The organism is Pedobacter sp. AK013, assembly GCF_014205835.1.
Classification (GTDB): domain Bacteria; phylum Bacteroidota; class Bacteroidia; order Sphingobacteriales; family Sphingobacteriaceae; genus Pedobacter.
This window is the reverse complement of sequence record NZ_JACHCQ010000007.1, coordinates 79,087-185,103: the sequence shown is the minus strand read 5'-3', so window position 1 is coordinate 185,103 and position 106,017 is coordinate 79,087. Positions and strand designations below refer to the sequence as shown.

Annotated in this window: 89 protein-coding genes and 1 tRNA gene; 49 read left to right on the top strand and 41 right to left on the bottom strand. The window is 39.4% G+C overall.

The annotated features are described in order from the left end of the window. The first annotated feature begins 367 nt into the window (after positions 1 to 367). On the top strand, positions 368 to 2,137 hold the full coding sequence (locus HDC90_RS07305; RefSeq protein WP_184465314.1) for a S8 family serine peptidase: 1,770 nt from the start codon (positions 368 to 370) through the stop codon (positions 2,135 to 2,137). A 106-nt stretch (positions 2,138 to 2,243) separates the two neighbouring features. Here the strand turns inward: HDC90_RS07305 and HDC90_RS07300 are convergent, their stop codons facing one another. The 3 genes from HDC90_RS07300 to HDC90_RS07290 are packed head-to-tail and all read right to left on the bottom strand — an operon-like array spanning position 2,244 to position 5,137. Beyond that, on the bottom strand, positions 2,244 to 3,023 hold the full coding sequence (locus tag HDC90_RS07300) for a polysaccharide deacetylase family protein (RefSeq protein WP_184465307.1): 780 nt from the start codon (positions 3,021 to 3,023) through the stop codon (positions 2,244 to 2,246). A gap of 1 nt (position 3,024) precedes the next feature. Beyond that, positions 3,025 to 3,957 (bottom strand): glycosyltransferase family 2 protein, encoded by a 933-nt coding sequence (locus tag HDC90_RS07295; protein ID WP_184465306.1) that lies wholly within the window; start codon positions 3,955 to 3,957, stop codon positions 3,025 to 3,027. After that, a complete protein-coding gene (locus tag HDC90_RS07290; RefSeq protein ID WP_184465305.1) occupies positions 3,950 to 5,137 on the bottom strand; it encodes a glycosyltransferase family 87 protein in 1,188 nt (395 codons plus the stop codon). The genes HDC90_RS07295 and HDC90_RS07290 overlap by 8 nt, the downstream gene beginning before the upstream one ends. Positions 5,138 to 5,676: 539 nt before the next feature. Between HDC90_RS07290 and HDC90_RS07285 the strand changes: the two genes are divergently transcribed. From HDC90_RS07285 to HDC90_RS07260, 6 genes are all read left to right on the top strand, one after another. Beyond that, on the top strand, positions 5,677 to 6,273 hold the full coding sequence (locus HDC90_RS07285) for an RNA polymerase sigma factor (protein WP_184465304.1): 597 nt from the start codon (positions 5,677 to 5,679) through the stop codon (positions 6,271 to 6,273). 154 nt (positions 6,274 to 6,427) lie between these two features. Continuing rightward, complete coding sequence (locus HDC90_RS07280; RefSeq protein WP_184465303.1) at positions 6,428 to 7,420, top strand: FecR family protein; 993 nt, start codon at positions 6,428 to 6,430, stop codon at positions 7,418 to 7,420. A gap of 179 nt (positions 7,421 to 7,599) precedes the next feature. Next, a complete protein-coding gene (locus HDC90_RS07275) occupies positions 7,600 to 10,983 on the top strand; it encodes a TonB-dependent receptor (protein WP_184465302.1) in 3,384 nt (1,127 codons plus the stop codon). A gap of 10 nt (positions 10,984 to 10,993) precedes the next feature. Continuing rightward, positions 10,994 to 12,373 (top strand): RagB/SusD family nutrient uptake outer membrane protein, encoded by a 1,380-nt coding sequence (locus tag HDC90_RS07270; protein WP_184465301.1) that lies wholly within the window; start codon positions 10,994 to 10,996, stop codon positions 12,371 to 12,373. 40 nt (positions 12,374 to 12,413) lie between these two features. After that, the gene (locus HDC90_RS07265; protein WP_184465300.1) at positions 12,414 to 13,535 is read left to right on the top strand and encodes a TlpA disulfide reductase family protein; all 1,122 of its coding nucleotides are present in this window, start codon (positions 12,414 to 12,416) and stop codon (positions 13,533 to 13,535) included. Positions 13,536 to 13,539: 4 nt separating this feature from the next. Further along, positions 13,540 to 15,027, top strand: a complete 1,488-nt coding sequence (locus HDC90_RS07260) for a redoxin domain-containing protein (RefSeq protein WP_184465299.1) — start codon at positions 13,540 to 13,542, stop codon at positions 15,025 to 15,027. 75 nt (positions 15,028 to 15,102) lie between these two features. Here the strand turns inward: HDC90_RS07260 and HDC90_RS07255 are convergent, their stop codons facing one another. Continuing rightward, the gene (locus tag HDC90_RS07255; protein WP_184465298.1) at positions 15,103 to 17,679 is read right to left on the bottom strand and encodes an alpha-L-arabinofuranosidase C-terminal domain-containing protein; all 2,577 of its coding nucleotides are present in this window, start codon (positions 17,677 to 17,679) and stop codon (positions 15,103 to 15,105) included. 593 nt (positions 17,680 to 18,272) lie between these two features. Between HDC90_RS07255 and HDC90_RS07250 the strand changes: the two genes are divergently transcribed. From HDC90_RS07250 to HDC90_RS07220, 7 genes are all read left to right on the top strand, one after another. After that, the gene (locus HDC90_RS07250; RefSeq protein ID WP_082035969.1) at positions 18,273 to 18,350 is read left to right on the top strand and encodes a potassium-transporting ATPase subunit F; all 78 of its coding nucleotides are present in this window, start codon (positions 18,273 to 18,275) and stop codon (positions 18,348 to 18,350) included. Positions 18,351 to 18,388: 38 nt separating this feature from the next. After that, complete coding sequence (gene kdpA, locus HDC90_RS07245) at positions 18,389 to 20,107, top strand: potassium-transporting ATPase subunit KdpA (protein WP_184465297.1); 1,719 nt, start codon at positions 18,389 to 18,391, stop codon at positions 20,105 to 20,107. Between the two features lie 148 nt (positions 20,108 to 20,255). Next, the gene (gene kdpB / locus HDC90_RS07240) at positions 20,256 to 22,283 is read left to right on the top strand and encodes a potassium-transporting ATPase subunit KdpB (protein WP_184465296.1); all 2,028 of its coding nucleotides are present in this window, start codon (positions 20,256 to 20,258) and stop codon (positions 22,281 to 22,283) included. A gap of 125 nt (positions 22,284 to 22,408) precedes the next feature. Beyond that, entirely contained in the window at positions 22,409 to 22,969 is a 561-nt protein-coding gene (locus HDC90_RS07235; protein ID WP_184465295.1) for a K(+)-transporting ATPase subunit C, read from the top strand. Between the two features lie 202 nt (positions 22,970 to 23,171). Beyond that, positions 23,172 to 24,242, top strand: coding sequence for a porin (locus HDC90_RS07230; RefSeq protein ID WP_184465294.1), 1,071 nt, complete (start codon positions 23,172 to 23,174; stop codon positions 24,240 to 24,242). A gap of 557 nt (positions 24,243 to 24,799) precedes the next feature. Beyond that, a complete protein-coding gene (locus HDC90_RS07225; protein WP_184465293.1) occupies positions 24,800 to 25,048 on the top strand; it encodes a hypothetical protein in 249 nt (82 codons plus the stop codon). Between the two features lie 5 nt (positions 25,049 to 25,053). Next, positions 25,054 to 26,184, top strand: coding sequence for a sensor protein KdpD (locus tag HDC90_RS07220; protein WP_184465292.1), 1,131 nt, complete (start codon positions 25,054 to 25,056; stop codon positions 26,182 to 26,184). Positions 26,185 to 26,363: 179 nt separating this feature from the next. Here the strand turns inward: HDC90_RS07220 and HDC90_RS07215 are convergent, their stop codons facing one another. Further along, positions 26,364 to 26,930 carry a DoxX family membrane protein gene (locus HDC90_RS07215; RefSeq protein ID WP_221451811.1) on the bottom strand — a complete coding sequence of 189 codons (567 nt, stop codon included), beginning with the start codon at positions 26,928 to 26,930 and terminating at the stop codon, positions 26,364 to 26,366. Between the two features lie 395 nt (positions 26,931 to 27,325). On the opposite strand from HDC90_RS07215, the gene HDC90_RS07210 reads away from it, so the two are divergent. The 6 genes from HDC90_RS07210 (at position 27,326) to HDC90_RS07185 (ending at position 34,599) form a co-directional block, all read left to right on the top strand. Then, entirely contained in the window at positions 27,326 to 28,120 is a 795-nt protein-coding gene (locus tag HDC90_RS07210) for an SDR family NAD(P)-dependent oxidoreductase (protein WP_184465291.1), read from the top strand. A 157-nt stretch (positions 28,121 to 28,277) separates the two neighbouring features. Next, complete coding sequence (locus tag HDC90_RS07205) at positions 28,278 to 29,372, top strand: hypothetical protein (protein ID WP_184465290.1); 1,095 nt, start codon at positions 28,278 to 28,280, stop codon at positions 29,370 to 29,372. A gap of 132 nt (positions 29,373 to 29,504) precedes the next feature. Beyond that, on the top strand, positions 29,505 to 30,107 hold the full coding sequence (locus HDC90_RS07200) for an RNA polymerase sigma-70 factor (RefSeq protein ID WP_221451810.1): 603 nt from the start codon (positions 29,505 to 29,507) through the stop codon (positions 30,105 to 30,107). Continuing rightward, entirely contained in the window at positions 30,091 to 31,077 is a 987-nt protein-coding gene (locus HDC90_RS07195) for a FecR family protein (protein ID WP_184465289.1), read from the top strand. The genes HDC90_RS07200 and HDC90_RS07195 overlap by 17 nt, the downstream gene beginning before the upstream one ends. Beyond that, the gene (locus HDC90_RS07190; protein ID WP_184465288.1) at positions 31,077 to 32,813 is read left to right on the top strand and encodes an STN and carboxypeptidase regulatory-like domain-containing protein; all 1,737 of its coding nucleotides are present in this window, start codon (positions 31,077 to 31,079) and stop codon (positions 32,811 to 32,813) included. Before HDC90_RS07195 ends, HDC90_RS07190 begins: the two co-directional genes overlap by 1 nt. 820 nt (positions 32,814 to 33,633) lie before the next feature. After that, positions 33,634 to 34,599: a YafY family protein gene (locus HDC90_RS07185; RefSeq protein WP_184465287.1), complete on the top strand. Its 966-nt coding sequence runs from the start codon at positions 33,634 to 33,636 to the stop codon at positions 34,597 to 34,599. Positions 34,600 to 34,612: 13 nt separating this feature from the next. Here the strand turns inward: HDC90_RS07185 and HDC90_RS07180 are convergent, their stop codons facing one another. Beyond that, positions 34,613 to 35,071, bottom strand: coding sequence for a DinB family protein (locus tag HDC90_RS07180; protein ID WP_184465286.1), 459 nt, complete (start codon positions 35,069 to 35,071; stop codon positions 34,613 to 34,615). A gap of 114 nt (positions 35,072 to 35,185) precedes the next feature. Then, positions 35,186 to 35,578 (bottom strand): helix-turn-helix domain-containing protein, encoded by a 393-nt coding sequence (locus tag HDC90_RS07175; protein WP_184465285.1) that lies wholly within the window; start codon positions 35,576 to 35,578, stop codon positions 35,186 to 35,188. Between the two features lie 92 nt (positions 35,579 to 35,670). Between HDC90_RS07175 and HDC90_RS07170 the strand changes: the two genes are divergently transcribed. Continuing rightward, positions 35,671 to 36,411: an SDR family NAD(P)-dependent oxidoreductase gene (locus HDC90_RS07170; protein WP_184465284.1), complete on the top strand. Its 741-nt coding sequence runs from the start codon at positions 35,671 to 35,673 to the stop codon at positions 36,409 to 36,411. Positions 36,412 to 36,483: 72 nt separating this feature from the next. Here the strand turns inward: HDC90_RS07170 and HDC90_RS07165 are convergent, their stop codons facing one another. After that, on the bottom strand, positions 36,484 to 37,242 hold the full coding sequence (locus HDC90_RS07165) for a response regulator transcription factor (RefSeq protein ID WP_184465283.1): 759 nt from the start codon (positions 37,240 to 37,242) through the stop codon (positions 36,484 to 36,486). Positions 37,243 to 37,327: 85 nt separating this feature from the next. On the opposite strand from HDC90_RS07165, the gene HDC90_RS07160 reads away from it, so the two are divergent. Genes HDC90_RS07160 through HDC90_RS25485 form a run of 3 tightly spaced genes read left to right on the top strand, consistent with a single transcriptional unit; the run spans position 37,328 to position 38,312 of the window. Next, complete coding sequence (locus HDC90_RS07160) at positions 37,328 to 37,576, top strand: hypothetical protein (protein ID WP_184465282.1); 249 nt, start codon at positions 37,328 to 37,330, stop codon at positions 37,574 to 37,576. Positions 37,577 to 37,581: 5 nt separating this feature from the next. Beyond that, entirely contained in the window at positions 37,582 to 38,049 is a 468-nt protein-coding gene (locus tag HDC90_RS25490) for a DUF3667 domain-containing protein (protein ID WP_255497526.1), read from the top strand. A 29-nt stretch (positions 38,050 to 38,078) separates the two neighbouring features. Then, positions 38,079 to 38,312 carry a hypothetical protein gene (locus tag HDC90_RS25485; RefSeq protein WP_255497525.1) on the top strand — a complete coding sequence of 78 codons (234 nt, stop codon included), beginning with the start codon at positions 38,079 to 38,081 and terminating at the stop codon, positions 38,310 to 38,312. Positions 38,313 to 38,395: 83 nt separating this feature from the next. Here HDC90_RS25485 and HDC90_RS07150 read toward each other — a convergent pair whose 3' ends face one another. Both HDC90_RS07150 and HDC90_RS07145 read right to left on the bottom strand, forming a co-directional pair. Continuing rightward, positions 38,396 to 39,943, bottom strand: coding sequence for an FAD-dependent monooxygenase (locus HDC90_RS07150; protein WP_184465281.1), 1,548 nt, complete (start codon positions 39,941 to 39,943; stop codon positions 38,396 to 38,398). Positions 39,944 to 40,019: 76 nt separating this feature from the next. Next, entirely contained in the window at positions 40,020 to 40,850 is an 831-nt protein-coding gene (locus HDC90_RS07145) for an AraC family transcriptional regulator (protein WP_221451809.1), read from the bottom strand. A gap of 305 nt (positions 40,851 to 41,155) precedes the next feature. On the opposite strand from HDC90_RS07145, the gene HDC90_RS25705 reads away from it, so the two are divergent. The 3 genes from HDC90_RS25705 to HDC90_RS07135 all read left to right on the top strand — a co-directional run bounded on the left by HDC90_RS25705 (position 41,156) and on the right by HDC90_RS07135 (position 47,150). After that, a complete protein-coding gene (locus HDC90_RS25705) occupies positions 41,156 to 41,473 on the top strand; it encodes a DUF6660 family protein (RefSeq protein ID WP_370576574.1) in 318 nt (105 codons plus the stop codon). Between the two features lie 116 nt (positions 41,474 to 41,589). Then, complete coding sequence (locus HDC90_RS07140; protein ID WP_184465280.1) at positions 41,590 to 45,966, top strand: CusA/CzcA family heavy metal efflux RND transporter; 4,377 nt, start codon at positions 41,590 to 41,592, stop codon at positions 45,964 to 45,966. An 11-nt stretch (positions 45,967 to 45,977) separates the two neighbouring features. Further along, complete coding sequence (locus tag HDC90_RS07135) at positions 45,978 to 47,150, top strand: efflux RND transporter periplasmic adaptor subunit (protein ID WP_184465279.1); 1,173 nt, start codon at positions 45,978 to 45,980, stop codon at positions 47,148 to 47,150. A 91-nt stretch (positions 47,151 to 47,241) separates the two neighbouring features. Here the strand turns inward: HDC90_RS07135 and HDC90_RS07130 are convergent, their stop codons facing one another. Beyond that, on the bottom strand, positions 47,242 to 47,724 hold the full coding sequence (locus HDC90_RS07130) for a hypothetical protein (protein WP_184465278.1): 483 nt from the start codon (positions 47,722 to 47,724) through the stop codon (positions 47,242 to 47,244). A gap of 297 nt (positions 47,725 to 48,021) precedes the next feature. Between HDC90_RS07130 and HDC90_RS07125 the strand changes: the two genes are divergently transcribed. Further along, positions 48,022 to 48,288, top strand: a complete 267-nt coding sequence (locus tag HDC90_RS07125) for an efflux RND transporter periplasmic adaptor subunit (protein ID WP_184465277.1) — start codon at positions 48,022 to 48,024, stop codon at positions 48,286 to 48,288. A gap of 352 nt (positions 48,289 to 48,640) precedes the next feature. On the opposite strand, the gene HDC90_RS07120 is transcribed toward HDC90_RS07125, so the two are convergent. The 12 genes from HDC90_RS07120 to HDC90_RS07075 all read right to left on the bottom strand — a co-directional run bounded on the left by HDC90_RS07120 (position 48,641) and on the right by HDC90_RS07075 (position 64,400). After that, a complete protein-coding gene (locus tag HDC90_RS07120) occupies positions 48,641 to 50,521 on the bottom strand; it encodes a DUF4859 domain-containing protein (RefSeq protein ID WP_184465276.1) in 1,881 nt (626 codons plus the stop codon). A gap of 140 nt (positions 50,522 to 50,661) precedes the next feature. Then, positions 50,662 to 51,582, bottom strand: a complete 921-nt coding sequence (locus HDC90_RS25320; protein ID WP_370576575.1) for a carbamoyltransferase C-terminal domain-containing protein — start codon at positions 51,580 to 51,582, stop codon at positions 50,662 to 50,664. Between the two features lie 8 nt (positions 51,583 to 51,590). Then, entirely contained in the window at positions 51,591 to 52,421 is an 831-nt protein-coding gene (locus HDC90_RS25315; protein ID WP_221451808.1) for a carbamoyltransferase N-terminal domain-containing protein, read from the bottom strand. A gap of 13 nt (positions 52,422 to 52,434) precedes the next feature. Continuing rightward, positions 52,435 to 52,584 (bottom strand): DUF5989 family protein, encoded by a 150-nt coding sequence (locus tag HDC90_RS07110; protein ID WP_184465275.1) that lies wholly within the window; start codon positions 52,582 to 52,584, stop codon positions 52,435 to 52,437. 13 nt (positions 52,585 to 52,597) lie between these two features. Then, a complete protein-coding gene (locus HDC90_RS07105; RefSeq protein ID WP_184465274.1) occupies positions 52,598 to 52,981 on the bottom strand; it encodes an SxtJ family membrane protein in 384 nt (127 codons plus the stop codon). A gap of 1 nt (position 52,982) precedes the next feature. After that, a complete protein-coding gene (locus tag HDC90_RS07100) occupies positions 52,983 to 54,806 on the bottom strand; it encodes a GDSL-type esterase/lipase family protein (RefSeq protein WP_184465273.1) in 1,824 nt (607 codons plus the stop codon). A 42-nt stretch (positions 54,807 to 54,848) separates the two neighbouring features. After that, complete coding sequence (locus HDC90_RS07095) at positions 54,849 to 57,179, bottom strand: TIM-barrel domain-containing protein (protein ID WP_184465272.1); 2,331 nt, start codon at positions 57,177 to 57,179, stop codon at positions 54,849 to 54,851. 320 nt (positions 57,180 to 57,499) lie between these two features. After that, positions 57,500 to 59,137: a RagB/SusD family nutrient uptake outer membrane protein gene (locus tag HDC90_RS07090; protein ID WP_184465271.1), complete on the bottom strand. Its 1,638-nt coding sequence runs from the start codon at positions 59,135 to 59,137 to the stop codon at positions 57,500 to 57,502. 11 nt (positions 59,138 to 59,148) lie between these two features. Beyond that, a complete protein-coding gene (locus HDC90_RS25310) occupies positions 59,149 to 60,423 on the bottom strand; it encodes a TonB-dependent receptor domain-containing protein (RefSeq protein WP_221451807.1) in 1,275 nt (424 codons plus the stop codon). Continuing rightward, positions 60,377 to 62,386, bottom strand: coding sequence for a SusC/RagA family TonB-linked outer membrane protein (locus HDC90_RS25305; RefSeq protein ID WP_221451806.1), 2,010 nt, complete (start codon positions 62,384 to 62,386; stop codon positions 60,377 to 60,379). Before HDC90_RS25305 ends, HDC90_RS25310 begins: the two co-directional genes overlap by 47 nt. Before the next feature lie 196 nt (positions 62,387 to 62,582). Then, positions 62,583 to 63,773 carry a FecR family protein gene (locus HDC90_RS07080; RefSeq protein WP_184465270.1) on the bottom strand — a complete coding sequence of 397 codons (1,191 nt, stop codon included), beginning with the start codon at positions 63,771 to 63,773 and terminating at the stop codon, positions 62,583 to 62,585. Between the two features lie 39 nt (positions 63,774 to 63,812). Next, positions 63,813 to 64,400: an RNA polymerase sigma factor gene (locus tag HDC90_RS07075; RefSeq protein ID WP_184465269.1), complete on the bottom strand. Its 588-nt coding sequence runs from the start codon at positions 64,398 to 64,400 to the stop codon at positions 63,813 to 63,815. A gap of 411 nt (positions 64,401 to 64,811) precedes the next feature. Between HDC90_RS07075 and HDC90_RS07070 the strand changes: the two genes are divergently transcribed. The 4 genes from HDC90_RS07070 (at position 64,812) to HDC90_RS07055 (ending at position 68,801) form a co-directional block, all read left to right on the top strand. After that, positions 64,812 to 65,930, top strand: a complete 1,119-nt coding sequence (locus tag HDC90_RS07070) for a Gfo/Idh/MocA family protein (protein WP_184465268.1) — start codon at positions 64,812 to 64,814, stop codon at positions 65,928 to 65,930. A 226-nt stretch (positions 65,931 to 66,156) separates the two neighbouring features. Next, complete coding sequence (locus HDC90_RS07065) at positions 66,157 to 67,008, top strand: chromate resistance protein ChrB domain-containing protein (RefSeq protein WP_184465267.1); 852 nt, start codon at positions 66,157 to 66,159, stop codon at positions 67,006 to 67,008. Positions 67,009 to 67,075: 67 nt separating this feature from the next. Beyond that, the gene (locus tag HDC90_RS07060) at positions 67,076 to 68,260 is read left to right on the top strand and encodes a chromate transporter (RefSeq protein ID WP_184465266.1); all 1,185 of its coding nucleotides are present in this window, start codon (positions 67,076 to 67,078) and stop codon (positions 68,258 to 68,260) included. 10 nt (positions 68,261 to 68,270) lie between these two features. Then, the gene (locus tag HDC90_RS07055; RefSeq protein WP_184465265.1) at positions 68,271 to 68,801 is read left to right on the top strand and encodes a hypothetical protein; all 531 of its coding nucleotides are present in this window, start codon (positions 68,271 to 68,273) and stop codon (positions 68,799 to 68,801) included. 61 nt (positions 68,802 to 68,862) lie between these two features. Here the strand turns inward: HDC90_RS07055 and HDC90_RS07050 are convergent, their stop codons facing one another. Then, positions 68,863 to 68,982, bottom strand: a complete 120-nt coding sequence (locus HDC90_RS07050; RefSeq protein WP_255497524.1) for an SDR family oxidoreductase — start codon at positions 68,980 to 68,982, stop codon at positions 68,863 to 68,865. 249 nt (positions 68,983 to 69,231) lie between these two features. On the opposite strand from HDC90_RS07050, the gene HDC90_RS07045 reads away from it, so the two are divergent. Next, positions 69,232 to 69,720: a hypothetical protein gene (locus HDC90_RS07045; protein ID WP_184465264.1), complete on the top strand. Its 489-nt coding sequence runs from the start codon at positions 69,232 to 69,234 to the stop codon at positions 69,718 to 69,720. A gap of 116 nt (positions 69,721 to 69,836) precedes the next feature. Beyond that, positions 69,837 to 70,688, top strand: coding sequence for an AraC family transcriptional regulator (locus HDC90_RS07040; protein WP_184465263.1), 852 nt, complete (start codon positions 69,837 to 69,839; stop codon positions 70,686 to 70,688). Between the two features lie 23 nt (positions 70,689 to 70,711). Here HDC90_RS07040 and HDC90_RS07035 read toward each other — a convergent pair whose 3' ends face one another. Then, positions 70,712 to 71,143, bottom strand: a complete 432-nt coding sequence (locus HDC90_RS07035; protein WP_184465262.1) for a hypothetical protein — start codon at positions 71,141 to 71,143, stop codon at positions 70,712 to 70,714. Positions 71,144 to 71,170: 27 nt separating this feature from the next. Then, on the bottom strand, positions 71,171 to 71,683 hold the full coding sequence (locus HDC90_RS07030; protein WP_184465261.1) for an alpha-ketoglutarate-dependent dioxygenase AlkB: 513 nt from the start codon (positions 71,681 to 71,683) through the stop codon (positions 71,171 to 71,173). A 399-nt stretch (positions 71,684 to 72,082) separates the two neighbouring features. Between HDC90_RS07030 and HDC90_RS07025 the strand changes: the two genes are divergently transcribed. From HDC90_RS07025 to HDC90_RS06995, 7 genes are all read left to right on the top strand, one after another. After that, complete coding sequence (locus tag HDC90_RS07025) at positions 72,083 to 72,661, top strand: RNA polymerase sigma factor (protein ID WP_184465259.1); 579 nt, start codon at positions 72,083 to 72,085, stop codon at positions 72,659 to 72,661. A gap of 103 nt (positions 72,662 to 72,764) precedes the next feature. Next, positions 72,765 to 73,913: a FecR family protein gene (locus HDC90_RS07020; RefSeq protein ID WP_184465258.1), complete on the top strand. Its 1,149-nt coding sequence runs from the start codon at positions 72,765 to 72,767 to the stop codon at positions 73,911 to 73,913. Positions 73,914 to 74,112: 199 nt separating this feature from the next. Continuing rightward, complete coding sequence (locus HDC90_RS07015) at positions 74,113 to 77,703, top strand: SusC/RagA family TonB-linked outer membrane protein (RefSeq protein WP_184465255.1); 3,591 nt, start codon at positions 74,113 to 74,115, stop codon at positions 77,701 to 77,703. Between the two features lie 15 nt (positions 77,704 to 77,718). Then, positions 77,719 to 79,173, top strand: a complete 1,455-nt coding sequence (locus tag HDC90_RS07010) for a RagB/SusD family nutrient uptake outer membrane protein (RefSeq protein ID WP_184465253.1) — start codon at positions 77,719 to 77,721, stop codon at positions 79,171 to 79,173. A gap of 60 nt (positions 79,174 to 79,233) precedes the next feature. Further along, entirely contained in the window at positions 79,234 to 80,481 is a 1,248-nt protein-coding gene (locus HDC90_RS07005) for a TlpA disulfide reductase family protein (RefSeq protein WP_184465250.1), read from the top strand. 15 nt (positions 80,482 to 80,496) lie between these two features. Continuing rightward, on the top strand, positions 80,497 to 80,946 hold the full coding sequence (locus HDC90_RS07000; RefSeq protein WP_184465248.1) for a protein-disulfide reductase DsbD domain-containing protein: 450 nt from the start codon (positions 80,497 to 80,499) through the stop codon (positions 80,944 to 80,946). Positions 80,947 to 80,970: 24 nt separating this feature from the next. Further along, on the top strand, positions 80,971 to 82,125 hold the full coding sequence (locus tag HDC90_RS06995) for a TlpA disulfide reductase family protein (RefSeq protein WP_184465246.1): 1,155 nt from the start codon (positions 80,971 to 80,973) through the stop codon (positions 82,123 to 82,125). Positions 82,126 to 82,388: 263 nt separating this feature from the next. On the opposite strand, the gene HDC90_RS06990 is transcribed toward HDC90_RS06995, so the two are convergent. Further along, complete coding sequence (locus tag HDC90_RS06990; protein ID WP_184465244.1) at positions 82,389 to 83,063, bottom strand: LytTR family DNA-binding domain-containing protein; 675 nt, start codon at positions 83,061 to 83,063, stop codon at positions 82,389 to 82,391. Beyond that, positions 83,060 to 84,115: a histidine kinase gene (locus tag HDC90_RS25700; protein ID WP_184465241.1), complete on the bottom strand. Its 1,056-nt coding sequence runs from the start codon at positions 84,113 to 84,115 to the stop codon at positions 83,060 to 83,062. The genes HDC90_RS06990 and HDC90_RS25700 overlap by 4 nt, the downstream gene beginning before the upstream one ends. A 171-nt stretch (positions 84,116 to 84,286) precedes the next feature. Between HDC90_RS25700 and HDC90_RS06980 the strand changes: the two genes are divergently transcribed. Then, on the top strand, positions 84,287 to 85,585 hold the full coding sequence (locus tag HDC90_RS06980; protein ID WP_184465239.1) for an erythromycin esterase family protein: 1,299 nt from the start codon (positions 84,287 to 84,289) through the stop codon (positions 85,583 to 85,585). Between the two features lie 42 nt (positions 85,586 to 85,627). On the opposite strand, the gene HDC90_RS06975 is transcribed toward HDC90_RS06980, so the two are convergent. The 3 genes from HDC90_RS06975 to HDC90_RS06965 all read right to left on the bottom strand — a co-directional run bounded on the left by HDC90_RS06975 (position 85,628) and on the right by HDC90_RS06965 (position 87,336). Beyond that, positions 85,628 to 85,879 (bottom strand): hypothetical protein, encoded by a 252-nt coding sequence (locus HDC90_RS06975; protein WP_184465237.1) that lies wholly within the window; start codon positions 85,877 to 85,879, stop codon positions 85,628 to 85,630. Between the two features lie 146 nt (positions 85,880 to 86,025). Further along, a complete protein-coding gene (locus HDC90_RS06970) occupies positions 86,026 to 86,535 on the bottom strand; it encodes a GNAT family N-acetyltransferase (RefSeq protein ID WP_184465235.1) in 510 nt (169 codons plus the stop codon). Between the two features lie 240 nt (positions 86,536 to 86,775). Next, positions 86,776 to 87,336 carry a Crp/Fnr family transcriptional regulator gene (locus tag HDC90_RS06965; RefSeq protein ID WP_184465233.1) on the bottom strand — a complete coding sequence of 187 codons (561 nt, stop codon included), beginning with the start codon at positions 87,334 to 87,336 and terminating at the stop codon, positions 86,776 to 86,778. Positions 87,337 to 87,449: 113 nt separating this feature from the next. On the opposite strand from HDC90_RS06965, the gene HDC90_RS06960 reads away from it, so the two are divergent. From HDC90_RS06960 to HDC90_RS25475, 6 genes are all read left to right on the top strand, one after another. Further along, positions 87,450 to 87,782, top strand: a complete 333-nt coding sequence (locus tag HDC90_RS06960; protein ID WP_184465230.1) for a hypothetical protein — start codon at positions 87,450 to 87,452, stop codon at positions 87,780 to 87,782. Between the two features lie 142 nt (positions 87,783 to 87,924). Beyond that, a complete protein-coding gene (locus HDC90_RS06955) occupies positions 87,925 to 88,497 on the top strand; it encodes a dihydrofolate reductase family protein (RefSeq protein ID WP_184465228.1) in 573 nt (190 codons plus the stop codon). Positions 88,498 to 88,910: 413 nt separating this feature from the next. Then, positions 88,911 to 89,438 carry an NADPH-dependent FMN reductase gene (locus HDC90_RS06950; RefSeq protein ID WP_184465226.1) on the top strand — a complete coding sequence of 176 codons (528 nt, stop codon included), beginning with the start codon at positions 88,911 to 88,913 and terminating at the stop codon, positions 89,436 to 89,438. Then, on the top strand, positions 89,439 to 89,660 hold the full coding sequence (locus tag HDC90_RS06945; protein WP_184465224.1) for a (4Fe-4S)-binding protein: 222 nt from the start codon (positions 89,439 to 89,441) through the stop codon (positions 89,658 to 89,660). It begins immediately after the preceding gene. After that, complete coding sequence (locus HDC90_RS06940; RefSeq protein WP_184465221.1) at positions 89,657 to 90,055, top strand: OsmC family protein; 399 nt, start codon at positions 89,657 to 89,659, stop codon at positions 90,053 to 90,055. The genes HDC90_RS06945 and HDC90_RS06940 overlap by 4 nt, the downstream gene beginning before the upstream one ends. A 118-nt stretch (positions 90,056 to 90,173) precedes the next feature. Then, a complete protein-coding gene (locus tag HDC90_RS25475) occupies positions 90,174 to 90,308 on the top strand; it encodes a hypothetical protein (RefSeq protein ID WP_255497522.1) in 135 nt (44 codons plus the stop codon). Positions 90,309 to 90,935: 627 nt separating this feature from the next. Here the strand turns inward: HDC90_RS25475 and treF are convergent. The 9 genes from treF to HDC90_RS06895 form a co-directional block, all read right to left on the bottom strand. Beyond that, the gene (gene treF / locus HDC90_RS06935; protein ID WP_184465219.1) at positions 90,936 to 92,495 is read right to left on the bottom strand and encodes an alpha,alpha-trehalase TreF; all 1,560 of its coding nucleotides are present in this window, start codon (positions 92,493 to 92,495) and stop codon (positions 90,936 to 90,938) included. 215 nt (positions 92,496 to 92,710) lie between these two features. After that, positions 92,711 to 95,590, bottom strand: coding sequence for a TonB-dependent receptor (locus tag HDC90_RS06930; protein ID WP_184465217.1), 2,880 nt, complete (start codon positions 95,588 to 95,590; stop codon positions 92,711 to 92,713). Positions 95,591 to 95,634: 44 nt separating this feature from the next. Then, entirely contained in the window at positions 95,635 to 96,915 is a 1,281-nt protein-coding gene (locus HDC90_RS06925) for a serine hydrolase (RefSeq protein ID WP_184465215.1), read from the bottom strand. Positions 96,916 to 96,939: 24 nt separating this feature from the next. Continuing rightward, complete coding sequence (locus tag HDC90_RS06920; RefSeq protein WP_184465213.1) at positions 96,940 to 97,947, bottom strand: alpha/beta hydrolase; 1,008 nt, start codon at positions 97,945 to 97,947, stop codon at positions 96,940 to 96,942. A gap of 16 nt (positions 97,948 to 97,963) precedes the next feature. Continuing rightward, on the bottom strand, positions 97,964 to 98,821 hold the full coding sequence (locus HDC90_RS06915; protein WP_184465211.1) for an alpha/beta hydrolase: 858 nt from the start codon (positions 98,819 to 98,821) through the stop codon (positions 97,964 to 97,966). Between the two features lie 29 nt (positions 98,822 to 98,850). Further along, positions 98,851 to 100,401, bottom strand: a complete 1,551-nt coding sequence (locus tag HDC90_RS06910) for a long-chain fatty acid--CoA ligase (RefSeq protein WP_184465209.1) — start codon at positions 100,399 to 100,401, stop codon at positions 98,851 to 98,853. A gap of 136 nt (positions 100,402 to 100,537) precedes the next feature. Beyond that, a complete protein-coding gene (locus tag HDC90_RS06905) occupies positions 100,538 to 101,425 on the bottom strand; it encodes a helix-turn-helix transcriptional regulator (protein WP_184465207.1) in 888 nt (295 codons plus the stop codon). Positions 101,426 to 102,160: 735 nt separating this feature from the next. Further along, on the bottom strand, positions 102,161 to 102,688 hold the full coding sequence (locus tag HDC90_RS06900; protein WP_184465206.1) for a hypothetical protein: 528 nt from the start codon (positions 102,686 to 102,688) through the stop codon (positions 102,161 to 102,163). After that, a complete protein-coding gene (locus HDC90_RS06895; RefSeq protein ID WP_184465204.1) occupies positions 102,685 to 103,953 on the bottom strand; it encodes a hypothetical protein in 1,269 nt (422 codons plus the stop codon). Before HDC90_RS06895 ends, HDC90_RS06900 begins: the two co-directional genes overlap by 4 nt. A gap of 454 nt (positions 103,954 to 104,407) precedes the next feature. On the opposite strand from HDC90_RS06895, the gene HDC90_RS06890 reads away from it, so the two are divergent. Continuing rightward, positions 104,408 to 104,908, top strand: a complete 501-nt coding sequence (locus tag HDC90_RS06890; RefSeq protein WP_184465202.1) for a DJ-1/PfpI family protein — start codon at positions 104,408 to 104,410, stop codon at positions 104,906 to 104,908. A 161-nt stretch (positions 104,909 to 105,069) separates the two neighbouring features. Here HDC90_RS06890 and HDC90_RS06885 read toward each other — a convergent pair. After that, a tRNA-Met gene (locus HDC90_RS06885) sits at positions 105,070 to 105,143 on the bottom strand. Positions 105,144 to 106,017: the final 874 nt, after the last annotated feature.

Below are 106,017 nucleotides of genomic sequence, written 5' to 3'. Positions count from 1 at the left end.
TACTGCGGTAACACGTGGGAGAGTAGGTCGGTGCCAGATCTTAAAAGAAACCCTTCAGCAGCAATGTTGAAGGGTTTTCTTCGTTTATAACTATTACAAATGAAAATGGACGATGTCCTTCTTGCCATTAAGAAGTTAAGCTCATTAAGTTCTCTGAGGACAGGACCATTCCAGGCAGCCCTGATGGAAGTGGGCACGGAGCCGATTCTTCATTGGCGGAGTAAAACAGACAGCAGGACGGAACCGAACCTATATGCCTCTTCCAGTGCGCTTCTAAAACTGATTGACTTCTCTTGTTAAAAGATGTGAAATCTTTCATTCAGAAAGCAATAAAACCGTATTATTGTAGTATTACGTACATATTATGATGATAAATGTGAATCTTAAGAAATTAACTTTTCTTGCTTTTATTTTGTGTGTAAACTTTGGTGTTTTTGCTCAAAGTAAAAATGTACAACTCCCGGCAAATTGGTTTAACCTCGATTTAATAGAGAATGGATATTTTGGCATCAGTACAGAGAAAGCTTATCGCGAACTTTTAAAAGATAAAAAATCTAAAGAAAACATTATTGTAGCAGTAATTGATGGTGGAGTAGATACCGATCATCCTGATTTGCATCGTGTTTTATGGACGAATAAAAAGGAAATCCCAGGAAATGGAATAGACGATGACGGTAATGGTTATATTGATGATATCCATGGCTGGAATTTTATTGGCTCTAAAAAAGGAAACTTAGCGTTCGATAATCTTGAACTGGTGCGTTTGTTAAGAATTTATAGGCCAAAATATCAATCAACAACTAATTTAACGCCTTTGGATAGTACGCAAAAGGAAGAATTTAAACTTTATAAGAAGATGGTTGGCGATTTCGGTAAGAAATATGAAGATGCCAGCAATACCTTTTCAGTTCTGATTGCTATTAACAAAGTTTTAGATTCTGTGGCCAAGATTAATAAAAAAGAAATCCCAACGATGGAGGATATTGATCGATATAAGGCCGATGATGAAACTGAAGAACAGGTAAAAACAATCATCAGAAAAGGAGCTAAAGAAGATGGGAGTTTCGAGAAATTTTATAAGAATATAAAGGAAGGATATAAGCAATACGATGCGATGCTAAAGTATAACTTAAATCCTAAATATGATATGCGCGCCGAACTGGTTGGCGATGATTATGGCAATTCTTATCAAAAAGATTATGGAAATAACGACGTAAAAGGACCGGATGCTTTTCATGGTACACACGTATCGGGAATTATTGGTGCTGACCGTACCAATTCTATCGGTATTTTGGGTGTAGCCAATAATGTGAGCATTATGGCCATTAGGGTGGTACCTACAGGTGATGAACGCGATAAAGATGTGGCCAATGGCATTAGATATGCAGTAGATAATGGTGCCAAAGTAATTAATATGAGTTTTGGTAAAAGTTATAAGTGGGATAAAAAAGCGGTAGACTCGGCGGTAAAATATGCAGAACTTAAAGGGGTATTATTGGTGCATGCAGCTGGAAACGACAACCAGAATAATGATATCGAAGAGAATTACCCTAATAAGTTTTTTGATGGTAAAGAGGCTGAAGCTTATAAAGAAGCCAATAAAAAACCAAGCAAGCCAGATTTTACGCCGCCCAGACCTATTACACAAAATAACGGAATGGGTATGAGGCCATCTTATGATCGATCTACATTAGTAAAACCAGTACCTATTGACTCAGCAAAATTTAACCTGCCCCACGCCAATAATTGGATCGAAGTAGGCGCAAGTGCTTACAAAGATGATGATAATCTGAAAGCCGATTTCTCTAATTATGGTAAATATAGTGTTGATGTTTTTGCTCCGGGGTTTTTAATTAAATCGACAGTGCCTGACAATAAATATGAAGAGGCTGATGGAACAAGCATGGCTTCTCCGGTTGTGGCTGGCTTGGCTGCATTAATTTTAAGCTATTATCCAGATTTAAAACCAGCCCAGGTAAGAGAGATTATCATAAAATCGGTTTCTAAAGTAACACACAAGGTAAAATATAAAAATGAAAGAGGTGAGAACACCCGTGTACCTTTTAGCGAAATATGTGTGAGCGGAGGTATTGTTAATGCTTACAATGCCTTAAAATTGGCCGAAACTTATAAATAAGCCTTTAAAGCTTTTTTTTAGAAGCGCAAAGCCATTACAGCTATTTAGGTTTGTTCCCGTGCTCCGGTAACTGCCCTAAACGCAAAAAAAAATACCATATAAGAACTTATAGGGCTAGCTTTTTAATAAACTCCTGAAAGGTACCGAATGGATAATTTTTACCCTTCATCCAAGAAATGAATATTTCCATGCGATCGATCATTTTTTTACCTGTATTTTTCCTTACATAACCGGGGAAACCAAATCGTTCAAAATCATTTAAATCGGTAAATTCCCAGGGGTGGAAATAGATATTCAGGTATTTATCTTTTTTATAAGTCCAGCTGGCTAATGTTCTGTAAACGCTTAAAGGCAGGTTGTGAAAAGACAGCCAAAATAGGGGGAACCTAATTAAGGGGCTTACAGAAGCTGGAATCTGCAACACATTATTTTTAATAAAGTGTGTCCTTGAAATATTAAAATTATTGTATCGCCCAGGCAAATAGGTTGGGTTAATGGATGTATTATAAATATATCCGGCTCTTTCAATTTCCTTTTCGTCAACAGGCATCATTCTGGCCATGCGGTAACCTGTAATTTCTTTACCTGAAAGTTCTTCGAGCCTTAGTTTTGACTGAAGCAAATGTTCGGGTTTAAAATCTGAATGATAATAACCATGAGAGGCAAGTTCGTGCCCCGTATCGGTAATCCGTTTAATCAGATCGGGAATATTTTCGGCAAAAGTAACGGTACAAAAAAACGTTGCCTTTACCTCGTATTTATCCAAAATGTCTAAAATGGCAATGGTACCCGCCCTTGAAATGGCAATCTGATCTTCGAAAGAAATATCTTTTCCATATTCAAAAGGCATATCAAACTCTTCGATATCAAAACTTAACAGTACCATTTTATTTTTGCTGAATATTGGTTGAACGGATAATGTAATTAGGTCGGTTTTTAGACTGCATAAACATTTTACCCACATAAATGCCTATAATGCCCAAGATAATGAGCTGTAACCCTCCAAAAAAGACAATGGTCATGATTACTGATGCCCAACCAGAGACTTCTACATGGTTTACAAATGCGTAAATAATGTAAGGGATGTACAGCACAGAGGCAAAAGACAGAGTGAAACCAAGATAAACTGCCGAATACAACGGTTTTATACTGAAAGAGGTAACGCCATGCAAGGCCAGCCTTAACATTTTTTTAAATGTATATTTGCTATTTCCCGAAAAACGCGCTGCCGGATTGTAGCGAATGGCAAACTGCTTAAAGCCAAGCCACTTTACCAGACCACGCAAAAAGGGCTCGTTTTCATGAAAATTTCTGAAAACAGTAACAACTTTTTGATCAAGTAAACGGAAATCGGCGGCGCCAGCTTCGAGATCAATATCCGATAGCCAGTTTAAGATTTTATAGAATAAGTTTGATGAGCTTCTTTTTCCTTTTGATAAATTCTTATCTTCTTCCCTGATGGTGTACACCACTTCGAAACCTTCCTGCCATTTCTGTAACATTTCTGGAATCAGCTCTGGAGGATGTTGCATATCGCAATCCATAGAAATTACACAATCGCCAAAAGCATGGTCCATACCCGCTTTAACAGCCAGTTGGTGGCCAAAATTTTTAGAGAACTCGAGGAAAAATATATTTTCTGCCGTTGAAGCATAATCCTTTATTTTTTCGAGTGTATGATCGGCACTTCCATCGTCAACCAGGATAATTTCATAACCATAATTGATGGTCGAAAAAACTTTTTTAATACTTTCGGCTATTACAAAAATATTATCGGCTTCGTTGTAAGCAGGGATTACTATAGAAACTAATTTACTCATTATCGGCAATCAGATAAGACTCAAAATCTTCTTTCATCATTTGATAAATTATAGTTAGCCAAATGATAACGCAAGGTAGGGCTTTAAGCGAATATAGACGAATAAATTCTTTAACCGGTCTGGGAAAAATATCGGTTGGCGATAGGCTGGTTAATACAAATGCAAAAACAAACAACGCTGTTATCCAACCTTTTTTTGGGTTTTGCTGCACCATAAACCAAATGGCAACACCTGCAAAAGCAATAATATAGGTTGGCGATTCGGAACCGCTGCTAAATATGACCGTAAAAATAAGTGTCGATGCCAATAACATTAACCTAAAGCCGAGGTATTTATATTGCTTAATCCGTAAATAAGGTAAACCAAATAATATAACACCAACCAATAAAAAAGGGGTATTGGGGATGTTTATATTACCTGTTGCCCTCCTTACAATACCCATCAAAGAAATATCCTGAAAGGAAGTTAATGATGCATTTAAATCATTTTTATGCGCTAGGGAATGATACCAATCGCTATATGATTGAATTACGAATGCCGGAGATGAAATCGCCATTGGCAGGGCAAATAGTAGTGCAAATGCAATGAAACAGCCTAAAATGAATTTTAGCTTGTTTTTGGTAAAGAAGAAAAAAGCAAGTCCAACAATTCCATATAGTTTAACCAAAGTACCAAAGGCAATAAAAAAAGCCGACTGTATTTCTTTCTTTTTAATAAGATAAGAAAAACTGAGTAAAATAGTTCCCGTGAGGGCAATGTTAAACTGAAAACTAAAGAGTGCTGTTAAGGCTTCGTGTGCACAGATCCAGGCAATGATAGTACGCTTGTTTAACGATATGGGAAGACTGTAAATTCCACAAAGTAAAATCAATACATTGGCCACATTCCAAAGCACAGTGCCTAAACCATCGGGTAACAGTGCAAAAGGAGCAATAAAGACTGAAAATAAAGGCCCGTAATGGTTGCTGTCTATATATTCTGGATAGTTATTGTATAAATTTTGCAGATCTACTGTGTGCCAATATACATATTTGAAAATCAGATAGTTGTTGTAAGTATGATGATGGTACTGTTTATAACCTGCTACAATAGCCAATAGAAGATAAATGGCAATTACGCACTCCTTTTTTAATAGAAATGAGAATAGTTTGTTAAGATTAGCGTTTTTTGAATTGTTCATTATGATTTAGCGGCGCAATATAACTATTTTAACAGTCTGCATAATCATCTATTCTTTTAATGATCCCCTTTAAGAAAAATACGAAAACGTATGCGTTGGCTTTTAAATTGTCTAACTTTTTGAGCTTTAGTCTAGTTTTAATGGTGACTTTAAAGTCTAATTTCAATCATTTTTTATCTCTTATTTGCACTCCAGTGGTTAAAACAGTCTCGTATTGCCTGATTTGTTCGATAACTGTTACATCTGCACAATGTTGTGAATGAAATTGCAGTATTTTAAGATAGAACAGTTGTTTTTTAAGAAACCTATTGTCAAATTGTATCCTTATTTACAGGAAATAATCGGATTTTTTTGTAGTCTTACCAAAAATTATAGATTCAGACAGAAAATATAATTTACACCATTGCAGGTTAGCAATTAATTTTTAACACCGTATGAGTTGTTTTTAAATTAGCGTTATTTAATGGATGAGGCCTTTTTGCATGATAAAAACACTTTGTCAACCAAGAAAACCTGCTTTGAAAATATTATATTAGTATATGCAAAATAAGGAATTGGGAGAGGCACGAGATTTAATGCTCAAAATAGCTGTTGGCGATCAACAGGCCTTTCGCTTGATCTTTGATGCTTATAAGAATAAAGTTTTTTCTTACGCAAATAGGTACCTGAAATCTAAAGAAAGGGCCGAAGAGGTGGTTCAGGAAACCTTTCTTAAAATCTGGTTAAAAAGAGAGAATCTAAATACAATTGAAAACTTTGGTGGATACATTCGCAGAATTGCCGTTAATCTTACTTTAGATGCACTTAGAGCTATTGCTGCCGAAAATAAAACAACAGACTTACAGAAAATAGCGTGGAGTGAACAGGATACCGGGACTGAAGATGCCATTATGCGAAAAGATGCGCAAAGTTATGTTGATCAGTTACTGGATAAGCTACCCAAACAACAAGGACTTGTTTATCGGATGTGCCATATTGAAGGTATGAAACAAAAAGAAGTTGCTGAAATACTCCATATTGCACCAGCTACTGTTAAGGTTCATTTAAGAGAAGCCCTAAAAACATTACGTAACATGGTTGGCGAAAATAATGCCATACCACTTATATCTTTCGTTTTTATTGGATTGCTAAAATAAGCCTATCTATCCCTATTTTATAGGGTTTTCTTTTAAAATGCGGTTGAAATTTAAAAATATCAAAAAAATATTTTTTTGGCTACCCCTTTTTACACTTCACAAACGTCAACTATTAAAACGAACAAGATAATATCTTTTCTATATCGCCATTTGTATGAAAAATGAAGAAATAAGTGAACTTCTGGAGAAATATGCTCACAATACTATATCAGAAGAAGAAAAGAGCGTTTTATTTAATCATCTTAACGCCTCAAACAATATTGAATTTGAAAGACGCTTAATGGAAAAAGATTGGGATTTATTTCAATCTGAAGAAACTATGGCAGAAAGTAAGGCCAATAAAATTTTCAACGAAATTGTTGGCGGGGAAGAAAAGAAGCCGTTTAAATTAAATTTTGCCTGGATAGGTTGGGCCGCTATACTATTAATTGCGGGTTTTTCTACTTTTTATTTCTTTAAGCCTGAAGCACAAAAAATAACAGCTAAAGCCAATGTAGCAGTTGTTAATGTAGTAGCAAAAACGGAGCATAAAAAAATTGTATTACCAGATGGGAGTACGGTGATATTAAATAATGGTGGAGTATTGCTGTATCCCCAGCATTTTAATGGAAATACCAGAGAAGTAACCCTTAAAGGGGAAGGATATTTTGACATTGTTCATGATACGGTTAAGCCCTTTATTGTTCATGCAGGGAAAGTTAAAACAACTGTTTTAGGTACTGCTTTTAATATCAAAGCCATAGCGGGGCAAAAAGTTGTAATAACAGTAACCCGTGGCAAAGTGAGTGTGCAGGATCATCAAAAGCTCTTAGGCGTACTTACAGCTAATCAACAGCTAATCTTTGATGAGAAAAGAAAAATGCCAAGCCTAACCAAAGTGATATCTCAAGAGGTTGTAGACTGGCAGGCAAAAGATATTTTCTTCGAAGACATTACCATGAAGGATGCTGTTGAGGTATTGGCTAAACGCTTCGGAACTAAAATTACATTTGTGGATGATCACGGTAAAAATTGCCGCTTTACCACAACTTTTCAAAAAGGAGAAAGTTTAGACGAGATTTTGCAGGTAATAACTTCCTTTAATAATGCAGCATACGTAACCAAAGCTAACGAGATTTTAATTTCGGGCAAGGATTGCAATAATTAAATAATCAATATCAACCAAAACCAAACAACCAAACCACATGAAAGTACTCTATTATTTCCGCATTTGATGAAAAAATCTCCCTGTCCTTGCAAGACAGAGAGATGAAATTTGCACTGTTCCAACTGCAATTGGAACAGCATGTATTAAACAATTAGGCATCATTTAAAACATTTAAAATTATGAAATTTTCTGCACAATCAGCAGAGGGCGGAAATCCCTGTAAGAAATTTTTCGCTTCTAAAAAATCACGACATCTAATTCGTCAGATTATGCGTTTAAGCTTTGTACTAGCTATAATAACTTTTGCCACCTCTTCATTAATCTTTGCTTCTAACACCAAAGGTCAGTCGATCTCTACCACAGAAGTCGTATTAGGATTAAATCATGAGAGTGTATTTTCTGCTATTGAAAAAATTCAAAAGCAAACACCCTTTATTTTCATTTATAGAAATACCGATCTTAAAGAATTAAAGGAAATTAATATCCCGGTACAAAAACGTACCGTTCAGGAACTGCTTGATGTGTTGTTTAATTCCAAACGTTTTAAAATAACGCAGTTAAATAACCGGATTTTAATTTCTTCGATAAAACCAGAAGTTAAGGCATTGCCTGTTGATATCCGGATTTCTGGTATTGTGGTAGATGAAGACGGGGTGCCAATCCCAGGTGTTTCGATTTTGTTTAAACAGAACAATAGGTTAAGTACAGCGACAGACAGAAACGGCCAGTTCGGGATTAATCTTCCGGATGAAGGAACAAAAGTATTGCTTTTTACATGTATTGGTTACCAGAATACAGAACAGCTTATTGGTCTAGAAAATTCGTACAAGATTGTAATGAAACCTTCGGTAGGTAGCCTGAATGAGATACAGATTATCGGTTATGGCACTACAACACGGAAAACAAGTACCGGATCAGTTGCTTCTATAACAGCAAAGGAAATTGAAAAACAACCTGTTGGTAATCCTTTGGCTGCACTATCAGGCAGAATGTCTGGCGTGTTAATTGCGCAAAACAATGGTGTTCCGGGTGGAGCCGTTCAGGTGCAGATCAGGGGGCAAAATTCACTTTCATCAGGGGGAATCCCATTGTATGTGATTGATGGTGTTCCGTTTACCAATTTCAATGGAGGCTCGCCTGCTACAGATAATTTAAATGCCTTTGGAACTTCTGGTGCCAGTGGAGGAATTAGCCCTTTTAGTATGATTAATCCATCTGATATTGAACGTATCGATATTTTGAAAGATGCCGATGCCACTTCAATTTATGGGTCTAGAGCAGCAAATGGGGTAGTTTTAATTACCACCAAAAAAGGAAAACCTGGAAAAGTAAAAATTGGTTTAAACTTAAATACTGGCTTTACGGAAGTAAACCGTCTTATTCCAATGTTAGATCTTGAACAATACCTGGCCATGCGGACGGAAGCGTTTAAAAATGATGGTGTAACGCCGAACACCAATAATGCGCCAGATTTAACGGTTTGGGACAGAAATAGCTCAACCGATTTTCAAAAAATGTTTATTGGAAACAGAGGACATATTAATGAAATCCAGGCCTCAATGTCTGGCGGTAATGAGCAGACCCGCTTTTTCTTCAATTCAGCATACCGTAGAGAAAGCACTGTTTTTTTAGGCGATAATAATGATAAAAGATTCTCTTCGAGATTAAATTTAGACCACAGTTCGCTAAACAAGAAATTTACAGCATCATTTTCTGTTAGCTATGCTAATGATAATACCAATATACCAACCGGAGATGTTTCATCAGTTTATAATTTGCCACCAAATCTTCCACTTTACGATGCTGCAGGTAAATTATTCTGGTCAACAAATTATGCCAATCCTTTGGCCACTTTATTAAAGCGATATACTGGGGTAACCAATAATTTAATTGCCAATGCCAATTTGAAGTATACCATTTTACAAGGATTAACTGCCAAAGCAAATTTTGGTTATACCAATACCAGGTTAGATCAAACAGCAACCAATCCGGCGTCGTCGCAAAATCCTGCAAACAATCCTTCAAGTTCAGCTGAGTTCACGAATCTGAATGCACAAAACTGGATTATTGAGCCGACGCTAGACTATGTTAAAAATATAGGAGGAGGTGTATTAACCGCGCTTGTTGGAACGAGTTTTCAACAAAATACATCCAATGGGCTTGATCTTTTTGGCTCAAATTACAGTAACGAGTCGTTATTGGGTACACTCGGTGCTGCTGGTACCACTACAGTTATCTACAATAATATAGTAAAGTATAAATATAATGCCGTTTTTGCGAAACTAAATTACAACTGGCGGGAAAAATACCTTTTAAATGCCACTTTTAGAAGGGATGGTTCATCACGGTTTGGACCAAAAAACCGATTCGGTAATTTTGGTGCCATTGGTGCAGGGTGGGTATTCTCAAATGAAGATTTTGTAAAAGATAATTTATCATTCTTAAGTTTTGGTAAATTGAGGGGAAGTTATGGTACTACGGGTAACGATCAGATTGCTAACTACATTTATCTTCCTTTATATTCTTCATCATCTACTTATCTTGGCAATGCAGCAACAAACGTAGGTAGTCTCTCTAATGAATCTATTCAATGGGAAACCACTAAGAAAATGGAATTTGCTGTAGACCTGGGTTTTTTAAAGGACCGGATTTCTTTTACCGCTAATTATTATAGAAACAGGTCAACAGATCAAATCACCTTGAATGCATTGGCCACTCAGAGCGGATACAGTGCTTATACATTAAACTTACCCGCAACTATTCAGAACAAAGGCCTTGAACTTGAATTGAACACCAGCAATGTGCTGACAAAAGACTTTTCTTGGAGAACCTCCGCTAACATTACATTTAACAGTAATAAGGTTACAGAATTCCCAAATCTGGATAAATCATTTTATTCCACAACTTATATTGTAGGTCAACCCATCAATGTTATCCGTCTGTATCACTTTCTTGGCGTCAATCCTGCTAATGGAGCAGCCATGTATGAGGACAGAGATGGCGATGGCAGCATTACTGGTAACGATAGATATGTTGCAAACATAGGAACGCCATTCTTTGGAGGTTTCAACAACACTTTTACCTATAAGGGTTTTGAACTTGGTATATTTTTTCAGTTTAACCACCGCTTTGGCGTAACGCAGATTGTAAATAACAGGCCTGGTGCGCTAGGTAACCAGAACGATTATTGGTTGGGAAGATGGACACCGACAAATACAAACGCTAGCCTACCGGGGGCGTCGGCAACAGCAGGATCAGTAATTGCTGCTTCCTATAACAATTTCACCTCATCTGATGCCGTATATGGAGATGCTTCATATTTAAAACTGAGATCTGTAAACCTATCCTACGCTTTGCCTAGCGAATGGTTAAAGCAGATTAAAATGTCTAGCTGTAACATCTTTATTCAAGGTCAGAATTTATACACATGGGCAAAGAATAAGTACATCTTAGATACCGAAACAACAGTGCCAGGAGGCCCTCCGGGATTAGGCACGGGTACACTTAGTCAGGTATTACCTCCGCTGAGAACAATTGTATTTGGTGTTAACTGTTCATTTTAAAGATAAAATCATGAAAAAAACATATAAAAATTTCTTTTATAAAACATTGATTCTTGCAACAGTCTTCACTGTTTCTTCCTGCAAAAAATTTGTAGAACTTGGCGCGCCGCCAACTCAGGTTTTGTTCGAAGATTCTTTTAAAACAGATGCTGCTGCGCAAAGCGTGGTAATGGGGCTTTATTCATTTTCCTCTGCGGCTACAAATGGTTTAATTACAAACCTTACTTTTTATTCTGGAGTTTCCAGCGATGAGCTGCAATACAATGCTAGTAATGTATTGACACAGGAATTTGCAAATAATGCCATAACCAATACTAATGGCACCGCAAATAACATATGGGGAATAACTTATCAATTGGTAAAAAATGCCAATAATGCCATTAGTGGTCTTAGTGCTTCCACCAGCTTAACACCTTCTGTAAAGAACCAGCTTTTGGGTGAGGCTAAATTTATGCGGGCTTTCGCTTACTTTCATCTCGTAAATCTTTATGGAGATGTACCATTACCATTAAAAGATGATTACTCCGCTTTTGAAAATACAGTTTTGCCCCGTACGTCAACAGCTAATGTGTATGCCCAGATTGTAAAAGATTTAACAGATGCACAAAGCTTATTGCCTACGGCTTATGTGGGCACATTTAGAGGTAGGGTAAACAAATATGCAGCAACAGCACTTTTAGCACGTGTTTACCTTTACCAAAAAGACTATGCCAATGCAGAAGCACAGGCTACACAGGTTATAGGTTCGGCAGTTTATACGCTGCCAGCACCAGAGGCTGCTTTTGTTAATACCAGTAATGAAATTATCTGGCAGATTGGTAATATTTCGGGAGTTTCGGTACCAGGTGCAGCTTATGTAACATTGGTCAATGTAATTCCAACTTATACCCTAGCTGATGTGACATATCAAAGCTTTGAAAGCACAACTGATTTGCGCCGTAGCAATTGGACCGTTACCAAAGCCATTGGGGGTAAAAACTATTATGGGATTACTAAGTATAAAGTAGGAACTGGCAACGGAAATGAGTATAACGTTGCACTGAGGTTTGCAGAACAATACCTGATCCGTGCTGAGGCCCGTGCGCAACAAAACAACCTTTCTGGAGCAAAAACAGATATCGATATGGTAAGAACCAGGGCTGGTTTAGGTGGCGTTAGTGCTACTTTAGATCAAGGCCAAATGTTAGCTGCTATTGAGCAGGAACGAAAAGTGGAGTTTTTTGGCGAGTGGGGCCACCGCTGGTTGGATTTAAAAAGAACCAACAGGGCTAATGCCGTACTTAGCGCTTTAAAACCAACCTGGAAATCGACCTCGGTTTTATTCCCGATTCCGCAGGCACAGATTCTTGTTAATCCTTCTTTAACACAAAACCCAGGCTACCAAAATTAATTATTGGGAGCCTTAATTGGCTCCCATAACAACATCAATCATGAGAAAAACAATAAAATTAATAACATCTGCAACATTGGTTCTTTCGGTAGCGACTGCTTTTAGCCTACAAAAAGGATATAAATTAACGGGCAAGATAAGAGGGGTAGATAAGGGATTAATTTATCTTTCGCACAATATTGGCAATAAAGAAATAAAAGATTCTGCTGTAATTACAAATGGTAGCTTCAATTTTAGCGGGACAGTGCCTGAAGTTAAAATGTATACCTTAAAAATTAAAGGGGATAAACAGCAGAAGAACTTCTTTTTAGAAAATAAAGATATCTCTATAACGGGCCACAAGGACTCTCTATTTAATGCCAAGGTAATCGGATCGCCAGAAACCGATACTTATTTTGGTTTTTATAACGGCCCGTGGAAAGCCATAACAGCAAAAGCGGGTCAGATTTATCGCCGATTGGATAGTACAAACCAAAAAGGTAAAGTAACCTTAAGCCCTGCACAGCGCAAACCTTTCGATGATGAATTTAAAGCGCTTGATGTGCTTAATCAAAATGCCATAAAAGCTTATGTAGCAGCACATGCTTCTTCAGTAGCGGTTGCAGCAATAGTAGAAGATCGCTTTATTAATTATCCTAATCCTGAGCAAGCAGCAATTATGTATGCGTTATTTAGCCCTGCAGTTAAAGCCTCGTTTTACGGTAGGGCCATTAAAGAAAGTTTAGCATTAACCAATAAAACTGCGCCCGGAAAATTGGCTCCAGACTTTGTAATGAATGATATAGATGGGAAGCCAGTTAAACTTTCTGCACTCCGTGGAAAATATGTTTTGGTAGATTTTTGGGCAAGCTGGTGCGGTCCGTGCCGTAAAGAAAACCCGAATGTGGCGGCAGCCTATAAAAAATACCATGATAAAGGTTTCGAGATTTTAGGCGTATCGTTAGATAGTAAAAAAGAAGCCTGGTTAAAAGCCATTAATGATGACGATTTAACCTGGAAGCATGTTTCTGACCTGAAAGGTTGGGCGAATACTGCGGCTGCGTTATATGGTATAAAATCTGTTCCAGCTAGTTTTTTATTGGATAAAGCTGGTAAAGTTGTAGCAAAGGATTTACGCGGAGAAGAATTGAACAATACCTTGTCTAACCTATTTAAAGATTAATTACATGAACACATTAAATATCAGTAGCAAAATGTTAGGATTGCTTTCTATCCTCATTTTAGGAAGTATAAGTAGTTTAAAAGCACAAATCAAACCTATAGATACAACCAGGATTTATCTTGACAAATTGGTAGCATCGAAAGAGCCTGCAGACAAAGCTCTACTGGCAGCTAAATTACAACAGTTGGCCGCTGCCAATCAGGAAAAAGATGTAGACCTGGCCATTAATTACTATTATAAGTTAAAGAATGCAAAAGCTTCCGATTCACTTGTTCAGGTAGAATTACAAAAGTTCCCTAGAGGTTCGAGAGCGAGGGCACAGGAGGCCAGCAAAATTTATGATGCGAAGACGGCACTGGAGAAAGAAAACGCCTATAAAATCTGGATGAAGAAATTTCCGGTTTCGGGTTCTGGAGAAGAATTGATTGTGTACGATTATGTGGTATCAGCTATCGCTTGCGAATATGCCAAAGAGAAAAATACAGCTAAAGCCATTGAGTATATCAATAAGCTGCAGGTAGATTTCTGGAAAGGAAATGGATATGCAGGGGTGGCTGAAAACTTTTATAAAACGGGTGATTTGAAAAACGCTGCAGTATATTATAAAAAAGCCATGGAAGTAGCTAAAGCCTATTACGATGGTAAATTGCCTAACGAAAACTCGTCTAAATTTGCCGCATCGGGTTACCCAGGTTTAACCATGACGTATGCCGCTATTCTTTTCGAACAGAAAAAATATAACGAGGCATTGATATATGCCGATTTAGCAGCTAAAAATCCAAAAACGGCTTCGCCAAGATCAAATTTTCAATATGCCAAAATATTAATGGCATTAAACAGAAATCAAGAAGCTTATACCAAATTAGAAGAAGCCGTAAAATCTGGCAAAGCCAATGATGAAATGAGTTCGACCTTTAAAACGCTTTATGTTAAAGTGAAAGGAAGTGATGCTGGTTTTGATGCTTATGCCGCCGAAATAAGAAAAGGGATTCTGGCCAATCTACAGCAAAAACTTAACAAAGAAATCATCAGTAAACCTGCTGTAGATTTTACATTAACCGATATTGAGGGTAAAAAAGTTACACTCAGCAGCTTAAAAGGTAAAGTGGTTATTCTTGATTTTTGGGCTACCTGGTGTGGGCCATGCAAAGCCTCTTTCCCAGCCATGCAAATGGCCGTTAATAAATATAAAGAAGATCCTAATGTAAAGTTTCTATTTATTCACACCTGGGAGAAAACAGCCACACCATTACAAGATGCCAGCGATTATATCAAATCGCAAAAATATAATTTCGAGGTACTGATGGATACTAAAGATCCTGATACGAAAATTAATAAGGTGGTTACCGATTACAAAGTATCGGGCATTCCATCTAAGTTTGTGATCGATCCTGCAGGAAACATCCGGTTTAACCTGATGGGCTTTGATGGTAGTAATGAAGCCGCTGTAGATGAAATTTCGATGATGATTGATATGGTAAAGAAAGGATAAGATACATACCTCTTTTTAGGGAAAACCCTGTACAAAGTTCTTTGTACAGGGTTTTTTATGTTTTATTACTTAAAACTATTTTGCTTTAAATCTTAAAACGGTAAAAGAGTAAGCCGGTAACTCGAGTTGTTTGGTTGCCTCAGTACTGATTTTTGTAATCACAGGAATAGCTTTTTTATCATCGGGGTTGCCAGAGAGTATGGTTTTAATAGCATTTTTTCCAAGCTGTTGCTGATTGAAATCAAACGAGGTGTTTACAGTTACGGGAAGTAGGTTAACCAGTTTAACTATTAAATCTCCTGTTTTAGCATCCTTAACCATAGAACAAGCCATCCGTTTCTTCACGTTTTCTCGGTTCGAAGAAAGCAACACCGTTGATGGAATATACTCATCTCCGGCATTCTGTCCATATAATTGCTGTACAAAATAGCCTATTGTAGGTTTTACTTCTGTATTATTGAAATAGATCAGATCAGGATTCCATTGCGTATGCCCTTCTTTAGCGATTAGCGGAGCATAAGATGCCATGCTTACCACATCACCATTACGCTCAAGTGAAAGGAGGTACAATGCCTCGGCAAGCGAGGTTTCTAGGTTGGTTCTATTACCGCCCGGTAAACTTGCGGCGTATTCGCCCAGATAAACTTTCGATTTAGACCGATCGTAACTGTCGTAAAAATTCTGATTATTGATAAACCAGCCCGGCGATTGGTAATAATGTTCGTCAATAATGGGCACGTTAAGGTTTGATGCAATTTGCCAGCCAGCTTCATAATCAGTTCCTTCGAAAAATGGACCTGCGGTACCAATAATCGTAATTTCAGGGTGCGATTTTTTTAGGGCTTTATAGATCATGGTAAACCGTTCGGCAAATACTTCGGTAATCTGGTCTTCGTTGCCAATGCCTATATACTTCAGGTTAAATGGTTTTGGGTGGCCTGCTTCAGCACGTTTCCTTCCCCATTCGGTTTTTACATCGCCATTGGCATATTCGATCAAGTCTACTATATCCTGTATATATTGCCCCATTTCACTCATTGGTATGCCGCCCTGTTGGCCACCACCACCTGTGCCCGAATTTTGGCAGGGTACACCAGCGGCTACTACCGGAACAGGTACAGCACCAATATCTTCACAGAATTGGAAGTACTCGTAATAACCGAGCCCCATGGTTTGATGATAGCCCCAAAGGTTTCGGTCTGGTTTGCGTGCAGCTAAGGGACCGATTGAGTTTTTCCATTTGTAGATATTGGCTATACCATCACCATGAGCAAGACAGCCTCCTGGAAAACGTACAAAACGGGGGTGTATATCTGCAATAGTTTGAGCCAGATCTGCCCTTAACCCGTTTGTTCGGCCTTTAAAGCTGTTCTTTGGAAATAATGAAACCATATCTATTGCAATACGGCCTGGGTTACTCATTACGATTTCGAGTTTTGCATCGGTAGCATCTGCAGAAGGTATCAAAGTTAAGGCTGTTGTTTTCCAGTTGCTCGAAGTGATGTTTAAGTTTGATTTAGCCAAAATTCCCTGTTTATCACTTACCAGCCTTATTTCGAGATTCATCTTTTTTATATCCAATTGTTTAGCCGATAACGAAAAATCATAGGCTTCTCCTTTTTTTAAGGTTATTCCATCAAAACCGCTATTCAGGATGGATGCTCCTGCAAGAGGGATATCCAAAACTGCATAGTGCGGATTATTGGGATGGATAGGCGAAATCGAATCTATTTTCATGGTCGCGCGATCACCTTTCAATATCCAGGCATAACTGCTGTTCCAATTTTGGTCGTTGTACTCTTTATCTCGCGGGTGATATTCAAAATCCCGGTTCTGAATGAGTTCGGCATATAAACCGCCATCAGCTGCATAATTTAAATCTTCGAAAAATACACCTGTTAGCATATTACTGATCGCTTTTGCTTTATCGGGTTGGAAAGTTATTTTTGCCTCCACATTTTTAAGACCCGCAAAACGCTGTGCATCATCTTTAGTGGTTTCACTATCCTGTTTCCTTTTATAATCTTTTAGTTCATATGCTTTTTTTAAGCCCAAAATAACTTTCCATGGTAAACGGTGTACTTGCCCAGTAACTTTATTGAATAGATTAACCGATGTACTCCCATTAAGATAAGCTGAAGCAGGCACTTCTTTTACAGGGCTGTAATGGCTTAAATCATTGGTTTTGGTCTGGAAATATTTTCCATATGCATCTGCATAGGTTACAGTATATTCATCAAGATTACTGTTATATGTAATAATTGGGCGTAAAACATTTTTACCCTGATTTACATAAGGATAGTTTTGCGGACTCCAGTTTATTAGATCTGTCGAACTTGAGGTGGCAAACTGCAACGTACGGTCGTTCAGGCTCCAAATGCATACCCAAAGTCCATTTTTACCCTGAATAAGAAAAGGCGTTATCATTTTTTTTTCGCTTCCCCATCGGCCATAATCACTTTTCAGATAGGTATAATCGTTTCCCAGAGGAGTCCAGTTCTGTTTATCTAAACTCCAGGCAAATCGAAGTCCGTTTGCATTGTAGGCAAATAAATAGGCCGAATCGGGCTCGTTCTCTATTTTTTTATTTATGGCCAATACATTGGCTGCCAATAAGATTAGCACTGCAAGAAGCCAAAATTTTCTTTCCATTTCCTGTTAAAATTTAATTGTTAAATTCAATTAAAGCATCAGCAGCAAAACTATTCTAGTTTATAAGAAGTGATGATTTTGGTTAGAATTTTTTTCTAATTTAAATAATAATCGTCATTATAACGATTATTATTGAATTACTTATTCAGAAATAACTTGGCGAGAAGCTATTTATCGTAAACCATGATAAAAACACAGGCCAATGACCCAACGGTGCACTTCTAGTCTTAGCGCCTCGCTAAGACTTTATTTTTTGCTGCAGAGAATCCGGACACGGAATTACATGATGAGGCTAAGCGATACGCTAAGACCAGAGTTTAGTAGGGGCAACGAAGAGATTAATTTTTCCCAAATGAAAAAAACCTTTCCAAAATGGAAGGGTTTTTTTTTACCTCATTTTTATTTATGTAAAGTAATTTGTTTAACTTGTTGTTTGTCAGGTGTTTGTTGGGGTGGTGTCTTTTATGGTATGAGAGTTGGCTATTGGCCTATAAAATCATTACAATCATGACAATATTACTTTTTTTAATCCTAGTTCTGCTCTGCTGGGCTACTTACAAATCAATTGACTGGTTCGAAAAAATCTAAACACTATGATCGCATTATTTATTATCGCCATCGCCGTATTTATCTATATGATCTACGTGCTGATCAAACCCGAAAAATTTTAATCTTTTCTCCTTTTATGGAGCATTTAACAAATTAAGAAATGAATACTGAATTAACAGGCATTATCGCCACCTTCCTGCTCACTCTGGTTATTGCCATACCATTGGGTAAATACCTGGCCAAGGTTTTTGCAGGAGAAAAAGTCTGGACAGATTTTTTAAAACCATTGGAAACTGGTATTTACAAGCTTTCCGGAATCAATATTAAAGAGCAAATGAACTGGAAACAGCAGTTAAAAGCACTGCTTACCATTAATATACTATGGTTGTTTTATGGTTTTTTTGTGCTTATTTTTCAGGATAAGCTTCCATTCAATCCGGATGGAAACCCTGGGATGACACCAGATCTTGCTTTTAACACCATTATCAGCTTTGTTGCCAACTGTAATTTGCAACATTATTCTGGAGAAAGTGGCGTAAGCTACCTTACCCAGCAATATGTGCTCATGTTTCTTCAGTTCGTGAGTGCAGCTACAGGTATTGCGGCTGCGGTAGTCCTTTTTAAAGCTTTCAGAGATAAAACAACAACTGAGCTTGGTAATTTCTGGGAATTTTTTGTAAAATCTATTACCCGTTTATTATTGCCATTATCTTTTGTGATGGCCTTAATCTTAACTTTTAACGGTACGCCTGCAAGTTATGAGGGGAAAGATAAATTTATCTCCCTACAAGGAGACACGGTTAATGTTTCGAGGGGGCCAGCTGCTCAGATGATTGCTATTAAACATTTGGGTACCAATGGCGGAGGTTATTTTGGTGCCAATTCTGCACACCCTTTTGAAAATCCAAGCTACTTTACCAATATGGTTGAGTTAATTGCACAGGTAATTATCCCTGTTGCAATGGTAATTGCGTTTGGTTATTTCATCCGCAGGAAGAAACTGGCCTGGACCATTTTTGGGGTTATGACTATTGGTCTGTTTATGTTGCTTTTACCTATGCTTAGCTCAGAGTTGGGCGGTAATCCGGCATTAGCTAAAATGGGAATTTCTCAGTCTACTGGTGCCATGGAAGGAAAAGAAGTTCGCTTCGGCCCGGCTGCCTCTGCTTACTGGGCTACTGTAACTACAATTATTTCTACCGGTTCAGTGAACAGTATGCACGATAGTACGATGCCGATGTCAGGCACATGGCAATTACTGGGCATGATGATCAATTCATTCTATGGAGGATGTGGCGTTGGTTTATTGAACTATTTTATTTACCTGATCGTTGCCGTATTTATTTCAGGATTGATGGTTGGCAGAACACCTGAATTCCTCGGACATAAAGTAGAAGCCAGAGAGATTAAAATTGCGGCCATTATCACTTTATTGAGCCCATTTTTGATACTGGCAGGAACTGCGATTGCAAGTTACATCTTCACCAACCATGGCAATGCGGCATGGGCTGTTCAGCCTAAAAGCTGGCTCAATAACCCTGGTTTCCATGGATTTTCAGAAATGCTGTACGAAATGACTTCATCAAATGCCAACAACGGCTCAGGGTTTGAGGGACTAGGTGATAACAATATCTTTTGGAATCTATCTACAGGGATTGTGATTTTCTTAGGCCGTTTCTTGCCGATTATTGGCCCGGTTGCCATCGCTGGATTATTAGGTGCTAAGAAATTTATACCAGAATCGGCCGGTACGCTTAAAACAGATACCAAAACCTTTGCACTGATGACTTTTGCAGTGATCATCGTGTTAAATGCACTTTCTTATTTCCCTGCCTTGGCTTTAGGCCCGTTGGCAGAATATTTTACCATGCTTAAATAAAATGAATTTGTCACATTGAGCCTCCCGAATTTTCGGGACAAGTAGTCGAAATGATTTATCAAAGGTCCTTTCACAAGCTCAGGATGACAAGTCACACGATAATCTGTGAAATCGATTAAATCTGAGAAATCACATAACAAATAAAAAAATGAAACCCAATAATAAATTGTTCGAACCTGCCTTGGTGCAGACCGCACTAAAACAATCTTTCATCAAACTCGATCCAAGGGTAATGGTACGTAACCCGGTGATGTTTACCGTAGAAATCGGAACGCTGGTAATGGCTTATGTTACCATATACTCTTTCAGCCATAACGGACAAGGATCACCTTTATATAATTTCTTTATCTTTTTAGTTTTATTGCTTACCGTGCTGTTTGCAAACTTCGCCGAAGCCATTGCCGAAGCAAGGGGTAAAGCACAAGCCGATAGCCTGCGTAAAACAAGAGAAGAAACACCTGCTAAAGTGCTTTTAGCAAATGGAACCATCGAGATCCGTTCATCAAACCAGTTAAAAAAAGGAGATGTGTTTATTTGTGAAACCGGCGATACGATTCCAACTGATGGAGAGATTATTGAAGGTATTGCTACGATCGACGAATCGGCCATTACAGGTGAGTCTGCTCCAGTAATTCGCGAATCAGGAGGCGATAAATCTTCGGTAACCGGAGGTACAAAAGTTTTATCAGATGAGATTAAAGTTCAGGTGAGTACTGCTCCCGGAGAAAGTTTTTTAGATAAAATGATTGCTTTGGTTGAAGGTGCATCACGTCAGAAAACACCAAACGAAATTGCTTTAACCATTCTACTGGCCAGCTTTACTTTGGTATTCATTATTGTATGCGTAACGTTAAAACCTTTTGCCGATTATGCCAATACTCCGATCACCATTGCGGCATTAATTTCCCTTTTTGTTTGTCTGATCCCAACAACCATCGGCGGACTTTTATCTGCCATTGGTATTGCCGGAATGGACAGGGCATTAAGAGCAAACGTAATTACCAAATCGGGTAAAGCGGTAGAAACTGCAGGCGATATTGATGTATTGCTGTTAGACAAGACCGGAACCATTACCATTGGTAACCGTAAAGCCACCAATTTTTATCCAACTGCGGGTGTAAACATTAAAGCTTTTACCGATGCCTGTGTGCTAAGCTCTTTGGCAGATGAAACTCCAGAAGGAAAATCGATTATCGAACTGGCTGCTGAGCAGGGTATCAAATCTACTGGAACACCAGAAGGATCTACATTCATCAAATTTACCGCCGAAACCCGCTCAAGTGGCTTAGATACAGCCGAAGGGAGAAGGATTAGAAAAGGTGCTTTCGATTCGATCAGGAATATAGTTGAAAAAGCTGGAAATATTTTCCCTTCCGACATTGAAAATCATGTGAAAACTATAGCTACCAATGGAGGAACGCCACTTGTGGTTTCTGAAAATGAAAAAGCCCTTGGTGTAATCGAGTTACAGGATATTATTAAACCTGGAATCAGCGAACGTTTCGAACGCCTGAGGAAAATGGGTGTGAAAACAGTAATGGTTACAGGTGATAATCCATTGACTGCTAAATATATAGCAGATAAAGCTGGTGTTGATGATTTTATTGCAGAGGCTAAGCCCGAAGATAAAATGAATTACATCAAAGATGAGCAAACAATGGGTAAACTGGTGGCGATGATGGGCGACGGTACCAATGATGCCCCAGCTTTAGCACAGGCAGATGTTGGGGTAGCCATGAACAGTGGAACACAGGCTGCAAAAGAGGCTGGTAATATGGTCGATTTGGATAACGACCCAACCAAATTGATCGAGATCGTGGAAATTGGTAAACAGTTGTTGATTACCCGTGGTACATTGACCACTTTTTCTATCGCAAATGATGTGGCCAAGTATTTTGCTATTGTTCCGGCTTTGTTTATTGCATCTATACCAGCTTTGCAAAGCCTGAACATTATGGGCTTGCATTCGCCAGAATCAGCTATTATGTCGGCTGTTATTTTTAATGCCATTATTATTCCAATCCTGATTCCGTTAGCATTAAAAGGGGTTGCCTATAAACCTATCGGTGCAACTGCTTTATTACGCAGAAACCTATTTATATACGGTATTGGTGGTGTAGTAGCCCCGTTTATAGGTATTAAAATAATCGATTTATTGGTCGGATTATTTGTGTAAAACAAATTGTCATTCTGAGCACAGCGAAGAATCTTTAGTGATGAAGTAGTTGCTAAACAGAATTGTAATAGCTAAAGATGCTTCGTACCTCAGCATGACACCAAGGAAATTTAAAAAATACAAAAATGAAAAAGTACATCATTCAATCTATCCGCTTAACCCTAGTCCTATTGGTACTGTTATGCGTAGTATATCCTATTAGTGTAGCCCTTATCGGTAAAATGTCTAAAGGGCACGGTGGAGGAGAAAAAATCACCAAAAATGGTAAAACAGTAGGTTATGCATTATTGGGTCAGTCGTTTACCAAACCACAATATTTCTGGGGAAGACCATCAGCAGTTGCTTACAATGCAGCAGGTTCTGCAGGTTCTAACAAGGGACCATCTAATCCTGATTATTTAAAAGAAGTGCAGTCGCGTATCGATACTTTATTGAAATATAATCCGGGCATCAAAAAATCTGATATCCCAGCAGATATGGTTACCGCATCAGGAAGCGGACTTGATCCAAATATTTCGGAACAAGGTGCCGCCATTCAGATCCAGAGGGTTGCTGCAGCCCGTAAAATCGATGTTAAAAAAGTGAAAGAACTTGTAGCTATGAATACCCTGAAACCATTTATGGGTGTTTTTGGTCCTTCATCGGTAAACGTGTTAAAGTTAAATCTTGCCCTTGATGAGCTTTAATTAACAATTCCATCATTTCGACCGTAGTGGACAGAGCTTTACTATTTGTTAAAGATCTCTCCGTTCCACTTCGTTCCAGTCGAGATGACGACCACTTTATTAATAATCAATTTCCCAAAACAATAACAATGGTAATGCATTAAGGTCTGGTGTCAACTAGCCTGGGCCTTAGGCTTTGCCCAATACAAAGCAATCAAATAAAATGAAAAAAATACTATTACTTGCCGCTACACTCACTACAGGATTTTTTGCGAAAGCACAGGAAGAACCTAAAATTAAAGTAACGGGCTACCTAGAAGCCTATTATGGATACGATTTTAACAAACCTGCTGACCATAACCGCCCTGGTTTTATTTATTCGCATAACCGCGCCAACGAAGTAAACCTGAACCTTGGTTTTATCAAGGCAGCTTACGATACTGGAAATATCCGCGCCAACTTAGCAGTAATGGCCGGAACTTATGCCAATGCCAATCTTGCTGCCGAGCCAGGAGTTTTGAAAAATATCTTTGAAGCCAATGCAGGTGTGAAATTATCCAAAACAGAAAATCTTTGGATTGATGCCGGAATCTTTTCTTCGCACATCGGTTTTGAAAGTGCGGTTTCGAAAGATTGCTGGGTACTAACCAGAAATATTTCTTCAGAAAATACACCTTACTACGAATCGGGTGCCAAAATTACTTATGGTACCAAAGATGGTAAGTTTACGGCTACCGCATTGTACTTAAACGGATGGCAGCGCATTACCCGCCAGAATGGAAATAATAAACCTGCCGGTGGACTTCAGCTTACCTGGAAACCCACAGATAAAATTACGGTAAACTACAGCAATTATCTTGGAGCAGAAGGTGCCGATTCGGTTAGGGTTAATCGGTTTTACCACAACGTTTACGGTATCTTTCAGCTAACTGATAAATTTGGTGTAACCCTTGGATTTGATTATGGAACCCAACAGAAACAAAAAGGGAGTAGTGATAAAAGCGAAGTCATTTCTCCAGTGGCCATTGCACAATACAAATTTGCGCCAAAATGGGCTGTTGCCGGAAGATTTGAATATTATGAAGATAAAAACGGAATTTTTATTGCGACAGGCACGCCACAAGGTTTTAAAACCAAAGGTTATTCCTTAAATCTTGATTATTCGCCAATAGCTAATGCCGTTGTGCGGTTAGAAGGAAAAGCCTATGATAGTAAAGACAAAATTTTTGCAAGAGAGGGGGCAGCGGTTAATGCCAATGCAAGCCTAACAGCAAGTATAGCTGTATCGTTTTAATGCGGTTCGTTTGCACGGGGATGAGGATTCCTCTTTAAAATTTGTCATCCTGAGGGTTAATTTATTGTATAAAAATCAATATAAGTGACATAAGGGTTTTTATCGTATTGTAAGCCGCGAGGAATCGTCATTGCTGTAAAGGTTTAGTAATTCGGTAACAGAATTACTAAACCTTTACAATTGCGAGAAGGCTTTTTCGGCCGACGAAGCAATCTTACAACGATCGCTACTAGCGTGCGCATTAAGATTGCTTCGTGCCTCGCAATGACGACCTTCTTAAGAAATCTGTCAATGATAGCTTGTCGAAGGACCAACTAAAATGCATGATAAAGCGTTTCGATACTTCGTCAAGCTCAGCACAGGCTAAGCTCAACGTGCAATGTCTTAAGTTAAGCACCGTGGTCATCAGTCTGAGCCTAGTCGAAGACCTCTTGAGCTTGATGAATTGCAAATAAATGCCCTTCGACTACGCTCAGGGTAACTCTTTTTGCAATTTATCCCTTAACTTAATGACATTGCTCAACGTGGCAGATTAGTATAATTTTAATATTAAAACAATGCATCCTTACATAGAAATTCTGTTCAGCCTGTTTTTAGCGATCTCTGGAATGCTGATGATCAGAAAACTCAGTTCATTAAAAAGGAGAAGAACATACAACATAAAGAGTGGTTACGTAATGGAAAAACAGATCAAACTGATTTCCAAAAAGATTTCACTTAAATTTACAATGGTTTTATTCGCCCTTGTTATGATTGTTGTCATCACCATATTAATAGAAAAAGGAATAATGACTGTTACCTGGTAAAGATTATGGAAGAAGAACAAAAGGAAGAATCGGTTAGGCACTTTTTAGATCTGGTTAAAAAATCCAGGCGTGGAAAGCTCAAAATCTATATTGGCATGAGTGCTGGTGTAGGAAAAACTTATCGTATGCTTCAGGAATCGCATGCACTGTTGCGAAATGGCGTAGATATTTGCATCGGTTATGTCGAAACCCACAAAAGGGCAGAAACAGAGGCTCTTGTTGCCGGCCTTCCTGTTATCCCGCGACGGAAAATCTTTTATCGTGGTAAAGAAATAGAGGAGATGGACCTCAAGGGGATCATAAACCGCCATCCGGAGATTGTTATTGTAGATGAACTTGCCCATACCAATGCCGAAGGCAGCAAAAACACTAAACGCTGGCAGGATGTTTTCGATCTGCTTGAGGCAGGGATCAGCGTAGTATCTGCAGTTAATATCCAGCACCTGGAAAGCATTAATGAAGAAATTGAGCAGATTACAGGCATAGCCGTTACCGAACGCATTCCAGATAAGATACTGGAAATCGCCGACGAAATCGTAAACATCGACCTTACGGCCGACGAATTGGTTACCCGCCTTAAAGAGGGTAAAATTTACGATCAATCTAAAATCGAAAGGGCATTGGGCAATTTTTTTCAATCTGATAAAATTCTTCAGCTGCGCGAGCTGGCCTTAAAAGAGGTGGTGCACCAGGTAGAACGGAAAATCCAGACCGAAATTCCGAAATCTATTAAAATGAGACCTGAACGCTTTTTGGCCTGTATTTCTTCTAACGCCGAAACTGCAGGGGTGGTCATACGGAAAACAGCAAGACTGGCTTCGTATTACCGATCACCTTGGATCGTGTTATACGTGCAGAGCGATAGCGAAAGCATGGAACGCATTAAACTAGATAAACAACGCCACCTGATTAACCATTTTAAACTGGCTACCGAGCTTGGGGGCGAAGTAATCAAAGTGAAAAGTAATGCGATTACCAAAACCATCATTGATATTGCAAACGAAAAAGAAATCACGACCATTTGTATTGGTAAACCCCATCTTAATATTTTTCAGGTTATTATGCGTACTGCAATTTTTAATGGTTTACTGAAGAATCTGGCGATGAAGGACATTGATTTGGTGATTCTTTCTTAAAGGAGAAAAACGTCATTGCATGGATCTGAAAGCCTAAGCAATAAATAAACTGCTATTAAAAAACAAAACAGACCTTATTTGTGCAAAGTCTGTTTTATAAATTGTTTTTCGGTAGGTGTAAATTAATAACAAGCTTCCTTCTACATTGTTTTAAAAATGTGAAATAAATGTTTGTGGTTTTAAGCTGTTTTCAATCTGATGATGCGCCTGATCCTGCCGAAGCGTTTTTCAAGTTTTACAGCCTTTTCTTCCAACACTAGCTTGTTTATTAGCTTTCCGCCTTTAAGCGTTGCGCCTATTAAGATTCCACCAGAAATTAATACAAAGTTTTTGATGATATATTGACCTAGCAGTGTAGGCACTAACACAGAATGATGAAAGGTTTCGTGCGGGAAAAAGATCAGCGGAAGAAATGTTCCGGCCATCTGCATATACAATAAGACCAGGGTAAGTCTGAGCCATGCTTTGGTAACTAAACCCAAACCGATAATACACTCCCAAATGGCAAGTATGGGCATGGATGTTGATGGCTTTACCAAGCCAAATGTAAGTTTAAGAATGGTACGACCTGCAATTTCTTCTGCAGCGCTCACACCGGGAAAAAATTTGAGTAAGCCAAACCAAATGAATATTATACCGAGGCAGATACGCAAAATATTGATGCCATTCCGTGCCTTCCAGGCCACAATTCTTGCTTCTGTTTTTCCGCTGATAATGAACATCTTTTTAGGTTTTAGTATGAGCATATACGTGGATAAACAGCTTATAGTTTACTTCAAATTAGAGTTATTTACACTTGTAGGATGTTAAAACATTTGATTTTTCTAAAATTATATCTCTCTCTTAGTCTTAGCGTCTCGCTAAGACAATTACTACCGTCTGCATTAGAAAACCCCATCTTAATATTTTTTAGATCATTCTACATACGGCGGTTTTTAATGGTTTACTGAAGAATCTGGCCATGAAGGATATCGATTTGGTTATCCTATCTTAAATAACAATGGCTGGTCACATCATTCTCAAATAATCAAAACCATATCTCTTTATATTAGCTTGAAATATTAGCACTAATAAAGTGATATTTAAAAAGATACTAAATGTTTGATTAATTTTATCGTAAACATTACTTAAAAATCAAAGAATGGATTTACAGTTAAAAAATAAAACAGCTTTTATAAGCGGTTCTACCGCAGGTATCGGATTCGCAATTGCCGAAAGTTTATTAAAAGAAGGTGTAAAAGTAATCATCAATGGCCGATCGCAAAGTAGTGTAGATGATGCCATAAAATCTTTGCAAGGTATAGCAGGGAACGAATTTATTTCAGGCATTGCCGCCGATTTTTCGAAAGCCGATGAGGTAGGTAATTTGATAGATCAACTACCGGATATAGATATATTGATTAATAATGCAGGCATTTTTGAACCTAAAGCTTTTGAAGATATCAGTGACGAAGATTGGTTCAGATTTTTCGAAGTCAATGTCATGAGCGGAATTAGGTTGTCTCGGCAGCTATTCCCTAAAATGTTAAAGAAAAACTGGGGCAGGATTATCTTTATCTCCAGTGAATCGGCAGTATTTATCCCGGATGAAATGATCCACTATGGTATGACTAAAACTGCACAGTTGGCGGTTAGCCGTGGCTTGGCAGAATTAACCCAAGGTACAGAGGTAACCGTCAATTCAATTTTGCCTGGCCCTACAAAATCAAAAGGGGTTGGCGGTTTTATTGAAGATTTGGCTAAAACGGGAAATCTCACCATTGCCGAAGTAGAAGCTGATTTCTTTAAGAACATGAGGCCTACTTCATTATTGCAGCGCTTTCTTGATGTTAGTGAAATTGCAAATGCAGTTACTTTTTATGTAAGTCCATTAGCCTCCGGAACCAATGGAGCTGCCATTAGGGTAGAAGGAGGCTTAGTGAGATCAATATTGTAGATGATCTTTGCGTTTATAAACATGCTGGCGAGCTTTTAATTTATCATTTTCAGAGGCTAAAAAAAGCTTTTATAATAACGGCGTACAAAGAAATATTTTTTTGCTGCACGTAGGGGTAAGTGCTGTGTTTGTTGTCTCATTTTAAAATTAGACAGAAATGATCACAACTTCAACAAAAATTAGAAACAGTTTTGCAGCAAGCATCAACTTCAAAAAAGCATCCGGTGTTAAAACATTGGGTTTAGCTATACTCTTAAGTACAGGTTTAAATGGTTTTGCACAAGAAGGCAAAAAAGGGAAAGTAAATATTGGTTTCGTATATCCGGTAAGTACGAACGGAACCCATGCTGCACTAGATACAAACGTATTTTCATTTAATGCTTTGGTTGGTGTTTCGGCAGCAGAAAAAGGTGCCTCATTTGCTGGCCTTTCCAATATTGTGCGTAAAAATACAAGTGGGGTACAGTTCGCAGGTTTTTCTAACCACATTGGAGGTAAAGCAAATGGAGCATTGTTTTCAGGTTTTATCAATACTTATGGCGGTGGAAATGGAGCTGCAATTGCAGGTTTCGCCAATATCTCAAAAGAAAACAGTGGTGCGCAGGTGGCTGGTTTTATGAACTGGACTTCTAAAAATGTTTCAGTAGCTCAGATTGGGGGTTTTATGAATAAGGCGGACGATGTAAAAGGATCACAAATTGCCGGTTTTATCAATGTGGCAAAGAAAGTAAAAGGCGTTCAGCTTGCCGGTTTTATTAACGTGGCCGATAGCAGCGATTATCCGATCGGGATTATCAATATTGTTAAAAATGGCGAGAAAAGTATTGCTTTAACTACCAACCAGAATTTAACTACCATGGCTACATTCAGATCGGGCGGAAAAGTATTATATGGGATTATAGGTGCTGGTTATAACTTTAAAAATAAAGATGAGGTTTATGCTTTCGAAGCCGGTTTAGGTGCGCACTTTTTTCAATCGGAACACTTTAGGTTAAATGCAGAACTTACCGCAGGTTCATTGCAAAATTTTAAAAGAGGCAATTATTTTAAATCTACCTTTCAGTTACTGCCTTCATTGAGGATAGGCCAAAATTTAGAAATTTTTGCAGGCCCATCATTCAATTTTGTATCCACCAATACCGAGGAAGGAAAAACCCTGCAAAAACACTACGTAAAAAGCTGGGACAGAAAAGATAATACCTTACATGCCCTATTTTTAGGTTATACAGGTGGTTTGGCCATTAGTTTTTAGAAATTGAATTATTGAATGACTGAATTATTGAGTTTTGAATGATTGAATTAGTATCCTTAACATTCCCTCATTCAGTCTTTCCGTCATTCAATCAATTTGTCCTGCGCTCATTAAATTATTAAATATATATATTTGATTACAATTAAACCAGTGGAATTAACAGCAGTAGCTTCCGAAACTAGCCATCAATACGATGATGATACCGCATTTGAACATTTGTTCAAAACGCATTATAATGCGCTGCATGCTTATGCTCAGGTGATTTTAAAAGATGAAGATATTGCTGAAGAAATTGTACAGGGAATGTTCTTAAAGTTTTGGGAAAAAAGGGGAAGCCTTAAAATACAATCTATAAAAGCATATCTCTACAAATGTGTTTACAACGATAGTTTAAATTATATTAAACAAGAAAAAACCAAGAGCAAATACCAGGAATTTACGGTACACACCATGAATACAGAACATGAACCTGCCGCTGCAAAAGTCGAATTTACAGAGCTTCAGCAGCATTTAAGAGAGGCCCTGAATCATTTACCCGAGCAATGCCGCACCATTTTTCAAATGAGTAGGTTCGAAGAATTGAAATATCGCGAAATTGCCGATCATTTAGGTTTATCTATTAAAACAGTAGAAAATCAAATGGGTAAGGCTTTAAAGATTTTAAGACTAAAACTGGCTGATTTCTTGGTGTTTATTTTACTTGGGCTATGGTATTATAATGATTTTTTTAATTAGAAGAAAGCGTATGACTGATGAATTATTGATAAAGGTTCTTCTAAAAGAAAGTACTGAAGAAGAAAACAACAAGGTAGAAAAGTGGCTAAACACTGCCGAAGCCAATAAAAAACATTTCTCGCAGCTAGAAACCATCTGGCAGGTAAGCAATAGCCTAAAAAATGAAAACAAAAGAGATGAAGAGCAGGCATGGACAAATTTTAAGGCGAGAAGAGCTGATTTAAAATTACAGGGCAACAATATTAAGCCATTAAATGTTGGTAAAATTTGGCTAAGGATAGCTGCGGTATTGTTTATTGCTGTGGGCGGATGGATCGGATACAGTTTATACGGCCCCGTAAAATATACCGAACTCGTGGCCACCAACCAGGTACGTACCGAAACTTTGCCCGATGGATCGGCCCTTACCTTAAACAAGAATTCAAAAATAAGTTACGCTGCTCACTTTAAAAACAACAGAAAACTGAAATTGGAACAAGGTGATGTATTCTTTGATGTAGCTAAAGATAAAATCCATCCTTTTGTCATCGACATTGAAAAAATCAGTGTAGAAGTGGTAGGTACCTCATTCAACATTAAGCATATAAAGAAGGTTACCGAAATTAACGTAGAAACCGGAATTGTGAAAGTTCGCCTGGCCAACGATGAAATTAAGCTTTATAAGGGCGAAAAAATTATCATTAATAACAATACCCTTAAACTGATAAAAGAACAAAGCACCGATCAGCTTTACAACTATTATCGTAGCAACATGTTTCAGGCGAATAACATTCCTTTATCTAAACTGGTGATTGCCTTGAATGAGGCTTATGGAAGCAACATCACGGTGGAGGAAAATATTAAAGGCTTAACCATCAATACCACTTTAAAAATGGGATCGATAAACCAGAATCTTGAAATTATCTGCCAAACCTTAAATTTACAGTTATCCCGTAACGGCAACACCGTTTTGTTGTCTGATAAGAAATAATGAAGACAAAACTGATTATTTTATTGCTCTTTATTTCGGGCTATTGCACTGCACAGGTTAACACGGTAGATTATAGGAGGAATTTGTCAAAAAGGGTAAGCCTAAATGTTAAGCAAGAAAGGGTTGGCCACGTTTTGCAGATGTTAAGCAAAGCCGGTGGATTCTATTTTTCTTATAATGGTGTGCTGTTTAGTCAGGATAGTCTGGTTAACCTGAATGTGAAAAATGTTCCGGTGCGCGAGGTTTTAGATCAGCTGTTTAATGGTAAGGTAGATTATAAAGAGAATGCCGAATACATTATTCTGCGCTATGCTGTAAATCATTTAACAATAGAAGCAGAGCATATTGCCAATGGCGACAATGAGTACGCAATAAGTGGTTATGTGGTTGATACCAGAACGGGGAATAAAGTTAAACAGGCCAGTGTTTACGAAAAAAAACTGCTTCAGGCTGCGCTTACCGATAACAATGGTTATTTTACGTTGCGTTTTAGGGGCGAGCACAGTGGTGTAATTTTAACAGCAAGTAAAGAAACTTATCGCGATACAGCCCTCGTTTTTTTGGCTGATATCAATATAAAACCTGAGAAATATGAAGATCCGGATAAAGAGAAGGGGGCATTTTTCTCCAACACTTTTGGAGGGAGGGGAATATGGCGTTTTTTGCTCTCGTCAAAACAGCGCATCCAAAACCTTAATATTCCCAGTTTTTTAGCACAAACACCTTTTCAGGCATCGTTTACCCCCGGGTTAAGTTCGCATGGCAGCATGAGTTCTAGTGTCGTAAACAAAGTATCGTTAAATATATTAGGTGGTTATACCGCCGGAACAAATGGTTTTGAAATCGCTGGTGCGTTTAATTTAACCAAGGGTGATATTAAAAAGATTCAGCTGGCGGGTTTGTTTAATGTAGTAGGCGGATCGGTAATGGGTACTCAGTTTTCGGGTGCTTACAACGATGTAAATATGAATGTAGATGGTTTGCAGGTAGCAGGTTTGTTAAACAGGGTAAAAAGTAAGGTAAGAGGATTGCAACTGGCCGGGGTAGGTAACCTCGCGGGAAAAGATATTAAAGGAGTGCAGGTAGCCGGGCTGATTAATGTGAGCAAAAATACAACAGGGATCCAGCTGGCAGGTGTATTGAATAAAACATCTGGCCGTTTAAAAGGGATGCAGCTTAGCGGATTAGTTAACCATGCCCAAAATATGGAAGGTTTTCAGCTTGGCGTGGTCAACCTGGCCGATTCATCATCCGGCATCAGTATCGGTTTAATCAATTTATCGAATAACGGCTACCGTAAAATAATGGCATATAGCAACGAGGTAATCAATACCAACGTCGCTTTTAAAACCGGGAATGCGAAATTATATACCTTATTAATTGCGGGTAAAAATTTTTCAGATACTGCCAGGGTATTTACTTTTGGATTAGGCCTTGGTCATGATTTTATATTAAACAAACGCTTCTCCATCGCAACCGAAGGCACGATCCAATCGATATATCTTGGTCACATTGAAGAAGCAAACACACTGTACAGGATACAGACCTACTTACAGGTTAATGCTTTATCCCGCTTTGCTTTTTTTGCCGGACCTGCTTACTCGTATTATGTAAGGAGAGCGGTTGTTCTTGGTGAAAGTTATAAAAAGGAATTAGCGCCTGCTTGGCAGCATAGCTTTAAAAACGGTGCACAAGGTTGGTTAGGCTGGAACTTTGGCCTTATGTTTTCTCTATAGATCGTTTATTTATCGATTTATGGCTTCAATTAATTAAATGGCTATATTTGATTACCAATTTTATTCTCATGTTATTACTCGCTGTTCCATTATATTTTATTGCGTTTTTTGGCTGGATCGTTTATACTGCCTTGATTAAGAAAAATCTGAAACAAAACATGCCAATGTTTTATTTCGGAGGTGTGTTTAGCTTGATCTGGATTGTGATTATAACGATTGCTTATATTTAAATCAAATTATTAAAAGGATTTAATTCCCGCCTGCACCATCATTTAGGAGCGCAGCACAAATTAGTTGCTTGAATTTAGGTCTTACTGTTTCATTGTAACGTAGTATTTTACGCGCTTCGCTGTTTGATACCAGCTTTTCTGTCATATTGAATAAAGTTCCGAACGGCCAGTTAGGCAGTAGGTATTGGGCACACGCCGTGATATGTGCCGCTATGCAAATATAATCTCAGTAATGCGATAACGATTATATGCCTGGCTAATTTTATAAATATAAAATCTGCACTGCCATAGGGTTGTCATCAGGCCTGCTAAATTTGCCACATTGTTAAAATAATTTATGGATCATCCGTTCCAGAAAATTATTTTACTAATTGCTAATAGTGGAAAAAAAGAGCGTTATAGAGAATTTTGTCCGGGTAGCATCAATGAATGGCGAAACTATAGATAAAGCCTTTTTTTAGCTAGAAAGACAGAAAAAAAATAAATGTGAAGATGTTTATGCCTTTTTTCTGTAAACGGAAACCCAATAATTTTTTCGCTAAAGGCAAACAATCTAATGTGCTGTTTAATTAAATACCTACACTTTTAAAATGGATATTACCAAGAGATTTGACCGGATACTACAGATATTTTTTCTACTGCAATCTAAATCTGTGGTCACTACGGGAGAGTTACAAAAGCGGTTCGACATCAGTTTAAGAACAATTTATAGGGATTTAAAAGCCCTGGAAATCGCCGGCATTCCAATCGTAAATGAATCAGGATCTGGTTATTCGATTATGGAAGGCTTTAGGCTACAGCCATCAAGGTTTAGTCAGGAAGAAATTCTCAGTTTAATGGTTGCCGAAAAAGTAATGCAGAAACATGAAACCGAATTTGTTAAAAAACATTTTGAGGCGGCACTTATCAAAATAAAAAGCTCTTTCCAGGTGCATCAAAAAAGAGATTTCCTGCATTTAGAAGATACCATACATCTTAAAAACGATTTTAAACCTAACGATTACCTACCCAACATAATCGATGTTTTACTTAATAGTACTTTGAAGAAAAAAATAACCCATATCGATTATATTAAAAGCGGTGATGTTCATACAGTTGGCAGATCTGTAGAACCCATCGGTGTATTCTACGAACACAGCCTTTGGTATCTTTTAGCCTATTGCCATTTAAGGAAAGATTACCGCAATTTTAGATTAGACAGGATTAAAAAAGTTTTAATGCTCCAGGAAAACTTTACCATTAAACACCCGCCAATTAACGAATTCAGGGATAAAAGTCTATCTGAAAATATGATGAAGGTAGAAATTAGGGTAGAGCGGAAGTATGCGCATTTTTTATATTGGGACCGACAGATTTTCGGATTTACAGGAGAAGAGATTTCAGATGATTTTGTGATTATGTATTTCAACTGTTCTCTTCCCGTTGTTTCTTTTGTACGCTGGTTTATTAAATTTGTTGATGTAGCCGAAATTATGGAACCAACCCATTTAAACAACGAGCTGATTGAAATAATGGAATCTGGTTTGAAGAGAATAAACAATAAAAGAGCTATTTAAGCTCTTTTATTGTTTAATAACGGTCCCAGAAAAATGGAGGCTCAATACCTAAGGCCCTTAAATAAACAAAGCCTTGGCCGCGGTGGTGTATTTCATTATCAATGAAATACAAGAGGTGACTAATTATCGTAAACTCATACTGCCCGAATAATTTAATAGTTTCATGAAGCTGATCTTCGGAGATCTGGTTAAAGTACTCCACAATCTTTGGGGTATCCTCATCCCATTTTGCTAAAATTTCTTCCTTGGTATTCAGCTGAAGATCGTGGCTAAGTGGCGTTATTTCTCTGGTAACCATTTCTTTTAACCCGGGAACATTAATCGATAACAACTCTTTTATTAATGCAGAAAAAGGTCTCATTCCACCGATCGAAAATTCGAACAATTCTTTTTCCGGAAATTTTTCAATGGTTTTCCTGGTTAGTTTTCTGTGGCCTAACCAGTGCTGTAGTAATTCGCTTTTGGTAATCATAGTTGCTGATATTTTGTTATAGTATTTAATAGAACAAAGCTAAAATCAGCCTATGACAGCAGTTTGTCAGTCGAAAAATGGCTTATGAATTTTTATTTTTTTGAACCCGACGGGCTACTGCTCCAGCACTACAACAGTAGATAACTCCTGTGTTTCGTTGATATGCTCCCGGTACATATTGCCCCAAGCAGACATGGCATCAAGCATTGGTTTCATGGTACGGCCCAGATCAGTTAGACTATATTCTACCCTTGGTGGTACCTCCGGAAAAACAATACGCGTAATAACCTGGTCTTTCTCCAGTTCTCTTAACTGTGCCACCAACATCCGTTCTGATATGCCAATAATGTCTTTTTTAAGTTCGCCATAGCGCATGGTACCATAAGAAAGGCGACATAATATGGCAGGTTTCCACCTGCCGCCAATTACAGCTAGTGATGAAGACATGCCACAACTGTCGATCATCATTTTTTCGTTCAAAGCATTGGTTGATGTTTCTTTTCTCATTTCTTACTTTTTTGTTAGTACCTAACAATTTGTTGTTTACCTGCAAATGTAAAGTATCTCTTTTACATTAGCTGAAAATTTAAAAAATACAGATGAAAAAATTAACAGATAAAATTGCACTGGTAACAGGAGGAAGCCGGGGCATAGGTGCAGCAATTGTAAAAAGATTGGCAGCAGAAGGTGCAAAAGTGGTATTTACTTATGCCAATTCAGCCGAAAAGGCTTTGGCTGTGGTGGCAGAGGTTAAAGCTGCGGGTGGGTTTGCTGTCGCATTAAAAGCAAGCAGTACAGTACCTGCTGAGGTAAGTGGAGCAGTAGCTAAAACCATTACCGATTTTGGCCGTATAGATGTGCTGATCAGCAATGCAGGCATTTACATTGGCAAAGCTTTTGAAGAACACACACTTGAAGATTATAACGAAATTATGGCCGTTAACGTACAGGCAGTTTTTGTGGCAGCTTTGGCCGCTGTAAAAGGCATGCCCGAGGGCGGACGGATTATTACCATAGGCAGCAACATGGGCGATAACGCTGTTGGTCCAGAAACTACTTTGTATACCATGAGCAAATCGGCATTACAGGGTTTTACACGTGGTTTAGCACGCGATCTTGGCGCCCGAAAAATTACGGTAAACCTGATTCAGCCCGGACCAATCAATACCGATATGAATCCTGCTGATGCGCCGCTGGCTGATTTCTTAAGAACCCGTATGGCTTTGCCAGATTATGGTACTGTAGAAGATATTGCAGCATTTGTAAGCTTTATTGCAAGTGAAGAAGCCAGATACATTACCGGCTCGTTTTTAACTATCGACGGTGGCTTGAACGCTTAAGGCTATCCGATAAACCTAGACTTTGGTTGGGGAGGGCAATTCCCGGCCAAAATATTGTAAAAATCGATGAGACTAAATCATCTTACTATTAACTGCATGTGAAAGTGCTTCAACCATATTAGTTACTTCCAATCTTTCAAAAATCCGTCGCCTGTAATACTTAACGGTATCAGGGGCAACAAATATTTTTTCGGCAATTTGGTTAATGGTTAAGCCCTGGGCATGCAGTTGCAATATTTCGATTTCCCTTTTACTGAGTTTTGGTTTCTTTGATTTCTGCCAGATTTTACTTTCGATATTTAACTCCCACAGATCATCAGTACCATGTTTGTAAATATAGATATTACCAGCCTGCTGATGGTGCGAGATGGAGACAATGCACATCGCTTTCCACATCTTTCCTTCGCCAGTTAAAAATAAGGGGGTGAGTCTATGGTTAATCAACGTGAGTTTACCTTCCTGGTTAACCAGATGAAAATCGTAAGTGATACTATAGTGTTTTTTTTCTCTATAGGGTAGTTTGGCAAAAAAATCGAACCCAGCTTCGTTGATCAGACTCAACAATACGAGATCTTTTTCCGGAACATTTTTAAAATAAAATTCATAGCCCAAACCCAATACCTCTTCGGGCGAATAACCACATAAAAATAAAGGGTTTTCAGAAACATACTCAAATGCCATTTTTTCGTAATCGATCACATACACGCTTTCGTAGGTTAAACGCGCAAAAGCTTTTACAGCCTCCATGTAATCTTGCTGCTGAAGGTCTTCAGTTGATATTTTTTCAACCTTATTTTTCGTCAGTAAAGTGGAGGTAATGGTGTCTTTCATTTAGGAGATGGCTTAATACCAAATTTACACTAAAGTGTAGTCTCTGAAAATATTTTTGTACCCATTTTTACAGAAAAAATTTTGAATGATGAAAAAATGGTCTGAATTAAGCTTGGCAGAGTTAAATAAAACCAAGTCGATGTTAAAGGGTACCTTAATTGGATTTATCATATTTGGGGTGCTTATTACTTTAGCCTTGTTTCTTCTCAAGGCAAAATTGGTATTATTCATCCCGGCAATGGTGCTGCCCATCACCTGGTTACCGATCTACAGCTCTTTGAAATCGGTAAATGAAGAGATCAGATTACGTCATGCACCAGATGCTAACCGATAAGTGATATGCATCCTGATCTAATAAGTTGCAGAAACTGTAGCCAAGCCGTTAACACTAGATTTTGCGGCCATTGCGGCCAGCCGGTGCATGTTAAAAGGGTAGATGCACACTATATATTACACGAAATACAACATATTCTACATTTCGAAAAAGGAATATTCTTCACGGTAAAAGAACTGTTGGTCAGGCCTGGTCAGAATATCAGGTTATTTATTACCGAGAACCGAAGCCGGTTGGTAAAGCCGATTATATTTATCATCGTTAGCTCCTTAATTTATACAGTAATTAGCCATTTCTTCCATATAGAGGAAGGTTATGTTGAATTTAGCGAGGTAAAAAAAACAAGCATTGGTTTAATTTTCGATTGGGTACAGGGACATTATGGTTATGCCAATATTTTAATGGGTGTTTGCATTTCCTTGTGGTTAAAACTATTTTCAAAAAATACAGTTACAACTTCTTCGAAATATTAATCCTGTTATGCTTTGTAATGGGGATTGGCATGTTAATTATTTCTGTTTTTGCCATTGCCGAAGGACTTAGTAAAATCAGTTTCATGAAAGTTTCGGGCGTTACGGTGGCAGTCTATAGTACATGGGCAATAGCACAGTTTTTTAACGGGAAAAAAGTGGCAAGCTACTTAAAAGCAATTATTGCCTACAGCTTGGGGGTGTTAATATTTGGCATTGTGTTAGTGCTTTTGGGAATTTCAATCGATTTGTTGATAAAATATTAAACAGGCCTGAAATTTCCATATTTTAGAATGATCCACATCAAAAATAGAGGAGATTTAGAACTTATGATCATCCTCTTTTTATGTTAATCAACATGCTGATTTACAAACCATCTTTCCATTGCTTTTTGCAGTTCGCTAATCTCCAGGACATTATCTGTAGCCCAAGCTACAATCCCATCGGGGCGGACCAACACTGCGCATAAGCCTAAATTATCTTTCGCAGTTGCCGAAATATAATCGATTTGGCCGCTGTATTCCTCCGCTAACTTTTTGAGTGGAATATGATCATCAAAATCGAGCAATATGCCCTGTCCATTGTGCATCAGGTCGCTAATTTTTGTACCCTCTTCAAACTCAAATTCAGGAACGCTACGGCCAACCAACGGATGTTTCCCCGTGAGATCAATTTTAGTCAAAACGCCCCACACTCTTCCTGCAAAATAGGTGGCGCCATCAGTGGTATTGATAAGGTCGGTAATAATGGCATGTAAAGCGCGGGCATTAGGTTCGGGTTTCATAATTGCAGCCTGAGCGCGCGACCAATCGAGTACCTGCACACCGATTGGATGCCGTTCTGTACCATAACTATCCAATAGACCTTCAGGAGCTTTTCCGCGGATGGTGGCTGCAAGTTTCCAGCCCAGGTTCATGGCATCTCCCAAACCCAGGTTTAGCCCTTGTCCACCCAATGGAGCATGGATGTGTGCAGCATCGCCAGCTAAAAGTATGCGTCTGTTGCGGTAGTTCGTAGCTTGCCTCGCCCGGTCGGTCCAGGTGCTTGCAATATGGAGTGTACTGATGGTAACATCGGTGTTTGAAACACGGCGCAGTACCTCTTGCAGGTGTTCTCGTGTAACAGGCTTGGCTGATCCATGAAATGCACCGCCATCAAAATCCTGTATGGCCAGGTAACCCGGTTGCGATTGCATGTACATGCCTCTTGGAGTTACATTCCGGCCTGGTTTAAGCACTTCTGGATTGAGGATGTCTGCCTTAGCCGAGTAGCCTGTAAATTCGGGTTCAGTGCCAGCAAATTCGAAGCCACCCATTTTGCGTACCACGCTCCGGCTTCCATCGCATCCTACAAGCCATTTACATGCGAAAGATTGTTCGCCTGCCTGTACAATTACACCTTCATTATTTTGATGGAAACCTGTAACTGCAAAACCCCGTTTTATTTCAGTGCCCAGGAATTCTGCGCGCCTGGAAAGTGCCGTTTCCAGCTCCTGCATTTCAGTAATTAAACTGGCAGGTGTAGAACTTGGCAGGCGGTATTTCCATTGCTTGCTATCAATATCGCCATCATGGAATGGAATGCCGGCGAAATGCCCTGCCTGACGACGGGGTCCTTGCACGGCATTTTGGTGAGGGTTTTTAAGGTGTTTGTGAATTTCAAGTTCCTGCAATAGGTGGCGGCGACAAAGTGCTTCAATAGTTGGCGATGATAAGCCGCGGATGCCGAAGGGAAGCCGCTTTAAAGGTGATTGCATCTCTATTGCTTTTTCGAGTACCAGCACTGAACATTTGGCCAAAGCCAATTCGCAGGCCAGGAAGAGGCCTACCGGGCCGGCACCAGAAATAACGACATCGTAAATATCACTTGCTGATTTATTTTTTAAAGTTGTGCTCATGTTGTATGATTAAAACACAAAATTCAGCAATGTACTTAAGCTAGGCTTGTATAAATACGACAATCCTTTGTTGGGTTCATGAAGAGAGATTAATCAAACCATTGCTTAACGCCTGTTTGCCTATTTTCGCCTTACGGGCAAATGCTGCGGGACTAGTACCGCTATAACGCTTAAATTCCCGGCTCAGATGAGGCTGATCAGTGTACCCAAACTCATCTGCCAGACTGGCCAAATTGGCACTTGGATCCATCCACAATCGGTTTCTTACCTGTTCAAAACGCATCAGGCCCGATACATCTTTAACAGTATGGCCAGAAGACCGTTTAAAGTTCCTTTCCAACGTACGCACCGTTACGTGTGCTGCCGCGGCTACCTCACTCACGGGTATAGTACCTTTTGCCACCTGCATTGCAATCCCGGCTTTGTATAACATGCTGTTAGCAGCAACCTGAGTCCTGGCCTGTAAGAAATATTGTTTTACTTCGGCCACCGCTTCATCTATTTTTCCATCAAGAATAAATGCATTCAGTTTGGGTTGAAGCTGAGCCATGGGATGCTCAAATAGGTGTAATCCATGCTTGTTGGATGGGAGACCGAGTAAATCGAATACAGTCCATGGAAAGCATCTGACCCCAATGATTTCAAGACGGTTTTTCGCGTAAAAAATAGCGGGTTGATTAAGCAGCCCCATCATAAAAGGTGAGGGTAAGGGCTGTAACACCCCATCAGAAAAAATGCTGCAACCGCTGCCGAAATGAAAAATAATCTCCGCGTAACCATCAGGTACTACTTCAAAAGCCGATGGTTCTGTCCCAGCTTCCCTCTTGTTGTACCAAAAACATTTTATCGTATCCTGTAGTTCCTCTGTGGCTTCGAATTCCTGGTGGTGCATTTTAATTGGTGGCATATCCAATGGTATTGTATACAAGTATAGGGCTTATTATATTATTTTCAATTGGCTGAAGCTTCAGAATGCCTGTTGGCGAAAACAGGACAATGTCAAGATTACATTAGCCATGATTCATGCTAAAAAGTATTAAGCTTAATGATGCAAACGAAAATCTGAGTAACTTATCCATAATGGGTTTTTAAGGAAATATTGGAGAATGGCTATCAATTAATAAAGAGATAATTTTAATGATCAAAACAGAATAGGAATTTTAATAAAAGCGGCTTTATGAATTAAAAGCTTTAATCATTACATTTGCCCTTGTGAAAAACTTTGTATTCCTTTTTTCTCTTTACCTGATCCTTCTGGGGCTAATGCCCTGCCAGGACAGAGAGGATATGGTTTCCAAGTCACGCACAGAAAGCATTGTGTACAGCGATCATGCAAAAGCTAAACATATGGATGGAGAATCCTGTCCACCGTTCTGCAGTTGTGCCTGTTGCTCGGTCGGTCAGCACTTTCCGACCGAAAAATTAACAGATCTGATTGTTCCTGCATACAGGAAGCCTTACCCTGTTTTCCAGTGCTCAGCATTGAAAAAACAATCATTCGATATTTGGCAACCGCCTAAACTCGTTTAAATCAATTTTTTATCTCATGGCCCTGTCCATGAAAAGCATGCTTTTTACAAGCGCAATGTTGTGCCATTGAGGTGCAATAATGCCTTGCTATTTATTGATTTTTGATTTAAACGACCATGTTGAACAGAATAATACAGTTCTCAATCAGGCAGAAACTGCTGGTGGGAATGATGATGCTGGCACTAATTGCCTGGGGAATCTATTCTTTGCGGCAGTTGCCTATAGATGCCCTTCCCGATATTACGAATAACCAGGTACAGATTATTACTTCCTCGCCAAGCAACGGTGCAGAAGATATTGAGCGCTTTGTAACCTACCCGGTTGAGCAGACCATGGCCACTATTCCCGGGATAGAAGAAGTCAGGTCTTTTAGCAGGTTCGGGCTTTCAGTTGTGACGGTGGTATTTAAAGAGGGTGTAGAGATTTACTGGGCGCGTCAGCAGGTGAGCGAAAGGCTTACTGAAGTAGAAAGAGCCATCCCGAAGGGCATCGGCACGCCTGAGATTGCGCCATTAACCACCGGATTGGGAGAGATTTATCAGTACATAATCCATCCCAAAAAAGGATATGAAAAAAAATATGATGCCACCGAGCTGCGCACCATTCAAGACTGGATTGTTCGCCGCCAGCTATTGGGTGTAGAAGGTATAGCAGATGTAAGCAGCTTTGGCGGGTACCTCAAGCAGTATGAGATTGCCCTCAATCCCGATAAGCTGAGAAGTATGAATATATCCATCAGCGACATTTTTAAGGCCCTTGAAAAAAATAACCAGAACACTGGTGGATCTTATATCGATAAGAAACCTAATGCTTATTTTATCAGGAGCGAGGGACTTATCGACAGTATTGAGGATATTGAAAACATTGTTGTACGGACCAATGAAAACAGCATTCCGGTGCTGATCCGAAATGTAGCTGAAGTGAGGATCGGTGCGGCCACGAGGTACGGTGCCATGACCAGAAACGATCAGGGCGAGGTAGTAGGGGCGGTAGTGATGATGCTAAAGGGCGCCAACTCTTCCAAGGTTATTGCAAACGTAAAAACCCGGATGGAACAGATTGCAAAGAACCTTCCGGAGGGTGTGGTTATTGAACCATTTCTCGATCGTACTAAGTTGGTAGACAATGCTATTGGTACGGTAACCAAAAATCTGGCAGAGGGTGCATTGATTGTTATTTTTGTACTGGTACTGCTTTTGGGAAATTTCCGTGCCGGGCTAATTGTAGCCTCGGTAATTCCACTTGCCATGCTTTTTGCCATATGCCTGATGAACCTTTTTGGTGTCAGTGGAAATCTCATGAGCCTTGGTGCCATTGATTTCGGACTGATCGTAGATGGCGCGGTAATTATTGTGGAAGCTTCACTTCACCACCTGGGCATCCGAAAAAACAAAAATAGGTTGAGCCAACAGGAGATGGATGCCGAGATTTTCGAATCTGCTTCCAAGATCCGTAACAGTGCCGCTTTTGGTGAAATTATTATCCTCATCGTTTACCTCCCAATTCTGGCGTTGGTTGGTATAGAAGGCAAGATGTTCAGGCCAATGGCTCAAACGGTGGCCTTTGCTATCCTCGGCGCATTTATCTTGTCGTTAACCTATGTGCCAATGATGAGTGCGCTGTTTCTAAACAAAACCATTAGCAGCAAAAGAAATATCTCAGACAGGATCATGTCTTTTTTTCAACGCATATATACGCCAATGCTCAATTTTGCACTTCGAGCGAGGGTGGCCGTTGTGGGTATTGCAATAGGCTTATTTGCCATTTGCCTTATTATTTTTAATTACCTGGGTGCCGAGTTTATTCCCACACTGGAGGAAGGCGACTTTGCTGTAGAAACCAGGGTGCTTACCGGAAGCAGCCTTTCTCAGACTATCGAGGCCGCTACAAGGGCTTCGAAGGTGCTAAAGGCCAATTTCCCTGAAATAAAAGAAGTAATTGGAAAGATTGGCTCCAGCGAGATTCCTACCGACCCCATGCCTGTAGAAGCCTGTGACTTGATTATCACGCTAAAGGATAAGGGCGACTGGACAACTGCTTCGACCAGGGATGAGCTTGCAGTAAAGATGCAGGCCAGGCTTGAACAGTATATTCCTGGGGTTACTTTTGGGTTCCAGCAGCCTATCCAGATGCGCTTTAATGAACTCATGACAGGCGCAAGGCAAGATGTGGTGATCAAGATCTATGGAGAGGATTTTTCGAAGTTAAGTACCTATGCAGCTAAGATTGGTACCATAGCCAGAAAAATAGAAGGCGCCCAGGATGTTTATGTAGAACAGGCCTCAGGACTTCCACAGGTGATCATCAAATTTCATAGAGAAAAGATTGCACAGTTCGGGCTGAATATTGAGGATGTAAATACAGCCATCCGCTCTGGATTTGCCGGAGAGGTAGCCGGTCTTGTATTTGAGGGTGAAAAACGATTCGATATGGTTGTCCGCCTGGAGAAAGAAAACAGGCAATCGCTGGAAGATGTGAAGAACCTGTTCGTAACTGCACCCAATGGCAACCAGATCCCGCTGGAACAACTGGCCGATATCGAGTACAAAGAAGGGCCGAACCAGATTCAGCGCGATGATGCAAAACGACGGATTACCGTTGGCTTTAATGTGCGGGGAAGAGATGTGGAGAGTATTGTTAAGGAAATTCAGCAGAAGATTGAAACAGAAGTTAAGTTTTCACCAGGGTACTACCCAACCTTTGGCGGTACTTTTGAGAACCTGCAGGCAGCCAATAAAAGATTAAGTATTGCCGTTCCACTGGCACTTTTGCTCATTTTACTGTTGCTTTATCTTACTTTTTCATCCATCAAACATGCACTTCTAATTTTTACTGCAATTCCATTGTCGGCCATTGGTGGCGTATTTGCCTTATGGGCACGGGGTATGCCATTTAGTATCTCTGCAGGTATAGGTTTTATTGCACTTTTTGGAGTGGCAGTACTCAATGGTATTGTACTGATCAGTGAATTTAACAGCTTAAAAAAAGAAGGAATGAAAGATATTTTCGAAATAATTAAAATAGGGACATCAGTCAGACTTCGGCCGGTTATTATGACGGCGCTTGTGGCCTCTTTGGGTTTTCTTCCAATGGCTATCTCGGGTGGTAGCGGTGCTGAAGTGCAGCGCCCGCTGGCCACGGTAGTTATCGGTGGACTGATCTCAGCAACATTGCTAACCCTCTTGGTGCTTCCAGTGCTTTATATCTGGATAGAAAAAATAGGCCGCAAAAAAGTAAGAATTGCGCCTGTGGCAGGTATAATAGTCATATTTGTTAGCTTGTTTGGCTTGCAACCCGCTAAGGCCCAGACAGCGTTAACCCTTGAGCAGGCCATATCGTCGGCACTGGAAAACAACAGGGCCATTAACGGGGCCAGCCTGGGTGTAGGACTGCAGCAGGCGCTTAGGAAGGGTGCTTTCGAAATGCCTAAAACAGAAGTTTCGATGCTTTACGGGCAATACAATAGTCTGGTTAAAAACGATAATAATATTACTGTTTCACAAACAATTCCTTTTCCAACACTTTTCGCTGCAAATGCTGCATTAGGCGACGAACGCATTAAAGCAGGCCAACTTCAGGTTGCTTCAACTAAAAACGAACTTATTTTTCAGGTTAAAACGGTTTACACTAATCTTCAATACTTGTATTCGAAAGAAAAACTCCTGCTCGAACAAGATAGCATTTACAAGGGGTTTGTAAAATCGGCTTCGTTAAAGTACAAAACAGGCGAGGGTAACCTGCTTGAAAAGGTAGCCGCCGAAACGCAGCTCAAGGATGTACAGAATCTGCTCGATCAAAACCGATCTGACATTGAAATTTATACCACACAGTTTGCTACACTCCTTGGTAGGGGCGGGCTACCCCTGATCGCTGACAGGTTTTTAAAGGAAACACCAGAAATTTCGATCGCAGATACGGCTGTTTTAAATGAAAATCCGGCCATTGCCTATTTCAGGCAGCAGATCGTAATCGCCGAAAAACAACATAAAGTAGAACTCGCCAAAGCATTACCCGATTTTACCCTTGGCTATTTCAACCAATCGCTAACCGGTTTTCAAAACATTAATGGAAGTGAGGTTTTCTTTGGCCGCGACAAACGTTTTCAGGGCTTTCAGGTGGGGCTTTCCATTCCCTTGTTTTATAGAGCCTATTCTGCTAAGGCAAAGGCTGCATCTATTAACAAGGATATTGCGGCAAACGACCTGGAGCTCCAGCAGCGAAAATTAACAGGCCAGTATCAACAGGCCCTGGGCGAATACCTGAAAAACAAGAAACGTTATAACTATTTTATGACTTCGGCACTAGCCAATGCAGCTCTGATATTAAAAAACAGCCGTATCGCCTACCAGAACGGAGAAATAGGTTATTCGGAATACCTGCTGAATCTTAAACAGGCAAATGGTATTTACGAGGGGCGCCTGATGGCTCTGCTCCAGCTAAGCCAGAGCATCAATCAGATTGAATTTTTAATCGGTAACAACAAATCATTATAAGCTTAAATCTCATGAGATCTATATATAAATATTTTATCCTCGTATCTTTTTCATTTTATTTGGCTGGTTGCAGCAATTCCGGTTCGAAGAAGGAGCCCGAAAAAGAGGCCGTTCACGAAAAGAGCGATATCGTAACCCTTACGCCAGAGCAGCATAAGCTATCTGAAATTACGCTCGGCAATATTGAGCTGAAAGAATTAAGTGGAACAACCAAAGTAAACGGTGTGCTCGATCTCCCCCCGCAAAGCATGGTGTCTATATCCACACCGCTTGAAGGGATTGTAAAAAGTACCAGCATGTTGCAGGGAAAGCGCGTAGCAAAGGGGGCGCTCGTAGCTGTAATGCAGAATCCGGAATTCATTCAGATGCAACAGGATTACCTGGATTATAAAAGTCAATTACAGTTCTTAAAGCAGGAGCTAGACCGTCAGGAAGAATTGGCAAAGGAAAACGTAAATTCTAAAAAAGCACTTCAGAAAGCAAGGAGCGAGTACCAGAGCGTGAGTGCAAGATTGCTGGGGCAACGTTCAAAACTTTCCCTTATGAATATCAGTTTTGCGGCACTGGAAAAAGGACAGATCCAGAAAACCTTTAACCTCTACACACCATTGGCGGGTTATGTTACGCAGGTGAACACCAATATTGGTGCTTTTGCCAGTACCACCGATGTATTGTTCAAGATTGCCGATACCGAGCACCTGCATGCAGAGCTTACGGTATTTGAAAAAGATGTGCCCAAGCTTAAGCTGGGCCAGAAAGTACGCTTTGTATTGGCCAATGAGGAAAAGGAACGTATGGCAACGGTTCACCTCATCGGCAGGGAAATCAGTAAAGAGCGTACGGTACAAATTCACTGCCACCTGGACAAGGAAGATACGCAATTGCTTCCGGGCATGTACCTTAAGGCCTACGTAGAAAGTGGTATGAACAAAGTAGAAGCTTTACCAGATGCAGCAATTGTTGAATTTGAAGGCAAAAAATTTGTGTTTATCAATCAGCCTGCTCTTAAAGGCAGTAAGGATTACCGTTACAGGATGATGGAAGTAAAAACAGGAGTTGCCGAGAATGGTTATACCCAGGTTTCTTTTGCAGAGCCGATCAGTGAGGTGAAGGTAGTAGTAAAGGGCGCTTATGATCTGTTAAGCAAGGTGAAAAATGCCGAAGAAGAAAGTGAGGGACATTAGATCAAACCAAAATTCTAGTCTTTGTTTATTAAATTTTTTTATGATTAATTAAATGTTAAATTGATTTTTGGCTTTAGTTGAGTCTCCAGACTCAACACTTGTTCAAAGTGCGATAGATTCTATTTTGAAATGGATTTATTTTTTTATCCGAAAAATAGGTTGCAGAAACAACATTTCCAAGTAAAGCATGCAATTCAAGTAAAATAGAGTTTTTCATTTTCGGATTAAAATAGATTACGTAATAGAATTCTGGGGGCTGTTCAGGATCCAGATAGATTCCCTTTAAGCGAAAGCCAAAAATCTCTTTGTCAAGCTTTTGTAGATCTTTGGAGCTAAAATTGGTTTCCTTTAGGTATTTGGTTGGAGCCTCATTTCTATTATATGAAACAAGAACATCTCCGGATTTTAGCCATTGCAAAGTGAAATTGCCAGCAGGCATTTTATGCATCGGCTGCCATTTGGCGCCAACGTCATTGTTTTCCGGACTCATAGAGAGGTATGGTGCGGAAACTTGTGCGTAAGTTGCCTGGCAAATAACAGATACAAAGAATATGAGGAAGAAGTGTTTGGTCATTTCTAATTGGAATAAAGACCTGTATATATAGCTGTGCCATTAATTCTGGCCCTATGGTTAGCACCATTCAAATCCATACCAAAACCTACATTAAAATTAAGCTTTTAACAAACTATAGAAAAGCTTGTTGTTGTCAGGGTTAGATTTAAGCAATTCATAATCTTTTTTAAAAATTTTTGCAAATTTTTTGGAAGCTACATTATATAATGACAAGATAGTCAAATGAATGTTGTATGTGAGTCGTAAAAATATTTAGTAATCTTTTTACTTTCTCAAATATAAGGAGGGAGGGGTACGGTGCAAATTAACTGCCACCTGGACAAGGAAGATACACAGCTGCTTCCGGGCATGTACCTTAAGGCCTATGTAGAAAGTGGAATGAACAAGGTTGAATCACTGCCCGATGCGGCAATTGTTGAATTTGAAGGCAAAAAATTTGTGTTTATCGATCAGCCTGCTCTTAAAGGCAGTAAGGATTACCGTTACAGAATGGTGGAAGTAAAAACAGGAGTTGCCGAGAATGGTTATACCGGGTTTCTTTTACAGAACCGATCAGTGAGGTGAAGGTTGTGGTAAAGGGCGCTTATGATCTGTTAAGTAAGGTGAAAAATGCCGAAGAAGAAGGTGAGAGACATTAAATCAGATCAGGATTGTGGTATAAAGACCAAGAGGCCGTATCATAAGGTGTAATTTTGCTTCAAATTTGTCACGTTGAGCCTTGCCTGTACTGCGTTTGACGAAGTATCGAAAAGACTTTAAGGCATTTAAAAGAGATCCTTCGACAAGCTCAGGATAACAATCTTAAATTTATAATATTGTCCCAACATTTCATAATCCGTAGAGTCGCTGTGCTTAACTCTATGGACAAATAGGCAAAAAATGCCCGGATCATTAAGACATCCCGGGCATTTTCAGGTTAGCTCGAAACCACTATTTTATGGTATTTTATGGTCAAATTAACAGTGAAGGTAGCTGTAACCTTACTGCCCGAAGCCAACGTATATACCAATGCTTGTTTCATGGTATACTTATCACCTGTATTGACACGGTTGGGATACTGACCAGCGCTTAGCTTAAAATTCTGTGCATCAAACTCGCAAAACACACGCGAATTAGCCGAACTATAGCTAACTACATAACCATTGGCATCGAACCACTGCCCGTAGCCGTTAGCTGTTAGGGTAGCATTCAGGTTATTATTAGGTTCAAGTGCATAAAATTTAATGTCGGTGCCTATTTTGTTGGTAATATCCTGTTTAGGTAATTGAAAGGCAGAAGCCAGCTTAGTTATATCAATTTCGGCTGTGGTATAATCGTAAGAAGTGGTACTCCGGTTTACTTCAAGATCATAAGTAAAAGCTACATCTTTAGGGGGCTGATTATTGTAGCCCGGTAAATTGGTGTTCTGGAATTTTACTTTATATGGCCATTGTTCGTCATTGGTATTATTATCATCCCAGGCATGCGGATGGTATTGGGTAGGGGCGCCGGTCACCACGAACCAAAGGCGGCTGCAATTAACCGGAATAGTAAAGGTTGCATTTCCGGAGGCACTTGTAAACATGGTGCTGTAGCTTCGGGTACCATTTGTTGATAAAGCAACGAAACCATACCTCCAGCCGGCAATGCTGGCATCTACCTGGTTATAACCCGAAGCGTTTGGCAAGCCTTGAAATACCCCTGTAACAGTTGTGCCTGCAGCAGGTACCTCTAAGGGGATAACATTGTAACCGGTTGTTTGCGGGCAAAAGCTGGGGTCAGGCTGGAAAGCACCATCGCTCATCAGGTTCATCTTATAATGATGTGCACCGATTTTGCTTGCGCCCAGCGTACGGATGTTATCAATATCCCAGGTTACAAATTTAGATGCGGCATCATATAATTCATCGTTTAGCTGGCTCACTGAAAGTCCGTATAAACGTTGATAAACTTGAATCGGATCTTCATAGCGTTGTGCAGCCTGCCATATTTTGCCGATAACGGTAATGCCTCTTTTTTGTGCCCAGTACTGATGGATCATGTAGTTGGCGTAGCGGTAATCTTCGTGGATGAGGTGTTTTTGGTAATTATCCAGGTAAGGATCGAACCAGCTGCTAAAAAGCTCGTTAGGGTAAGAGATAAAAGATTGCCATTGTGCCGTTTGTTCCCAAAAGGCATTTCCTCCTGCTCCATTGCCTCCGAAACCCCACCTGAAGCCATGAGAGGTACTTAAATCGCACGATACCTGGTATTGAAAACTATGGCCGATCTCATGCCCGATTGTTGAGCCAACCGGCCGGCAGGTCTGCGGACTTACCCATAATGCACCTATGGTATCGTCGTATCCTGAACCAGTTGCACGCCAGCCATCCTCATAATATAAAAAGATCATCAATTTGTATTTGTCCAGTTTTGAAGTTCCGTTTCCAACAGTGACAAATTTCAACGTATTCACATTTAGGTTATAAAACGATTCGGCCTTAGCCAGCAAATCATCAATATCTACACGGTATTTTGAATCTACATTTGTAGAGGAAGGGTTGTTACTGCCATATCCTTTCCCCCAGAACAGAATAAAGTGATCAGATTGCTTAGAACGGGCATAACACCATTCGCTTTCTGTAGAATTCCAATCCATATTCTGCATGGAGGTTGGTTTGTAAATCTGCAGGTTGGTAGCCGCCTGCGTACTTGTTTCATTTGCAGGAGGATCAGGGGCTAACTCAGCTTTCTTACACGCAGTAAAGTTTAAAAATAAGATTAAGAAAAGTACAGCACCGATGCGCCGGTGCAGCATTAATTTCGATAAGTAGTTCATTGTTTTAAGGTTAAATGATGTATTCAGCAAATTAACCAGAACTCCAAAACTATAATTACATGTTTTTATCTATAAATAGCTCATTTTTAACCTTTCTATGCTTAGCATAAATCTTGATAAAAGCTAAGAATGCCTACATATCAAAGCCCGATCTTTTTTTTATCGATCAGTAAACCTTCAATAGCCAGAATATCAATTTCTGTATTTAAAAAGCAGCATATTGCATCTTCGGGACTTGAGGCTATAGGTTCGTTCATTACATTTAGGGAGGTGTTAATTACTGCCGGGCATCCCGTAAGGTTGTAAAATGCCGTAATTAACTGATGAAAATCAGGATGATGTGCTTTGTTCACTGCCTGAATCCTGGCCGTACCATCAACATGGACGGCTCCTGGAATTAAAACTGCATGGGGTGCCTGATGGCCATTGTGATCACCAAAATAGTTTTCTGTAAACAACATGTAGCGGTTTTTAGGGCCTTCACCGAAATATAAATCGGCAAATTCTTCCAAAATAGCGGGAGCAAAGGGGCGGAAAGACTCTCTAAACTTAATTTTTGCATTAAGTATGGCTTTCATTTCACTGTTTCTAGGGTCGGCGAGAATGCTGCGGCAACCCAATGCTCTTGGACCAAACTCTGTTCTTCCGCTGAAATATGCGATTACCTTGCCATCAGCTAAGTATGCTGCTATTTTACGATAATAAATATCATGCTCAACCTTTTCATAATTTAGGCCATAGGCACTAAGTGCTGTAATTACCTCATTTTGAGTATAGCTTGGGCCGAGCAGCGATTGTTGCATTCCATCCGCCTGCTTTACAGGATTTCTAACGCCCGATAAATGCGCATAATATACACTGTAAGCGGCACCTAATGCACCACCGGCATCGCCTGCTGCAGGTTGTACCCAAACGCGTTTAAAACCAGAATGCTGCCTGATGGCCGAATTAATGATGCAGTTCAGTGCAACTCCTCCAGCAATACAAAGGTTATCTATTGCAAATTCCCTGTAAAGACTTTGAGTCAGTTTAATCATGATCTCTTCAGTTACTTCTTGTATGGAACTTGCTATGTCTTTATGAAATGCCAGCAGTTCTTCGTCTCTCGCACGCGCTGAATGGCCAAATGCTTGTCGAATTTTTTATTGGTCATCTTCAGCCCGGTACAATAATCAAAATAATCCATGTTCAGGCGAAAAGAACCATCTGTTTTAACATCAATTAAATGATCATAAATGAGCTGTTTGTATACTGGTGTGCCGTACGAAGCTAAACCCATTACTTTATATTCGTCAGAATTGACTTTAAAACCTAAGTAATAGGTGAAAGCAGAATATAAAAGGCCGATGGAGTTAGGGAAATTGATTTCTTTTTTTAAAGTTAGGTGTGCCGAACTACCTATTGAAACATTTGTTGTAGCCCATTCGCCCACACCATCTACCGTTAATACCACAGCCTGTTCAAATGGACTTGGGTAAAAAGCAGAGGCCGCATGGGCGTGGTGGTGACTGGTAAACAGAATAGCGCGTGATTTTTCCCATTTGGGATCTATGCCATTAAGCGCCTTTGCTATGTTTTTTTTGATGAATAGTTTATCCTTTAACCATATCGGCATCGATTTTAGGAAAGATTTTAATCCCCTGGGGGCAAAATGAACATATGTTTCGAGCAAGCGTTCAAATTTCAAAAAGGGCTTTTCGTAAAATACAACATGATCTACCTCTGTCAGGGAGATATTAGCAAATTTAAGACAGAACTTTATCGCCTCTGAGGGGAATGATTCATCATTTTTAATCCTGGAGAAACGTTCCTCCTGCGCTGCGGCAATAATTTCCGCGTCCTTTAACAAACATGCGGCGCTGTCGTGATAGTAAGCAGAAATCCCTAGAATATAGCCCATGCTGCGTGCCCGATTAGAATAAACTGTAAATGAACGGAGCCAGTACAGAGCCATGCGCTGCCACCAATACCAAACCCAGGGTAATCAGGATGATAAACAAGGGCCATAACCAGTATTTTTTGCGCTGGGTTAAGAAATGGAAAAATTCGATCAGTGTATCCATTGTATGTATTAATTTAGAATTGTTGATTAAATGAACCCACCGGCCTGCCAGGTATATCTTCCCAATAAGAAACTAACTGCTTATTCTTTTTTGTTTTTAAACCCTGCTTTTTAAATAGACGTAGTAAAAAGGCAATAGGACTGAGGATGAAGATAAATACCAGGATCAACAAAATTGTACCGTTAACCATTCCCAGAAAATGACCAACCTTTGACCATATTGTTCTAATGGGTTCAAGGTATTGCGGAACGAAAATAGCCGTTAAGATTAACGCATCCGATAACAAGAGCATGATTTGCTGCGGATAGGTTCCCTTCCAAAAAATAAGGCAAAGCAAAATACCTGTGGTGCCTAGAATAAGTCCGAATTTCTCGTTTTCTGATTTTTTGTTACGCATGTTACCTGCTATTTTTCTTTATGTATTTCGCTGCTGTTTCATCGGCGCTGAGCTGATGAAAATAGTTGGCAATCAATTCATTGTTGTTGTTAGATGGAGCCTCTTTTTTAAGTTTGATGATGTTTTTTAATATTTCTTCGGTTTGTGTATCCAGGTAGGATTGCCTTCCAGCGTGTTTTAGTATATCATTGTATTGCAGTGCTTTCTCCGGAAGATCTGATTTAAAATAAAACAGAAAAAGATTATTGGCATTCTCAGGTGTTGGTGCAAGGTCGTAAGCTTTTTTAAAATAAAAATCTGCGGTTTGTAGGTCTGCCAGTTCAAAACCCAAGCGGCCTGCATAAGTGTAATAACTTATTTGATAAGGGTTTTCCAGCAGTACAGCTTCGGTAACCTTTAAGGCTTTTTGTTTGTCGCCATTGGCCATAGCGTTTTTATACAGCTCGTCCATGGCTGTTCTCCAGGTAATCCGGTCTACCGCTAATGCACCTGCAAGTTGTTCATCTATTGAATTTCCACGGTTATATGCAGAAGTTATGGGTTCATTAAAGGGCCAACCCGATCGGAGCATCATAATCTGATATACACCATATAACGAATCTACTTTGGTAACAGGCATATTAGCCAGCAATTGTGCAAAAGAGATTTCGCTTTGTTTTTTTGCTGGTATTAAATTCCCGTTGTTAATCTGCTGATAAAAAGATTCGCTCATGACGGCGTAACCCAATAAATTTGGGTGTACATGCTCTAGAATGGTTTCTTTACCAATTATTCCACCTGTTTCATTTTTCTCGAACAATGCGCGGGTATCAGCCAGGTAAATGCCAGGATATTGCCTACACAGTTTTTTAATGATCTGGTTGAAGGCTTCTGGTGCTCTGAAACGCAGCTGATCATATTCTTTTGCTAGAACAAAATTTGCTTTCGCGGCTTTAAAATCACCATTTATATATAATTTTTTACCAATTGCGTAATGGTTTTGCGCTGAAAACTTACCCGAACTGATAAATGGTTGAAGGTCTTTTTCGTTGCTTACCAGCGTACTGATTATTGTTGGAATATGTTTTTTTGACAGTAACTGGCACAATTCGCCCATATTGCTGCTAAACTGAGTAATACCACGCTTAAAATCGGCCGATTGATAAGCGATTTGCTGCTTGGTTACCATTCGTTTCATCAGGTTTTCGCGCTTATCAATTCTTTTTCCAAAAAGGTTTGCAGTAGCTTCAATGATGCGGTCTGATAACTGTACCAACTTAAATTCACGCAGTTTAATCACCAATTTTATCCAGGTGTTATTGCCCTTAATCTGGCTAGTAGAGCCAATACCCAAAGCACCGTAATATTCGTTATGCCCGGTATATACCAATACAAGATCTGGCTCATCATTAACAATTTGTTTTGCAAAATCTAATACTGTGTACGAATTTACCGCGGTAAGCGAAACATTAATCACTTCAAAATTTAAGCTAGGATATTGATGCATCAGCCGATATTGTAACCACCTGTGGAACGACCCATTGTGCATGTATGGGTAGCCTGCAGTGGTCGATTCGCCTATCACAAAAATCCTAAAAGTGTTTTTGGATTTTACCGTGCTAAAGCGTTCGCGGTTACCCTGTGTTGCATTGGCACTGGTAGAAAAAAACTTATAAGAGGCGGTAGGGTTCATCATCATATAGCCCTGCTCATCAGGGTCTTTAATAAACAATGAAGGATCAAAGCCATAATTGAATAATCTCAACAGGATTTCGATGAAGCATAAAAATACCAATGGCAGTGCCAATGCCGCTGCCTTAAAGTATATTTCTTTTCGCTTGCCCATTATTTAACGGATATTGTTTTAAAAACCAACATAGCGTTTTGCCTATAGTTTAACGGAAAGTTTACGGCCACTATAATTAATTGATTTATTAATCTTTTGATTATCAATGCCTGTTCCGTTCTGTTGGCTTACCATTACAATGTTGAATTTGCGTTTACCTAACATGCCTTTAAACTGCCCTTTTCTGTCTTCAACGGTAAGTGTTGTTGTAGCATCGTTCCATTTGAAGTGGATTTCTGAAAATGCTCCCTTCTCATAGTTATAACTGTCGTTTTCATCTTCATATAAAACAAAATCACCATTATCACCAGGGTATATGCGGATATCCAGGTCGTTCCATCTTTTTTCTGTAGCATATTGTACTTTTGGTCCCCAAGGCACAATTGAGCCTGCTTTTACATAAAGTGGCATAATCTCCATAGGTGTTTCACGTTTAATCGTTTGCCCGCCTTTATGCGCTTCACCTGTCCAGAAATCGAACCATTTACTGGCAGATGGGAGGTAGATTTCTTTACTTGTCATCCCCTTATCGGTTACTGGTGCTACGAGAAATGCGCTTCCGAACATGTATTCTGAGCTGTTCTCGAAACCTGCAGCATCATTGGGAAATTCAGAGTATAATGGGCGCATAAACGATCCTGCGTGATGAGTTACCACCCAGGCAGTTGCATAATTGTACGGAAGTAAACGGTAGCGGAGGTTGATAAACTTCTCCTGGATATCAAATGCCTGCTCTCCTTTTTTACCAAACTGATATATTTCTCTTGGTATATCGGTACCATGCGAGCGCATCAAAGGAGTAAAGGTTGCAAACTGCATCCACCGGTTATATAATTCCTGAAAATCGGGATTTTTTGCGCCACCACCTTTTACAAAATCACCCGCGAAAAATCCACCAATATCGCCATTCCAATAAGGTAGCCCAGTTAATGAGAAGCTTAATGCTGCTGGTATCTGTTTTTTTAGTGTAGGCCAGTTAGAACCAACATCCCCGCTCCAGGTATTTGTTGCGTATCGTTGCTGACCTGCAAATGCCGACCGGGTTAATAGCAGTACACGTTTATTGTTGCTTACCGCTCTTTGGTGATCATAGACACCTCCCGTGTGTTGAAGGGGGAAAGCGTTCTCTACACTACGGTAACTCCCCAAATAGGTAGGCTGATCGAAATCCCGTTCTTTCACATTAATATGGTCTGGTTCTGTAGAATCGAGCCACCAGGCATCTATACCCAAAGAGAATATACCTTTGTTTAGGTAGTTCCAGTAAATATTGCGGGCAGTAGGGTTATAAACATCATAAGGTTTTGTGTTTGCGCCCGGTGGCCAGGTATCAAAGTTTAGGAGCATATTCTTTGATTTAAACTCTTGGTATTGCGCAGTTTTGGGCGCAAAACCTGGCCACGAAACAATAAAAAGATGCGCATTGAGCTGGTGTACACTATCTACCATGGCTTGTGGTTTTGGGAAAGTGGCCGGATCAAAACTCATGGCATTCCAATTATCATCTTTACCCCAATATTGCCAGTCTTGTACAATACCATCAAGTGGGATGTTTAACGCTCTGTACTTTTTCACCACATTAACAAGCTCGAACTGGGTTTTGTAGCGCTCGCGAGATTGGCTGAAACCAAATGACCATAATGGCATCATTGGGGATTGTCCGGTAAGCGCACGCATTTGTGCAACCACACCATCGCCACCTCCGCCAAACATAAAATAATAATCGGCACAGTTGCCAACTTCCGAATCAAATGAAGTTTCCTGAAGATTATCTGTAAAAGTAGTTGGCGAATAGTTATCCCATAAAATGCCATAACCTTTTACCGATTGGAAGAAAGGGATGGCAACTTTCGTATTTTCCTGTTTAAGGCGTAATTTTTGCCCTCTTTGGTTTAATTTTCCATTCTGTTGCTGGCCAAGCCCATAAATAATTTCGTCCTTGTCTAATAAATAAGCTTGTCTAACTACATAAGTTGGGTTTCCAGCATCGTTTATTGCGGTAAACTGGGTGCCATAATCTTTTTCTGTAAATAACTTTTTGCCGTTTGGCACCTCAAATGAAACTTTTCCGGTTTGCAGGTTAACCGTTGCAGCTATTAGTTTACTACTGATGGTTACACTTTGTCCATTGTTTTTAACATCGAGTGTTAACTGTTCAGGATGTTTTACAACAGAGAGGCTTTCTTTTTTTTGCTGGTTCCCTTCAGGCTTTTTAAAAACACGTATAATAGATGGTGAATAAAAACTTACCTCTACATCCATCGATTGGATAACGGCATGGATGCCCTGTGGTGTTTTTTGAAAAGATTGAGCTTGTACTGAAATGTGGTAGCCTAAAAATAATGTGATTACGGCAATAAATTTTCTTTTCATAATTGATATCATTTGAGGTTGTATTATAAGTGAAATTGTCATCCTGAGTGATCATGTATTGTATAAAAATCAATATGATTGACAGATAATTTTATTAAGTAATGCCCCTCGAGAGATCGTCATTCCCAACTTGATTGGGAATCTTAATGCAGGCGCTTTAAGATTCCCGCATACGCGAGAATGACGACCAAACTAGTGGGTTCTGTCAATGATAGCTTGTCGAAGGACTTTTTTAAATGTCTTAAAAGCGTTTCGACAGGCTCAACGTGACAAATTTGATTTTGAATATATAACTTAAAATACAACCTCATTATTTAGGATTAGTACCCCGGGTTTTGTTTTATATTCGGGTTTTTAGCCAATTCCGCACGTGGAATGGGTAATAGTGTACGGTAATCTCCATTTGGCGAATGTGATAACCACGATTTTTTAGTGAAAACACCAAATCTGATCATATCCTGCCTGCGACGTCCCTCTGTATTAAATTCCCAACCCAGTTCATCCAGAAACCTTCCGTATTGAATGTCAGCTCCACCTTCTACCGTAGAAGTTAAGTGATTGCGAAGGCCATAGTTATACACGCTACCCTGCAACAGCTGGCTACCGGTTACGGTTGCTTTTGAAGGATTGTTTAAGAAAGATCGCTGACGAACCTGTGTTACCAATGCAGCGGCACCAGCAGCATCTCCTGTTCTTAACAGGCATTCGGCCTTCATCATTAAAACATCGGCATACCTAAGCAAAGGGAAATCGTTGTTCATCCCTACCAGTGCACCTGGCTTGAATTCAAATTTCCCTAACCTGAAACCATGTACTTCGTCAGATTGATCTACACCCGGAAGTTCATTGATGTAGATCAGCGGTTTCCCATTACTGGCACCAATGGTTCCCAATAAAACAGCACCCGAAGCAGTATATTGCTGTCCCTGCACATAATTGTCTTTTAGTCGGTTATCTTGCGGATCGAAAGTGCTTACAAATTGTGGTGTAGCACAGATTCCTCCCCATGGCGAGTTTTTGAAGTTGTAAGTAGCCTGGTTTTCTGGCTGAAGCGTTTCCATGTGCAGGGTAAAAGCATCACCACCATCAGTAGTAAACTTTTCATCAAAGGGTATAGCAAAAATGGTTTCTCTGCTGCCTTCATTTGCGTCAAGAAAAATAGTTTTCTGATTGGCTTCCAGCGTGTATACGTTTGAAGCAATGATCTCATTACAGGTTGCAATGCACTGAGCATAGGCCGGAGTGCCGGTATAGACGTTAGCATTCAGGTAAACTTTAGCCAGCAGGGCAGAGGCAGCCCAATAATTAAATTTGCCATAAGTAGCCTGAGTATTAGCCTTACTTAGGTTTGGAAGGCTTTCGGTAAGCTCTTTCACAATAAAGGCATATACCTGAGCACGTGTGCTCTGTTGTGGAAGGAATCCGGATGGCACATCAAACTTATCCACTATAGGTACCCCGCCAAAGAAGTCGCAAAGTGCATAATAGTAAGATGCCCTTAAGGCGCGTAATTCGGCTATAGTAGCGTCTTTACCGGTAGGGATTGGAATCAGGTTGGATTGAATCTGATAGAGTACACGGTTACATGAAGTAATGCCTCCGTAGGCATTGTTCCAGATCTGATAGCTGTTGTCCTCATCTGATGTCCATCTATGTTCATGCATCCGGCGATAGATACCATTGTCAACCCATCCATTCGGGCGGGCGGGTATTACGGCTTCATCACTGGAAATTTCATTAGTACGAAAAATAGAGTTGTTGCTTCTTCCGAGCATTAATGGCCTCCAATACGTATAGCCTGCTCCAACCAGGGCTGCCACATCAGAGGTATTTGGCGTAAACTTATTTTGAATAAATTTAGAGTAGTTTTCGTCCTTTAACTTAGTGCAGGATGCTAAACTAATAACCAGGACCACAAGTGCTATGATGCCAGTACTCAATATATATCTTGTTTTCATAATGTAAAGGATTAAAAATTAAGAGAAAAACCAAGTGTAAACGTACGGGCGGTAGGATACTTGTCCCGGTTATCATTTCCAGGCGCCAAACCGCTCCAATCCACTTCGGGGTCTAAGCCCTTATAGCCTGTAATGGTAAAAGTGTTTAGTGAAGAAACATAAACCCTTGCACCTTTAAGGTATTTGGTTTTTAGCTTGTTAAAGGTGTAACCCAATACAATATTGTCAATTTTCCAGAAATCGCCATTTTCTACGTAATAGCTGTTAAATTCTACAGGCATATTTTTATTGAGAACAGCTATACCAAAAACAGGATCGTAAGCTGATACCAATCGGTTATAATTCTGAATACCCGTGTTTTCATAATACATTCTTTGGAAATTGAGAATCTGGAAACCAAAGGCACCACGCATGGTAATGCTTAAATCGAGGTCTTTATACCTGAAATTATTGTTCCATCCGCCTGTAAATTTAGGAATACCGTTTCCAAGTACTTTTTTATCTTCAAAAGCATGATTGTACTGGCTATAAGAAACATCTTCGCCATTTTTACCTTCATAAATCCACTGACCATCAGCAGTTACGCCTTTAACTTTAAAGCCGTAAAAATCTCCAATGTTATTACCAACGCGAACAATATTGGTAAAAGTGGTTGCTGGCGGGCCTGTTCCCCCAGTGGTAAAAAAGTCGTTTGTGGCCTGGTATAAATCGTTAGATAAACTAACCAGTTTATTTCTGTTGGTCGAAAAGTTGAAGCTTGTTGTCCATTCAAAATCTTTGTTTTGTATCGGTACAATATTTAATAAAACCTCAATACCTCTATTTTGCATGGTACCTACATTTGCCCTTGTGCTTGGGTAAAGGTTTGGTGGGCTAGGTACTTGATAATCAAATAATAAGCCGTTGTAATTTCTGTTGTAAGCATCAACAGTACCAGTAACTCTTCCTTTATATAGGCTAAAATCAAGACCAATATTAGTCTCTCTCTTTTCTTCCCAGCGCAAAGCCGGATTTGGGTTTTGCGTAGGAACCAGTGTCTGGATCCAGGTGCCGTTAGATAGCACGTTAGCACCATAGCCTAACAATGCAACAGCGCGGAACCCATCGCTCGGCTGGTTCCCGGTTACACCATATCCTGCACGAAGCTTTAAGTCATCAAAGATCGTCTGATCTTTCATAAATGCTTCGTTGGTGATCTTCCATCCAACAGATACAGACGGGAAATTACCATAAGGTTTTTCAGCACCGTAAAGCTGGCTGGCACCTTCTCTTCTTAAAGAGGCCATTAATTAACAGGTATCTATCTTTGTAGCTATAGGTTAACCTGCTAAAAAAACCAATCAGGTTAGTTTCCGAATAGCCACTTCCCAATAGTGCATCTAAAGCGCGGTTTGCACCACGGCCCTGCTGAATATTATAGTAACCAAAAGCATCTGTAGGGAAATCATAATTCCGCTCATAGAAATTCAGGTACGAATTATCCTGATAACTGTATCCACCCAATAAGGTGAAACTATGGTCGCCTAGTTTTTTTGAGTACTGAGCCGTAAGCTCAAGCAATCTGTCTATACTTTGGGTAGAACCCAGTGAAGCATAGCCATTAAGTTTGTCTCTGATGTTGGAAATGTGGAACTTCGATTCTGAATAACCACCATTTGAAACGTATTTGGTATATGAACCTAAGGCACTTAACTTAAGACCGGCAATAGGGTTATAAGTAATCTGAGAATTTAAACGCTGTGTGGTGTTTTGATTTAGTCCCGTACTTTCGAAAAGACGTGCAACAGGGTTATCATATTCAAAATTGTTCGGTTCTTCAAAGTAATGTCCATCACTGCCAAAAAGGGGAGAGGTTGGGTTACGGATCAGGGCCTGGCGATACACATATCCGTTAAAACTTCCTCCATCTGCTGTTTGGGTATATTTATTATTCTGTACCAAAACGCCCATGTTGATTTTTACCTTATTATCAAACATGGAGTGATTAATATCCGCTCTTGCAGTAAGCGTAGAGTTGTCAGATTTTTTAAATATCCCGTTAAAATAACGGTAGTTTACGGTAGCCAGATAATTGGTTTGACTGTTACCCCCACGGAAAGTAATATTGTGGATATTGGTAATCGGTGTCTTGTTCGAAATCTCTTTTAACCAATCTGTAGTTGCACCAAGATCGTATGATGGAAGACGTGTCCCTTCGGCAATCTGCCTGCGGTAATCATCGGCAGTAAGCATATTGAGTTTTCGGGCAATAGTTTGGGTACTTACAGAGCCACTATATTCCACCACATTGTTGTTCTTTCCTGAAGATCTTTTAGTGGTAATAATAATTACACCATTGGTGCCCCGCACACCATAAATGGCTGCTGCCGAACCATCTTTTAATACATCTACAGATTCAATATCCTCTGGGGCAACCAATTTGAGGCTACTGGGTACGCCATCTACAATAACGAGTGGATCGGCATTTGCGCCAAAGAGCGTGTTATTGCCACGCAGCCTGATCTTGCTACTTGATGTAGGGTCGCCACTTGGCGTATTAACTGTTAGTCCAGCTACTTTACCCTGAATTAACTGGCCTGCATCTAATACTGGCGATTTAACAAAATTCTCGGCTTTAACGCTTGCTACTGAACTGGTTACATCACCTTTACGTTGCAAGCCATATCCAATTACAACTACATCTGTTAAATTATTGGCTTCTGCCTTTAGCTTAACATTGATTTCAGTTCTGTTATTGACTGGTATTTCCTGTGAAGTAAAACCTATTGAGCTAAAAACCAAAGTTTCGGTACCAGTAGCAACCTTAAGGCTGTAGGTTCCGTTTGGTGCTGTTTGCACACCTGTGTTGGTACCTTTAACTTTAATGCTCACAGAAGGGATTGGCAGACCGGCCTCATCAGTAACTTTTCCTGCAACAACAATTTCAACAACTTTATTTACTTTGGGTTCAATGATTGCTCGCCGCTGAATGATAATGATACGATCTTCAAGCTTGTAGCTGATGGGTTGCGATTTTAGGGAGAGATCCAATGCCTCTGCTAAACTCATTTTATTAATTTCGATACTCACCGGGTGAGTTCCGTTAAGCATTTGCCTGGTGTACAAAAACTGGTAGCCGGTTTGGCGCTCAATTTCCTTGAAAATTTTTTCAACAGCCGCATTCTTTTTGGAAAGCGTTACCGTTTGCCCGCTACTGGCCAATGAGAACTGTAGCATTAGGGAAACTAAAAGTAGGCATGTTAATTTCATAACCAGCAGCGGTTTACGCAGATAAGCCAGAAGCCTACTTACGCGTGATGCATAATAATTCATATATTTGAATGTTTGGGTTTATATTTGGTTGTACTATTGTGTAGATTACTTGGTGGCGATCCAAACATCAGGTCAGAGTGTTAGAGCACTCTGGCTTTTGTTTCATAGGATGAGCCAACCTCCTTTTGTAGGTTTATGGCATAATGGTAACGCTCCTTCCTCTAATTTTAAAGTGTAACAATCCGGTCAACTCCAACCTGTGGAGTACTTCTTCCAAATTCTTGGATTTTGGAATCGAACCAACAAATTCCTCTTGTGTTACTTCACCCTGATATTTTACATCAACATCATACCATCGTGATATTTTTCCCATCACAGTGCCGATACGTTCGTGTTCAAATGAAAAATTTCCGTTCTTCCATCCCATAACGTGGTTGGTGTCGATATTAACTATAGCGATATTATGACTTGAAATGGCCTGCTGTCCGGGTAATATTATTTTTTTGCAATCACCTGTGCTTACCTCTACGGAGCCTTGGAGCAAGGTTGTTTTAGGCGTTTCACCATCATTATATGCGCAGATATTAAAATGAGTGCCCAGCACTTTTACATTTGAGCCCTTAAAACAAACTATAAAAGGTTTATCAGGATTATGGGTTACCTCAAAATAAGCTTCGCCTTGCAGGGCGATTTTCCTGATATTGCCCGAAAAAGCTACCGGATAAGTTAATTTACTTTCCGCATTCAGCCAAACCTTACTCCCATCTGGAAGATTAACGCAGTATTGCCCACCGCGGGGTGTTACGATGGTGTTCGAATCACCTGGTGCCGAAGCGATAATTGTATTGATTTTTCTGTATTTTAAAAGATTATTGCTTTCTTTTTCGATAGAATAGCCATTTTCTACGGCGAGCTGCCCTTTAGTGAAGTTATTTACTTCAATACGCTTACCGTTGGAAAGAATAAGCAACACCTTGTCGCTTCCACCATAAATAGCTTTTGCATGAGGGATAGTAGTGCTTTTGGAGAGTGCAGTCTGTGTGTGCCCGTTTAAGTTAGAATAGTACAAAAATATAGAAGAGCAGGCCAGAACCAATACGGCAGCTGCGGCCATGAGTTTAAAAGCTGACCGCTTCCAAAATGGCGTGTTGGCAGCTTCCAAAGCATCTAAACGCATTTCGATTTGGTTTGTCAAACGCTCGTGCAGTTCTCCAGCCAAACTGTCTGTTTTTTGTTCAAATAATGCGCTATATTCTTGCATGAATGCATTTAGCTCAGGCTGATCTAATTGTTTTAACCAATTAAAAAAGTCCTGCTGTTCAGGCTCGGTCAATTCACCAAGAATTAATTTTTGCTTGAGTTGCTCAACATCCTTTTGTTCCATATCTGCTAAGACGGATGTGAAACGAAAAAGAACCCCTTCTTAAAGAAAAAAATATAAAAAAGAAATAAAAGGTGCAATCCTGTAAAAATGTTTTAGGTGATTTCTCAGGAAAGTCATTCCGGTATAGAGCTGTTTTTTTACCACCGATTTTGATATTTTTAACTGTAATGCAATTTCATCAAGAGAAAGGTCATCGTGCATTTTAAGTTCTACAATCTTTTTTCGCTTTTCAGGTAAAAGCTTGATACCATTATGCAGATATTGTAATGTTTGGGTATAAATCAATCCCTCATCGGCAGCTTCTGAATAGGTTTCCCCGAATCGTTGCGATATGTCTTTTATTTTAAGTTGCGTTTTTTGTTTTCTAATATAATCTATCAACAGATTACTTGCTGAACGGTATAGATAAGATTTGAAGGAATCAATTAAGGGCAGGTTTTTTCGGTTTAACCAGATTTTGACAAAAATATCCTGAACCAGTTCATCAGAAAGCCCGGTATCTTTGGTAATAGAATTAACAAACAGGCTTAAGTTATGAAGGTATTTCTTATAAAGCATGCTGAATGCAATACGATCATCATTGGCAATACGCAATAAAAGTAAATTTTCCTCTGAAACTTCTTCCATCATTTTGGTATTAATTGGTTAGATACTGCATAACCATCATTGGTAAGGTTAATGCTGGTTTAAGATGTTTTCGTTTTGAAAATTAAGTTGGTACTGCCTGTTCTACCTGGTTTTCAACGATTCAGTATACGAATGTAATAACAGTTATCAAATAAAAAAACATTCTGCAAGATTTTTAACGTATTTACGACGTTTATTTTTTTGCCTCATGAATTCGCGAGGTTTTTCAGATAATTACATACTAATCTTCTTGTTCGGACGAGCCAAAAATCATATCTTGAAAACTATATATAACCGGTTGGTGTTACATATCATAAAGTAAATCAGATAATTAATCGAAAAAAAAAAACAGGGCGATTGCACATATTGCTTAGTATTTTTGCTGAACAGGTACCATAGCCACAGAATAATATGAATACCAGAAGAGACTTTCTACAAAAAATGGGTGCATCAGCGTTGATGCTGCAATTGGGTTCACTATCGACATTTGCGAAGGCTCTTGACGAGATTGAACAGCCTTACGAGGGTAAGGTACTTAACGTAGCCATCATGGGCTTAGGTGGGTACGGCACCCGAGTAGCGGAGGCGATGAAGGCTTGTACCAGGGCGAAACTGGTAGGTGTAATTAGTGGTACGCCTTCAAAAATTAAAGAGTGGCAAACGAAGTACAACATCCCGGAAAAGAATTGTTATCACTACGAAAACTTCGATCAGGTGAAAAATAATCCGGATATAGATGCAATTTATGTGATTACGCCAAACGCGCTGCACCACAATCAGGTTATACGTGTAGCAAAAGCTGGAAAACATGTTATATGCGAGAAACCGATGGCATTGAATGCCAAAGAGGGCCAAGAGATGGTTGATGCTTGTAAAAAAGCGAATGTAAAGTTACTGGTTGGCTATAGAATGCATTTTGAACCCCGCACACTGGAGGTGATCCGAATGAGAAACGCGGGCGATTTCGGTAAGATCATGTTTTTCCAGGGGCAATGTGGTTTTAAAATAGGCGATCCTACGCAGTGGCGGTTAAACAAAGCGCTTGCAGGTGGCGGGTCAATGATGGATATTGGGATCTATGCGATTAACGGGGCAAGGTATATGGTAGGTGATGAGCCGGTTTGGGTTACGGCTCAGGAAACCAAGACCGACCCACTAAAATTTAAAGAAGGTGTAGATGAAACCATACAATTTCAATTGGGATTCTCTAGCGGTGCAGTAGCTTCTTGTTTGTCTAGTTATAACATCAATTACCTGGATCGATTTTTTATGAGTGGCGACAAGGGATTTGCAGAAATGCAACCTTCTACCGGTTATGGTCCGATCAAAGGTAGAACACATAAAGGGGAACTCACGCAGCCCATAACTACGCATCAAACTGTACAGATGGATGAATTCGCCACTATTATTTTTGAAGACAAGAAACCAATAGTTCCTGTCGACGGCGAGGAGGGTTTGAAAGATCTTAAAATTATTGATGCCATTTATGAGGCCGTTAAAACAGGAAAAAAGATCAAATTAACGGCTTAGTCAAACGGTTTAATTAAGCCCAGGCGAAATAGCTTCAAAAACTGTTTTAGTGCAGCTACATTGCACTGGCCTTAGCAGAAAAGCAAGCTTGTAAAAAAAGAAAGGCTATTTGAAGAGTCGCCATATATAAACTTTGGGCAAATAATTATTAGCGTTCATGCAACAAGCAACAGGTATTCTGCTTGCTAACAATTAACTTTGTAAGCATGACTATATTGTTCCAACCATGAAGTGGATTACCAGGGAAAGACCAAAAATTGACAGGATAGCCTGTCCGTGGCTGATCAAAAGATTTATTGATCCTGGAGCAGAGATCATTTACGTCCCCTTTGAACGGGTTTTAATTTTGGCTGATGAACTTGATGCCATTCCCTTCGACCTCCCCGGGGTAGAATACAGCCATTATGAAGATCGCTGTACATTTGATTATTTTTTAAAAAAGCACCAGATCAGGGATGAAGCGCTCGACCGTATGGCAGCAATTATTCGTGGTGCCGATACGGATAGGCTAGACTTTGCGCCTCAGGCAGCCGGACTTTCTGCTATCTTTCTGGGGCTTTCCAGAAATATAACCAATGACCAGGAACTACTCGAACTTGGTATGAAGGTTTATGATGGATTATATACCTGGGCCAGGCACCTGCATGATCAGCGGCATACGCAATCACCTGTTGAGCAACTGTTGCTCGAAGTGTACAATAAGTATTTAAAATCAAGCGAAAAAAAGGCTCCTGAATGGACCAGGGAATTGCGGGAGATGATCCAGGATCAGCTGGACACTAATATGAGCATGAGCCTGCAGCAGGCCTCTGATTCTCTTGAGATTAGCCCTGCATACCTTTCACGTGAATTCTCAAGATATTTTGATAACCTGTCTTTTGGCGATTACATCCGTAAGATGCGCATTGATAAGGCCATTAGCCTGATGGAAACGGTATCTTATTCACTAACGGAGATTGCATACCTTACAGGTTTTTCAGATCAGAGCCATTTTAACCGGATTTTTAAGAAACAAACGGGAGAAAATCCCTCCGCATTCAGAAAAAATCTCATTAAAGGTAAAAAGAATACAAAATAGTTAATTCCGTTCAATTTTTGCGTATTTCCACTGGTTAATATTGTGGTTTAAAAATCACTTAAAAACAATGGAGCATCAAAAGAAGGCTGATCAAAACATCACCTACTCGCTTAAGCAGATCGTATTCTACTTTCTAAAACTCGGTACCTGGGGTTTTGGTGGACCGGTGGCGTTGGTAGGCTATATGCAACGCGACCTGGTTGAGGATAAAAAGTGGATCAGCGAAGAAGAATACAAAGAGGGGCTGGCACTGGCCCAACTTGCGCCGGGCCCACTGGCAGCGCAACTGGGTATTTATATCGGTTTTGTGCACTATGGTTTTCTGGGGGCAACGTTGAGCGGACTTGCCTTTGTGCTCCCGTCTTTTATGATGGTGGTTATCCTCGGAATGGTATACCAACTCTATGGCGGACTGGCCTGGATGCAGGCCGTTTTCTACGGTGTTGGAGCTGCAGTAATTGGAATTATTGCGGTAAGCGCTTATAAGCTTACCATTAAATCTATTAGTAAGCTGGAGCTTTCTGCAATCCGTTCCAACTGGCTTTTATGGATATTTTATATGTTGGGAATAGGGATTACCGTAATTACCGAAAGAGAAGAGATATTGCTCTTTTTAGCCTGTGGACTGTTTTATATGATAATCAAGGCACCCCCTAAATGGTTAAAGAAACCTTCATCACTTCCTGCTGGTATTTTTATAAGTACGGGATTTTGGAATTATGATAGCAAGATATTACAGGAGATCGGCTGGTTTTTTGCCAAAGCGGGTACGTTTGTTTTTGGAAGCGGCCTTGCTATTGTACCATTTCTGCACGGTGGGGTGGTAAAAGAGTTTGACTGGCTCACAGAACATCAGTTTGTAGATTCGGTAGCCGTAGCCATGATCACTCCCGGGCCGGTGGTTATTACTGTTGGCTTTATTGGCTATCTGGTTGCAGGCTTTCCTGGTGCATGTGTAGCCGCACTGGCCACATTTCTGCCCTGCTACCTTTTTACCGTGGCCCTTGCGCCATCATTTAAAAAGATTGCCAGGAATGTCAGTATCAAAGCTTTTGTAGAGGGTATAACAGCAGCGGTGATTGGTGCACTGGTAGGGTCGGTAATCGTAATCGGCTTGCGGTCGGTTACTGATATTGCAACAGCTGCTATTGCCATCGGGGCTGTACTCGCCCTAATTTATATCAAAAAAATTCAGGAACCCTATGTTGTAGCTGCAGCTGCGGTAATCGGTTTGCTTATTAAATTTATCTAAACAAGTTATCATGTTAAAAACGAATACCAATTTAATCATCCGGTCGCTTCTATTAACAGTTTGTGTTACTGCGTCATCAATGTTTTCTGCAAATGCGCAACAATCTTCTCCATACCCAAAGGTAACAGGATATGTGGCTATACTCAACCCGATAGGCAGCTGGAGCAAACAAGGTTTTGCTGATAATTTTTCGAAAGTATATACCATAGGTTTTCCCTTTGGCATAAACATCCTAAAAAGCGAACATTTTGGTGTTAGCTTTGAATTGGTACCTTCTATCCGAACAGAGAATGGCATTTCAAAAGTAAATTCAGTGCTCTTTCACCCCGGTGCAATGTTTCGCTTCAGTCACGGGTTCACATTTATTGCAAGGGCAGCCTTCGAGACCAACGGCAGGTTTGGTTTTACACCAGTTGTTAATCAGGTTTTATTGAAGGGAAAGAATGTTAACTTATATGCAGCCATCCCGGTTCCGTTACGGTTCGGCAACGGCCAACCCGCATCTTTAGGCGCAGGGCTACAGGTTGGCGTTGGGTTTTAATATCTAAGATTCGCTGGCACCAGGTTAAACCCGTGCCAGTGAATAAGAATTACTTAGCTAATTAGGTCATACCACCATCAACAAGGAGTTTTGAGCCAAGCAAAAACGAAGAATTTTCAGAAATCAGGAAAACCGCTGTTTTACCAATATCCGACTTAAGGGGAATCTTTAAAACTTTCAACCTGTTTTTTGCCGTTTTTTTTATTCAAACTTGTTTTGCTCAATTGCAGAAAAATGCAAACAGCCCAATCTTCGAACCATATCCTGCCTGCCAAAACACAAAGTGCAAGTCCGGTCATTGCTTTAGGCTGGTAGCAACATATCTGGTCATTTTTGAACGGGATTACCAAATAATTGAACGAATAAACAAAATCCCTTAACTTTACTATAGCCACTTTTGTAAACAATTAGATACTCAACAAAAAATACTATGGGACTATCAGGTTTAGGAATTTTTCATACCATCATTGGTATCGTGGCTATTGCAGCCGCAATCGTTTCGTTTGTCCGCTTTGGCAAAATTGATTTAACGCATCTTAGCGGTAAAATATACTTTTATACCACTACCGTTACGGCTTTAACAGCATTGGGGATCTCCAAACACGGTGGTTTTAATGCGGGGCATATTTTTTCGGTATTCATTTTTATTTTGGTGGTGGTTGCTTTTTGGCTCTCGGTAAAGCGAAGTGCCAGTAATAAGGCACGCTATGTAGAGAATTTTTTACTCTCTTTAAGCTTCTTTCTCTCGCTCATCCCTACCGTAAACGAAACCTTTACCCGTGTACCACTGGGGCATCCGTTGGCCAAAGGCCCTACAGATCCGCTAATTGCCAAAACCCTGCTGGTGCTTTTAATTGCATTTATTGCAGGTGCTGTTTACCAGTATATTAAACAACGCAGGTTAGCTAAATTGAATTAATGGGCATCATGCCTTTTTGATCATTTAAATTTTTATAATTAACAGACTAATGCAGGGTGCTTAAAAGCCAAACCCTGCATTAGTTTTTCTATTTTTATAGCTGAAGGTTTTTTAATATGATCATTGACCATAAAAAATACGATTTGTTTGGTAAATCCATTATTCAAAACATCAGGATAAAGGCGCCTTTTACCTTCGATTTTCCCATTACCGATAATGCCTGCTTTTTGTACATGTTACAGGGCGAAATGCAATATCACTGCGACGAAGACCGGATAAATATACCCCATAAACATGCTTTGTTTTTAAATTGTATACAAGCCAGCAAAACCATTAGTAGCTTAAATAGAGGAGACATTAACGAAATTATGGTCGTTAATTTTCATCCCGATATTTTAAAGCGGATTTACGACCGAGAGATGCCGGTTATACTTCAGGCACCCGATCGGATGGTTTCGAATAAAAGTATCGAAATCTTAAACAACAATTTTTTAATCGAAAAATATATCGAAGGCTTGCTGTTTTATTTTCAGCATCCGGCACTGGTAAATGAAGATATACTGGTTTTAAAGTTAAAAGAAATTATCCTGCTTCTGGCCCAGACCGCTAATGCCCGGGCCATACAAACTATATTTACGCAGCTTTTTTCGCCTACTACCTATACCTTTAAGCAAATTATTGAGGCCAACCTGTTCGCCCAGCTCAGTATCGATGCCCTGGCCCAGCTTAATAATTTGAGCTTATCATCTTTTAAACGCGAATTTGCCAGGCATTATAACGATACACCTGCCAATTACATCAAAACCAAAAGACTCGAAAAAGCTGCCGAAATGCTGTTAATTTCAAAAGAGAGGATTAAAGACATTGCTTTTAATTGTGGCTATAATGATTTGGCCAATTTTACGAAAAGCTTTCGCACTAGGTATAAGTGTACACCTAGCGATTTTCGGGAACGCCAACAGGGCTAAGGCTGTTGCACTAAGAATTGGTTTTAATTAGTCAGCACGAAATAAACTTGTTTTTCTTGTTTGTTTCTGGTTATGTAAAATCGGTCTATTTTTATTGTTTCAAAATTATTTGCGTCTGCTTTTTTAACATCAATAAACCAAGCGGGAATTTGTCTGGGGTGTTTATTCACATTTTTTCCGAATTCGGAGAAGTTGATACTAATCTTGTTATCTTTAAAAATCAGATCATAATATTTTGCATTTGAATAGCTGAATGTGCCAAAGTCAGCTAACTTTTCAAAATTTGAAATGCTCTTTATGTTATAAGCTGTAACATCAATAATTTTAGGAAACCAGCTTTTATTTCTTAGATTGGTTTTATTAAAACTTTCAAAGTCTTCATAATGCTGTTTATAACTGTCTGAACAGGCTCCAATAAAAACAATTAATATCAAGAGAATATTGAATTTATTCATTTCTTGCCGCTTGGTATATGTTCCTTTCTACAATATTTGCCTAAAAGTTAAGCTGATCCTACCATTTTTGGTGTCAGATTTGGGTATCGAATGTTGCCAAAGGGCTTGGATTTCTTGTGTCATATATACCAAGCTACCTGACGTTAGTTCATAATTTATAAACCAATCAGGATTTTCGATGTTCCTGAATTTTAAAGTTCTTTTTTCTCCAACTGAAACAATCGTTATGCCTGTACCGGTAGCTAAGATATCGGTTTGATCTGAATGATAGCCCATTTTAGATTTTTCATCTAAATAATAATTGATTAAGCAGTTGTTAGGCTCGAAACCAATTACAGTTTTCAGCTTTTTATTGATGATCTCAAGTTCTGGTAAAAACTCCTGGTAAGGATATTCGATTTGAGAATAATTATAAGCCTTACCAAAACTGGCGGTTTTGCGGGCAGTCATTCGCTCATCCCATTTTACGATTGATGTTAAAAGGTTAAATAATTGACTGGGATTGTCGATAAAATTTTCAATATAGGTTATGCCGTCCATTTATAAATTTAAATATATTGTTTATTAAATACATTTAGGGGAAACAAGGGATAAATTAATGTATTTGATAACTAAAGTACAAGTCAGTCCTTTGCCTAGCCGATAAGAGGAACTGAACACGTGGCACGAGTGCCCTGAAAAGGACAGCTTTCAGTTTTATAATTAAGAAACAAATAGACTATAAAGTTTTACTTTTCATTGCATTAGCGATTTGTTGAATGGAGGCAGATAAATTGTTTTATCCAGGTTGTTTCGCATTTTTTTTATTATGGGATTTTTATATTTTTATTGAACATTAAGATAGTTTTAATAAATTACTCCGATTTAATCAAAACCCAAGTTTAGCCTGATAATTATTTGTGATTTAATCACGATTTCTGGCGATAGATGTGCATCAGGATGTCAAAGTTAACACGTGAAAAAGAGCTGGAATTACTTCGTCGTCTATTATCAGATGATGAGGAAGCTTTTACTTCTCTTTTTTATAGCTATAAAGATAAACTCTACAGCTTTATTTTCAGGATAACAGGATCCGCCGAGATTGCAAAAGATATCGTTCAGGATGTTTTTCTAAAAATCTGGAATACACGCCATAATGCCTGTCAGGTAGAAAATTTCAATGCTTTTGTTTATCGTATGGCCAAAAATGCTGCCCTTGACCAATTGAAACGGACATCACGCGAATCAATAGCTGTTTCAAGTCTCCGTTTGCTTGCTAACGAGCACATGGCCAGCGATCCTTTTGAGGATATGAAAGCAACAGAAATTCAATTGAAATATGAACTTGCGTTAAAAAAACTGCCTAAACAACAGCGCGTGGTTTATGAATTACACCATATTGAAGGTGAAGACTACGTGGAAATTGCAAAAAAGCTCAATCTTTCTATCCCAACCATCCGAAGTCACTTCAGAAATGCCCTTAATAGTTTAAAAGGAAGTCTCTTTTCTCTGTTGCTAATGATATTATTTCGTCCCTAAGCTGAAATTTTAAAAAAAAAATAATTTTCTTTTGCACATTTTAATTACTTCATCGTCTTACAATTAAAAACGTGCTAAAATTGCGTTCAATTAATTGTTGTTTATGTCGGAAAATAGAATACAGGCTTTATTGGCTAAATATTTTGATCGCAAGTGTAATGAAAAGGAGCAGGACGAGTTATTTGCGCTACTAAATGTATTAGATCGACAAGAATTGGACGAACTTTTACACGATGTTTGGTTAGAATATGAGCCTGACCAGGAACTTCCTGAAGAAGATGCACAACAAATTCTAAATTCAATTTTAGTCAAGCGCAGCAAATACTCCTTTAAATATATTTCTATAGCAGCCTCCATTTTAATTGGCGTCGCTACCGTTACTTATTTATTGTTTACTTCTAAAAAAATCGCCAATACTCAAAATATTGTCTACACCGATATTAAGCCGGGCGGCAATAAAGCTGAGCTGCTTATGGCAAACGGGAAAAAAATATTACTCGGCAACGGCTTCCAGAAAATTGAGATGCCAGATACCGGTTTAATAGTTCGGCAGCATGCAAACGGATCATTAACTTACACCAGGGATATAAATACATCTCCTGCTAAAATTGTCTTTGATACCCTTCGCACTCCACGTGGAGGAGTTTATCAGGTTAACCTCAGTGACGGCACAAAAATTTGGCTCAATACTTCCAGTGCGATCAGATTTCCTGAAAAATTTGCGAATAATAAACGCGACGTGGAACTTCTTTATGGCGAAGCTTATTTTGAAGTTAAACATCGGGCAGATGCACCATTTACAGTTAAAACAGCTGCGGGGGTTATTCGCGATCTGGGTACTCATTTCAATGTTAATAGCATTTCTAACAATGGCCATGTTACTGCCACTTTATTAGAGGGCGCCATCGAAGTTGAAGCAGATGGTCAAGTGAAGAAGATAAAGCCTGGGCAGCAGGCATTATTTGGCAAAAAGAAAATAGCCGTTAGCGATGTAGACGTTGAGGAGATGATTGCCTGGAAAGATGGGTATTTTATGTTCGACGAATCGATGGAAAGTGCCATGGATAAAATTGCCTCGTGGTATGATGTAAGTGTCGAATACCAGGATGAAGCATTAAAAGACATTCGGGTTTTGGCAACCATTACACGCCATGGAGATATCAAAAATGTGCTGCGGATTTTAGAAATGACCAAAAAGGTGCGCTTTAATGTGAATGGAAGAACAATCAAAGTTACACGTTTTACAAAATAACCTAATATTAATGAACTGATTTATTATCAACCACCAAACCAACTTAACTAAACCAAACAACATGAAAAGTAACTAATTGCCACCCATTAAAAAGAGGAAAAGGAGTGCTGGAACACCCCTTTCCAAACTCTTAAATCTTTCCGATCAGATCGGAAATGAACGTTTCTTACTAGGTAATTCACGATTTAAAAGAATGTAAATGTATAAAATTTCTACGACAGATTTTATGCAGCGTTTACGCTGTGTCCACAAAGTTTTTAGGCTTTCGAAGCCAACTTTTTTCCTACTACTGATCTCGCTCTTACATGTAAGCGCATCAGGTTTAGCACAAAATATCACAATTAATCAAAAGAAAATCTCTTTAGTAAAGGTGTTTAGGGAGATCCGGTCGCAAACCGGGTACAGTTCAGTTTGGACTGATACGGAGGAGAAGAACAAAACCGTTAATGTAAGTCTTACGAATGCACCATTGGAAGCGGCGCTTAAACAAATACTTGCTCAAACCAACCTTTCCTATAGCATCGATAAGGAAAACAAAGCGATTCTGATCTTTACTAAACCAAACACTGCAACTGTAAGCCCCCAGGGCTTGATTGATGTAAAAGGTGTTGTTGTAAATGTACTAAAACAGCCACTACTGGGTGCCACCGTTAAAGTTAAAAACACTGCAATTTCAACACAAAGTGCAGCCGATGGCTCCTTTCGTTTAGCAGGTATTGCTGGCGATGCTGTTTTAATGATTTCCTATGTCGGATATGCCATCAGGGAGATCAATGCGTCGCCAGATATGGGAACCATTCAACTTGAATTTGCTGCCAATGATCTTGAAGCGATAAATGTTACCTTCTCAACAGGATATCAAACGCTTTCAAGGGAAAGAAGTGCAGGCTCATTTTCTAAGCCCAGTCTGGCGGTTATGAGCAACAGATCAAGCAGCACAAATATATTGCAAAGATTGGATGGGTTAGTGCCTGGCCTGGCAGTGAACAATGCACCTGATGCGGGTAATAATCCCTTTTTGATACGTGGTTTATCATCGATCAATTCCAATCGGGGGCCGCTTGTAGTTTTAGATGGTGTACAGGTGCCCGACAATGCTATTCAAAACATCAACATGCAGGATGTTGCTGATATTACCATACTCAAAGATGCAACTTCATCCTCTATATGGGGTGCCAAGGCAGCTAACGGCGTAATTGTGATTACCACAAAAAAAGGTACTGCAGATGAAAAGTTGAAAATTGACTACGACGGATATCATAATTTTCAGGGCATACCCGATCTGAGCTATATCCAGAAAATGAACAGCAGCCAGTTTATTACTACTGCAAAGGAGCTATTTCCTCAATATGTGGGAAGTAATTCTTATAATTCAGTTCAATTGATTGCTCCCGTTACCCCGCATTTGCAGGCACAGTATGACGCAAGCAGAGGCTTGATAACCCAGGCCCAGGCTAATGCAAAACTCGATAGTTTAGCAGGAATAGATAACAGCGATCAGCTTAAAAAGTATTTCTACAGGCAGGCAGCAACCACTAACCATACCATATCTATATCAGGAGGTGGTAAAACACATTCATTTTATGGTTCTGCCAATTATATTGGAGTGGTTAATAATATTCCTGGCCAGACAAACGACCAGTACAAAATCAACCTGCGTCAAGATTTTAAGTTCAACAAACGCCTCCAGGTTTACCTGATTACCGACCTCACCAACAGGATTACCAAGAGTAATAATATCACCGTTCCGAGTTTGGATCTGGTGCCTTATCAGCTATTTGTTAACCCTTCGGGCAACCCGCTAACAGTTAGCCATATGGGAAATTATAGTGATGAGCTCCGACAGGATTACCAGGCAAGAAGCCGGATCAATCTAGATTATTCCCCTTTACAGGAGATCGAGAACGGATATACTAAAGGAAATACATTATCTACAAGAGTAGTAGGTGGGGTTACATTGGAGCTTATAAAAGGTCTCCGCTATGAGGGAACATTCGGCTATAACATTAATTCCTTTAAAAATCGCATGCAGCTGGATCAGGGCAGTTATGCGGTAAGAGATGAGGTAATGACATTTACCCAGGCACCTACCCTTAACAGTACCCCTGTGTACAATGTCCCGGCTTTTGGTGGCCGGCTAACTGCTACTGATGAACTGCTTAAAAGCTGGACGATCAGAAATCAGTTTTTGTATGATCACACCTGGCTTGACAAACATCAGTTGACCGTTATGGCAGGACAGGAAGCAACCAGCATTTCTCCACTTTCAACAACTACGATCTATCGGGGATGGGATGATCAGCTTCAGGTAGCAAGACCCGTAAATTATCAATTATTAGGTGAAGGTATTACCGGAACGGTACCGGGAGGAACAAGGACATTAGCTAATAATGTAACCGGTGGTGAAGGGGTAATCAGCCGGACATCCTCTTATTTTGCCAATTTAGGCTATACATTCGACCGAAAATACACGCTGAACAGCAGTTTCCGTATCGATAGAAGCAATTTGTTCGGCTTCGACCAATCGGCCCAGAACAGACCTGTGTGGAGTATTGGAGGCAAGTGGGCGCTTGGAAGAGAGGAGTTTATGAAGCTTGTAAATTGGTTAAGCCGCTTAGATCTTAGGTTTACCTACGGTATTACAGGCAATGCGCCTACTCCGGGTACTGCAGCATCATGGGATATTTTAAGTGCTGAAACAAATGTCAATTATCCAAATGGTATTGGCCTGATCATTAAGGCGCCTGCGAACAAGAAACTTACCTGGGAACGGACCAAAAACTATAACCTGGGCCTTGATTTTGAAATCCTGAATGGCATATTGTTCGGTTCGATAGATGGGTATATCAGGAAAACAAGTGATTTGATCGGCAACCTCACTACCGCACCGCTTACGGGCTTTGCTTCTGTAGTTGGGAACTTTGGCGATCTGCAAAACAAAGGTTTGGATATCTCGCTCGGTTCGCTAAATATCAGCAATAACAATTTCACCTGGACTACTTCATTTACCTTAGGATATAATAAAAATAAGATATCGCGGCTTGCCAATGCTACACCCATCACTACCGGACCAGGCATGATCAGTACCAGGTTTCTTGATGGTTATCCTTCTTTTGCTGTATTTGCTTACAACTATGCAGGTTTAAATGCTTCTGGAGATCCCCAGGTTAGGCTGGCTGATGGAATGCTTACATCAAATCCTACAGCCACTACTGCCCAGGATGTAGTTTACATGGGAAGTTCGCAACCTGTTTCCAGCGGTGGTTTTTCTAACAATTTCCGCTATAAAAATGTCACATTGGGCATCAATATTATTTATAATGGCGGAAACGTAATGTTTCGCGATGTAAATACCTTCTGGTCGGGCGTACCTTATTCAAATTACATGACCAGCGAGTTTACCAACCGTTGGAAAGTAGCTGGCGATGAGAATAAGACCGATATCCCCCGGTATGCGGCCACCAGTGCGGTTAGCGGCAATAGAAATACCAATTATTATACCTATGCGAACAGCAATGTGTTTAATGCCTCCTTCGCAAAGATCCGCGACATCACCTTGGCCTATGATGTTAGAGGCGGGCTGATCAAAAAACTTCATGCCCAATCGATAACATTCAGAGCGCAGGTTTCCAACTTAATGTTATGGAAAGCCAATGATTTAGGGATCGATCCGGAGTTCCAGTCATTAGGAAATGTCGGCGCAACCCAGACCGCTGGCAACACCGGGGCGATAAGAAACCTGCGCACCGGACAAGGAACAATAACACTAGGGGCCCATATCACACTTTAAACAGAATTAACAGTTATGAAACTCACAACGAAATACTTTTTAATGACACTGGTTGCCTGCAACATGCTTTTAGCTGGCTCCTGCAAAAAAGATTTTTTGGAAATACAGCCCAAAGGATCACTGATCGCAAAAACTACAAACGATTATGAACAGATACTAAATGGCTTGTTTTTGCAAAATACCGTTTCTGCTTCAATATATCTTGGAGATGATGTGGCACTCCAAAATAATTATCTTGAAAGCGTGCCTTTACGTGTTCAACGTTTGTTTCGGTATGAAGACAGGGTTTACGAGCAGAACGAACTTCCGCAGGAAATAACAGCTCCTACCGGTTATATTCAAAGGCTTTACCTTTTTAACAAGATCATTAACGAGGTGATGCAGTCAACTCAAGGAAGCGATCAGCAGAAAAAGCAGTTACTGGCTGAAGCAAAAGTTGGCAGAGCCATTTGCAACCTGGCCTTTTTGAATGATTTTTCTTTGCCTTACAATCCTGCTTCAGCTGATTTGGGCATACCGCTCATTACTGCTGCTGATGTTACCCAAACATCGTTTACCCGTGCAACTGTAAAGGAATGTTATACTGCGATCATTAAAGATTTAACAGAAGCCTTTCCTGATCTGGGGCCGGTTACGCACCGCAGGAGGTTATCTAAAATGGCTGCTGAATTCTTTTTTACCAGGGTATATATGAATATGCTTGATTTTGCTTCGGCTAAAACACATATCGACGATGCTTTTGCAGAGCTGTCTAAATCAACCATACCACTCGCACTTTACGACTACAACACTGTTTTAGATGAAAATGCAGCTGGTACCTGGTTTCCGCTCAACTTTCTGGGTGCTTTAAGCAACCTTCCCCTTGCAGCAAACAACAGCCAGATCATTTATAATATTTCTACCACGGTGTGGAATTTCAACTTTGCCGATTGCCCGGTTTTCACCCCTCAGGTAGCCACTCTTTATGGTGATGATGATAAGCGATTGCTGCTTTATTCGGACACTGAGTTATTTGGCGACCTGATTTATCCTAAAAAAGTACGTCGTTATCCCAATTTCTTTCTTGACATAGGACCATCTCTGCCCGAAATGTATTTAATGCGTGCCGAAATAAGGGCACGTGGAAATGACCTGATCGGTGCCAAGGCAGATGTTGAAGCGTTACGGTCAAAAAGAATGCCCGCCTCAGCTGTGGCACTGCCTTCAAGCGTAGTTTCAGACCAGCAGGCAATGGTTAGATTTATTTTAGATGAACGCATTAGAGAGTTTGCACTTTCAGGCTTACGCTGGTTAGATATGCGTCGTCTTTCTGTCGATCCGATCTATAAGGATCATATCAATCCTAAGCACTACCTGCTGGATGCTGACGGAAATGCTTTAAAAACTTATAAGTTAACGCCGAAGCGCTATGCGATGAAATTTGGTGAGCTCATGGTAAATCAAAATCAGGGATTAGTAGATAATCAATAATCATTCTTCCCGGCTGGCAGGAATGCCAGCCGCTATTATATCATATATCAAAATGTAGTTATGAAAATCAACAATTTAAAAAAATGTATCGCGACTTTAGGTCTTGGGCTGATTATTAGTTTCGGAGCTCAGGCGCAACAGCCTAATCCTTTGGCTGAAAAGTATGACGAGTTCACCCTTATTGGTAAAGTGCAGCATCAGGAGAAATTTTATAAAGACTTAACTAAAAAGATACCTGAAACAGAGAAAAATAGAAAACTTTACGATCGTATCAGGGGCGCAATAGCCGTCGGCTGGCTTCATGAGGAAAATTTAGATAAGTTTAAACAATATGATAAGTATGTAAAAGATGGTCTATCGCTATATGAGCTAACCAACATTTTTGAAAAGTGGTTAGATGAGAAAAAACACCTGGAATGGGTTGATGTAATTTCTAAACAATATATTAAAGATATTGAAAAGGGTTTACGTAAAGATGATTTTGAACACGCACACGAACTCTTACTGGAAATTTCAGCTACAGTAGATTGTATAAATGGAGATAACAGTTCTGCTTTAGCAAAAATTAAGGAAGCACTTAAAGACGCTAAGATGAGGAACATGAATTATTTTAAAGATTCAAAGCCAAATTTTATCAGTCGTTATGCGTTCATTTTAGATGCAAACGGCCAAACGCAAAAGGCGATTGATACACTAACCGTTGCTGTTAAAGATGCAGAATCAAATCCCAAACTTTTAGCTACGCTTAAAACCATCTACGCAAAAGTAAACGGAGAGGATAACGCAGCAAAATATGTAGCTTCATTACAAGATGAGGCCTATCAGCACTATTATAAAGAACTTGAAGGTAAGTGGGATCCGGTTGGCAAACCTGCACCAAACGTTGCCATCACCAAATTAAATGGTGAGCCGTTTAAAGTGTCTGATTACAAAGGAAAAATCCTGGTGGTTGATTTTTGGAGCACAACCTGTACGCCGTGCAAAGCTTGCTTTCCTGCCTTTGAACGGGTAGTTGCAGATTATAAGGATGAACCATTTCAATTATTTGTTGCGGGTATTGCAGAAGATAAGGAAACGCAGCAGCAATATGTCGATAAATCAAAGCTTACACTTGATGTGCTTCGCGATCCCGAAATGGCATTATTTAAAGCAATTGGTGCGAAAGGCACACCGCATAAGTTTATCATCGATCCTAAAGGAATAATAAGGATGGAAGGAATTGGTTACGCCGGCTCAACAGATCGCGAATATTATGAAGTTAAAGCTATGGTAGAAATTACTAAAAAGCACGCTGCCCTTAACAATTAATTTATAAATACCTATATGAAAAAAAATCTGATTTTATTATTCATATGCTTGTTTTTTACGCTTAAAGGATTCGGCCAGATTTATCACCCGGTAAAGTGGAGCTATGCTGCAAAGAAAACAGGCAAAAATGAAGCAGTTGTATTCGTAAAAGCCACTTTGGAAAAAGGCTGGCACTTATATTCACAGTATGTTAGAAAAGGTGGTCCACAACCTACAAAATTTGCCTTTGAAAAATCCAATGCCTATAGCCTGATTGGGGCTACAAAGGAGCCCCAGGCAATTGTGCGTTTGGAACCTGCATTTATGATGGAAGTCGGCTTTTTCGAAAACACAGTCGTTTTTCAGCAAAAAGTGAAATTAACGGGTAAAAATGCCGCAATAAAAGGGAAAGTAGAGTTTATGGTATGTGACGATAAAATGTGTCTTCCTCCGGATGAAGTCGAATTTACCATTAACATCATTTAATATCCGGAACTTTAAAATAACAATATGAAAAAATTAATAATCGCCGCTTTATCAATAATGCAATTGAGTGCTTTTGCACAGGGCGGGAAAAACACTTTTACCATCACAGGAAAATATGGCGAATTTAATGCGCCAGTTAAGGCTTATTTGGATTATACTTTAAACGGTAAAGATATTACGGATTCGGTTACATTGAAAAATGGGGCATTCAAATTCGCCGGGACAGCCCCTTCTTCGCCAGTCTCAGCGGAACTGAGTTTTGATACTAAGGGTGTTGGGAGAGATAAAAGTCTTGAGCGTGGTACCGTAATTTTAGAACCCGGCAAAATCGTAGTTGCAATAAAGGAGGGAAGCACTTTCATTGGATTCCAGGTAACCGGAACGCAGATGAACAATGACTATACCGAGTTCAATAACGTTGTAGACGCAGCCTTAGCTAAACTATCTCCTGAAGATAAGGCTCTCATGGAAGGGAAATCAAATCCTCAAAACACACCTGATTTTGAAGATAAGCTGGAAGAATTCAAAAAAAGATATAGCAAGCTGACCAATGAAGCCTATGCAAAATTCGTAAAAACACACACGGATTCCGATCTTGCCCTCAATCTGATGTCTAAATTAGCTTATGATGGAGAATATGCTGAGGTAAAATCTTTGTTTGATGGATTTTCTGACCGTATAAAGAAAAGTGTTAAAGGTATAAACTTTGCTAAAACCTTAGCGCAAATGAAAGCTACCGCTGTTGGGCAAACAGCGCCTGATTTTGAGTTGGCTGATACGGAAGGGAAATTAGTAAAGCTTTCTTCTTTAAGGGGCAAATACGTTTTGTTAGATTTCTGGGCATCGTGGTGTGGTCCTTGCAGGGCAGAAAATCCAAACCTGCTCAGGATTTATGATAAATTCAAAGATCAAAACTTCACCGTGGTTGGGGTATCGCTTGATAAGACTGAAGCAAAAAATCAGTGGCTGGCGGCTATAAAGACCGATGGTTTGCCATGGCTGCAACTATCTGATCTTAAATCATGGGACAGTGCAGCGGCAAAATTGTATGGTGTTAGTGCCATACCGCAAAATTTCCTGATCGATCCAGAAGGTAAGATTGTAGGGAAGACATTGGTTGGAAAAGGTCTTGAAAATAAACTGACACAAATGCTTGGTAATCCCGCTAAAAAGGATTAACTATTTTTAAATAATTAATAGAGAGAAGGTTAGTGAGTTTTTTTAATTGATTTGGTCTGTTTTCAATAAAAAACGCATTTATTGCTTTCCTGTTTGATGTGTAAAAACAAACCTTACTATTAATTATCCGTACAATTTCCCCATGAATAATATTTTAATATTTATGGGGAAATCTACTATAACAAAAAGCATACTTTCTTTGATATTAAAAATGTGCGTTTATTTTTGCAATGCTGGTTGGTCTTTCATTTTCTAATCCCGAACTAAGCCCCTAACTTCTCCATCAGCTGCTTTTTATAAGCTTGCCCGATGGGAATAAATTGCTGGTCGTTGAGGACTAGATTGTCTTGTACTATGCGGGCAACAACTAATTTATTAACTAGGTAAGAACGGTGCGATTGGATAAAATATTTTTGGTTCAATTTCTCTAAAATTCCCTTCAGCGTATGGTAGAGTAAATGTGTTTCGGTAGTCGTGATGATTTTTATATAGTCCTTGTGTCCCTCAATTAATTTGATGTCTTGTTGTTTGATCGTGAGATAACCGTTTTTTGTCCTGATTACCAGCTGATCTTCAAAAGTGTTTGGTTCACTTCTTGGTTGAAGCTTATCGATAGCTTTCATAAATCTCTCATACGAAAAAGGCTTCAAAAGATAATCCATCACGCCCAGCTCGAAACCTTCGAAAGCGTAATCTTTAAAGGCAGTTGTGAAAATGGTACTGGGCTTATGTTTTAGCGCTTTTAGAAAGCTAACGCCGTTAATGAGCGGCATTTCGATATCCAAAAAAAGCAGATCGATTTGATGGTTCCCCAAATATTCAAATGCTTCCACTGCATTTCTGAACTGCGCTACAAGCGTTATTCCCGGAGTTTGCGCGATATAATGTTTCAGCACATCATGTGCAAAGGGCTCATCATCTAAAATTACGCACTTCATTTCAAGGTTATGCTTAGGTTTACTTTATAAATACCGTTCAATTCCTGTATCTGGAGGTTGTGTTTGCCTTGGTAATAGAGCGCTAGTCTTTTTCTGATGTTAACTAATCCTATACCTCCCCGGCTATTTTTTAAGGGCTGGGACGGCAACATCTCATTTTCTATTTTGAAGAACAATACCTGTTGATCCACCATTAACTCGGCTGTAACACCAGCGTTATTTTCCAGTTTGTGCCTGCCGTGCTTAAACGCATTTTCTATCAAAGGCAAAAATAAGAGTGGTGGCATTTTTACAGCAGGTATGGTTTCTGGGACGTTAAAGCGGATTGAAGCGTCTGGAAATTTTTTCTGCTCAATCTCAAAATATCCCTTTAAGAAATTAACTTCTTCGCTTAGCGGTACCTCTTCCTGGCTACAATCATACAAAATATACTGCATCATTTGCGACAGCAATAAAATAAACCTAGAGGTATCTTTAGATTGTATTAGGCTCATGCCATATAAACTGTTCAGCGTATTGAATAGAAAATGAGGCTGGAGCTGACCCTTTAACAAGTCTAACTGGAGCTTCAAATGGTCGGTTTCTACCTTGTGCCGCATCACTTCATTTTGGTAGGAGAACCTCGAAAAGGCGATGCTTAAAAAGGCAATTGTATCAGTCATGATCAGGTTCCAATCTGAAAAGAAACCATTGTACTGGCGATCGAAATAAGCGTACACCGGACTACCGTAGGTGAACTGCTTGAAAATCCATGACAGGAACATGTTAACGTATGGTGTCATAAATATGAAGTATACTACAGTGATCAATATAACGGCAATATATTTTTGTAGGTGCAACAGTTTTGGAATTGCCCACCGGTAATAGGGGATAATTGGTAATGTACTGCAAATTCCAAACAGGCAGATCATTGGATAGGGAAAATCGTTCCCAGGAATTCGCTGTAATCCCGAATTTTCGATCAGGTACGAATACTTGTATAATGCGACATAAAATACCCAGATCAGGATTTCGAATATAGTCGAGAAGTTGAAGGCTGTTCTTTTGATCACCTTTCAAAAGTCGCTAAAATAGTTGAAATAGTTTTTCTCCTCCGATAAACCTCTAGTTTTGCACGACGAATAGAAGCGTATGTTGATTTATCGTGCAGGGAAGGCCTGTTGTCGAATTTTTTTTATGCCACCGGCTAATGTTCATTCCTTTGCTTCGTAAAACAATACATGATGAAACCCATTACCCTGATAACCATTTGCCTGGCAATCCTCTTTCAGTTCAACAGTCAGATCGTTTTCGCTCAGCAAAAAGATGCGGTTGCGAAATTGAGCGCTGCCCCAAAAAAATCACTGAAGCGCGTCTCTCTTGAAAACTATGAAAAATTTAAAGCCTCAGTTAAACCGTTAATTGCCGAAATGGGAGAGAAGCAGATTGTAGGTCTTGGGGAAGGAACCCACGGAACGGCAGAATTTTATAAACTCAGGTATTACATCAGCAGGATATTGATCGAAGAAAAAGGATTTAATCATGTTGCCTTCGAGAACGATGTTACCGAGATGTGGTTAATGAACCAGCAGTTAAACCAAACTATTGATGTTACTGCATTAATGAGAAAATACATGATTGGAATCTGGCAGAACAAAGAAACCAAGGAACTGCTGGATTGGATCAGGACATATAATAAAAGTCACAAAAAAAAGGTTTCGGTAAACGGTATAGACTTTCCGGTTCAAAAACCTGATATTGATATGATTACACTTTTGCTTAAAAAAGCAGGTATTAACAGTTTCCAAAAAGAGATTGAGCGCTTGGGTGCCGCTGCCAACCTTCAGGACGGGGCCTGGTTTGGCATGAACCAAAAAGATTTTAGGGTAGATTGGAAGTTATTGGAAAAACGTTGTGGCCAGGGTTACTTCACCGCCGATTCTTTGGAACAGCAAGTTAGAAAAATAGAAATGGAAGCAAGTCTTAAATCCGATCTTCTATTGGCGATTACCAATCTTAAACAGGGATTTGAACCGTTTAAGCCGAAATCTAAATATGTATCGAGAGATAGCATAATGGCCCATAATACCGCTTTGATTATAAAAGGCAAGGAAGATAAAGTAATTATTTGGGCACACAATGCCCACCTTGGGAAAAAAGAGATTTACGACAACTCTGTTGGCGGCACGGGAAAATACCTTTTAAAACTATTTCCTAACAACTATTTCGTACTGGGTACAGGAACTGCGATTGGCGAATTTGGGGCAACAACCGATGCCCGCGCTGTAAATACCACTGTGATGCTGCCCTATAAACTAGAGGAGCCAATTAAGGGTTCCTGGGAAGAATTACTGGCTACACTGACCAAAACGAATGTATATTTCTTTACCAAAGCCTTTAATCCAAATAACCTGGTTAAGCCACAGCGATTTGTAGGCTATGGTACAAAAAGCGGTGTGAGTTTATATGATAAGGTGAATTTAGCCGAGTTATATGACGCTTTTCTTTTCATTAAAGAAAGCCATGCACCGACGGTGCTTTGATTTTTTTTGGATAGGTAATGATTTAATTCTAAAATAGAAAAGCTAGCGTCTCCAATGTAAAGAATAAATCTTTTCTGACAGTCGGCTGATCACCTTTAACGCACGCAACAGATAGCCTGTGGTTGTTAAACGCATGAAGATAAGATCGCCTGTCTTGTTGTGACTGTGGATAGCACCATCTGTTTTACCTGTGAAATCCATAGATGCAGGACCCTGGTCCTGGCTTTCTTCGTAATTATAAGTATTAGTCGAAAACTCATAAGCATACGTGGCTTCTTTTGTCGAATCTATCATGACTCAGTCTTTAAGCAGGTCGAAACGATCCCTGAAGTCTTCATTCTGCCCCAGGGAATTAGCATTAGAACATGGATCGACTGGTGGATTTTCCGGATTGTCAGGCTTAGTGAAATCCGGGTTGCACAGATAGAAATTGGCCGGATCTAAACCAGGATCATTTCTTCACCGATCGATAAATCATAACGTTGCTCATTCACCAGTATTCCTAAAGCTTTAGATAATTTTTCTTCTGTAAGTTTAAAGCCATGCCTGGTATATAAGGAAATGGCAGTATCCAAGCCCTGGAAAGTCCACAAATAAGAAGATCGGTAGCCTTTTTCTTTGAAAAAATCCATATAAAGCTGCATGAGTTTTTTACCCAGGCCAAGGCCTCTGTATTCAGCGTCGATATAAAAAAAACGGAGCTGCGAAGCATTATTTTCGCGGTGCATAAGTAAAATGAAGCCAATGATTTTTGTCTCGTGCTCACAAACCCAAACCCCGTCTTTTTCAGGGTTATAGCTCTCACAAAATTCATGCATGCCGGCAAAAGCATAAGATTCAAACTCAATCCCCATGCTGTGTTCTTGCTGATACAGCAGCGTTTGTTTGTAGATCACATACGATAAATCTCCTGGCCTTAGCTCGGTTCTGATATTGATTTCATCTAACATTCTGTTTGTATTATTTATAACCTAATCCTCAATAGCATTTAGCGGGAGCCACTTTGATTGATATTGTAGCTACAGGAATATACGATAAGCGGCCATTTCAGCAGGCCTGTGGTACTTGGCTTCTTCGATATATTTTTGCGTTGGCTTTTTATCATGTCGCAACATTTTAAATAAGTCATAAATAAGCTTTTCCTCCAAGCTTATAGGTTTACGATTGAAAATTTACTTAAAACGCCATTTCTATTTTGCAGCTCTTATTACACTTAATGTTTGCTGCGTAATGCCCAGGTATGAGGCAATATGCCCTAATGGAACACGCAATAAAATGTTTGGCGTGGTATTTAGTAAATCTTTGTACCGCTGATCTGCCGAATGGAACTGTAAAGAATAAATCTTTTCTGACAGCCGGCTGATCACCTTTAACGCAACCAATAGCCTGTGGTTGTTAAATGCAGGGGAGGCATTACATAATGCATCCAATTGCGCGTAAGAAATAGTCCGCACGCTCGACTGCTCTATAATCTCCAATCCATAAGGATGCGCACGATTAAAAAAAATGCTTTCAAAAGCCACTATAAAACTATCTTCATCAAAGAAGGTATGCGTAATGTCTTTTTCTTCTTTGTAATAAAAAGCTCTTACCAGCCCTTTTTCAATAAAATATACCTGCTTAGAAAAGTTTCCCGGCCGTTCCAACAATACATTTCTCGCACACTCCGTTTTCGAAAATGACCTGTCTATGCGTTCCACTTCACCAGGGGAAAGTTTTGCTGCTGTGCTTAAATATTTTATCAATTCCATCCCAAGCTGCTCTGGTTAAAGCAAATCTATCAATCATTTTTTAAGATATATTAAAAACACTGCAGATTTTTTGAATTTACTTTGCGGTATCAAAATCATTAAAATAATAGATCATGAAGAAAGTATTATGTTGCCTTGTAGCGATGTTTATAACAGCTATTGGCTTTGCCCAATCTGCCAATGATAATTTTGCAGGCAAATGGAAAACAGATGAAGGTGCCATTATCACCATTTCCAATAGTAACGTAAAATTTTTAGGTGTTGATCCCAAGGGCCGTCCAACGCTTTATAATGTACGTTTTGAAAAAAACGAATGGAAGGGCACTGTAGAAAACCACGAAACCAGCCAGAAAGGCAACTGTGAAATTTATCTGCAGGGCAATAAGCTGAAAATTGTAGCACATAAAGGCATTTTTTCAAAAACCATGTACTGGGTAAAACAGTAAACACGAAAATTATTTATTTTAATTAAATTTATTTATCTGTAATTCAATAGATATGAATATCAAACAACTTAAATAGTGTGGCTTCGGGTCAAATATTTAACATCAGTAACAAATCATAAACAACAATAAAAAATAGAATTGTATGAGGAAAATAATTTCATTTATGCACATATCGCTTGACGGTTTTGTGGCAGGACCAAACGGAGAAATGAATTGGATTAACGTTGATGAAGAAATTTTTGACCATGTTGGCAAACGGATAAGCGAAACCGACAATGCATTATATGGACGAGTTACTTATCAGATGATGGAGGCTTACTGGCCAAACGCAGGAGATAAGCCGAACGCATCCCAACACGACATCAATCACTCAAAGTGGTATAACAAGGCTCACAAATTTGTTTTATCAAAAACAATGAACAGTGCAGGTTTAACGAATACAACTATTATCGGTGATAACCTTTCCAGCGAAATAAATAAAATAAAACAAGGGGCAGGGAGTGAGATACTGGTTTTCGGTAGCCCGACAGCAACATATTCACTTATTCAACAGAACTTAATTGACGGGTACTGGTTATTTGTTAATCCAATTATTCTTGGACAGGGCATCCCATTGTTTATAGACATCAAAGACAAAATAAATTTAAAACTCTTAGCTACCCGGCAATTTACTTCCGGGGTAACTGAACTAAATTACACCCTTTTAAAGAAATAATCTAACAATACTTCATGCCTAATATGACAAAATAAGATAGATGGATGTTACAAGTCTTGCCTGAAAAGTTTAAAACAGGTTTACGAAAGCGCTAATTTTTTTATAAATACAAGCGCATTAGAACGGTGTTTCAACATGATTTCACCTTTAAAAATATAGGGTTTTGAACACCTGTGACGAATTTGTCTTATACATTATAATTCGATATTTTTATGCTGGCAAAATATCATACATCAATGTAAAGTACCTTTGGGATACCTAATTTTGAATAAATTATGAATAGAAAAGATATGAAAACAGAATTTGAATCTGATGTTTTGCTTTCATGAAAAAATATCAGGAATGGAAAGCCATCGTTGATGAAAAATTTCCAGGATACATCAACTTTAAACCTCAAAGAACTTAAAACTGTTATGAAAATATTTGCATTTGCGGGAAGTAATTCCTCCACATCAATCAATAGGCAATTGGTACGATTTGTTCTGAAAAGCTTTCCTAATGAGGAAGTAAACCTCATTGATCTCAACGATTACCTAATGCCACTTTTTTCTGTTGATCTTGAAAAACAGGGATTTCCGCAGGAAGCGCATCAATTCCTTTCGAATATTGAAGAAGCTGATGTTATTATCTGTTCTTTGGCAGAGAACAACCGCTCTTATTCCGCTGCTTTCAAAAATATTTTTGATTGGACCTCCAGAATTAATGTCAAAGTTTTTCAAAATAAACCAATGCTGCTCATGAGTACTTCGCCCGGAGGTTTTGGTGGTGGAAACGTAATGGCAGAGGCGTCAAAGTTCTTTCCGCAGTTCGGGGCAGACATCAAAGAAACTTTTTCTCTTCCAAAGTTTTATGAAAATTTTGATCTTGAAAATGGTATTATCAACCCAGAACTCTTAAGTGACATTAATAGTAAAATTGAAAACTTTAAAAATCAAATCTAAATGGATATCCACGAGTACGACACCGGAGAAATAACCATTATATGGAAGCCAAAGGTTTGCATACACTCGGCTATTTGTGTAAAAATGCTGCCCAAAGTTTATAATCCTAAAGAAAGGCCATGGATTAAACCAGAAAATGGAACTACTGAGGAACTTAAAAATCAAATTGAACACTGCCCATCAGGTGCTTTGAGTTATAAGTTAAATTTCAAAAACAAATGAGCGTTAAAGTAAAAGCGAGCCTTGGAACCGAAAAATACTATACAGAAGTTATAGCCGGAGAAAACAAGATCATTACCGATGAGCCCATTGAACAAGGAGGAGGAAACAAGGGTTTCAACCCTTTTGAGATTTTGGCTACCTCACTGGCAAGCTGTACTGCAGCGACATTACGGATGTATATCGACAGAAAAGGTTGGAATATACCATTGATCAATGTCGAGGTAGAACTTAAGAATTATCCCCAGATACCAAAAACTCAATTTGGTAGAACAATTGATTTTGGAGCAGATCAGCTAAATGAAGAGATTAAAGACAAACTTTTAAAGATTGCTAACACCTGCCCCATCCACAAAATGCTGACCAATAATATTGAAATGTTAACCAAAATACCATAAAATAATAGGAGTAAATCAAAATAACGCAGAAAGACATCGAGAATTCGAAGCAGTTTTGGATAAAAAGAAAGCTGGATACTATCTGGTCTTAGCGTCTCGCTAAGGCTAAACCAAAATAATGATCAATATATCTAAAACAAAAAAAAGACCATCTTTCGATGAGCTTTTATCAGTAGCCTTGGAGAATGGATTCACGAACGAATTTGTAGAAGATTTGCGCCGTTTAGCTAGGTTGGACAAACTTCAGGAATAATTCGTATATGTTTCGCTTATGGATTTTGGAGGTCGAACTACGTAGATAAAAGTTCTTTTTAAGCTTTTTTTGGCAGATTGAAAATACTTGTAAAAAGACATCGAACGGTTTGCAAGGAGCGTCGCCAAAAATGTGCATAGGCCTGATGTACATTTTTCGGTCGTTCAAAATCCCGACAAAACTATTCTACTGACCTGAGTTGCGATACCTTTTCCATATATCTGCATAATACTGTTCATACTCTGCATATACAACTGACAGCTTAGTGGGCATTATTTGGACTATTGAAGCCATTTTATTCGCATTTTTACCTAATAGTAATGCCTCGCAATACGAAACATTTAAGACATTATTTAAGGATTCACTCATAAAATCAATCCTCGATTCAACGAAATCTAAACATCAGGTTATTTCTGGGATATTGTTATCCACTATCAGATTATTAGTGTACCCCGCACTTCCATACGCATATGTGCAATCGATCTGTAAGGATAAAGGTCGCGATGCAGTATTGATTTATCGCTTTCGCCAATGCGGTGCCTTCATCGTTCATTCACAGGTAAGAATATCCTCCACGAGGCAGGTGATACCGCGGCACTGTTCAATTTACTTTTCTCCGGAAGGAAATTATTTGGCACTTACTTTTAGCAATTTTAATAAAACTCCATTTGTCCACCCAAAACCATCCTGCAAGGGATATTCTCCTCCTGCACCTAAAGTTTCGGAGGCTGAGGCATTATATTTTTCCATTAGTTTTCCGGTTTTTTCAAATACCCTTACATTCAGGCTAATCCATCGGTTTGAAACTGTATCTGCCAGCTTATTGTAACCATAATTTTTCATACCAGCAATACTGATCCATTGCAATGGTGCCCATGCATTTGGGGCATCCCACTGTTCTCCAGACTGGTTTAAAGTTGTGATAAGCCCACCTTTTTTTAGAAAATCTGCCTGAATTTTTTCTGCAACTTTAGCCGCCTGAAGGTTGGTCGCTATTTTGAAAAACAAAGGTGATGTAGCCACTAGCGTAAGCTGCCTAGATGGTTGTTGCTTTTTCCAGTTGTAATCGGTAAAAAAATTTAAGGAAGGATTCCAGCAATATTTCAATATGGCCTGTTTCCTTTTTAAAGCTTTAGTTGAAAATAACTGAGCTTTTCTTGCATTGCCTTTTTGTATATAAGCGGTCGCAATTACATTTTCTAAATTATAAAGCAAACCATTTAAATCAACAGGAATTAAGTCGGTGGTAATAATTTGTCCGAAGCTTTTACCGTCGGCAAACCATCGGGTGCTAAAATCCCAACCCGATTCGGCAGCAGCGCGCACGTTCCGATAAAAATCCGGCTTTGCCTGCATCGTTTTCTCGGCAGACTTTAAATCCTCCGCAAAAGATTCTTCTCTTGGTACCACCCCCGAATCATAATATCGGTTCAGCACCGTTCCGTCTTTCAGTTTTACTACGTGGTTTAGTGCTTTTCCCGCGGGCAAATGTTCAGCACCTTTCATCCAGAAAGCATACTCTTTTTCTAAAACATCGCCATAATCACTAACTTTAACCGAGGGATCGCTCTCCGCAAGTAACTGAACCATTAAGGAAAAAAAGGGCGGTTGCGACCTGGTTAAATAATAAGTCCGGTTTCCGTTTGGAATGAAGCCATAACGGCGGATCAGCCAGGCAAAATTATCAACCATATTTTTAATTAATAGCTTTTTACCTGCCTCTTTCAAGCCGAGCATGGTAAAGTAAGAATCCCAGTAATAAATTTCTCTAAACCGGCCTCCAGGCACTATATAGGCATAGGGCAACGGAATGAGCGAAGTCTGGTGCTCCGGAATTATATCCGGATTTCTTTTAAGTACCGTCCACAAAGTATCTAAATGTTTCTCTAAACCTGCAGCAACATCAGATACATAAGCTACATTATGATTTTCGGGTGATGTAAAATGCTCGGCTACAAATTGCTTAAGGTTAAATGCTGGTGTGTTTTTTTGAGATTGATAGGTTTTCATAATCTCGGCGGCAGATTTTTTAGGCATTGCATCCACAAAAGTTTTTCCATCCGGATAAATTCCTCCGAGTTGTACCTGCTCAAAAAGTCCGGGATAAAGTTCGCGGGGACTTAAATTGTTTTGTGCTGAAACAGAGAAATAAAGTAAAAACAGAATTGGAAACAGAATTTTTTTCATAGCAGAATCTTATTTATGGTTGTATTTCTATATGTTGATCACATCAAAACTTCAGTGAACCAGCTTAATGAAATGCAGTGTATACTCTGGCCGGTATTTGTTGGTAAATATACACTGTTATGGTGTTTTAGCACAGGTAATGCCTAATAAAACGTATTTACAGTGGTGGCGGACTAAAAAATAAACCCTGCATAATGGCTGCAGGGTCTATTGAATTAAAATTTATAGGACGCTGTTAGAAAATAAGCCCTTGGGGGTATCGAAACTGTAGAATAGGGGGCATTGTTTTGTACTGCCTGATTGTACAGCGTTTGAGTGAAAGCATTATTGCCCTCCAAACCTTCTAATATTCCGCCTGGTCTAACCCAACTCATCGCACCATATTTATTGAATAAATTATTGATGTTGGCACTTAATTGCAGTTTTTTATTGATGTCATAACCTGCCCCAAAATCGAACTGGGAAAAGCCTGGTAAGCTAAATACATTTGCTGCGTTGGCTTGTCTTTTACCCAGATAAGACCAGGTTAAAAAAGTATAAAACTTACCGGCGGTGTACGTTGGCGTCAGGTTTAAAATGGTTCGGGCATTGTTGTCTGTTTCGTTTCCAGAATAGGAAATTTTAGTGTCGTCGGCCGGACCAGGGGCATTCGCTACCCAGGCTTCAAATTCGGCGATCTTAGAGCGCTGAAGAGTGGCCACTCCTCTAACACTAAAATGGGTATCAATCTTATAATCTGCTTCTATTTCTACACCCAAAGTTCTATACTTACCGTAAAGCGTTGGCGGAACATAAAAACCTCCGCCAACTGCCCCGAACATTTGCCCGTTTGGCACACCACTTAAGATACTATAAAACGGGGTAACAAACAAGTTAAGTCCTTTAGTTCTGGCCTTTAGTCCAACCTCTACTTGCCTGGTGGTACGTTCCATTGGATTCAGAAGTCCAATGGTTTCAGGTCTGTTGGCTGCAAAATACACATCCATATCCGGCGCTTTTTTACCTTGTGAATATCTGCCATAAATAGCCATGTTATCATTGAATTTATAATTTAAGGCCCCTGAGAAAGAAAACGTATGGAGGGTTTTATCGAAATTTACGGTCGTAATCTTATCAACGGTATTGTTATCGTAAAAAGTTTTAGGGTCACCATCAACACCTCCCTGTACGCCTGTTTTCATATAAACCCGCTCATTATATCCACTAACATTTACATTCTCGTAACGAAGTCCCCAGTCAAACGTTAGTTTTTCGCTGATGTTCCAGGTATGGCCAAAAAACAAAGCGGCCTGTTTTTGTTTTGAATTAAAGGTTAAGGATGCTCCATTGTCGCCATTTGCCTGGGCAATGCCGTCCTTATTGGTCACCTGATGAAGACCTGAAGTTCCACCTAATGTTATACCTGTGAAGGTTAAAGAAACCAATTGCGGCCGGTTTTGTATAGTACCTAGTGCTACTCCGTCTAACCCAGAATAACGGTGGATATCAGAGTAACCAAAATAACCGCCAATAGTGAAATTCATGTTTTTAGTGCTCTTGTTTAAAGAGAATTGATCTATAAATTCTTTAACATTGTTTTTATACGCTCCGAAAGTGGTTAAAAACAATGAATTTGGTCTCAATTGCTGTCCCGGTAATTCATTTTTAGTAACCGTATAAACAGGTAGTCCACCAGCTCCCAATGCTGAGTTTACACTCATCAATTCTTTACCCGATTGTGCATCCTTAAAAGAATAAGTGCCAATACCCAGTCCGGTGTTGCCGGTTAATAAAAAGTAAGTGGTTAAGTCTGTTGCGCTCATTGCTGAAACTGCGCCGGGCGTATTGTATAAAATGGTATTGCTGGAGTACCTCGCCGAATTATTCAATGACCAGCCGCTGCCTAAATCCTGCTGCCAGTTTATACCACCAGAACGGTAAGTGTTTTTTACCTGATTACTTGGATTAAAATTCATGCTTCCACCGTAAATAAAATCCTGAGATTTATAATTGACATTAGGCATTAAAACCGTCGAATTGATATCAAAGCCTATTGCTGGTTTAGGATTATCGAAACCGGTAGTTGGAATAAACTGTGCATAACCGTTTCTATCGTTTAAATATTTACCAAAGAATTTTAACGAACCGGTTTTATATTTTTTAACAATATTGGCTTTCACTTGTCCGCCATTATTCATTGGATAACCGGCATATCTGCCACCCTGATCGTAACGATAAAAGCCTCCGATATTATAGAACCAGTTCCCTCCGAGAGGGCCACCCAAATTTAAATCTGCCCTGGAGTATCCTCTGCCATTAATACCCACAAGGCCAAGTTTAGTTCTGATTTCGCCTTCAAAATTATCTCCTCCGGTTTTCGAAACATAATTGAAAATTCCGCCTGGCGCATTGGCCGCAGTAATCGATGCAGTTCCGCCCCGAACGGCCTCTAATCGTCCTAATGTAGCATCTGGGCGCAGAAAGAAATCAGGCCCATAGCCATAATAAGTGGTGTTGGTAATGGGTAGTCCATCTTCCTGCATCGAAACGTATTCGTACCCAAAACTTCCGTCCTGGGTACCTACAGTAATTCCACGACTGGCAACACTGTTCCTGATTTCTCCTACCGACGAATTGACAAATACCCCAGGTACATTTTTTAACAGATCAGCCGCACTAGCCGAAACAATCCGTTCCATCTGTACCGCATTCAGGGTGGTTATGGCAACAGATGCATCCATACGCTTGCGTTTATCAAACGTTCCGGTTACAATAATCTCATCCATTTTGTTGTTTTCTTCAATCAGTACAATACTTATCGGTTTATTAGTTGTAGCCGTTATCTCTTTGCTCTGGTAACCTACATAAGATACCTGCAGTGTTACCGTAGCTACCTTTACATCCGGTATTTTAAAAGCACCGTTTGCGTCGGTAGAAGTTACCCGGTTGGTATTTTTTATTTTTACACTTGCACCGGGCACGGCGTTGCCATTGTTGTCGGTAACTTTTCCGGTTATATTGCCGGTTTGTGCATAGGCCAGGTTGGAAACGAATGGCCACAGCAAGAGCAGCAAAATGCACCTTTTGGTCCATTTAGTAAGTAAATTTTTTCTCATGATTATTGTTATTTGGTTAGTTCTCTGCTTGGTTAAGTTTAACTTTATTGAAGTGCCTGGTACACCAGCACCTTAAATTTATCGCTCAATTCGCTGTGCTTAAATGGCCATTGCTGTAAAAACAATAAGCCCGAGAGCTTTTCTTTCGGATCTGCCCAATAACTTGTTCCAAAAAAGCCGCCCCAGGAAAAGCTGCCTTCTGACAAGCCTAATTTTGCATTTCCCTTATTTGTTGTAATCTGAAAACCCAAACCGAACTTGTCGTCGCCGAAAGGTATATCTCCAATTTGATTTTTGGTTACAATTTCTACGGTATGCCTTGATAAGATTCTATTCCCGTTATATTCGCCTCCATTTAAGTACATCTGTAAAAAAATAGCATAATCTTTAATGGTCGATACCAGCCCTGCGCCTCCTGCAAAGTATCCGTTATTGTTAATTGGATAATCAATAGTGCTTCCTGGAAAGGTATTATCTTTCCATAAAACAGGCTTATTGGTCTCTTTATCTTCAGTGTATACCTTTACAAGGCGTGATTTCTTGTTTGCTGGCAAATTGAAATAGGTATCCTCCATACCTAGTGGTTTAAAAATTCGCTTCTGCAAAAAGACATCCAAACTAAGGCCTGAAACCACCTCTATTAAACGGCCCAGAACGTCAACGCTTAAGCTATAGGTAAAACGTTCTCCGGGGTTTTGAATTAATGGCAGGGTACCCAGCTTATCAATGGCATCTGCAAGCAATTGTTTATGCGTTGAAAAGCCCGCCTGAATACCAGCTTTTGCATAAATGGCTTGCATTTTCGGTGATCCAATCTGCGCATAATCTATGCCTGATGTGTGTGTTAGTAAATCCTTGATCGTAATTTCTCTTTTCGCAGGTAGGGTGGTGTAGCTGCTGTCTTTTTCGTTAAAAGTATCGAGAACTTTTGGCCTGGCAAAGCTTGGGATATACTTTGAAATGGGGTCGTCCAATAAAATTTTGCCCTCCTCAAAAAGGATCATCACCGCAGTGCTGGTAATGGCTTTAGTTTGCGAAGCAATACGAAAAATTGCATCCTTTTGAAGCGGAGTGTTTTTATTTACATCGTCTATTCCAAATGATTTGTAATAAACAATTTTGCCGTTGCGCACTACCAGTCCAACCGCACCCTTAATCCAGTTACTGTCTACATAGCTTTCAATTACCTGGTCTATCCGGTTTAAACGGTCAGCAGAAAAACCATTTGCAGCAGGATCTGCTGGCTGTAATAAAATATTCTGGGCAAATAAGCCTGGCTGGGCGACTAACAGCAGCAAGAGGAAATTAAAGAATTTAGCTTTCATATCTTTTTGTTTTCCAGTGATCGGTTATTTATAATATTGATGCATAAAATCATATACTTCAGGAAATACTTTATCGGGCAACAAGCCATGTGGGTAACCTGGGAAGTTATGAAGTTCTACAGGAATGCCTGCAGCAATCAGATTCTGCCCATAAACCAGTCCGCCGTCCCTTAACGGATCAACGCCGCAGGTAGCGATATAGGTAGGGGGCAAACCTTCAAAACTTTTTGCTAGCCCTGGCAGCGCATTTACCGGGATTTTTCTTTGGTACTCATCACCCAGGTACATTTTTAGTAAAACGGGAATGTCAGCCCCTTTCACCCCTGGAATGTTCCATAATTCGCGAACAGAGATGCGATTAGTGTCCACATCAGCAGGTGGGAAAAACAAAACCTGAAAATCTATTTTCGGCCCTTTTTTGTCCCTGTTTACCAAAACCATGCTTCCCGCTATTCCCGCTCCGGCACTACCGCCTCCCAGGCCAATATGGTCGGCATCACCACCAATTTCTGCGGCATGTTTTTTACTCCATAAAAATGTGGCGTATGCATCGTTTACCCCAGCGGGGAATTTGTTTTCGGGTGCCAAACGGTAATCTACAGATATGACCACTACACCAGCCCTTACCGCAATATTTGCACAGTTTTGATGATCCCAGTTTAAACTCCCATATACAAAACCTCCGCCATGAAACCATAAAAATATGGGTGCTTTACCTGGTTTTTTAGGCTTATAAATACGGATGGGAATTTCTGGATCACCTTGGTTTAAACCTGGGATTTGTAAATAGCTGACAGTTAAGCTGTCTTCGTTGCTTAATTTCGGAATCGCAGATGATGCTTGTTTTTTTCTCTCTGATTTTATATTCTCATAATCAAGTTTTGTAATCGGAGCAAAGGCCAATAAACTATATTTTGAAATTAGTCTTTTACTAACTTCTGCTGGCGTTAATGGCTTAATCTCTTTAGTAGTTTGCGCCTTTAGCGAGCAGGCGAAAAAAAATGCAAAGCCCGTTAGAATTATCTTTTTCATATTGTCTTTATCTTAATTACTGACCATTTTGAATAATCCAGTTTATCGCCTCCCGGTAAACCAATTGCCTGGTTGCGGCGTCTTTAAGGTTTAGATCGTGGCCGGCACCTTTTATGCTCACCAGTTTATGTTTAATCTGCTGTTTATTGAGTGCATCGCTTAATTGCTGCGACTGCGAAAAATCAACTATCGGATCTGCTGTACCGTGGATAATTAAAACAGGAATGTTTTTAATGTGGGTGATGGGACTTGATTTAGCAAATTCCGGATCGATTGCCACCCCTTTTTGATATGTTTTCCCGGTCATTTTCTGAATAACATCCATTAAACCTACTTTGCTGGCATAATTTAATATCGTCGTGTCCGTGAAATTGGTTGGTCCGCAAAATTCTACAACAGCGTTTATCTTTTTTGATGTGGTATACGCATATAAAAGTGCTAAGTGCGCGCCCGAACTCACGCCAGCCATGACATATCCTTTATTCTTAATGTTCCATTCTTTGGCATGCCCAGCGCAATAATTTAGTGCTGAATTTACATCCTCAAGCATTTGAGGATAATGAATCTCTGTGTTGTTCGCATATCGGTGGTTTATACTTGCAGAGGCAATTCCGTTTTTTAGTAAAGAATCCTGATAATCTCTTACATACTCTTTTCCAGCCATAGTCCAGGCGCCGCCATGAATAAGGATAACAAAAGGCGTCTTAGCACCGCGTTTTGCAGGAAGATAAACGTCCATCACGTTTCTGGCTTTATCGCCATAACGAATGTCACTATATTTTTTTTCCAGGGCATTTCCTTTTAGCCCTTTTACCGGCGCACAGCCATACAAAAAGGAGGAAATGATTAATAATAGTATCGATTTTCTGATCATATTTTTTGTTAAAAAAGATTAATATCTAATTACAGACTGGTTTTTTCTCTCAAAACTTTTTTTAAAATTTTTCCGGTTGCCGAAAGGGGTAGGTTTTCTACAAACTCAATTTTGCGGGGATATTTATATGCCGCCATGTGTGCTTTCGCCCAAGAAATAATTTCTAGCGGATCGGCATCGTATTTATCTTTGAGCACAACAAAGGCTTTCACTTCTTCTCCCATTCGTTCGTCGGGAACGCCAATCACCGCTACTAAAGAGATGGAAGGATGTTTCATCATAACTTCTTCCACCTCACGTGGAAAAACCTTCATTCCGCCCCGTATAATCATATCCTTGGTACGGTCAACAATATAATAAAACCCTTCTTCATCCACCACCGCAACATCACCAGAATGCATCCAGCCTGCTCTTAGTACCTCAGCTGTTTGTTCCGGTCTTTCAAAATAACCCTTCATTACATTGTGACCTCTGTAAATCAGTTCTCCTTTTTCTCCTGCAGGCAATTCTTTTCCGGTTTCGTCGATAATTTTAACTTCCACCCCCCAAACTGCGGTACCGATAGATCCGGGCTTACAGCCCTGGCGAAGATCATTGAAAGTGACAATCGGAGAGCCTTCGCTCATTCCATAGCCTTCTAAAACAGGCACATTAAACCGGGTTTCAAAATCCTGCAGAACTTTTAAGGGAAGCGATGCTCCGCCGGAAATGCACAGGCGCAGGTTTTTCCTGATGCAATCATCTGCAATGTTTTCATGGTTAAAATTGATAAGTGCCCAGTACATGGTGGGCACGCCTGCAAAAATGCTGATGTGGAAGGTATCAATGAATTCCAGAACCGTCTTGGGATCAAAACGTAGCAGCAGAATATTGTGGGTGCCACGGTAAATCCCGGCGTTCATTAAAACTGTCATCCCAAAGATATGGAAGAGCGGGAGCACGACCAATTGTTTATCCTGATGAGTTGTACTGAATAAATCAGTTGCCAAAACAGCATTGCAGAACAAATTTAAATGGCTTAGCTGAGCGCCTTTTGACTGCCCTGTTGTACCTGATGTATAAATTAATAAAGCTACATCATCAGCTAAAGTTTCGGCTGTTTCAAAGGTTGAGGGTTGATGGGCTATTAAATCATTAAAACTATTAACGGCGTAAGCTTCTTTTTTTGCCTCTGGATTGATCTGACAGAAATACTGGCAGAGGGGAGCCTTGTAAAAGGCTTGAAACCCATAATCCCCGATTGGTAAATCTTCCGACCCCGAAAAGCAAAAGTAGACCTTGGCTTTACTATCATTGAGGTGGTAGGTAATTTCATCAGCCTTTAACAAAATGTTAAAAGGAACAATAATGGCACCCGTTTTTAAAACCCCATAATAAATAGCCGCAAATTCAGGAATGTTTGGGCAGGACATGGCTACTTTATCGCCTGGTACAATACCAATGCTTTTCAATCCGTTAGCTACCCGGTTAGCCAGCTGGTTTAGCCCTGCATAACTTATAGTTCGCCCTTCAGCACTTATAGCAGGTTGATGGGCAAAACGTTTTGCACTATCCTCGAGGATTAAAGACAAATTAAACATTGAAAAGATATTTGGTTAGTTCAGGATCAGATCCTGAATTTTTATTTTACTAAGCATAAAGTTATATGCAAGGGTATTATAAAAAATATCCAATCGGGAATAATTTGATACGAAAAGGGAATAGTTTTTCAGGTATTTAGGTTAACCTGTCGTTTAAAGGTGAAACGCCAAAATAACGTTGATATAAACCTGCAAAATGGCCTCGGTTTGCATAGCCCAGCCTTGTGCTGATTTCGCCAATAGGCAGGTCTGTATCTTTGAGCAGCTTTTGGGCAAAATCCATGCGCTGTTTAATGATGTATTGCCTAATGGGCAGGCCGAAAGCTTTTTTAAATTCACGTTTTAGGTCACATTCATTCAAGCCCACCTTTCTACTGATGTATTTTATGGATGGGCTTTCGCAGGGATTTTCATCCAGGAGTTGTTTCGCGTTCGATATGCACGAAAAATGGCGGTCTGAAATGCTTTCGAAGTGTTTTTCCAGGTTATTGGTTTGCAGAAAATCCATCCAGAAGTAAATAAATTCGAGCATTTTACTTTCCAATAAGAGTGCATTCGATATTTGTCCGGCCTGGATCTCAAAAAGTTGTTTTTGTAAATTGATGATGTTCCTGTTGAAGCAATATTTCTCAAAACGATCTGACAGTTGATTTTTTTCCAGTTTCAGATACTTTCCCGGTATAAAAAAGCGAAATCCATCCACTTCTGTAATCTCCCATTCAAATTTTTTATCGCCTTCTATCGATGCCGAATGAATTTGTCCGTCGCTACTCAACCTGAAATCTATTAATCCCTTTTGCCCAACCGGATCATGTGAAAGAAAGGTAGAATCCTCATTAAACTTCCATTTACCCCTGAAAAAATGAATATCTTCTCTCATGAATAACTGTAATGATCCAACTCCTGCCTGTTCGGGCAAGGCTAAATAATTAGAATTCCAGCCCTGTTGAATGTCGAAATCGTAATGATTTACGAGCGTATTAGCAAAACTTACTGGATTGATATAGGGTAATTTAAGTTCCATTGCTGGAAAATTTAAATGTGAAAATATATTACTATGCTAACATACGAAATTTTGGTATCAGTTACAATGTCCTCAATGTCAACGGCTATAGCGAAAATTCGCGTAAAGGCATAGCTTGGATGTTTGTGCTAACTTTCCGCCGGCCAGGAGCTTTTTTATAAATAGCGTATGCTAATTATTAACCTCTAACTGCAGCCGTTGACGCAGCTAGAGGTATTTATGAAAAAATGAATTGTATTTTAGCTATTCTTCAGCTAGGTCGAGCTTCAATATGTCGACCTTTTATGAACATTGCGAAGCAGTAGTCAATTTTGAGAAAGTATTAAAGAAGCTGGAACCTCTATTTTAGCTACTCGCTTCCGTGTCAGAATCCACGGTAATCCTTATCGCGCCAGATCATTCCTCACTGGCGTAAGTCTCAGTGCATAGGGGCAGGATGATTTGCGCATTTTACGAGATTTAACTGGGAAGTTTTTCTTAAACAAATAATGCATTAATTTTTAACGGAAAGTACAAGTCTGGCCCTTGCTTTAGGCCGGAGCGCTAAAACTTGCGCCAGAAAGGTAACAACCATAATATTGAATAATACGGATAACCGTAAAAATAAGTGTTGAAGACGATTTATAGCATTGAATTTATTGAAAAACCATTTATACTGTCATATTTACCGTCAAAGTAACACTCTTTATAGCTTTCTTCATTTTTAAAGTCACGTTATCGCTTCCTTCTCAGTAGTTAATCGAAAAAGGGTACATAATGAGCTGTATGGATCCAAACACCGTTTTTATTTTCAAAGAAAAAGAAAACAGTTCCCTGTGATATGTTATTGATAGTTCTACTATATACCACAAATGCCTTGGTGCCTTCTGGTGAAAACTGTACCGTACTAAATCGGAGGTCTTCGGCTTTAAGTTTATTGCCGATAGTTTTCTTTTCGTTTACGGCTTTGGGAAGCGAAAATTGTTTCCACTCTTTAGAATATGAATCCGATTTTATCTGCTTCAAATAATTCCATTTCCCCTCTATCAATAAAGATAATGAGTCACTACTTTTTTTATTTTTATCACTGGTCAAGTATCGATCAAGATTTGATAAAAGTTGCTCGCTAATTAAAACGGATTTGGGGCGGACTTCTTTTTCACATACAATATCAATAATTTTATTTATAATAATGCCATCATCTTTTAATTCATTTGAAGTCTGCGTCGCTGTACAATAAAAATTCCCTATTATCGTCAAGCTAAGGATTAGATTTTTCATCATGGTTGACAGTCGTTTTTTCCTGTTGAGCCAGATTGGTTTTTATATTCCCTCTCTGAATTAGTTTTGGATCTTGCAGCATTAGGCGCATCAAGCCCTGAAGTCTGCTGTAAGCTTCCCCAGAAAATATCACGGCAATATACTTCAAGTGATATAGATGGGTCAGGCGAAGTTGTTATACCTTTAGAATTTGCTACACCAAGTAATATAAGGGCCATAGAATTCACATAGGTTTCCCCCATCTGCCAATGCTGCATAAATCCCAGTTCCGGGTAATTATAAGGATGGGCAGTTCCATCTTCCTGGTCAAACAGATACCTGTTAAGATCACTAAATGCCATAGCTTCCTCGCCGGTAAGATTATTGGCACCCCAAACAAAATAAGAATGCATCATTTCATGAATTAGGGACGCAGTGACCGCTAGGTCTGATGCTTCATTTAGGGTAAGGGTGTTTAGCTTAATGCTACCTGTAATAGGATTAGTTTCTCCATGTGTTTCCCTTACTGAGGTTGTTCCATCAGGATTGGTGATGGTTTGGTACGGGATAGTCTTTTCTCCTAAGGTTATCGATATGTTTGTATTATTAGCTAAAGCTAATACAGCATTTTGTGCTTTTGTATGATCGTTATCTACCCGTTTCAAGAGATTTGCCATTGTAACAGAGATTTGAGCTGCGTTAACTACGGCATTTTTTATGCTTTCTAGACATGGACGTGTGTTTGGATCAATTGTTATTGTAGGCCGAAGTGGAACCTGAAGAAATCCACCATTTCCACCTGTCCCAGATCCGCCTTCAATACCTCCGCCTGAATAACCTCCAGGGTCAAAAATATCTCCATTACAACTACTGGAAACTGGATCGGTCATGATGCCAGTTGGTTGGAAAGTTAAATTATAGGTTTGAGCTAAACTAACTGCGCTTTGCTCAAAAGTCAAATTAGCGTTTAAAGCTTCCTGCTTTGTATCGAATTGTGTATTGACAAGGACACCCCCCGCATTGTTTATCTGTGATAACACCATATCAAAGTAAGGATTGCTAGGTGCCCCCTCTAAAAATCCATTAACGCCAGCAATCCAATATTTACATGGTTTGGATAAATTTTGAGCTAACATTTGTGATTTTGATGGTAGAGAAGAATGTTTTATCGAAGCATTACCAATTTTAATTTCTTCACGTACAGTGCTTTCTTTTTTACAACCTGAAAGAAATGTGGCCAAACAACATACTAAGATTATTAGGTAACATTTAATAGAGTTTATATTCATTGTGTTTAGAGCGTTAATTTATAGACAGATAAACGAAGATAATTCCATAATTCAGAAAAACAAAATTAATTAGATAATTATGTCTACTTAGCTAGATTTATTCAGAATTACGTTTGCAAAATGTAGAACCTGAAAGGTAATTTGTGGTTTTTACCGGAACCGATCGCCAGCACCAGGGATTTTTGATCTAATGAATTTGCAATGGGCAAGAAAAGAAGATCTCAATTTCAAAAAAAGCTCCCTCGCTGGCGCATGCATATCGCGTGTGCATGTTTGCCAGATCGGAAACGTTATAATTGCGTTAACGGTACTGTAAAAAAAGCCTTAACTTTTGAAGCTAAAGAATTGATAGTCAATTAGTTTCTTCAGGATTTTTCTAAAACTTCAAGTATGTGGCCGAAATTGTATAATTTATGTCCTTTCAGACGGTTTTTTGTTTCTGTAATTTTGAGATATGGAACACAATGAAATCCCAAAAAAGCGCTTGATCGTTATCATCGCTATGACAGGTAATATGTTGCTTGATTTCGCAGGCCCTGCAGATGTCTTCAATAATGCTAACACTTTTCTGGAAAGCTCCGATATCCGGACTGGTTATGACGTCAGGGTAGTTGCACCTTCTGCAGATAGGAATTTGAAAACCAATTTAGGAATAAGCATTGCATGCAAGCAATGCGCTGGTGATATCGAAACTCCGATAGATACCTTGATAATTGCTGGCAACGATTTTAGGGAAAGCAATCAAAATGCGCTAACAGCATTTTATAGGTGGCTCACATTTAGAGATGAAAGCAATACCAGGCGAATTGCATCAGTATGCGGTGGGGCTTTTGTATTAGCAAAAGCCAGGATATTAAATGGGCGTAAAGCTACTACACATTGGGAGTTAAGTGAAAAGCTGAGTAAGGAATATCCTGATATCGATGTTGTCAATTGTGCATTTAGGGCATTTTAATCTTTCTTGCTAAAAAACACTAGAGAATGAAATAAAATTTCTCATTTGCAGAGCAGAGGTAATTTTCAGAGTAAGGAAAAGATTTTAGGGGGTAGAATGGAATGCAGCAAAAGTGCCCTTCAAACAAAGAAAAGCCCATCTTTCGATGAGCTTTTAATCAGTAGCGGGGAGCAGGATCGAACTGCCGACCTCAGGGTTATGAATCCTGCGCTCTAACCATCTGAGCTACCCCGCCGGGTTAATATTTACTCAATAACGTAAATATCGATGTGGTTATTTTTAAGAGCTGCAAATATAGAATAAATATACATTCTATTAAAAAGAAATGTGAAAAATACTTTAAAGTGCTATTGCTCAGTAAATTTGATTGTTTTTGATGGGCTGTAATCGTTGTTTTGGTCACTAATAGCGCCTGTTTTTAGAAATATGTAACAGATGGAAGTGCTGTATTTCTGGGGCTTAAACATGGGTGGCTATTGTAATGGTGTCATTGAGCCTGTTATTTGCGCTATATATTGATGATATTTCAGTTTATTAAAAGAACAAGTTTATTGGGGCGCTATACCTGTTGGAGTGACCAAGTTAACCCCAGGGTAACTTTTTCTTTAGCCAATATTCACCAAATCTTTACCTTTTAGGTAATAAATGAGGTAACGCCAGGGTAAAGAATTGGTAAGCAAAGGGTTAACCTGGGGTTAACTTGGTGTACAGAACAGGTAAGCAAAAGGTACAGAAAGGGTAAAGAATAGGTAGAGAAGGGTAAACATGGGGGTAGAGAATGGTAAACTCTTATACTGGAATAGGTTTACATTTTGTTCTATACTGAAAGTAGTGAACAGATTTTAACAATTACCTGCCTTTCTTAACCATATAAGATTTATATAAGCTCAATCGAAAACTTAAATGGACTAAAATTCCTTATATGGTAAAAGACCTATACGTCTGCTTTTTACATAACAGATTTTAACAATTATCTGTCTTTCTTAACCATATAAGATTCATATAGGCTCAACAGAAAACTTAAATGGACTAAAATTCCTTATATGGTAAAAGACCTATACGTCTGCTTTTTACATAACAGATTTTAACAATTATCTGTCTTTCTTAAC

Coding starts and splice junctions, on each gene's coding strand:
- HDC90_RS07305 (WP_184465314.1), top strand. CDS start 368: ATGATAAATGTGAATCTTAAGAAATTAACTTTTCTTGCTTTTATTTTG.
- HDC90_RS07300 (WP_184465307.1), bottom strand. CDS start 3,023: ATGGTACTGTTAAGTTTTGATATCGAAGAGTTTGATATGCCTTTTGAA.
- HDC90_RS07295 (WP_184465306.1), bottom strand. CDS start 3,957: ATGAGTAAATTAGTTTCTATAGTAATCCCTGCTTACAACGAAGCCGAT.
- HDC90_RS07290 (WP_184465305.1), bottom strand. CDS start 5,137: ATGAACAATTCAAAAAACGCTAATCTTAACAAACTATTCTCATTTCTA.
- HDC90_RS07285 (WP_184465304.1), top strand. CDS start 5,677: ATGCAAAATAAGGAATTGGGAGAGGCACGAGATTTAATGCTCAAAATA.
- HDC90_RS07280 (WP_184465303.1), top strand. CDS start 6,428: ATGAAAAATGAAGAAATAAGTGAACTTCTGGAGAAATATGCTCACAAT.
- HDC90_RS07275 (WP_184465302.1), top strand. CDS start 7,600: ATGAAATTTTCTGCACAATCAGCAGAGGGCGGAAATCCCTGTAAGAAA.
- HDC90_RS07270 (WP_184465301.1), top strand. CDS start 10,994: ATGAAAAAAACATATAAAAATTTCTTTTATAAAACATTGATTCTTGCA.
- HDC90_RS07265 (WP_184465300.1), top strand. CDS start 12,414: ATGAGAAAAACAATAAAATTAATAACATCTGCAACATTGGTTCTTTCG.
- HDC90_RS07260 (WP_184465299.1), top strand. CDS start 13,540: ATGAACACATTAAATATCAGTAGCAAAATGTTAGGATTGCTTTCTATC.
- HDC90_RS07255 (WP_184465298.1), bottom strand. CDS start 17,679: ATGGAAAGAAAATTTTGGCTTCTTGCAGTGCTAATCTTATTGGCAGCC.
- HDC90_RS07250 (WP_082035969.1), top strand. CDS start 18,273: ATGATCGCATTATTTATTATCGCCATCGCCGTATTTATCTATATGATC.
- kdpA (WP_184465297.1), top strand. CDS start 18,389: ATGAATACTGAATTAACAGGCATTATCGCCACCTTCCTGCTCACTCTG.
- kdpB (WP_184465296.1), top strand. CDS start 20,256: ATGAAACCCAATAATAAATTGTTCGAACCTGCCTTGGTGCAGACCGCA.
- HDC90_RS07235 (WP_184465295.1), top strand. CDS start 22,409: ATGAAAAAGTACATCATTCAATCTATCCGCTTAACCCTAGTCCTATTG.
- HDC90_RS07230 (WP_184465294.1), top strand. CDS start 23,172: ATGAAAAAAATACTATTACTTGCCGCTACACTCACTACAGGATTTTTT.
- HDC90_RS07225 (WP_184465293.1), top strand. CDS start 24,800: ATGCATCCTTACATAGAAATTCTGTTCAGCCTGTTTTTAGCGATCTCT.
- HDC90_RS07220 (WP_184465292.1), top strand. CDS start 25,054: ATGGAAGAAGAACAAAAGGAAGAATCGGTTAGGCACTTTTTAGATCTG.
- HDC90_RS07215 (WP_221451811.1), bottom strand. CDS start 26,930: ATGCTCATACTAAAACCTAAAAAGATGTTCATTATCAGCGGAAAAACA.
- HDC90_RS07210 (WP_184465291.1), top strand. CDS start 27,326: ATGGATTTACAGTTAAAAAATAAAACAGCTTTTATAAGCGGTTCTACC.
- HDC90_RS07205 (WP_184465290.1), top strand. CDS start 28,278: ATGATCACAACTTCAACAAAAATTAGAAACAGTTTTGCAGCAAGCATC.
- HDC90_RS07195 (WP_184465289.1), top strand. CDS start 30,091: ATGATTTTTTTAATTAGAAGAAAGCGTATGACTGATGAATTATTGATA.
- HDC90_RS07190 (WP_184465288.1), top strand. CDS start 31,077: ATGAAGACAAAACTGATTATTTTATTGCTCTTTATTTCGGGCTATTGC.
- HDC90_RS07185 (WP_184465287.1), top strand. CDS start 33,634: ATGGATATTACCAAGAGATTTGACCGGATACTACAGATATTTTTTCTA.
- HDC90_RS07180 (WP_184465286.1), bottom strand. CDS start 35,071: ATGATTACCAAAAGCGAATTACTACAGCACTGGTTAGGCCACAGAAAA.
- HDC90_RS07175 (WP_184465285.1), bottom strand. CDS start 35,578: ATGAGAAAAGAAACATCAACCAATGCTTTGAACGAAAAAATGATGATC.
- HDC90_RS07170 (WP_184465284.1), top strand. CDS start 35,671: ATGAAAAAATTAACAGATAAAATTGCACTGGTAACAGGAGGAAGCCGG.
- HDC90_RS07165 (WP_184465283.1), bottom strand. CDS start 37,242: ATGAAAGACACCATTACCTCCACTTTACTGACGAAAAATAAGGTTGAA.
- HDC90_RS07160 (WP_184465282.1), top strand. CDS start 37,328: ATGATGAAAAAATGGTCTGAATTAAGCTTGGCAGAGTTAAATAAAACC.
- HDC90_RS25490 (WP_255497526.1), top strand. CDS start 37,582: ATGCATCCTGATCTAATAAGTTGCAGAAACTGTAGCCAAGCCGTTAAC.
- HDC90_RS25485 (WP_255497525.1), top strand. CDS start 38,079: ATGTTAATTATTTCTGTTTTTGCCATTGCCGAAGGACTTAGTAAAATC.
- HDC90_RS07150 (WP_184465281.1), bottom strand. CDS start 39,943: ATGAGCACAACTTTAAAAAATAAATCAGCAAGTGATATTTACGATGTC.
- HDC90_RS07145 (WP_221451809.1), bottom strand. CDS start 40,850: ATGCCACCAATTAAAATGCACCACCAGGAATTCGAAGCCACAGAGGAA.
- HDC90_RS07140 (WP_184465280.1), top strand. CDS start 41,590: ATGTTGAACAGAATAATACAGTTCTCAATCAGGCAGAAACTGCTGGTG.
- HDC90_RS07135 (WP_184465279.1), top strand. CDS start 45,978: ATGAGATCTATATATAAATATTTTATCCTCGTATCTTTTTCATTTTAT.
- HDC90_RS07130 (WP_184465278.1), bottom strand. CDS start 47,724: ATGACCAAACACTTCTTCCTCATATTCTTTGTATCTGTTATTTGCCAG.
- HDC90_RS07120 (WP_184465276.1), bottom strand. CDS start 50,521: ATGAACTACTTATCGAAATTAATGCTGCACCGGCGCATCGGTGCTGTA.
- HDC90_RS25315 (WP_221451808.1), bottom strand. CDS start 52,421: ATGGGCTATATTCTAGGGATTTCTGCTTACTATCACGACAGCGCCGCA.
- HDC90_RS07110 (WP_184465275.1), bottom strand. CDS start 52,584: ATGGATACACTGATCGAATTTTTCCATTTCTTAACCCAGCGCAAAAAA.
- HDC90_RS07105 (WP_184465274.1), bottom strand. CDS start 52,981: ATGCGTAACAAAAAATCAGAAAACGAGAAATTCGGACTTATTCTAGGC.
- HDC90_RS07100 (WP_184465273.1), bottom strand. CDS start 54,806: ATGGGCAAGCGAAAAGAAATATACTTTAAGGCAGCGGCATTGGCACTG.
- HDC90_RS07095 (WP_184465272.1), bottom strand. CDS start 57,179: ATGAAAAGAAAATTTATTGCCGTAATCACATTATTTTTAGGCTACCAC.
- HDC90_RS07090 (WP_184465271.1), bottom strand. CDS start 59,137: ATGAAAACAAGATATATATTGAGTACTGGCATCATAGCACTTGTGGTC.
- HDC90_RS25310 (WP_221451807.1), bottom strand. CDS start 60,423: ATGGCCTCTTTAAGAAGAGAAGGTGCCAGCCAGCTTTACGGTGCTGAA.
- HDC90_RS25305 (WP_221451806.1), bottom strand. CDS start 62,386: ATGAAATTAACATGCCTACTTTTAGTTTCCCTAATGCTACAGTTCTCA.
- HDC90_RS07080 (WP_184465270.1), bottom strand. CDS start 63,773: ATGGAACAAAAGGATGTTGAGCAACTCAAGCAAAAATTAATTCTTGGT.
- HDC90_RS07075 (WP_184465269.1), bottom strand. CDS start 64,400: ATGGAAGAAGTTTCAGAGGAAAATTTACTTTTATTGCGTATTGCCAAT.
- HDC90_RS07070 (WP_184465268.1), top strand. CDS start 64,812: ATGAATACCAGAAGAGACTTTCTACAAAAAATGGGTGCATCAGCGTTG.
- HDC90_RS07065 (WP_184465267.1), top strand. CDS start 66,157: ATGAAGTGGATTACCAGGGAAAGACCAAAAATTGACAGGATAGCCTGT.
- HDC90_RS07060 (WP_184465266.1), top strand. CDS start 67,076: ATGGAGCATCAAAAGAAGGCTGATCAAAACATCACCTACTCGCTTAAG.
- HDC90_RS07055 (WP_184465265.1), top strand. CDS start 68,271: ATGTTAAAAACGAATACCAATTTAATCATCCGGTCGCTTCTATTAACA.
- HDC90_RS07045 (WP_184465264.1), top strand. CDS start 69,232: ATGGGACTATCAGGTTTAGGAATTTTTCATACCATCATTGGTATCGTG.
- HDC90_RS07040 (WP_184465263.1), top strand. CDS start 69,837: ATGATCATTGACCATAAAAAATACGATTTGTTTGGTAAATCCATTATT.
- HDC90_RS07035 (WP_184465262.1), bottom strand. CDS start 71,143: ATGAATAAATTCAATATTCTCTTGATATTAATTGTTTTTATTGGAGCC.
- HDC90_RS07030 (WP_184465261.1), bottom strand. CDS start 71,683: ATGGACGGCATAACCTATATTGAAAATTTTATCGACAATCCCAGTCAA.
- HDC90_RS07025 (WP_184465259.1), top strand. CDS start 72,083: ATGTCAAAGTTAACACGTGAAAAAGAGCTGGAATTACTTCGTCGTCTA.
- HDC90_RS07020 (WP_184465258.1), top strand. CDS start 72,765: ATGTCGGAAAATAGAATACAGGCTTTATTGGCTAAATATTTTGATCGC.
- HDC90_RS07015 (WP_184465255.1), top strand. CDS start 74,113: ATGTATAAAATTTCTACGACAGATTTTATGCAGCGTTTACGCTGTGTC.
- HDC90_RS07010 (WP_184465253.1), top strand. CDS start 77,719: ATGAAACTCACAACGAAATACTTTTTAATGACACTGGTTGCCTGCAAC.
- HDC90_RS07005 (WP_184465250.1), top strand. CDS start 79,234: ATGAAAATCAACAATTTAAAAAAATGTATCGCGACTTTAGGTCTTGGG.
- HDC90_RS07000 (WP_184465248.1), top strand. CDS start 80,497: ATGAAAAAAAATCTGATTTTATTATTCATATGCTTGTTTTTTACGCTT.
- HDC90_RS06995 (WP_184465246.1), top strand. CDS start 80,971: ATGAAAAAATTAATAATCGCCGCTTTATCAATAATGCAATTGAGTGCT.
- HDC90_RS06990 (WP_184465244.1), bottom strand. CDS start 83,063: ATGAAGTGCGTAATTTTAGATGATGAGCCCTTTGCACATGATGTGCTG.
- HDC90_RS06980 (WP_184465239.1), top strand. CDS start 84,287: ATGAAACCCATTACCCTGATAACCATTTGCCTGGCAATCCTCTTTCAG.
- HDC90_RS06975 (WP_184465237.1), bottom strand. CDS start 85,879: ATGATAGATTCGACAAAAGAAGCCACGTATGCTTATGAGTTTTCGACT.
- HDC90_RS06970 (WP_184465235.1), bottom strand. CDS start 86,535: ATGTTAGATGAAATCAATATCAGAACCGAGCTAAGGCCAGGAGATTTA.
- HDC90_RS06965 (WP_184465233.1), bottom strand. CDS start 87,336: ATGGAATTGATAAAATATTTAAGCACAGCAGCAAAACTTTCCCCTGGT.
- HDC90_RS06960 (WP_184465230.1), top strand. CDS start 87,450: ATGAAGAAAGTATTATGTTGCCTTGTAGCGATGTTTATAACAGCTATT.
- HDC90_RS06955 (WP_184465228.1), top strand. CDS start 87,925: ATGAGGAAAATAATTTCATTTATGCACATATCGCTTGACGGTTTTGTG.
- HDC90_RS06950 (WP_184465226.1), top strand. CDS start 88,911: ATGAAAATATTTGCATTTGCGGGAAGTAATTCCTCCACATCAATCAAT.
- HDC90_RS06945 (WP_184465224.1), top strand. CDS start 89,439: ATGGATATCCACGAGTACGACACCGGAGAAATAACCATTATATGGAAG.
- HDC90_RS06940 (WP_184465221.1), top strand. CDS start 89,657: ATGAGCGTTAAAGTAAAAGCGAGCCTTGGAACCGAAAAATACTATACA.
- HDC90_RS25475 (WP_255497522.1), top strand. CDS start 90,174: ATGATCAATATATCTAAAACAAAAAAAAGACCATCTTTCGATGAGCTT.
- treF (WP_184465219.1), bottom strand. CDS start 92,495: ATGAAAAAAATTCTGTTTCCAATTCTGTTTTTACTTTATTTCTCTGTT.
- HDC90_RS06930 (WP_184465217.1), bottom strand. CDS start 95,590: ATGAGAAAAAATTTACTTACTAAATGGACCAAAAGGTGCATTTTGCTG.
- HDC90_RS06925 (WP_184465215.1), bottom strand. CDS start 96,915: ATGAAAGCTAAATTCTTTAATTTCCTCTTGCTGCTGTTAGTCGCCCAG.
- HDC90_RS06920 (WP_184465213.1), bottom strand. CDS start 97,947: ATGAAAAAGATAATTCTAACGGGCTTTGCATTTTTTTTCGCCTGCTCG.
- HDC90_RS06915 (WP_184465211.1), bottom strand. CDS start 98,821: ATGATCAGAAAATCGATACTATTATTAATCATTTCCTCCTTTTTGTAT.
- HDC90_RS06910 (WP_184465209.1), bottom strand. CDS start 100,401: ATGTTTAATTTGTCTTTAATCCTCGAGGATAGTGCAAAACGTTTTGCC.
- HDC90_RS06905 (WP_184465207.1), bottom strand. CDS start 101,425: ATGGAACTTAAATTACCCTATATCAATCCAGTAAGTTTTGCTAATACG.
- HDC90_RS06900 (WP_184465206.1), bottom strand. CDS start 102,688: ATGATGAAAAATCTAATCCTTAGCTTGACGATAATAGGGAATTTTTAT.
- HDC90_RS06895 (WP_184465204.1), bottom strand. CDS start 103,953: ATGAATATAAACTCTATTAAATGTTACCTAATAATCTTAGTATGTTGT.
- HDC90_RS06890 (WP_184465202.1), top strand. CDS start 104,408: ATGGAACACAATGAAATCCCAAAAAAGCGCTTGATCGTTATCATCGCT.